The organism is Streptomyces sp. NPDC007896 (assembly GCF_042959425.1).
Classification (GTDB): domain Bacteria; phylum Actinomycetota; class Actinomycetes; order Streptomycetales; family Streptomycetaceae; genus Streptomyces.
On sequence record NZ_JBIBKX010000014.1, the window covers coordinates 56,175 to 171,517 of the forward strand.

General features: G+C 70.5%; 88 protein-coding genes, 7 pseudogenes and 1 riboswitch (1 of these 96 only partly in view). Of the genes and pseudogenes, 57 read left to right on the forward strand and 38 right to left on the reverse strand.

The features are described 5' to 3' along the window. Positions 1–496 precede the first annotated feature (496 nt). Together ACFZDJ_RS36910 and ACFZDJ_RS36915 are read right to left on the reverse strand one after the other, a co-directional pair. Positions 497–1,255, reverse strand: coding sequence for a DUF3472 domain-containing protein (locus ACFZDJ_RS36910; protein WP_391065526.1), 759 nt, complete (start codon positions 1,253–1,255; stop codon positions 497–499). Positions 1,256–1,518: 263 nt separating this feature from the next. Next, positions 1,519–2,844: a hypothetical protein gene (locus ACFZDJ_RS36915; RefSeq protein ID WP_391065529.1), complete on the reverse strand. Its 1,326-nt coding sequence runs from the start codon at positions 2,842–2,844 to the stop codon at positions 1,519–1,521. A 208-nt stretch (positions 2,845–3,052) separates the two neighbouring features. Between ACFZDJ_RS36915 and ACFZDJ_RS36920 the strand changes: the two genes are divergently transcribed. Both ACFZDJ_RS36920 and ACFZDJ_RS36925 read left to right on the forward strand, forming a co-directional pair. Then, entirely contained in the window at positions 3,053–4,033 is a 981-nt protein-coding gene (locus tag ACFZDJ_RS36920) for a HEAT repeat domain-containing protein (RefSeq protein WP_391065531.1), read from the forward strand. After that, on the forward strand, positions 3,952–5,184 hold the full coding sequence (locus ACFZDJ_RS36925; RefSeq protein WP_391065533.1) for a hypothetical protein: 1,233 nt from the start codon (positions 3,952–3,954) through the stop codon (positions 5,182–5,184). Before ACFZDJ_RS36920 ends, ACFZDJ_RS36925 begins: the two co-directional genes overlap by 82 nt. A gap of 29 nt (positions 5,185–5,213) precedes the next feature. Here the strand turns inward: ACFZDJ_RS36925 and ACFZDJ_RS36930 are convergent, their stop codons facing one another. The 3 genes from ACFZDJ_RS36930 to ACFZDJ_RS36940 form a co-directional block, all read right to left on the reverse strand. Further along, entirely contained in the window at positions 5,214–6,023 is an 810-nt protein-coding gene (locus ACFZDJ_RS36930; protein ID WP_391065536.1) for a methyltransferase domain-containing protein, read from the reverse strand. Positions 6,024–6,126: 103 nt separating this feature from the next. Continuing rightward, positions 6,127–6,984, reverse strand: a complete 858-nt coding sequence (locus tag ACFZDJ_RS36935; protein WP_390933921.1) for an SAM-dependent methyltransferase — start codon at positions 6,982–6,984, stop codon at positions 6,127–6,129. A 105-nt stretch (positions 6,985–7,089) separates the two neighbouring features. Further along, entirely contained in the window at positions 7,090–8,646 is a 1,557-nt protein-coding gene (locus ACFZDJ_RS36940; protein WP_391065539.1) for a hypothetical protein, read from the reverse strand. 176 nt (positions 8,647–8,822) lie between these two features. Between ACFZDJ_RS36940 and ACFZDJ_RS36945 the strand changes: the two genes are divergently transcribed. The 4 genes from ACFZDJ_RS36945 (at position 8,823) to ACFZDJ_RS36960 (ending at position 12,586) form a co-directional block, all read left to right on the forward strand. Next, entirely contained in the window at positions 8,823–9,290 is a 468-nt protein-coding gene (locus ACFZDJ_RS36945) for a MarR family winged helix-turn-helix transcriptional regulator (RefSeq protein WP_384908858.1), read from the forward strand. Continuing rightward, a complete protein-coding gene (locus ACFZDJ_RS36950; RefSeq protein WP_391065541.1) occupies positions 9,287–11,065 on the forward strand; it encodes an MFS transporter in 1,779 nt (592 codons plus the stop codon). Before ACFZDJ_RS36945 ends, ACFZDJ_RS36950 begins: the two co-directional genes overlap by 4 nt. A 334-nt stretch (positions 11,066–11,399) precedes the next feature. Continuing rightward, positions 11,400–11,585, forward strand: coding sequence for a hypothetical protein (locus ACFZDJ_RS36955; RefSeq protein ID WP_391065543.1), 186 nt, complete (start codon positions 11,400–11,402; stop codon positions 11,583–11,585). A 206-nt stretch (positions 11,586–11,791) separates the two neighbouring features. After that, positions 11,792–12,586, forward strand: coding sequence for a polysaccharide deacetylase family protein (locus ACFZDJ_RS36960; RefSeq protein WP_384908864.1), 795 nt, complete (start codon positions 11,792–11,794; stop codon positions 12,584–12,586). Between the two features lie 7 nt (positions 12,587–12,593). On the opposite strand, the gene ACFZDJ_RS36965 is transcribed toward ACFZDJ_RS36960, so the two are convergent. Next, positions 12,594–13,685, reverse strand: a complete 1,092-nt coding sequence (locus tag ACFZDJ_RS36965) for a substrate-binding domain-containing protein (RefSeq protein WP_391065547.1) — start codon at positions 13,683–13,685, stop codon at positions 12,594–12,596. After that, positions 13,682–16,216 carry a SpoIIE family protein phosphatase gene (locus ACFZDJ_RS36970; RefSeq protein ID WP_391065549.1) on the reverse strand — a complete coding sequence of 845 codons (2,535 nt, stop codon included), beginning with the start codon at positions 16,214–16,216 and terminating at the stop codon, positions 13,682–13,684. Before ACFZDJ_RS36970 ends, ACFZDJ_RS36965 begins: the two co-directional genes overlap by 4 nt. A 370-nt stretch (positions 16,217–16,586) precedes the next feature. Between ACFZDJ_RS36970 and ACFZDJ_RS36975 the strand changes: the two genes are divergently transcribed. From ACFZDJ_RS36975 to ACFZDJ_RS36990, 4 genes are all read left to right on the forward strand, one after another. After that, positions 16,587–17,675, forward strand: coding sequence for a substrate-binding domain-containing protein (locus ACFZDJ_RS36975; protein ID WP_390933911.1), 1,089 nt, complete (start codon positions 16,587–16,589; stop codon positions 17,673–17,675). A gap of 38 nt (positions 17,676–17,713) precedes the next feature. After that, positions 17,714–18,496, forward strand: coding sequence for an ATP-binding cassette domain-containing protein (locus ACFZDJ_RS36980; protein ID WP_390933910.1), 783 nt, complete (start codon positions 17,714–17,716; stop codon positions 18,494–18,496). A 5-nt stretch (positions 18,497–18,501) separates the two neighbouring features. Continuing rightward, on the forward strand, positions 18,502–19,785 hold the full coding sequence (locus ACFZDJ_RS36985) for a sugar ABC transporter permease (protein WP_391065552.1): 1,284 nt from the start codon (positions 18,502–18,504) through the stop codon (positions 19,783–19,785). A gap of 177 nt (positions 19,786–19,962) precedes the next feature. Then, positions 19,963–22,062, forward strand: a complete 2,100-nt coding sequence (locus ACFZDJ_RS36990; protein ID WP_391065976.1) for a DUF1996 domain-containing protein — start codon at positions 19,963–19,965, stop codon at positions 22,060–22,062. A 125-nt stretch (positions 22,063–22,187) separates the two neighbouring features. Here the strand turns inward: ACFZDJ_RS36990 and glpK are convergent, their stop codons facing one another. Beyond that, positions 22,188–23,702: a glycerol kinase GlpK gene (glpK, locus tag ACFZDJ_RS36995; protein ID WP_390933908.1), complete on the reverse strand. Its 1,515-nt coding sequence runs from the start codon at positions 23,700–23,702 to the stop codon at positions 22,188–22,190. Between the two features lie 39 nt (positions 23,703–23,741). After that, complete coding sequence (locus ACFZDJ_RS37000; protein ID WP_390933907.1) at positions 23,742–24,509, reverse strand: IclR family transcriptional regulator C-terminal domain-containing protein; 768 nt, start codon at positions 24,507–24,509, stop codon at positions 23,742–23,744. 198 nt (positions 24,510–24,707) lie between these two features. Here ACFZDJ_RS37000 and ACFZDJ_RS37005 point away from each other — a divergent pair, with 198 nt between their 5' ends. Beyond that, complete coding sequence (locus ACFZDJ_RS37005; RefSeq protein WP_168505067.1) at positions 24,708–25,133, forward strand: ATP-binding protein; 426 nt, start codon at positions 24,708–24,710, stop codon at positions 25,131–25,133. 64 nt (positions 25,134–25,197) lie between these two features. On the opposite strand, the gene sbnB is transcribed toward ACFZDJ_RS37005, so the two are convergent. The 4 genes and pseudogenes from sbnB to ACFZDJ_RS37025 all read right to left on the reverse strand — a co-directional run bounded on the left by sbnB (position 25,198) and on the right by ACFZDJ_RS37025 (position 32,499). Beyond that, positions 25,198–26,232, reverse strand: a complete 1,035-nt coding sequence (sbnB, locus tag ACFZDJ_RS37010; protein ID WP_391065555.1) for a 2,3-diaminopropionate biosynthesis protein SbnB — start codon at positions 26,230–26,232, stop codon at positions 25,198–25,200. 32 nt (positions 26,233–26,264) lie between these two features. Continuing rightward, positions 26,265–27,278, reverse strand: a complete 1,014-nt coding sequence (locus ACFZDJ_RS37015; RefSeq protein WP_391065557.1) for a TauD/TfdA family dioxygenase — start codon at positions 27,276–27,278, stop codon at positions 26,265–26,267. A gap of 58 nt (positions 27,279–27,336) precedes the next feature. Further along, positions 27,337–29,817: pseudogene (locus ACFZDJ_RS37020) on the reverse strand (amino acid adenylation domain-containing protein); the annotation flags it as partial. A 36-nt stretch (positions 29,818–29,853) separates the two neighbouring features. Continuing rightward, entirely contained in the window at positions 29,854–32,499 is a 2,646-nt protein-coding gene (locus ACFZDJ_RS37025; protein WP_391065560.1) for a Pls/PosA family non-ribosomal peptide synthetase, read from the reverse strand. A 464-nt stretch (positions 32,500–32,963) separates the two neighbouring features. Here ACFZDJ_RS37025 and sbnA point away from each other — a divergent pair, with 464 nt between their 5' ends. Continuing rightward, positions 32,964–33,950 (forward strand): 2,3-diaminopropionate biosynthesis protein SbnA, encoded by a 987-nt coding sequence (sbnA, locus tag ACFZDJ_RS37030; RefSeq protein ID WP_390933903.1) that lies wholly within the window; start codon positions 32,964–32,966, stop codon positions 33,948–33,950. 51 nt (positions 33,951–34,001) lie between these two features. On the opposite strand, the gene ACFZDJ_RS37035 is transcribed toward sbnA, so the two are convergent. Further along, positions 34,002–34,316 carry a helix-turn-helix transcriptional regulator gene (locus tag ACFZDJ_RS37035; RefSeq protein WP_075029483.1) on the reverse strand — a complete coding sequence of 105 codons (315 nt, stop codon included), beginning with the start codon at positions 34,314–34,316 and terminating at the stop codon, positions 34,002–34,004. A 120-nt stretch (positions 34,317–34,436) separates the two neighbouring features. Here ACFZDJ_RS37035 and ACFZDJ_RS37040 point away from each other — a divergent pair, with 120 nt between their 5' ends. The 3 genes from ACFZDJ_RS37040 to ACFZDJ_RS37050 all read left to right on the forward strand — a co-directional run bounded on the left by ACFZDJ_RS37040 (position 34,437) and on the right by ACFZDJ_RS37050 (position 36,637). After that, positions 34,437–34,856 (forward strand): arsenate reductase ArsC, encoded by a 420-nt coding sequence (locus ACFZDJ_RS37040; RefSeq protein ID WP_390933902.1) that lies wholly within the window; start codon positions 34,437–34,439, stop codon positions 34,854–34,856. A 201-nt stretch (positions 34,857–35,057) separates the two neighbouring features. Then, entirely contained in the window at positions 35,058–36,050 is a 993-nt protein-coding gene (locus ACFZDJ_RS37045) for a Ppx/GppA phosphatase family protein (RefSeq protein ID WP_391065562.1), read from the forward strand. After that, positions 36,047–36,637, forward strand: coding sequence for a histidine phosphatase family protein (locus tag ACFZDJ_RS37050; RefSeq protein WP_391065565.1), 591 nt, complete (start codon positions 36,047–36,049; stop codon positions 36,635–36,637). Before ACFZDJ_RS37045 ends, ACFZDJ_RS37050 begins: the two co-directional genes overlap by 4 nt. A gap of 136 nt (positions 36,638–36,773) precedes the next feature. Here ACFZDJ_RS37050 and ACFZDJ_RS37055 read toward each other — a convergent pair whose 3' ends face one another. After that, on the reverse strand, positions 36,774–37,355 hold the full coding sequence (locus ACFZDJ_RS37055) for an aldo/keto reductase (protein WP_391065568.1): 582 nt from the start codon (positions 37,353–37,355) through the stop codon (positions 36,774–36,776). Here ACFZDJ_RS37055 and ACFZDJ_RS37060 point away from each other — a divergent pair. Continuing rightward, a complete protein-coding gene (locus tag ACFZDJ_RS37060) occupies positions 37,330–37,596 on the forward strand; it encodes a hypothetical protein (RefSeq protein ID WP_391065571.1) in 267 nt (88 codons plus the stop codon). The two genes, ACFZDJ_RS37055 and ACFZDJ_RS37060, sit on opposite strands and share 26 nt — an antisense overlap. A 190-nt stretch (positions 37,597–37,786) precedes the next feature. Here the strand turns inward: ACFZDJ_RS37060 and ACFZDJ_RS37065 are convergent, their stop codons facing one another. Next, entirely contained in the window at positions 37,787–38,806 is a 1,020-nt protein-coding gene (locus tag ACFZDJ_RS37065; RefSeq protein WP_385386803.1) for a LacI family DNA-binding transcriptional regulator, read from the reverse strand. A gap of 252 nt (positions 38,807–39,058) precedes the next feature. Between ACFZDJ_RS37065 and ACFZDJ_RS37070 the strand changes: the two genes are divergently transcribed. The 7 genes and pseudogenes from ACFZDJ_RS37070 (at position 39,059) to ACFZDJ_RS37100 (ending at position 48,478) form a co-directional block, all read left to right on the forward strand. Next, on the forward strand, positions 39,059–41,080 hold the full coding sequence (locus ACFZDJ_RS37070) for a beta-L-arabinofuranosidase domain-containing protein (RefSeq protein ID WP_391065574.1): 2,022 nt from the start codon (positions 39,059–39,061) through the stop codon (positions 41,078–41,080). A 96-nt stretch (positions 41,081–41,176) separates the two neighbouring features. Next, a complete protein-coding gene (locus ACFZDJ_RS37075; protein ID WP_391065577.1) occupies positions 41,177–42,427 on the forward strand; it encodes an extracellular solute-binding protein in 1,251 nt (416 codons plus the stop codon). 83 nt (positions 42,428–42,510) lie between these two features. Continuing rightward, positions 42,511–43,488, forward strand: coding sequence for an ABC transporter permease subunit (locus ACFZDJ_RS37080; RefSeq protein WP_391065580.1), 978 nt, complete (start codon positions 42,511–42,513; stop codon positions 43,486–43,488). Positions 43,489–43,544: 56 nt separating this feature from the next. Further along, positions 43,545–44,306, forward strand: a complete 762-nt coding sequence (locus ACFZDJ_RS37085; RefSeq protein WP_391065979.1) for an ABC transporter permease subunit — start codon at positions 43,545–43,547, stop codon at positions 44,304–44,306. A 54-nt stretch (positions 44,307–44,360) separates the two neighbouring features. Beyond that, the gene (locus ACFZDJ_RS37090; protein WP_391065583.1) at positions 44,361–46,133 is read left to right on the forward strand and encodes an RICIN domain-containing protein; all 1,773 of its coding nucleotides are present in this window, start codon (positions 44,361–44,363) and stop codon (positions 46,131–46,133) included. Positions 46,134–46,222: 89 nt separating this feature from the next. Continuing rightward, positions 46,223–46,660 (forward strand): annotated as a pseudogene (locus tag ACFZDJ_RS37095) (MFS transporter); the annotation flags it as partial. A 789-nt stretch (positions 46,661–47,449) separates the two neighbouring features. Further along, entirely contained in the window at positions 47,450–48,478 is a 1,029-nt protein-coding gene (locus tag ACFZDJ_RS37100) for an acyltransferase family protein (protein ID WP_391065585.1), read from the forward strand. On the opposite strand, the gene ACFZDJ_RS37105 is transcribed toward ACFZDJ_RS37100, so the two are convergent. Beyond that, positions 48,479–49,654 carry a cytochrome P450 gene (locus ACFZDJ_RS37105; RefSeq protein ID WP_391065588.1) on the reverse strand — a complete coding sequence of 392 codons (1,176 nt, stop codon included), beginning with the start codon at positions 49,652–49,654 and terminating at the stop codon, positions 48,479–48,481. 79 nt (positions 49,655–49,733) lie between these two features. Next, a riboswitch (cobalamin riboswitch) is annotated at positions 49,734–49,917 on the forward strand. Between the two features lie 37 nt (positions 49,918–49,954). On the opposite strand from ACFZDJ_RS37105, the gene ACFZDJ_RS37110 reads away from it, so the two are divergent. From ACFZDJ_RS37110 to ACFZDJ_RS37145, 8 genes are all read left to right on the forward strand, one after another. After that, the gene (locus ACFZDJ_RS37110; protein ID WP_391065591.1) at positions 49,955–50,989 is read left to right on the forward strand and encodes an ABC transporter substrate-binding protein; all 1,035 of its coding nucleotides are present in this window, start codon (positions 49,955–49,957) and stop codon (positions 50,987–50,989) included. Between the two features lie 11 nt (positions 50,990–51,000). Next, complete coding sequence (locus ACFZDJ_RS37115) at positions 51,001–52,011, forward strand: iron chelate uptake ABC transporter family permease subunit (RefSeq protein WP_391065982.1); 1,011 nt, start codon at positions 51,001–51,003, stop codon at positions 52,009–52,011. After that, the gene (locus tag ACFZDJ_RS37120; protein WP_391065594.1) at positions 52,008–52,790 is read left to right on the forward strand and encodes an ATP-binding cassette domain-containing protein; all 783 of its coding nucleotides are present in this window, start codon (positions 52,008–52,010) and stop codon (positions 52,788–52,790) included. The genes ACFZDJ_RS37115 and ACFZDJ_RS37120 overlap by 4 nt, the downstream gene beginning before the upstream one ends. A 168-nt stretch (positions 52,791–52,958) precedes the next feature. Further along, positions 52,959–54,764: a methylmalonyl-CoA mutase family protein gene (locus ACFZDJ_RS37125; RefSeq protein ID WP_391065597.1), complete on the forward strand. Its 1,806-nt coding sequence runs from the start codon at positions 52,959–52,961 to the stop codon at positions 54,762–54,764. Positions 54,765–54,772: 8 nt separating this feature from the next. After that, a complete protein-coding gene (scpA, locus tag ACFZDJ_RS37130) occupies positions 54,773–56,947 on the forward strand; it encodes a methylmalonyl-CoA mutase (protein ID WP_391065985.1) in 2,175 nt (724 codons plus the stop codon). A gap of 5 nt (positions 56,948–56,952) precedes the next feature. Further along, a complete protein-coding gene (meaB, locus tag ACFZDJ_RS37135; protein WP_391065599.1) occupies positions 56,953–57,939 on the forward strand; it encodes a methylmalonyl Co-A mutase-associated GTPase MeaB in 987 nt (328 codons plus the stop codon). Positions 57,940–58,083: 144 nt separating this feature from the next. After that, positions 58,084–58,824 (forward strand): FAD binding domain-containing protein, encoded by a 741-nt coding sequence (locus ACFZDJ_RS37140; protein ID WP_391065602.1) that lies wholly within the window; start codon positions 58,084–58,086, stop codon positions 58,822–58,824. An 80-nt stretch (positions 58,825–58,904) separates the two neighbouring features. After that, positions 58,905–59,438 carry a GNAT family N-acetyltransferase gene (locus ACFZDJ_RS37145; RefSeq protein WP_384908920.1) on the forward strand — a complete coding sequence of 178 codons (534 nt, stop codon included), beginning with the start codon at positions 58,905–58,907 and terminating at the stop codon, positions 59,436–59,438. Positions 59,439–59,465: 27 nt separating this feature from the next. Here the strand turns inward: ACFZDJ_RS37145 and ACFZDJ_RS37150 are convergent, their stop codons facing one another. Next, positions 59,466–60,359 carry a DMT family transporter gene (locus tag ACFZDJ_RS37150; RefSeq protein WP_391065605.1) on the reverse strand — a complete coding sequence of 298 codons (894 nt, stop codon included), beginning with the start codon at positions 60,357–60,359 and terminating at the stop codon, positions 59,466–59,468. 320 nt (positions 60,360–60,679) lie between these two features. On the opposite strand from ACFZDJ_RS37150, the pseudogene ACFZDJ_RS37155 reads away from it, so the two are divergent. From ACFZDJ_RS37155 to ACFZDJ_RS37170, 4 genes and pseudogenes are all read left to right on the forward strand, one after another. Next, positions 60,680–61,534 (forward strand): annotated as a pseudogene (locus ACFZDJ_RS37155) (hypothetical protein); the annotation flags it as partial. Further along, positions 61,534–62,082: pseudogene (locus tag ACFZDJ_RS37160) on the forward strand (NAD-dependent epimerase/dehydratase family protein); the annotation flags it as partial. The pseudogenes ACFZDJ_RS37155 and ACFZDJ_RS37160, both read left to right, overlap by 1 nt. Further along, positions 62,079–62,737, forward strand: a pseudogene (locus ACFZDJ_RS37165) (spherulation-specific family 4 protein). The pseudogenes ACFZDJ_RS37160 and ACFZDJ_RS37165, both read left to right, overlap by 4 nt. Positions 62,738–62,835: 98 nt before the next feature. Beyond that, on the forward strand, positions 62,836–65,112 hold the full coding sequence (locus tag ACFZDJ_RS37170) for an FUSC family protein (RefSeq protein ID WP_391065608.1): 2,277 nt from the start codon (positions 62,836–62,838) through the stop codon (positions 65,110–65,112). Positions 65,113–65,173: 61 nt separating this feature from the next. Here ACFZDJ_RS37170 and ACFZDJ_RS37175 read toward each other — a convergent pair whose 3' ends face one another. The 3 genes from ACFZDJ_RS37175 to ACFZDJ_RS37185 all read right to left on the reverse strand — a co-directional run bounded on the left by ACFZDJ_RS37175 (position 65,174) and on the right by ACFZDJ_RS37185 (position 68,226). Then, positions 65,174–66,379, reverse strand: coding sequence for a cysteine desulfurase-like protein (locus tag ACFZDJ_RS37175; RefSeq protein WP_391065611.1), 1,206 nt, complete (start codon positions 66,377–66,379; stop codon positions 65,174–65,176). A 225-nt stretch (positions 66,380–66,604) separates the two neighbouring features. Beyond that, the gene (locus ACFZDJ_RS37180; protein ID WP_168487631.1) at positions 66,605–66,781 is read right to left on the reverse strand and encodes a hypothetical protein; all 177 of its coding nucleotides are present in this window, start codon (positions 66,779–66,781) and stop codon (positions 66,605–66,607) included. 482 nt (positions 66,782–67,263) lie between these two features. Then, the gene (locus ACFZDJ_RS37185; protein ID WP_391065613.1) at positions 67,264–68,226 is read right to left on the reverse strand and encodes an anti-sigma factor RsbA family regulatory protein; all 963 of its coding nucleotides are present in this window, start codon (positions 68,224–68,226) and stop codon (positions 67,264–67,266) included. Positions 68,227–68,443: 217 nt separating this feature from the next. On the opposite strand from ACFZDJ_RS37185, the gene ACFZDJ_RS37190 reads away from it, so the two are divergent. Continuing rightward, complete coding sequence (locus tag ACFZDJ_RS37190) at positions 68,444–69,325, forward strand: SigB/SigF/SigG family RNA polymerase sigma factor (protein WP_391065616.1); 882 nt, start codon at positions 68,444–68,446, stop codon at positions 69,323–69,325. Between the two features lie 78 nt (positions 69,326–69,403). Here ACFZDJ_RS37190 and fusA read toward each other — a convergent pair whose 3' ends face one another. Both fusA and ACFZDJ_RS37200 read right to left on the reverse strand, forming a co-directional pair. Next, the gene (fusA, locus tag ACFZDJ_RS37195; protein WP_391065619.1) at positions 69,404–71,518 is read right to left on the reverse strand and encodes an elongation factor G; all 2,115 of its coding nucleotides are present in this window, start codon (positions 71,516–71,518) and stop codon (positions 69,404–69,406) included. A 512-nt stretch (positions 71,519–72,030) separates the two neighbouring features. Beyond that, positions 72,031–72,765, reverse strand: coding sequence for an alpha/beta hydrolase (locus ACFZDJ_RS37200; protein ID WP_384908931.1), 735 nt, complete (start codon positions 72,763–72,765; stop codon positions 72,031–72,033). 264 nt (positions 72,766–73,029) lie between these two features. On the opposite strand from ACFZDJ_RS37200, the gene ACFZDJ_RS37205 reads away from it, so the two are divergent. After that, positions 73,030–73,476 carry a DUF6010 family protein gene (locus ACFZDJ_RS37205; RefSeq protein WP_390933879.1) on the forward strand — a complete coding sequence of 149 codons (447 nt, stop codon included), beginning with the start codon at positions 73,030–73,032 and terminating at the stop codon, positions 73,474–73,476. A 341-nt stretch (positions 73,477–73,817) separates the two neighbouring features. Here ACFZDJ_RS37205 and ACFZDJ_RS37210 read toward each other — a convergent pair whose 3' ends face one another. Further along, positions 73,818–74,165 carry a PRC-barrel domain containing protein gene (locus ACFZDJ_RS37210; protein ID WP_168505127.1) on the reverse strand — a complete coding sequence of 116 codons (348 nt, stop codon included), beginning with the start codon at positions 74,163–74,165 and terminating at the stop codon, positions 73,818–73,820. Positions 74,166–74,397: 232 nt separating this feature from the next. On the opposite strand from ACFZDJ_RS37210, the gene ACFZDJ_RS37215 reads away from it, so the two are divergent. Beyond that, on the forward strand, positions 74,398–75,504 hold the full coding sequence (locus ACFZDJ_RS37215; protein ID WP_390933877.1) for a SpoIIE family protein phosphatase: 1,107 nt from the start codon (positions 74,398–74,400) through the stop codon (positions 75,502–75,504). Between the two features lie 64 nt (positions 75,505–75,568). Here ACFZDJ_RS37215 and ACFZDJ_RS37220 read toward each other — a convergent pair whose 3' ends face one another. Further along, positions 75,569–77,839, reverse strand: coding sequence for a M4 family metallopeptidase (locus ACFZDJ_RS37220; protein WP_391065623.1), 2,271 nt, complete (start codon positions 77,837–77,839; stop codon positions 75,569–75,571). Between the two features lie 416 nt (positions 77,840–78,255). On the opposite strand from ACFZDJ_RS37220, the gene ACFZDJ_RS37225 reads away from it, so the two are divergent. Further along, positions 78,256–79,170: an endonuclease/exonuclease/phosphatase family protein gene (locus ACFZDJ_RS37225; protein ID WP_391065626.1), complete on the forward strand. Its 915-nt coding sequence runs from the start codon at positions 78,256–78,258 to the stop codon at positions 79,168–79,170. A 10-nt stretch (positions 79,171–79,180) separates the two neighbouring features. Here ACFZDJ_RS37225 and ACFZDJ_RS37230 read toward each other — a convergent pair whose 3' ends face one another. Further along, positions 79,181–82,069, reverse strand: a complete 2,889-nt coding sequence (locus ACFZDJ_RS37230) for an AAA family ATPase (RefSeq protein WP_390933874.1) — start codon at positions 82,067–82,069, stop codon at positions 79,181–79,183. Positions 82,070–82,285: 216 nt separating this feature from the next. Here ACFZDJ_RS37230 and ACFZDJ_RS37235 point away from each other — a divergent pair, with 216 nt between their 5' ends. Next, complete coding sequence (locus ACFZDJ_RS37235) at positions 82,286–82,972, forward strand: hypothetical protein (protein ID WP_390933873.1); 687 nt, start codon at positions 82,286–82,288, stop codon at positions 82,970–82,972. 82 nt (positions 82,973–83,054) lie between these two features. Here the strand turns inward: ACFZDJ_RS37235 and ACFZDJ_RS37240 are convergent, their stop codons facing one another. Both ACFZDJ_RS37240 and ACFZDJ_RS37245 read right to left on the reverse strand, forming a co-directional pair. Next, a complete protein-coding gene (locus ACFZDJ_RS37240; RefSeq protein ID WP_391065629.1) occupies positions 83,055–84,488 on the reverse strand; it encodes a cytochrome P450 in 1,434 nt (477 codons plus the stop codon). Between the two features lie 126 nt (positions 84,489–84,614). Continuing rightward, positions 84,615–85,895, reverse strand: coding sequence for an MFS transporter (locus tag ACFZDJ_RS37245; RefSeq protein ID WP_384908946.1), 1,281 nt, complete (start codon positions 85,893–85,895; stop codon positions 84,615–84,617). Between the two features lie 806 nt (positions 85,896–86,701). On the opposite strand from ACFZDJ_RS37245, the gene ACFZDJ_RS37250 reads away from it, so the two are divergent. Further along, positions 86,702–86,878, forward strand: coding sequence for a CsbD family protein (locus ACFZDJ_RS37250; protein WP_384908947.1), 177 nt, complete (start codon positions 86,702–86,704; stop codon positions 86,876–86,878). 343 nt (positions 86,879–87,221) lie between these two features. Next, positions 87,222–87,590: a low affinity iron permease family protein gene (locus tag ACFZDJ_RS37255; protein ID WP_168487666.1), complete on the forward strand. Its 369-nt coding sequence runs from the start codon at positions 87,222–87,224 to the stop codon at positions 87,588–87,590. A 28-nt stretch (positions 87,591–87,618) separates the two neighbouring features. Here the strand turns inward: ACFZDJ_RS37255 and ACFZDJ_RS37260 are convergent, their stop codons facing one another. The 3 genes and pseudogenes from ACFZDJ_RS37260 to ACFZDJ_RS37270 form a co-directional block, all read right to left on the reverse strand. Next, positions 87,619–88,053 (reverse strand): hypothetical protein, encoded by a 435-nt coding sequence (locus ACFZDJ_RS37260; protein ID WP_391065631.1) that lies wholly within the window; start codon positions 88,051–88,053, stop codon positions 87,619–87,621. Positions 88,054–88,200: 147 nt separating this feature from the next. Continuing rightward, positions 88,201–88,569, reverse strand: a pseudogene (locus ACFZDJ_RS37265) (LLM class flavin-dependent oxidoreductase); the annotation flags it as partial. A 426-nt stretch (positions 88,570–88,995) separates the two neighbouring features. Further along, a complete protein-coding gene (locus tag ACFZDJ_RS37270; RefSeq protein WP_391065634.1) occupies positions 88,996–89,922 on the reverse strand; it encodes a substrate-binding domain-containing protein in 927 nt (308 codons plus the stop codon). 276 nt (positions 89,923–90,198) lie between these two features. Here ACFZDJ_RS37270 and ACFZDJ_RS37275 point away from each other — a divergent pair, with 276 nt between their 5' ends. From ACFZDJ_RS37275 to ACFZDJ_RS37300, 6 genes and pseudogenes are all read left to right on the forward strand, one after another. Next, complete coding sequence (locus ACFZDJ_RS37275) at positions 90,199–91,533, forward strand: aminomethyl transferase family protein (protein ID WP_391065637.1); 1,335 nt, start codon at positions 90,199–90,201, stop codon at positions 91,531–91,533. 169 nt (positions 91,534–91,702) lie between these two features. After that, a pseudogene (locus tag ACFZDJ_RS37280) lies at positions 91,703–93,453 on the forward strand (NAD+ synthase). A gap of 128 nt (positions 93,454–93,581) precedes the next feature. Further along, positions 93,582–94,451 carry a methylenetetrahydrofolate reductase gene (locus tag ACFZDJ_RS37285; RefSeq protein WP_391065640.1) on the forward strand — a complete coding sequence of 290 codons (870 nt, stop codon included), beginning with the start codon at positions 93,582–93,584 and terminating at the stop codon, positions 94,449–94,451. Between the two features lies 1 nt (position 94,452). Further along, entirely contained in the window at positions 94,453–95,358 is a 906-nt protein-coding gene (purU, locus tag ACFZDJ_RS37290; protein WP_391065643.1) for a formyltetrahydrofolate deformylase, read from the forward strand. A 330-nt stretch (positions 95,359–95,688) separates the two neighbouring features. Next, positions 95,689–97,128, forward strand: coding sequence for an NADP-dependent phosphogluconate dehydrogenase (gndA, locus tag ACFZDJ_RS37295; protein WP_390933865.1), 1,440 nt, complete (start codon positions 95,689–95,691; stop codon positions 97,126–97,128). A 230-nt stretch (positions 97,129–97,358) separates the two neighbouring features. After that, entirely contained in the window at positions 97,359–98,330 is a 972-nt protein-coding gene (locus tag ACFZDJ_RS37300; RefSeq protein ID WP_391065646.1) for a helix-turn-helix domain-containing protein, read from the forward strand. 86 nt (positions 98,331–98,416) lie between these two features. Here the strand turns inward: ACFZDJ_RS37300 and ACFZDJ_RS37305 are convergent, their stop codons facing one another. The 4 genes from ACFZDJ_RS37305 to ACFZDJ_RS37320 all read right to left on the reverse strand — a co-directional run bounded on the left by ACFZDJ_RS37305 (position 98,417) and on the right by ACFZDJ_RS37320 (position 101,880). Beyond that, positions 98,417–99,460: an alcohol dehydrogenase catalytic domain-containing protein gene (locus tag ACFZDJ_RS37305; RefSeq protein WP_391065649.1), complete on the reverse strand. Its 1,044-nt coding sequence runs from the start codon at positions 99,458–99,460 to the stop codon at positions 98,417–98,419. Positions 99,461–100,001: 541 nt separating this feature from the next. Further along, positions 100,002–101,036 (reverse strand): zinc-binding dehydrogenase, encoded by a 1,035-nt coding sequence (locus ACFZDJ_RS37310; RefSeq protein WP_391065652.1) that lies wholly within the window; start codon positions 101,034–101,036, stop codon positions 100,002–100,004. Positions 101,037–101,263: 227 nt separating this feature from the next. Further along, complete coding sequence (locus tag ACFZDJ_RS37315) at positions 101,264–101,641, reverse strand: toxin Doc (protein ID WP_391065655.1); 378 nt, start codon at positions 101,639–101,641, stop codon at positions 101,264–101,266. Further along, complete coding sequence (locus ACFZDJ_RS37320; protein WP_067374823.1) at positions 101,641–101,880, reverse strand: hypothetical protein; 240 nt, start codon at positions 101,878–101,880, stop codon at positions 101,641–101,643. The genes ACFZDJ_RS37315 and ACFZDJ_RS37320 overlap by 1 nt, the downstream gene beginning before the upstream one ends. Before the next feature lie 109 nt (positions 101,881–101,989). Between ACFZDJ_RS37320 and ACFZDJ_RS37325 the strand changes: the two genes are divergently transcribed. Further along, positions 101,990–102,610, forward strand: coding sequence for an L-threonylcarbamoyladenylate synthase (locus ACFZDJ_RS37325; RefSeq protein ID WP_101406829.1), 621 nt, complete (start codon positions 101,990–101,992; stop codon positions 102,608–102,610). Between the two features lie 18 nt (positions 102,611–102,628). Here the strand turns inward: ACFZDJ_RS37325 and ACFZDJ_RS37330 are convergent, their stop codons facing one another. After that, positions 102,629–104,410 carry a helix-turn-helix domain-containing protein gene (locus ACFZDJ_RS37330; RefSeq protein WP_391065658.1) on the reverse strand — a complete coding sequence of 594 codons (1,782 nt, stop codon included), beginning with the start codon at positions 104,408–104,410 and terminating at the stop codon, positions 102,629–102,631. A 345-nt stretch (positions 104,411–104,755) separates the two neighbouring features. Between ACFZDJ_RS37330 and dnaK the strand changes: the two genes are divergently transcribed. The 6 genes from dnaK to trxA are packed head-to-tail and all read left to right on the forward strand — an operon-like array spanning position 104,756 to position 111,643. Further along, complete coding sequence (gene dnaK / locus ACFZDJ_RS37335) at positions 104,756–106,654, forward strand: molecular chaperone DnaK (protein WP_390933861.1); 1,899 nt, start codon at positions 104,756–104,758, stop codon at positions 106,652–106,654. A gap of 9 nt (positions 106,655–106,663) precedes the next feature. Next, a complete protein-coding gene (locus ACFZDJ_RS37340; RefSeq protein WP_391065661.1) occupies positions 106,664–107,182 on the forward strand; it encodes a nucleotide exchange factor GrpE in 519 nt (172 codons plus the stop codon). A gap of 6 nt (positions 107,183–107,188) precedes the next feature. Further along, positions 107,189–108,163, forward strand: a complete 975-nt coding sequence (locus ACFZDJ_RS37345) for a DnaJ C-terminal domain-containing protein (protein ID WP_391065664.1) — start codon at positions 107,189–107,191, stop codon at positions 108,161–108,163. After that, positions 108,160–108,555: a chaperone modulator CbpM gene (locus ACFZDJ_RS37350; protein WP_390933860.1), complete on the forward strand. Its 396-nt coding sequence runs from the start codon at positions 108,160–108,162 to the stop codon at positions 108,553–108,555. The genes ACFZDJ_RS37345 and ACFZDJ_RS37350 overlap by 4 nt, the downstream gene beginning before the upstream one ends. Next, entirely contained in the window at positions 108,546–111,188 is a 2,643-nt protein-coding gene (clpB, locus tag ACFZDJ_RS37355; protein WP_391065667.1) for an ATP-dependent chaperone ClpB, read from the forward strand. The genes ACFZDJ_RS37350 and clpB overlap by 10 nt, the downstream gene beginning before the upstream one ends. Then, the gene (gene trxA / locus ACFZDJ_RS37360) at positions 111,185–111,643 is read left to right on the forward strand and encodes a thioredoxin (protein ID WP_390933858.1); all 459 of its coding nucleotides are present in this window, start codon (positions 111,185–111,187) and stop codon (positions 111,641–111,643) included. Before clpB ends, trxA begins: the two co-directional genes overlap by 4 nt. Before the next feature lie 93 nt (positions 111,644–111,736). Here the strand turns inward: trxA and ACFZDJ_RS37365 are convergent, their stop codons facing one another. Then, positions 111,737–112,537 carry a metallophosphoesterase family protein gene (locus ACFZDJ_RS37365; protein WP_391065670.1) on the reverse strand — a complete coding sequence of 267 codons (801 nt, stop codon included), beginning with the start codon at positions 112,535–112,537 and terminating at the stop codon, positions 111,737–111,739. Positions 112,538–112,605: 68 nt separating this feature from the next. After that, positions 112,606–113,394 carry an IclR family transcriptional regulator C-terminal domain-containing protein gene (locus tag ACFZDJ_RS37370; protein WP_391065673.1) on the reverse strand — a complete coding sequence of 263 codons (789 nt, stop codon included), beginning with the start codon at positions 113,392–113,394 and terminating at the stop codon, positions 112,606–112,608. Between the two features lie 106 nt (positions 113,395–113,500). On the opposite strand from ACFZDJ_RS37370, the gene ACFZDJ_RS37375 reads away from it, so the two are divergent. Then, positions 113,501–114,460, forward strand: coding sequence for a 5-dehydro-4-deoxyglucarate dehydratase (locus ACFZDJ_RS37375; RefSeq protein ID WP_391065676.1), 960 nt, complete (start codon positions 113,501–113,503; stop codon positions 114,458–114,460). A gap of 164 nt (positions 114,461–114,624) precedes the next feature. Next, a protein-coding gene (locus ACFZDJ_RS37380; RefSeq protein WP_385385831.1) for a gluconate:H+ symporter crosses the window boundary here: on the forward strand, positions 114,625–115,343 show its 5' portion. 619 nt of this gene lie beyond the right edge of the window; 719 of the gene's 1,338 nt are visible here — the first part of the coding sequence; the start codon lies at positions 114,625–114,627; the stop codon falls past the right edge of the window.

Genomic DNA, 115,343 nt, shown 5'->3' on the forward strand with positions numbered 1-115,343 from the left:
TCACAGATCCTGGGGACCGCGATGAGGACGTCGAGGGCCCGGCACCAGCCCAGGGCACGATCGGGAGACAGCCCAGGAACCAGTACCGACAGCTCTTCGATCCTCCGCTCCAACTCCCGCCCGCTCGACTCCCTCCAACACCCGGTCCACCGTGTCGAGGTCGGGATCACCCCATGCGGGCCGTAGGTCGATCGCCACCATGCCCGCGTCGGGACCGGACAGCACATTGGCCGGATGAAGATCGCCATGCACAAGTCCTACGGGACCGCTGGACCGAGTTCCTGCGCCAACAGGGTCACAACCGACGGCGTCCCCGCCCAGACCCGCAGAGCTTCGGGCTCCTCGGTGGCGATCACGGGGTCCGGCGTGAGCTTCAGCCACACAGGGCTGCCGTCCTCGCGCCGCAGGCACCGGAAGACCCGCGATGTGCCTCCCCCACCCGAATAGGCTCCGGTCGGTCAGCGATGAGACTCAGGGGCGGCACCCGAGCGTGATGTCACCGTCCGCCGAGCGTCACCTTGGCGGCCTTCGTCCACCCCAGGTCGACCAACTGCACGTTGCCGCCCGTGCAACGGCCAAGGGTCGACCTTTCGTACGTGGAGCCGTATCGGTAGGTGCCGTTGCCCTGCGCGTTCGCCGCGGGCTGTGTGAAGTAGGCGACCGACCGGGGCACCTTGTCGCAGTGGACGGCAGTGCCGAAGTACTCGCTGAAGTTGGACGGGACGCCGAGCAGGGTCTGGTTGCGCGGCACCCGGAGACTTCCGATGGCGGTGCCGACGCCTGTCTTCATGTTCCGGATCCACGCGCCCCACCACTGCCCACCCGCGTCCGCGTTCAGGCGCCACACCCGGAGCCGGTAGTCGGTCTGCCGGTCGATGGCATAAGCGAGCCGGCAGCTGAGCCCCGTTCCCTCGCCGCCGAACGGCCCGCAGCTCCCCCTACTGGCGTTGGCGTTCCAGAGCGAGAAGATCGCCGTCTCACCGGTCGTGTGATTGAAGCGCGTCCCGTCGGTCTGCAGGCCCATGTACCCGCCGTTGCCCGGTGTGGCCGTGAAGTCCCACATCATGGCCCAGTACGAGTGGTTCGCCTTCTGTGTGATCTGCACCCGCTGGTCGATGTTCCAGAACCCCTTGGCGCCGTGGAAGTTCCATATCGCGTACTCGTTGGCGTCCTGGTGTTGCGCGGCCTGTGCCGGCGCCGTGCTCAGCATGAGCACCGCGCAGACGGCCGCGACGAATCCCAGAACCCCGCGCACCCGAGAGCGCCGACCCCGTGGGCGTGCCATTCTGTTGTTGATCGTCCCCACCCCCCTGTTCACGCCGACCGCCCCCGCGTCGACTGTCCGAACCCGGCGGTGGTCGTGCGCCACCACGCTAGGGGAACGGGCATAGAAGGCAAAAGGGGCGTGAGGGAAGTACTGGACCCCAGCCCAAGTGCTCCGTCACGCCCCCTGCACGATGTCCACGCGCCGCACCTGCGCGTACTCGTCCGCGTCCTTCCAGCGCGGTCACGTCGGGCCTACTGCTGGTAGGGAAGTTCTTCGCGTACGTTTCCGGAGTGGTCCCGGGCGACCAGGACGGCCGTGACGGGGCCGCGTTCCGGCAGGTCGGTGAGGTCGGGCCCGGCGATGAGGAACGTCCCTCCGGCGATTCGTGCCGCCAGGTCGGACATCCCGTCGCGGCGCAGGACGACCGAGGCGATGTGGGCGTCTTCCACCAGGCCCACAACGGCGATGGTGCCGCTGGCGCCGTCCGCGAAGTCGTAGTACATCCGGGTGGCCGCGATGTTCTTGCCGACCACGGCGAAGTCCCGAACCGGGCCCTGTTGAGGAGTGAAGTCGAACACGAACGGGTCCTCGGCACTCGCCCGGTCACCGGTGGTGTGCCAGACGAGCAGCTTGCCGTAGCGGCCGAGCCGGACTCGTTCGTGCGGTGTGAGATCGGCCTGAACACCAGGTCGCCACTGCTCCGGATCGACGATCGGAGGCGCGCCGGCCGCCGCGAGAACCGTGGCCAGATCCTCGGTGGCGAGCGCGGGGTCCTCGACGGCCGATGCGGGCCGGTCCACGACGGCGGACGCGCGCGCCGGCAGTGCCGCGACGGGCACCATCTCGCCCTTCGGGCTGCCGTCGGTCCGCAGAACGAGGCCGGTGGAGTCGACGAGGAACGCGTTGGGAGCCACGAACACACCGTCGGCGACCAGCGTCCATCCCAGCGGGCGCCGGTCCGCGGGCCGTTCCACGACCAGGCTGCCGACCTCGGGTGCGACGACCCCCGCGATGGTGCCGAACTCGGTGTGGAACGTCGCCGACGCTCCCTCGCCGGCCGACGCGCCGACGGCGGGCCGGGACAACGTGACCCGCTTCGGAGTGAGTTCCGCGAACACCACTCCGTCCGGCGAGCCGAATGCGATCACCCTGATGCCGTTGCGGCGCGCGGTGAGCAACGGCTGCCAGTCGGCCGGATCGGGATGCGCACGCGTCACTGCCGCGGCGCAACGGCGTACGTCCGCCGCGGAGGCCCACCCGGTTCGCAGACGGTAGAAGTCCTCCACCCTACGAGTGCCGGAGCGTGGTTGATCACCGGGCGCCCCGGGATGCGCGGCGAGGTGCTGCCGCAGCCGCGGCCAACTCGGGAATCCATGAAGACGGGCGATCACCAACTGAGCGGTGTCGAGGCCGAATTCGACCAGCGGATTCCGACTCTCAGGTGCGTGTCGCGCGACGAGCGCCAAGGCGGTGGGCTGCCGGGAGCGCACGGCCCGCTGCAAGTCCTTCGCCCGCTTCTTGAGCTGTTCCAGACTGGCGCGCTCGGGCAGGGGCACGGTCTGCGGTGTGGTCGGCACAGAGCCTCCTCCGGTGAACCGGTGGTCCGCCGAACCGGCCGAAGGGCGGTAGGCCATCATGACGCGCTCGCACAAGCCAGGTGGGCTCTGCCCTTCCCGCGGACCCGGAGGCGCCCCGCGCGCCTGTTCGACCACTCTACTGCGTCCCCTGCCCCGTCCGTCGCCGAAGCCGACCCCGAGGTCCAGCCGGGGTCGGTAGGGTGCGGGCGTGCGCGCGCCTGAAGAGCTGAACGAGGTGGAGTGGGCGGCCCTTGAGCACGCCTATGGGCCGGCCGGCGACGTTCCGGAGATGATCCGCGTCCTGTACGCGGAAGAGTCCCCGGAGACGGAGCGCGGCGAGAACGTCGGTGAGGAGCTGATCAACAACCTCAACCACCAGGGGTCGTTGTATCCGGCGACACTGGAAGCGGTGCCGTTCCTGGCCCATCTGGCACTGCACGTGGCCTGGCATCGAGAGGCGCTCCTGGAGGTGCTGACCGGGCTCGCCGAGCTCGACGCGTGGGGGGTGCCTGCCCCGGAGACCCTCGGTGGACGGGTGCGCGCGGCGGTCCTGGCCGAACTTCCGCTGCTGATGGGGTGTTTGACCGACCCCGATCCCCTTGTGCGGCAGGCCGCGATCCGGCTGGCGTGCGTCGGGGCACGTCCGGCCGACCCTGCCGTGGTCCGCACGCTCACGGACCTTTACGAGAGCGATCCGTCCGCCTCGACTCGGGCCGACGCCCTCACCGCCCTCGCCCTGCTCGATCCTGATCCAGCGACCGTGCGGGACCGTGAGGCCGCAGCAACGGGCGACCACGACCGGGAAGTCCGCCTGGCTGCCGCGCTGTCGGGCCTGGACCGGGCCGAACTCCCCTACCCCGGGGCCCTGGTGGCGGTCGTCGCGGCTGACGGCGCGGCTGTCCCGAGCTCACACCGTTTCGCCGCCCGCCCGCGGCCCTTCCCGTATCCCGGTGCGCCCCGCGACCGCGAGAACGAGCTCCTGACCGAGGACCCGGAGGGCGCGCTGAGCGTCGCGCGCGCATGGATCGCGGCCGGTGACCTCACGGCTGGGGCTCCCGCCTGGTCGGACAGGTCGATCAGCGGTGGCGGGACCGTGAGGCACAGTGCGTGGCCGCGCTGGCCGAGGCACTGCCCCTGCATCAGGACGGCGCGGAGCGCTCCTCGATCGTCCGCGCGATCGCAGGCCTGATGACCCGGGCCGGAGATCCCGGCAGCGACCTCCGCGACCTGCTGCTCGCTGAGGCCGCCGGTGACGAGCAGGAATACGCGGCCAGCTCCTCGTACGCTCCCGGCGTCGCCGGCCGCGAGTCGAGCCGCGGGAAGGGGCACGGGCTCCTGTGGGTCGATGTCGGAGTCGCGGACGACGACCGTGCCGATGTCCCGCACAGCACCGCTGCCACGGTCACCGACGGCCCGGAAATCGTCCGACCCCACTCCACGGGGCGGGAGCGGACGAAGCGGGCAGCCCAACGGGCCCTGGCCCGCGCCGAAGTGGTCGAGTGCGCGCGCCTGGCGCTGGCGGGCTGTGGCGACCTGCGGCTGCTCGAACAGCCTGGCAACCTCAGCGGACCGGTCCTCGCCACATACCTGACCCACCACCGTGACGAGGCCCTGCCCCGCCTGCACCCGGTGCTTCCCGAGCTGATCGCCCGCGGCAGTGCGGAGCTGCTCGACGCCCTCGGACCCGACCTGGCCGCCGCGCACCTCCCCCAGCTCAAGCAGGCCCTGCGCGAGCACCCCACCGTCGCGGCCGCCCGTCTGCTGGGGGAACTCGGCCCGTCCGGCACGGACGCCGAGACCGCCGACCTGCTGGCCACCGTGGACCCCACGGCGCGGCACGGCGTCCACGCGGAGGCCGCCGTTTCCAGGGCCCTGATCACCGGGGATGCCGAACCGGCCGTCGAGGCCCTGCGCGACCTGCTGCGCACGCAGTCCCCGCCCGGCATCCTCCCGGCCATCGGACGGCTCGGCCCGCTCGGTGCGCCACTCGCCCCGGAGGTCTCCGCGGTGCTGCACGACCCACGGGAATACGGCCGTTCGGGGGCCGCCGACGCCTACTGGCGCATCACCGGAAACCCGCGGCCCGTGCTCCCCCTCCTTCTCGCCTGGGCTGCGCCCACCGCCACTTACGCCTCGAACGACAGCGCCTGGTACGACCGCCGTGATGCCCTGCGCGTCCTTGCCGACATACGGACAGCCGGCGCCCTCACGACCACCCCTCCGAAGCTGCGGCCCCTGCTGGAGCTCTGCGCCACCTCCCCGCGTCGCGTCACTTGGAAGGACGACGACGAGCTGCGCCGTCTCGCCCGCACCCTCCTCGACGAGCCGATGCGATCCTGAAGCGACTCACCGACATCGCCCGTCGGCTTTCACGCCCGTGCCGGTTTGCGGGCCAGTTCGTAGGCGAAGCCGACTGTCTCGGTGAGGCGGTCGTCGGCCGTGTGGCTGCTGAGTTCGGCGGTGAGGTCGGCGTCGAAGGCGGCGGCGTGGTCCGCGAGCACCGGCGGCGGCAGGAACGATGTCGACCGGATGTGCCCGGCGAGTTCACGGATCGTCCAGTGGTGCTCGACCGAGAACTCGTGGCGTCCGGCGGGCTCGAACCCGGCACGGGACAACACGTCGTGGTCAGGGTCCCGCTGCCTCGGCTCGTCCCAGCCGGGCGGAACGCGTCCGGCCGCGCCGAGGGCGTTCCGCCATTTTCGCAGCACGTCGGCGAGCGCCCGCTGCCAGTCCTGGGAACCCGCCCAGGGGGAGGTCGACCAGCACAGCGCAAGACAGCCACCGGGCCTGAGCCAGGTGTGGGCGCGCCCGGCGGTCGGAGCGCGGCGGAGCCGGTGGAAGGCATTGCCGATGACGATCAACTCGAAGCTGTCCGGCCCGGCGGGCAGCTCCTCGGCGCCGACGGTGACCGTACGAATGTGGGCCGCGCCGACGGCGATCGCCTTGGCGCGGACCACTTCGGTCATGCCGGGTTCGGCGTCCACGCACCAGACGTCCGTGAACGAGTCGCGCAGCGGGAAGGCGAGTTGGCCGGTGCCGCATGCCAGGTCGAGCAGGCTCCCGCGCCCCGAGGGAGCTGTCCGGCGTAAGAGATCTGCGATCAACGCGTCGGGGTAGGGAAGCCGGAACCGGTCGTAGTATCCGGCCGTACCGCGGTACAGATCAGGTTCGAACCTCACCTCACCGTCCATGCGACCACCCTCGCACGGCGCGGCCCGCTACGGAGTGGGAAGCGGGCACGGCCCGGGTTTTCGGAACCGGTGGTGGCCCGGCCGCAGTGTGTCAGGTGGTGGCCACGAGGAGATCCTCTCCGCTCGACGGGCGAAGGCCGTCGGTCCGATCGGCGAAGTAGCGTTCGGCGAGGACGGTTCCCGACACGTGATCGACGTCCTTGAAGCCGGCGTCACGGGCCAGCGCCAGCATCTCCTGCGGGGCGTAGAAGCTGATGAACGGCGTTCCGGCCGCTTGCGCCTGCGGTTTGGTCGCCTCGAGTGCGGGGCGGTCGGCGTCATCGACGAGTTCGGCCGGCAGCATGAACGTCATGGCGAGCGTCGAGCCGGGGGCGAGACCGGCGAGCCGACGCAGGGTCGCCGCGGTGGCCTCTTTGGTGAGGTACATGGTGACGCCGGTGCAGGCGACGACCGTCGGCCGGCCGGGATCGAAGCCTGCGTCGGACAGCTGCTCCCACCAGTCCGCACCCGCCTCGAAGTCGACCGGCACCAGTCGCAGCCGGTCGGGGATCCCGTAGCCGAGTTCGATCAGGCGTCGGCGCTTCCAGGCCTGGGTGCCCGGCTGGTCGATCTCGAACACCCTCAGTCGGGCGGCGATCTCGGGCCTGCGCTGGGCGAAGGTGTCGAGTCCGGCGCCCAGCACGACGTACTGGGCGACGTCGTGGCCGACCTGCTCGGCCACCAGGTCCTCGATGAATCGGGCTCGGGCCACAATGGCCGCCCGGAACCCGCTGGTGCCCCGCGGGTCCATGTCCGGGCGGCGCTCCCATCCCTCATCAGGTGCCGCCAGTCGCAGTCCGATCTCGTCCTCGATCACGTGGGGCGGCGAGTCGACCCGCACGTGCATCGCCCGCCAGAGGGCGACGCGCACCGCGGTGCTGTCCGGCACCTCGCTCTGCTCGTCTGCCACGATGGCCCTCTCCTTGCGGTCGGTCTCTTGGTCAACGCCCCTTCAATGATCTAACGATCTAACGCCCCTTCAACGATCTGACATGACCATCGACACGCCGGGGCGTCAGTAGCCGAAGCTCGTCGTGTAGGCGCACTCGGTGTAGATGTAGCCGGACCTCAGCTTGGCCGTGTCCGAGGCCGGGGACTTCCCGGTTCCGCCCCGGGCCTTGTGCACGAAGTACGTGGTACCGGCGGGCAGTTGGATCGTCCGTTGCGGGTAGTTCTTCCCGCTGTCGTCGCACGGTGTGAAGCCCCGCACCAGTGTGCTGGCGAGGGAGTACGAAGTGCAGCTCCCGCAAGCCTTGAGGGGGAAGCTTCCCGTCACCGGCCCCGTGTACATCACGGTGATGTCGTCGGGGCTGTCGTTCTTGACGGTGACGGTGATACTGCCGCCGGATGCCGTCGTGGGCAGTCTCTTGCCCGCGGCGGGCACCGTCTGGGCGATTTCCGCCGCGATGGCGATCTTCTGGGCGCGGGCTCGGTTCGTGTGGTGCGGATTGTTCTTGACGAACTCGTTCATCGTGGTGACGGCCTCGTCGAAGCGCCCGTCCTTGTACTGGTCCACTCCGCAGGCGTACGTGCCCCAATCCGCGGTCTTGTCGGCCCGGTCGGCGTCCTTGCCGAGGTCCGCGGCCACGCCCGCCTCTTCTCCGGGCAGCGCGCGGACCTGGGTACCCAGGCTGTTGAGGTGCTGGACGGCCGTGCAGGGATCGCCGCCACCCACCTGTTTCACGGCCTTGTCGACCGCCGTTTTGACCGCCGGCTCCACCTTCGCGGCCGACGCGGACCGCGGGAACGTCGTCAGGAGATCGCTGAAGTGCGTGGTCCAGTCCGCCTCGCCACCGCTCAGCGACTGCGCCGCGCACTCGTAGAGCGAGGTCGCCAGCCGATCGTCGGGCCAGGTGGACAGTGCTCCGAGTTCCCGCTCGCCGATGGTCCTCGGTACGGTGCGCAGGTACTTCAAGGGCGCTATGGCGTCGCAGTAGTTCTTCTGGTCGTAGGGCGCGCCGACTGTGGCGTAGTACGTCTTGAGCCGGTCGGGGACCCGGGCGGCCGCGCGCGAGCCCGGATGGTCACTGCGCAGGCTCCGATAGACCGCCAGTGACCGGCGGTAGTCGGCCTCCGCCGTTGCGAACGACTGCTTACCGGCGGTCTGGACAAGCTTGTCCGCCCGCTCCAGCCGGTCCATGAGCATCGCCTCGGTGGCGTCGTCACGCGCGCCGTCGTACAGGGCGACGCCTCCGGTCGGCACGGCCAGGAGGGCGACCCCGAGCGCGATCGCGAGCCAGGAGCGCGGCGGCCACACCAGACGGGTCCGCAGACCCACGACCGCACCATGGACGGCCGCGAGACCGAGGAAGACCAGATAGGCGACGACGGCTCCGCCGGGGACGCCGTCCGGGTCCGCGGGGAGGGCCACCAGGAGCAGAATCGCGGTCGCGACCCAGCACAGCGCCATGAGTCCCCACCGGCGCACCAGCCCATAACCGAGGCCCAGTCCGCACAGGTTCAGCAGCGCGACCGCGGCCGCTCGCAGCCCGTCGGCCGGAGCGGGCGGCGGTGCGGTCGGCATCGGCGGTACGACGAATCCGGCGCGCGGGCCGTTGTTGTCCCAGGACATGACGGGCTCCCCCAGTCAATCACGCCCGAAGTTCTATGACTTGTCAGCGTACGTTCAATCGTTCGATCGCGACAGAGGGTGCGCCGCGGCAGCGCGGACGGGTGGGTGATCACCCGTCCGATCATTACTAACATTTGATTGATCAGCCCAGACTGATAAACCTACTGTTAGTACTTGTGAAGGCGGACATAGAAGCAGGCACCGATCACGCCCACGGCCCGGGCGACACCGTCCGGCTCGCCTCCGAGCTTCGCCTCGCCGTGGGCCGCATGACCCGGCGACTGCGCCAGGCCCACGCCGTGGGAGATGTGTCCCTCTCCGGCGTTTCGGTGCTCGCGCGGCTCGCCGCCGACGGCCCCAGCTCCCCGGGATCCCTCGCGGACCTGGAACGCGTACGGCCACAGGCGATGGCCAGCACACTCGCCGTACTCGAACAGCGCGGGCTCGTCGGTCGTGGCCCCGACGCGGCGGACGGGCGACGGATCATCGTGGCGATCACCGCGGAGGGACGGGCCATGCTGGCGGAGCGGCGCTCCGAGTCCGTACACCGGCTCTCGGCCGTCCTCGACGAGTTCACCCCGGAGGAGCGCGGGACACTCGCGTCGGCCCTGCCCCTCCTCGACCGACTGGCGGAACGGCTGTGACCGCGCGCACCTCGCGCTGGACGCGCCGGAAGGACATCCCCGCGGGCCCCGGGTACAAGTGGGTCGCCCTGTCCAACACCACGCTCGGTGTACTGATCGCCACGATGGACGCCTCCATCGTGATCATCTCGCTGCCCGCGATCTTCCGCGGGATCGGGCTCGACCCGCTCGCGCCCGGCAACATCGGCTATCTGCTCTGGATGATCCTGGGCTATCTGCTCGTGTCAGCCGTACTCGTCGTCGTCCTCGGCCGACTCGGCGACATGTACGGCCGGGTCAAGATCTACAACCTCGGTTTCCTCATCTTCGCCTGTGCCTCCGTCGCGCTGTCCCTCGACCCCTTCCGGGCCGGCGCCGGCGCGATGTGGCTGATCCTCTGGCGCATCGTTCAGGCCTTCGGCGGCTCCATGCTCACCGCCAACTCGGCCGCGATCCTCACCGACGCCTTCCCCACCCGGCAGCGCGGCATGGCTCTCGGCATCAACCAGATCACCGCGCTCGCCGGCCAGTTCCTCGGCCTCCTCGCCGGCGGCCTGCTCGCCGCCGTCGACTGGCGCGCGGTGTTCTGGGTGAGTGTGCCGATCAGCATCACCGGCACCATCTGGTCGTACCTGAGCCTGCGCGAGACCGCGGCGGGGCGCCCCGGCCGCATCGACTGGCTGGGCAACATCACCTTCGCCGCGGGCGCCGGAATCCTGCTGGCCGGCATCACCTACGGCATCCAGCCCTACGGCTCCCACGCCACCGGCTGGGGAAATCCGTGGGTGCTCAGCGGCCTGATCGGCGGCGTCGTCCTGCTGCTGCTCTTCTGCTACGTGGAGTCGCGCGTCGCCGACCCCATGTTCACCCTGGCCCTGTTCAGGATACGGGCGTTCGCGGCGGGCAACCTGGCGGCGCTGCTGACCGCGATCGCACGCGGCGGGCTGCAGTTCATGCTCATCATCTGGCTGCAGGGCATCTGGCTGCCCCTGCACGGCTACGCGTACGAGGACACCCCGTTGTGGGCAGGCATCTTCATGCTGCCGCTGACGCTCGGCTTCCTGATCGCTGGTCCCCTGTCGGGTTACCTGTCGGACCGGTTCGGCGCCCGCATGTTCTCGACGGCCGGCCTGGTCGTCGTCGCGGTTTCCTTCCTCGGGCTGCTCGCCCTGCCCATCGACTTCGACTACGGGCTCTTCGCGGCGCTGCTCCTGCTCAACGGGCTGGGCCAGGGCATGTTCTCCGCGCCGAACACGTCCTCGATCATGGGCAGCGTGCCGCCCGAGTACCGGGGCGTCGCCTCGGGCATGCGCTCCACGTTCCAGAACTCGGGCACCGCCCTGTCCATCGGTGTGTTCTTCTCCCTGATGGTCTCCGGACTGGCCTCATCCCTGCCCGCGGCGCTCAGCAGCGGACTCCAGGCGCACGGCGTACCGGCCGGCTCCGCCGAGCATGCCGCGTCGCTGCCCCCGGTGAGCACGTTGTTCGCCACGTTCCTCGGGAACAACCCCATCGAGCACCTGCTCGGAGCCGGCGGAACCCTCACCCACCTCACCGCGGCCCAACACGCCACCCTGACCGGTCACACCTTCTTCCCGCAACTGGTCTCCGGTCCGTTCCACCACGGCCTGGCCATCGTCTTCAGCGTCGCCGCGGGCATGGCGCTGGTGTCCGCCCTCGCCTCGGCCCTGCGCGGCGGGCCCCGTCCCGCTCAGGACAACCCCCCGCAGAGCCGACCGCCCGCTGCGGCCGGCCCGCCTCAGGCCGCACAGCGCCGGAACAACGCGCCCTCGTAGCGCTCTCAACCGTCGATCCCAACGCTGAGTTGGGAGCCCAGTTCCTCGAAACCCGGCACGGCGGCAACACGCCGGGAGGCGGCGGGCCGCTGCTCGACGCCCACCCCGAGCGGGCGGTGACCCAGAGCGAGGGCTTTCCCTCGACGATCCACCAGGACACGAAGTTCGTGAACGACCACACGTGGGCTGTGGGGAACTGGGTCTGGGCCGCCTGGAACTCTCTCGGAGTGTCCGGGATCGCCGAGCAAGTGGCCGTCTGGTGGGGCTGCTTCGACGAGCCGGCGTGCTGTACCTGGGACGTCGAGCCCGGGCGGCGCCGACTCCCGAGCGTGCCATGGCCACGTTCACCGTGCCGTACGCCCCCGGCGAGTTGACGGCGGTCGCCGGCCGCGACGGCGAGGAGATCGGCCGAACGGCGCTCCGCGTCACACTCACCGCGAGCGCGCCCGGAGTGCGACCGGCGGCACTCACGTGGGCGGTCGGCCGGCAGCGAGCCCTCTCGCACCGAGGTGAGCCGTAGCCCAGGCCGCATTGCGCAGGGGGCAGCTTCACCAACGCCGGGCTCACCGCCGCTCGTTCGGAGGACTTTCCCTGCGTGGTGTCGCCGCTCTGTCTCCAAATCCCCGCGAAATTGTCCGTGATCGGTAACGGACGCATCCCCCGGCGGCCCATCGCCGTCCTCACGGGTGCACGAGATCCACAAGGACGACGAGGAGTGGGGCGGACATGTCGCGGCATGGGGGACGGGGTTGGCACGGGCGGGTTCTCGCGGCGGCGGTCGGGGTGACGGCGGCGGCCGCCGCCACCTCGATGTGGACCGCGCAGGCCAACCCCGTCGAGGGGCAGCACACGCCCGCCGGCAGCTCGGCACACTCCGGCGCGTCGAACGCCGGGTCCAAGGCTCCCGGCGGGAAGCCGGTGTCGGTGGACATCGCCCATGCCTCGGACCGCGGGGCCCGCGGTGTCAACATCACCATCGACGACGGACCGGACCCCACGTGGACGCCGCAGGTCCTCCAGGTGCTGCGGGACAACGGCGTCAAGGCCACCTTCTGCATGGTGGGCACCCAGGCCCAGGCCCACCCGGACCTGGTCAAGGCGGTGGTGGCCGCCGGACACCGGCTGTGCGACCACACCGTCTCGCACGACACCACCATGGACACCAAGTCCCAGGCCTACCAGTCCCAGCAGATCCTGGACGCCGAACGCATGATCACCCAGGCCTCCGGAGGTGTCCGGCCGCAGTACTACCGCGCCCCGGGCGGCGCCTTCACCCCCTACAGCCGCCACCTCGCCGCCTCCCACGGCATGCGGCCCCTCGGCTGGAACGTCGACTCCAAGGACTTCGAACACCCCGGCACGGGTGCCATCGTCGCCACCGTCAAGAGCGAGATCTCCAACGGCCCGACCGTCCTCTTCCACGACGCCGGCGGGGACCGCTCCCAGACCGTGGCCGCCCTGCGCGAGGTCCTGCCCTGGCTGAAGCAGCAGGGCTACTCCTTCGGCTTTCCCGTGCGCTGAGCGCCCGTCATTCGTCCTGCAAGCGGATGAGTCCGGCCTTCTCGCAGGCGGGCCGGAGCTCGGTGGTGCAGATCTGGTCGACGCTGTATACGCCGTCCTTGAGAAGTGTCGGCTTGATCTTGTCCACCGTCACCGCCCTCGGAGTGAGCAGGACGGAGGGGATGTGCCTGGTGGTGGGGCTGTTGGTCGTCGTCGTGGCGATCTCGCGGAGGTCCTCTCCGCGTCCCAGGGCGACGGCCATGGCGACGGCCGCGTCGGCCTCCGCCTTGAAGGGCTTGTACACCGTCATGTACTGCTCGCCCCTGACGATGCGTTGCACGGCGTCGAGGTCGGCGTCCTGGCCGGTGACGGGAGGAAGCTCCCTGACGCGGCCGCTCTTGAGAGCGGAGATGACGCCTGCGGCTATGGCGTCGTTGGCCGCCAGGACACCGTCGATCCGGTCCGGGCCCAGGGCCGCCATCGCGGCGGACATGTTGGCGTGAGCGCTGTCCGTGCTCCAGCCCTGGGTGTCGTACGACCTGCCGATCTTCACCTTGCCGGAGACGACGGACAGTGCCCCGCCGCGGAACCACGCCGCGTTGGGGCTGGTCGGATCGCCGTTCATCATGACGACGTTTCCGCCGTTCGCCTTGTCGCCCATGGCCTTCAGGAGCGCCTCGCCCTGAAGCCTGCCGACCTGCGCGCCGTCGAAACTGACGTAGCCCGAGATCGGGCCGTCGGCGAGCCGGTCGTAGGCGACGACCGGGACACCCGCCTCGTGCGCTTCCTGGATCGAGGAGCGCAGTGCCCTGGTGTCGGTTGCGTCGAGGATCAGGACCCTGACCCCTTTGGTGATCATGGAGCTCATCTGTTGCCGCTGCCTCATCGCGTCGTTCTGGGCGTTGGCGTACTCCAAGGTGCAGTGGGGGCACAGTTGCTTGAGCCGCTTCTCGACCAGCGGTCTGTCGGACCGCTCCCAGCGGGGGACGGTCCGGCTCGGGAGCAGCAGGCCGACGGTGAAGCCGTCCTTGCCCGTCTCGTCTTCTTCGCAGGCGGCCAGGGACGTCGTCATGAATCCCGCGACGAGCGCCGCGACGACGTGCCATGTACGGGTCCTCATGGCAGGCCCCCTCGCTCCGTCCGGGGCCCTGAGTCCACGCGAGCCTGCTCGCTTCGCGGCACGACGAGCTCGCTCCACACCTGCTTGCCGCCCGCCACCGGCACGGAGCCGAAGGACTCCGACATCGCTTCGACGAGCAGCAGACCTCGGCCGCCGGTCGCGTCCCAGTCCACGATCACCGGCTTGGCGGGGGCACGCGGCGAGGTGTCGCTGACGCTGACCCGCACCCGGTCTCCGCGGAGCATCAGGTCGACGCGGACCGGGCCCTGAGTGTGCATGAGGCCGTTGGTGACCAGTTCCGACACGACCAGCAATGCCGCGTCGGTCACTTCTTCGACCTTCCACCGACGCAGCGCGCGTGCGGTGAAACGGCGTGCGTGCATGACGGCGTCGGGCAGCCGCCACACCGCCCAGCCGGCCCGTATCGGTCGAGTCTTCATGCCGTCGTAGCGCAGCAGCAACAGCGCCACGTCGTCCTCACGAGGGTCGAGTTCGCCGAGCAGTGCGTCGGCCATTTCCCCCGGATCCGCCGGATCCGCCGCGGCGAGCGCGGCGCGGGTCCGGTCCATACCCTCGTCCAGGGGCAGGTCGACGGCCTCGACCAGGCCGTCGGTGACCATGGCGATCACCGTGCCGGGGGCCAGCGCGCGGGTGGTCATGGGGAACTCCGCGTCCGCGAGGATGCCCAGCGGGAGTCCGCCCGCGACCTGTACCTCCTCGGTCCTGCCGTCGGGATGGCGCACCAGCGGTGCGAGGTGCCCGGCCCGTACGAACAGGGCGTTGCCCTCCTCCATGTCCAACTCGGCATAGCAGCAGGTGGCGAACAGATCGGTCTCCATACCGACGAGGAGCCGGTTGGCGTGCGAGACGACCACGTCGGGCGGATGGCCCTCCACGGCGTACGCCCTGATCGCGGTGCGCATCTGGCCCATGATCGTCGCGGCTCCGGCGCTGTGTCCCTGCACGTCGCCGATGACCAGCGCCACCCGGTCCTCGGAGAGGGCTATGACGTCGTACCAGTCACCGCCCACCTGCAACCCCCGTCTGGCGGGCAGATAGCGGGCGACGGCCGTCCCGCCGGGCAGCTCGGGCAGGCGCCGGGGCAGGAGACTGCGCTGCAGCATCGTCGCGAGCTCCTGTTCGGCGTCGTGTGCGCGCGCACGCTTGAGTGCCTGTCCCACCAGTGCCGCGGTGGCGGTCAGCAGGAACCGCTCCTCGGGGACGAACTCGTGCGGCTGGTCCCAGCCGACCAGGCACACGCCGGCGACCCAGCCCTTGGCGGGGAGCGGCAGGACGGCCAGACCTCCGGCGCCGATGCCCGCGAGTCCGGGTTCGAGAGCCGCGCCGGCGGACCACAGATCCATACGTCCGTCCCGCAGTGCCATCTGAAGGGTGGGCAGGGCGCTGACCGGTGCGTCGGGCCACTCCGAGCGCCACTCGGAACGCCACCACTGCGGCCAGGCGGCGGGCTCGGGGGGATCGAGCACGGTGACCGCGAGCCGGTCGTCCTGCAACTCGGCGAGTGCCACCCGGTCGGCGCCCAGCGGCTCACCCAGCGCGGTGACCACCACCCGGCTGACGTCACGAACCGTTACGGCATCGTCGAGTGCGGCATTCAACCACTGGATCCTGGACACGTCGTCGGCGCTCTGCCGCAGGACCGAGGTCGCCGTCACCACGCCCAGTACCTGCTCCGGCCGGTCGTCGAAGCCTGCCACCACCTGGCAGCTCAGGCTCAACCAGCGCATTTCACCGGTCGGACGGCGGACACGGAACTCCAGCTCCCGCCGACCCACCGTCTGGGAGTCGGGCTCCAGGACCGACATCAGCGCGTGCATGTCCTCCGGGAGGGCGTGCGCGAGGAGGGTGTCCGCCTTGCCGTCGAAGTCTTCGGGCGTGATGCCGGCCAGCTCGAGCATCGTCTCGTCCGCCTCGATCAGGCCGGTGTCCGGGGTGATGACGAAGGAGCCGACGCACAGACTCCGCAGGGCCGGACTCAGCAGCGGCGACGGAACGGGTCGGCCGGTTCCCGTCCGGAGCACGGCGACGACCGCGTCGGCGTACTGCTCCAGGAAGCGCCGTTGTTCGGCCTCGAAACCGTCCGTCGAAGCCCCCACGGCGACGAGGCAGCCCAGCCGCCCGCCCTTCGTCCCGAGGGGGAGCGCGGCGAGAGACACCTCCGGTCGCGGGGGCGTGGGCCCGCCCGTCGCGTAGGAGGCGAGTGCCGCGGGAGTCAGCCACAGTGGCCGGCCGGTGCGGAAGGCATGCGCCGCCGGTGAGTCACCGGACAGCGGCAAACGCTCCGGCAGCCCGTACTCGGAACGGGCGCGTCCGGCCGTTTCCACCAGCCGAAGCTCCTGTTTCCCGGCACCGGGCAGATAGACCGCTGTCAGCGCCACCCCCGCGAACGTCAGGGCCCGCTCGCTCGTGACCGCGGCCGGCACCGGAAGCGGTGAACCGGTGTCCGCGGCGTCGGCCTCGCATGCCCGTGGCTCCGAGACCCCGGCCCGGGCACGGCCGTCATGAGGCATGTCGGCGACCTACCTCCCGTCGATGCGCCAGGTGCCGAAGGATGGAAATCAGGCACCCGCACACCAGAATCGTATATGGGTATCAATAGGACATATCCATGCCGCAGCACACATCGCCGGCCGGAGTCGCTGCGTTCGCAGATCACCTCGGCCGGTGTCACACTTACGACGTGGTCGTCCTGCCACGGGGCGGGCCATGACGCTCCGCGACCACCTACCTGGTTCGACGGGATCGGCGCCGTCGGGCCGCGTCACACGAGGCCCGTACCACCCCGCCGTCCCGCGCAGGAGCCCTTGACGCCACCCCGCGCTGCCCGTGCGCCGTTCGGTGAGGAACAAGCGCGAGGTGAAGGACAGGGAGGTCCCCCGCATGAAGGCCTGCCTCCGGGGCGCGGCCGTCGTCATGACCGCGATCTCGACGGCCGTCGCTCTCACGGCCTGCGGGCACGACGCCGGGAACAGCTCCGGCGGTGGCAACGCCCTGACGATCGGTCTGCTGCTACCGGACGAGACCACGTCTCGTTGGGATACACAGGACACGCCACTGCTCGCGAAGAAGATCACGGAGCTGTGCCACGACTGCACGGTCGAGCACGCCAATGCCAAGGGCGATGTGGCCACCCAGCAGGAACAGCTGGACTCGATGATCACCAGGGGCGTCGATGCCATCGTGCTCGTGGCCGTCGACGCCAAATCGCTCGGCGTCGCGGTCAAGAAGGCCCATGCGGCAGGTATCCCGGTCATCGCCTACGACCGTCTCGCCGAGGGCCCGATCTCGGGTTATGTCTCCTTCGACGGCGAGGAGGTCGGCAGGCTCCAGGGCAGGGCACTGCTGAAGGCGATGGGCACCAAGGCGCGCACCGGCGCGATCGTCATGATGAACGGCGATCCCAGTGACCCCAACGCGGTGGCGTTCAAGAAGGGCGCGCTGTCCGTACTCAACGGGAAAGTGAAGATCGGCAAGGCGTACGACATCCTCCAGTGGAGGCCGGAGACCGCGAACCTCGACATGTCAGGCGCCATCTCCGCGCTCGGCGCCTCCACCATCCACGGGGTCTACGCCGCCAACGACAGCCTCGCCGCCGGCAGCATCTCCGCCCTCAAGGCGAACAAGGTCGCCCCGCTGCCTCCCGTCACCGGGCAGGACGCCGAACTGGGAGCCCTGCGGCGCATCGTCGGCGGCGATCAGTACATGACCGTCTACAAACCCTTCGGCCCCGAGGCCTCGGCCGCCGCCGCCATGGCCGTGTCCGCGGCCCGCCATAAGAGCCTCGACCGGGACGCCACGGGCAAGGTGAAGACCCGTGACGGGAGGACGGTTCCCGCCGTCATGCTCACCCCCGTGTCCGTGACCGCCGACAACATCAAGAACACCCTGGTGAAGGACGGCGTCTACACGATCCAGCAGATCTGCACCCCCCAACTCGCGGCCGCATGCGGCAAGGCGGGACTCACCTGACAGGCAGGTTCCGAGCAGGTCCGGGCCCCGGGAAGGAGATGGTCACCGTGCCCACTCCCCCCTTGCTGGCGCTGCGCGGCGTGTGCAAGCGCTACGGCGTCGTCGAGGTCCTCACGGACATCGAGCTGGAGATCTACGCAGGACAGGTCGTCGCTCTTCTGGGGGACAACGGGGCCGGCAAGTCCACCCTGGTCAATGTGATCTCCGGCGTCGCCCCCGCCGACAAGGGCACCATCGAGTGGGAAGGCCGGACGGTCCCCATCAAGCGCCCCCACGACGCCCGGGACCTCGGTATCGCCACCGTCTACCAGGACCTCGCGCTGTGCGGGAACCTCGATGTCGTCGGCAATCTCTTCCTCGGGCGCGAGATCCGCAGGTTCGGGTTCCTCGACGAGGTGGAGATGGAGCGCCGTACCAGGCACCTGCTGGAACGCCTGACCAAAGGTGTCCCCGATCTACGGGTCCCCACCGTCTCACTCTCCACTGGCCAGCGGCAGACGGTCGCCATCGCCCGCTCGCTCCTCGGCAACCCGCGGGTCCTCCTCCTGGACGAACCGACCGCCGCTCTGGGATTCGAGCAGACGCGCGAGGTCCTCGACCTCGTCGACCAGCTGCGCGACCGCGGCCTGGGAGTACTGCTCATCAGTCACAACATGGGCGACGTCAAAGCTCTCGCGGACCGGGCCGCCGTGCTGCGGCTCGGTCGCAACAACGGCTTCTTCGACGTGAACACCGCGTCTCAGGAACAGATCATCTCCTCCGTCACCGGCGCCACGGAGAACGTGCCCCACCGGATGGCCTCCCCCGAGTCGGGGTGGTGAAAGGGATGCGCAGGACGGAGGGCGACGCTCGAGCCGAACCCACCGCACCCGACGCCGAGGCCCCGGGGCCCCGCCGCGGGCAGGCCTACGTCCGTGCCGTCGCCCGTGTCGTCGATCGCTGGATCGTCGCCTCCCGGCGCAGGCTGAGCGCCGGCGAACTGGGCTCGCTGCCCGTCGTCCTCGTCCTCGCCACGGTCTGGATCACCTTCCAGTCCCTGAACCAGAGCTTCCTCTCGCCCCGGAACCTGTCCAATCTCAGCGTGGACATCGCGGGCACCGGTCTCATCGCGGTCGGCATCGTCTTCGTTCTGCTGATCGGTGAACTCGACCTGTCGGTCGGCTCGATCAGCGGTCTCGCCGCGGCCGTCTTCGCCGTTCTCAACGTGAACAACGGCGTGCCCGAGTGGCTTGCCGCCCTCATCGGTGTGCTCACGGGTACCGCGGCGGGAACCGTCCAGGGCTTCTCCTTCGCGAGAACCCGGGTGCCGGCGTTCGTCGTCACGCTCGCGGGGCTGCTCACCTGGAACGGCTTCATGCTGTACATCCTCGGGACCAGCGGCACCGTCAACCTCGACGAGAACGGGCTCGTCGCCAAGCTGACCAGCTACTACTTCACCGATGACGCCGCCGCCTACGGCCTGGCGGCGATCGCCGTGGCCATGGTCTTCCTCGTGTGCCACCAGGACAGGCGGCGCCGCAAGGCCGTCGGCATGCCCTACCGCTCGCTCCGGGGAATCGTGGCACGCACAGGAGTACTCGCGGTGATCGCGTTCACCGGCGCGTATCTGCTCAACCGTTTCCAGGGCCTGCCGCTCGCCCTCCTGATCTTCCTCGTCGTGGTGGCCGGCCTGGACATCGTGTTGCGCCGCACGCACTACGGACGGCAGATCTACGCACTCGGCGGCAGCATCGAGGCAGCCCGTCGCGCCAGCCTCAGCGTGACGCGGGTGCAGACCGCGGTGCTGGCGATCTCGGGCACCATGGCCGCGATCGGCGGTCTGTTCCTGGCCTCGCGCATCACCTCGGTGAGCCAGAGTTCCGGCTCGGGCGTCCTGCTGCTCAACGCCATCGCGGCAGCCGTCATCGGAGGCACCAGCCTGTTCGGAGGACGCGGCACGACCTGGTCGGCCGCGCTCGGCATGCTGATCATCCAGTCGATCGCCTCGGGCATGGCGCTCACGGACACCCCCGCCGCCGTCCAGTTCATCATCACGGGCGGGGTGCTCTTCGCCGCGGTGCTCATCGACTCGCTGTCGCGCCGCTCACAGAAGGCACACGGGCGGGCTTGACCGGTGTGACCTGGGATCGGCGTGGCAGGTTTGGCCGCGAGCTACGAGGCTGCTGTGAATTCGTGCGGCGTTTGAACGCTACCGGGCCCGCCTGCGTATGGGACGGGGGATTTCCATGCCTGGCCTGCCACGGGACGTAGGAGTACACACGTGAGACGCAACACGCGCAGACGCCCCATGGGGGCACAGCGTGCGACTTTTGCCGCAGCCGCACTGATATTGGGCGGAGGCGGGCTGGTAGCGGTCAATGTCTACGCTTCAGCGACCGAGAGCGGCTCTGGTGGTGCGCCCGGTCAGGCGAACCCGAGCAACCAGACCTGGTCGGGAGCCGCCACGATCGACTGTCCGGACGTGGGCAGCAAACTCGCCGAGGTGCCACAGCAGGCGAGGGCGGACGTCGACAAGGAACTCGCGCTCCTCGACCAGCAGATCTCCGAGGCGTACGCACGAATGACCTCGGAGCAGCAGGCCCAGGCGCAGGACGCGAACTTCGCCCAGAACGCGATCCTCGGTCCGCTGAAGGAGAAGCGGGGAGCGGTCATCGACCGCATCAAGACCGCCTTCAAGAACGCGGGCGCCGAAGCACCGAACTCGCTCGACGCTCTGGCCACCTGCACCGCGGTCCCCGCGGACCAGTCCCAGAACAACGCCGGTGGCCAGAACGGCAACGGTCAGCAGCAGAACGACAACGGCGGCCAGAACGGCGGGCAGCAGAACGGCGGCCAGCCGGGCGGTGGCGCGAGCACCGTCAGCGGTCCCGTCGCAGCGGACTTCGTGGACATCACGAAGGTCCAGCCGAACGTGCCGCAGAAGCCGGGCAGTGGCGGCAACGCCTCGACCGGTACGTTCACCAGCGCGTGCGGTGTGAACGCCAACAAGAAGTTCAACACCGACAACGTGATCGTCGCCCCCGGTGTCACCAACGGTGCCCACCACCTGCACGACTACGTCGGCAACCAGTCGAACGACGCGTTCGCCACGAACGACGATCTCGCCAAAGCCGCGACCACGTGTCAGAACCAGGGCGACAAGTCCACGTACTACTGGCCGGTGCTCCGAGTGCAGGACGGTACGCAGGAGTTCGACGCCGACAAGAACGGCGGCGGCCTGGAGGGCAACGTCGGAAAGGTCCTGCAGGCCAAGCAGGCGCAGATCGAGTTCATCGGCAACCCGCAGAGCAAGGTCGTCGAGATGCCGACGTTCCTGCGCATCATCACGGGCGACGCGAAGGCGTTCACCAACGGCCCCGCGAACGCCAACGCCCACTGGAGCTGCACCGGCTTCGAGGACAAGGTGCAGCTGACGGACAAGTACCCGATCTGTCCCCAGGGCAGCAGCGTGGTGCGGTCGTTCGCCTTCCAGAGCTGCTGGGACGGTCAGAACATCGACAGTGCCAACCACCGCACGCACGTCGCCTTCGCCGACGCCAACGGCAACTGCGCGGGCGGCTTCAAGGCGATCCCGCAGCTGACGATGCGCCTGGTCTACGACGTTCCGGCGCCGACCCTCGAGAACGGCCAGGTGAAGAACCCGTACGCCGTGGACGGGTTCCCGGAGCAGGTACACAAGGCGATCACCGACCACGACGACTTCATCAACGTCTTCGACGCATCCCTCATGCGGGAGATGGTGGACTGCATCAACGCCGGGCGACAGTGCGGCGACGGTGCCGGCGGCGGTGGCGGTGCTGGTGACGGCGGCGGTGCTGGAGGCGGCACCGGCGGCGGTGCCGGTACGGGTGAGCCGTCGCAGGGCGAGCCGTCACCGAGTCCTGACGCCTCGTCCGGCGGCAACGACGCGACGGCCTCCGCCACCCCCACGGATACGCAGACCGCGCAGCCCCCGGCCAACACGCCGGTCACCACCGAACCGACGCGCGGCGGCCAGACCACAGACACCGGCACCGGCACCGGCACCGGCACCGGCACCGGCCACACTGTCGTCGTGCCCAAGGCGGACACGTCACCCTCGGCCTCGGCGAGCGACACGGCCGCCGCGCCGCAGGACGGCGCGCACGAGCACCACGGCAGCGAAGCGACCCACCGCGCGCAGACGCCGGCCGCGGGCGCGGACGCCCCGTCCACGCAGGCGACAGCGCAGGACCCGTCGCAGGCAGGTTCACAGTCGCAGTCGCAGTCGCAGTCGCAGACCGAACCGCAGGCGGTCACCGGCGATCTGGCCGACACCGGCACGAACCTCTGGCCGGCCGCGGGCGGAGGGGTTCTCGTGATCGCGGGCCTGGTGCTCCTGCGCCGCATCCGGCGCAGCTCCGTGTAGCACCCCCGGGCCGCACACACCGCGCCGCCCGTACCCGCACGCCGCGGGTACGGGCGGCGCGGTGTCCGGCGTTCCCGGCCGCCCACTGACCGGCACTCCGGCTCACTGTCGACATCGCCCGGGAATCACCTGGACCTCGGCGGTTCGATCCACCCCAGCGACCGCTCGACCGCGCGCTGCCAGTCGCCGTATTCCAGGTCCCGCCGCTCGGGGTCCATGTCTGGCAGCCACTGGGCGGCCCGGTGCCAGTTACGGCGCAGCACCTCCAGGTCCGGCCAGTAGCCGGAGGCGAGCCCCGCGGCGTAGGCGGCGCCGAGGGAGACCGTCTCGGCGACCATGGGCCGCACCACGGGCACATCGAGCACATCGGCCACGAACTGCATGAGCAGGTTGTCCGCTGTCATGCCTCCGTCCACCTTGAGCTCCTTCAACGCGACCGAGAAGTCGGCGTTCATGGCGTCGACGACCTCGCGCGTCTGCCAGCCGGTGGCCTCCAGGACGGCTCGGGCCAGGTGTCCCTTGGTGATGTAGGAGGTGAGACCGACGATGACACCGCGTGCGTCGCTGCGCCAGTGGGGTGCGAAGAGACCCGAGAACGCGGGGACGATGTAGCAGCCGCCGTTGTCCTCGACCGTCCGCGCGAGTGTCTCGATCTCCGGCGCGCTGCTGATCAGTCCCAGACGGTCACGGAACCACTGGACCAGTGAGCCGGTGACGGCTATCGATCCTTCCAGGGCATAGGCCGGGGGCTGGTCCCCGATCTTGTAGGCGACGGTCGTGAGGAGTCCGTGCCGGGACCGCACGAGATCGGTGCCGGTGTTGAGCAGCAGAAAGCTGCCCGTTCCATACGTGCACTTCGCCTCACCCGGTGTGAAGCAGGTCTGGCCGAACAGGGCGGCCTGCTGATCACCGAGGGCTGCCGTGATGCGGACACCCGGGAGGACCGAGCGGGCGTCCCCGTAGCCCTCGGCCGAGGACCGGATCTCGGGCAGCATGGGGCGGGGCACCCCGAAGAACTCCAGAAGCTCCTCGTCCCAGGTGAGCGCCCGGATGTTCATCAGCATGGTGCGACTGGCGTTGGTGACGTCGGTGATGTGCAGGCCACCGTCCGCGCCCCCGGTGAGGTTCCAGATCAGCCAGCTCTCCATCGTGCCGAACAGCACCTCGCCGTCCCTGGCGCGCTGGTCCAGTCCGTTCACATGGTCGAACAGCCAGCGGATCCGCGGTGCCGAGAAGTAGGTCGAGGGGGGCAGACCGCAACGCTCGAGAAAAAATTCGTCCCCGGGCTGGTTTCTCAGGTCCTCGACGAGCGGTGCCGTACGCGTGTCCTGCCAGACGATCGCCCTGCCCAGCGGGGCACCCGTCCGCCGGTCCCACAGCACCGTCGTCTCGCGCTGATTGGCGATACCGATGGCAGCGATCTCTCCCGCACCGACACCGGCGTCGGAGAGCGCCTCGGGCATGATGCGTCGCAGATTGCGCCAGATCTCGACGGCGTCGTGCTCGACCCAGCCGGGCCTGGGGAAGTGCTGCTGATGCTCCCGCTGGACGACCGACACCAGCCGCCCGTGGTGGTCGAACAGAATGCATCGGGTGGAATTGGTGCCCTGATCGATGGACATCACATACCGTTCAACCATGATCGGGTCTGCCTTCCGATGTGTCGAGGAGGCGGGGTCTTACTGGCGTGCTGCTCCCAGATCTCTGGAGATCGCCCGTGCGGCCTCGCGGAGCAGGGTGATCAGGTTCGGCCGGGGACGGCTGTGGTTGTCGCAGATCCGCTCGACCGGGCCGGAAAGGCCGACGGCGCCCACGACGAGGCCGCCGTGCCCCCGGATCGGCGAGGCGATACCGGCTTCCCCCATGCTCATTTCCTGGATCTCCGCGGCCCAGCCGACTTCCCGGACCTCGGCGAGCGCCCGGGTGAGCTTCTCCGGTACGACCAGGGTGTGCCGGGTGTAGGCCTCCAGCCCGGCTTCCGAAGCCGACTCGAGGGTCGCGGTCCCGTACGCCAGCAGCACCTTGCCCAGCGAGGATGCGTGCAGAGGCAGCAGCGAACCCACGTCCAGGGTCTGGAGGGTGTCGTCCGGCCGGAACACGTGGTGGATCACGAGGACCTGGCCCTCGAAGGGGGTGCCCAGGCGGACCGCTTCCCCGCTACGGGCGGCCAGGGCATCGGCCCAGTTGATCGAGCGCGACCGCAGCTCATTGATGTCGAGGTAGCTGGTGCCGAGGTGCAGCAGCGCCGCACCGAGCTGGTACTTTCCGGTCGACGCGTCCTGCTCCACGAAATCCACGTGCTGGAGGGTGCGCAGAATGCCGTGCGCCGTGCCCTTCGCCAGCCCGAGCGAGGCCGCCACCTCGCCGAGCCCGAGTCGACGGGGCCCACCAGCGAGCAGACGCAAGATCGCCGCCGCCCGTTCGATCGACTGGACTGGGCCGGCCATGAGCCGAGCCTAGTACCGCCACGGAGGGTTCGCTTCACGTGCAGGCCGCCACCGGTTCACCACCGGGTGAAGGTGAGCGTTCGGTAATGGCGACCGCCGTTCATTGACCGGACTCACTTCGCTTCCTAACGTTCACAAAGGCCCGGCAAGGCGCGCTGAGGCTCGGCAACCCGCCGACAGCGCTCCGGAGGAGAAGACATGGCGGCACAGCTCAATACGATGCTTCGGGAGGCGGTCGAACACGTCGGTCCGCTGCCCCACGTCGCCGAGGTCGTCTCGGCCGCACGTCGGCGTGTGAAGGCAGTCCTCGCCGACTGGAACGTGTCCTGCGAGATCGCCGAGGACTGCCTCCTGGTGGTCTCGGAGCTGCTCACCAACGCGATCGTCCACGCCCTGCCCCCGGCGGAGCTGCGGCTGTCCTGGGTACGGGCCGAGGGGCTCAGCACTCTGCGCGTCGAAGTCACCGACGCGGGATCCGCGCTTCCAGCCGGACAGTCACCCCCGGGAATCGATCCGGACGAGCACGGCCGCGGCCAGGAGATCGTCCATGCGCTGGCGACTCGGCACGGCATACGTGTCCACTCCGGCGGGATCACCCGGTGGGCCGACCTGGTCTCAGCGTGAATACGTACATCTTGTTGACGAGAATGCATGTGTCACTCCATGTGAAATGACCTCCGCCGGCCGGTCAGCCGTGTCGGCGCAGGTCGCGGAAGAAGTCCTCGATGACGTGGAGCTGCCCGGAGCGGGCCGTCTCGTCGTAGACGAATTTGCCGACAGCGAGGTCGAGCACTCCGAGCCCGAAGGGTGAGAACACCAGGGGGCGGTCGGTGGGCGGTGTCACTCGGCCGGTCATGACGTCGGCGAGTGTTCCGTGCAGGAAGTCTCGGTTGCCGGTGAGCTGCTCGGCCAGATGCGGGGACGTGTCGGCCTTGAGGCAGTGATCGACGTCGTCGACGATGTTGGCCGAGGCGAGGATGATCTCGGGTGCGAGGTCACGCAGGGACACATGCAGGACCAGGGGGTTGTGCTCGAACCAGGCCGGGTCGCTGATGTGCGGCTCCCCCGCGATGGTGGCGAAGACGACGAGGTCGCTGGAGCGGATGAGTGCCTCGGCACTCTCGTGCACGATGACCTGTCCCGGGGTGCCGCTCCGTTGGACGTGGTCGCGGAAACCGGCGGCGCTGTCGCCGGACAGGTCGTGGATGCCGATCTCCTCGAAGGACCATCCCTGGGCGGTCAGGAAGGTGTGGATGTAGCGGGCGATCAGGCCCGTCCCGAAGAACCCGATGCGGGTGGGGCGCAGCCGGTTGCGGGTGAGGTGGTCAGCGGCCAGGGCCGCGGACGCGGCGGTTCTGGTGGCGCTGATGATGGAGCTTTCCAGGCAGGCGAAGGGGTAGCCCGTGTCGTGGTCGTTGAGGATCAGGACCGCGGAGGCCCTGGGGATGCCGGCCTGGACGTTGTCGGGAAAGCTGGAGATCCATTTGAGGCCGTCCACCCTTGCCGGTCCGCCGATCGAGGCGGGCAGCGCGATGATCCGGGCGGAGGGGCGGTCGGGGAAGCGCAGGAAGTAGGACGGGGGGTTGACCGACTCTCCGGCGGCGTGCAGGTGATAGGTGGCCTCGACGAGGTCCACGATCTGCTTCTCCCGGTCGTGAAGGGCGTCCTGGACCTGGGCGCCGGAGATCACTGCGAACGTCGGCACGAGGTGCGGCTGGGACATGACGGGCTCCATTGCGTGGGAACGGACAGTGGTCATACGTCACTCACCTCGCCGGTCGGCGGCCACGCGGCCCGGCGCAGCGGCTCGGCCATGGCGACGAGGACCTCTCGTGGTCCCTGGAAGGCCTCTCTGCCGTGCGCGGTGCGCACGTTGTCGACGAGCATGAGGTCGCCGGCCTGCCACGGCTCGTGGGCGGTGTGGGCGGTGTAGGTGTCGTTGAGAAGTCGGACGATGTCCGGGCCGATGGGGTCGCCGCCTCCGAAGCGGGTGTTGAACGGCAGCCCCTCGGCGCCGTGGACGTCGATGAGGTACTCGCGGATCTCGGGTTCGATCGTCCATTCGTTGAGAAAGGCAATCTGGTTGAACCAGCAACGTCGGCCGGTGACCGGGTGGGTCGTCACGGCGGGGCGGCGCTGTCGGGTACGCAGGCCCCCGTCGGGTTGCCAGGCGAATTCGATGGCGTTGGTACGGCAGTAGTCCTCCACGGCGGCCCGGTCGTCGGTGCCGAAGGCTTCGGTGTAGGGGGCGCCGATCTCGTCGTTGTAGGTGCGGGTGAGCAGCCAGCCCTCCTGTTCGAAGCGGCGCACCAGCTGGGTGGGCAGTGCGTCGAGGACGGTGGACGCGTCGGCGACGGCGGTGGCTCCGCCGGTGGCGGGTGCGGTCAGGCAGGCGAACAGCATGAGGCCGGGGGGCCGGAGGGTGTAGCTGAGTTCGTGGTGCATGCACATCGGCTGGTTCGGCGGCCATGCCGAGGAGGAGTACACGCCCGGTGTGTAGGTCCGGCGGGGGGCGAAGGCCTCCCTGTCGGTCATCAGGGCCGGAGCCAGGCCATGGAGGACGGCGCAGGCCTGGTCCGCGTCGCGCAGCCGCAGGCCGCGGACGAGGACCGCGCCGTGTTCGGTGGCGAGGGTGCGCAGTGCCTGCCGGTGTTCGGCGGCCCAGGCGGGGGCGTCGGCGGTGTCGGTGTCGGTGTCGACGTGCAGGATCGGGGGCTTGCCGGGGTGCAGGTCCACCTCGAGAAGGGACGACGGAGTCGCGTACGGCATGGTGCTGTTCCTTTCGATTCGATGTCGGTCAGGCGGTGGTCAGTGGTGCGGTCGCATGGCGTTGGGGTCCGTTGTCGACCAGAGCCGCGAGGTCGGTGAGGACCGGGTGCGCGGTGACGTCCTTGAGGGACACGGCGCGGTCCAGGGCGATGGCGAGCTTCACCGCCGAGAGGGAGGTGCCGCCGCGCTCGAAGAAGTGGTCGCGGCGTCCGATCCGGTCCTGCGGGACGCCGAGGACCTTCGCCCAGGCGGCCGCCAGGCGCTGCTCGGTCGGGGTGGCCGGCGGCTGGTGGTCGTCGGTGGTGGCGGGTTCTTCGGCGAGTGCCGCCAGTGCCTTCTTGTCGATCTTGCTGTTGGCGGTCAGCGGCAGGCTTTCGCGCCAGTGGAAGGCCGCGGGGACCATGTAGGCGGGCAGTGAGGCACCCAGCCGGTCGATGAGGGTCCCGGTGTCGAGGGGCTTCGGGCCGGAGTAGAAGGCGACCAGGTGCTTGCTCCGGTCGGCGCCTTCGACCGTCACCACCGCACCGTCGCGGACACCGGGGAGACGGAGCAGGGTGTTCTCGATCTCGCCGATCTCGATCCGGAACCCGCGGATCTTGACCTGGGCGTCGCGGCGGCCGAGGAACTCCAGCTTTCCCGAAGGGTGCCAGCGGCCGTGGTCGCCGCCGAGGTAGAGCCGTGTGCCTTCGCGGTGCGGATCGACGAGGTAGGCCGCCCGGGTGAGTTCGGGGTCGTTGATGTAGCCGCGGCCGACGCAGACCCCGGAGAACGCGATCACGCCCGGGGCGCCCAGGGGCACCGGGGTGAGGTGTTCGTCGACGACGTAGACGCGCACGTTGTTGACCGCGCGGCCGAGCAGGATGCGGTCCGGCGCCCGGTCCATGACCTCGTGGTTGGTGTCGTCCGAGGTCTCGGTGAGCCCGTAGGCGTTGACCAGCTTGATCCCGGGCTGGACGGCGAACCAGCGCTCCGTGAGCTCCTTCTTCAGCGCCTCGCCGGTGACCGACACGTACCGCAGGTCGGGCAGCGTACGGGGGCGCTGTTCGAGCTCCGTCAGGACGGCTTCGAGGTAGGAGGGCACGACCTGGAGAACGGTGACCTCGCCGTCGGTGAGGGTGTCGAGGAAGCGGGGTACGTCGAGGATGACGTCCTGTGCCACCAGGAGGGTCCGCCCGCCGACCAGCAGCGCGCAGACCAACTGCCACAGGGAGATGTCGAAGCACTGGGGCGCGGTCTGGGCGACCACCTGTCCCTCACCGACCTGGAGGTCGTCGATCTTGGCGTAGAGGTGGTTGAGCATGCCCGCGTGCTCGCACATCGCGCCCTTGGGCTCACCGGTGGAGCCGGAGGTGAAGTAGATGTAGGCGAGTTGGTCGGGCGTGACCGGGATGCCGAGATCACCTTCGGGGTGGTCTTCCGCGTAGGCCGTGTCGACGAGGAGCCTCTCGGTTCCGGGCAGGGAGTCGAGGGCCTGGTCGAGGGTGGTGGTGCTGCCGGGTTCGGTCAGCACCAGCGTGCATGCGGCGCGGGAGAGGGTGGCGGCGATGCGTTTGGCCGGGAAGTGCGGCTCGATGGGGAGATAGGCGCCTCCGGCCTTGAAGACCGCGATGACGGCGGCCAGCCAGTCCAGGTTGCGTTCGGTCACCACCGCGACGACGCCTTCGCGGCCGAGCCCACGGGCTACGAGGGCGCGGGCGAGCCGGTTGGCCCGGGCGTTGAGCTCCCCGTAGGTCCACTGCCGGTCGGCGTGCACCGCGGCGACGGCGTCCGGATGCTTCCGCACCCGGTCCTCGAACAGCTCATGCATCCGCGCGTCGGGCAATTCCCGTTCCGGGCCTGCCAGTTGGTCGAGCTGGAACCGCAACTCCTCGGCGGACAGCAGGCTCTGGCGTGTGTGCTCGGCATCGGGGTCGGCGGTGATCAGCGCGAGCGCGGTCAGGTGGTAGCCGGCGATACGGGCGGCGCTGTCGGCGTCGAGCGCGTCGGTGCGGTAGCGCAGCCGCAGTACGAGCCGCCCGTCGTGGTGACCGACGCCCACTCGCAGCGCGGTGTCCTCGGTGAGGTCTCCATCGATCGCGTCGGGGTCGAGGACGGTCTCGAACAACGGCCCGGTCAGGCCCAGTTCGCTCCGCAGAGCGTCGATGCCCTCGGCCGGGACGTCCTGGTGTGCCAGGAGTTCGGTGGCGGCCTGGTGGGTGTGGTGCGACAGCTCGCGCCAGGAGGCGGGTGCGGTGGTGAGCCGGCACGGGAGTGGGCTGCCGCCCGGGGTGACGTAGCCGGTGGTGATCTCCCGCTCTCCGGACAGTGCAGCGAGCACCTTGGCGTGCGCGGTCAGCAGGAGCGAAGGCAGTGGTACCGCCAGCTCCGTCGTCAGTCGGCGCAGCCCGGTCACGGTGTCGTCGGGGACCGGCGTCTGGTACTCCCCCACGCCGGGCACCGGCTGAAGGGTCCAGCGTGGGGCGGGGGTGAAGCCGCCGGCTGTCAGTACGCCGCGCCAGTACTCGCGGCCGGTCCGGGTGGGACTCACATGCGTTGCCATCGGGTCTTTCCTCTGCTTGTCGGCGGTGTCGCGGTGTCAGTGGCCGAGGGCCGGGGCTGCCTGCGTGGCGTGCTGTCCCTGACCGGCTTCGACCTGGGTTTTGTGGTCCGGCATTTCCCGGGCCGGGTTGCCTCCCCACTGGGCGTGCGAGGGGATTTCCTCGCCCTTCATGAGGAAGGAGTCGGGGGCCAGCGCGGCGCCGTCCGCGATCGTCACGCCGTAGTGCACGAAGGCGCCGACCCCGAGGGTGCAGCCGCTGCCGAGGACACTGCGGTCGGACTTGAAGGCGCCGTCCTCCTGCGAGTGGCACTGGACCACGGTCCCCGCGTTCAGCGTGCTGTCGTCGCCGACGGTGACGAGGGTGCGCTCCGGGAAGAAGCAGCCGTCGTCGAAGACCCGCTTGCCGATCCGGGCCCCCAGCAGCCGCCAGATCACGTTCTTGAACGGGGTGCCGTCGAAGGCCTGGATGTAGTGGACCGAGGCCATCTTCCAGAAGCGTTCGTGGCGCCAGAAGGGGGGTTCGTAGATCGAGCAGTACAGCGGCTTCTGGGCCTTGAATCCGGTGGAGGCCCGCTCGACGAGCGCGAAGTGCACGACGGTGTACGTGAGGGTGAGGACACTGGCCAGTGCGATCGCCAGGGCGCCGAACGAGGGGTAGAGGTCGACCGCGCCCATGGTGATGAGGGTGATCACGAAGAGGTGGATCAGCCGCGCGAGCAGGTACAGGCCGGCGGTCGCCGCATTGTGCTTGTTCTTGGCGGCCAGGCGGCGGCGCAGTTCGTCGCCGGTCTCGAGGTGGTTGAACCGGTTGTCGCGCATCACCGTGCGCGGGATCTCGAAGCTGGGTGAGCCCAGCAGGCCCACGCCTTCGCGTACGGGTCCGTCGATGGGGACCATGACCTTCGTCGCGAGCAGGCAGTTGTCTCCGGTCCTGCCCTGCGCGGGGTAGGCGATGCGGTTTCCGAGGAAGCTGTGCGGCCCGATCGACGTGCGGGACACGCAAAAGGACGTGCTGGAGAAGTCGGCGTTCATGATGGACAGTCCGTCGGCGATCATGGTGCCGGTGCCGACCGAGCTCAGGTACGGGTTCTCGTGCTGCACTTCGGTGCCGAAGTTCGAGCCGGTCTGCTCGACGCGGGACAGGTCGTATCCGAGGTAGCGCAGGTAGTGGACGATGCCGGAACTGTCGCCGAAGAGCGTGGTGAGGGACTTCCTGTTGGTCATCACCGCGATCGCCCGCTGGATGCCGTAGTGGAAGCCGTACAGCGGATAGACCTTGCCGGGTTCGATGGCCCGGCTCAGGAGACGCGGCACGGTACCCACGACGAGGAGGCCGGCGAGCAGGGATCCGAAGAGGACGATCCCGGAGGCGATCAGGGCGTCGACGTAGAACGCCGGGCTGGCCATCGGCTGCGGGTTCAGGAGCGTCTGAAGCTGCGGGAGACCGGTGAGCAGGGCACTGACGCCGCCCAGCGCCAGCGGCAGGTACACCGCCAGCAGGCTCAGCAGCTGCACAGCGCCGTACGCGGTCCTTTTGGTCGTCGGGCAGTCGGCGGGGCCGACCCTCCGGTAGTCCACCTCGGTCGGCTGCGCCGGAGAGCCGTGTCGGCGTTCGCCGGCGGGCACCACCTGGCCGGTGTGCAGGGAGGAGGAGTGGCCCAGCTGGGCGCCGTCGCCCATCGAGGTCTCGATGTCGAGGACCGTGTGCTCGCTGACGAGCACGTCGCTGCCGAGGGTGACCGGGCCGGTCTGGATCACGCCGGCGTGGGCGCGGTAGCAGGACAGCAACACGTCCTTACGGATGATCGTGCCGTCACCGACGGTGAGCAGGTCGGTGCAGACCGGGATCGTGTGGGAGAGGATCGTGACGCCCTTGCCGATCCGTGCGCCGAGCGCCCTGAGGTAGAGCACGTAGAGCGGTGAACCGGCGAACAGACGCACGGGGCTGGTGCGGATCAGCGTCTTGACGACCCAGAAGCGCAGATAGGCCATGCCCCACAGGGGAAACTCCCCGGACCGCCAGCGGCCGACGAGCGTCCACTTCGCCACGATCGGCAGGGCGCACAGGCCGAGGAAGCCCGCGCCGGCGAGCAGGACGGACCGCAGGTAGAGGTCGAGCAGGCCTGATCCCGCGGAGATCCACGCATGACCTTCCTCGACGGCCAGGGCGACAAGGCAGGAATAGCCCAGGAAGATCAGGAACTGCAGCACTCCACAGACGATGTAGCGCCGTGTACGAACCGCCGCCGGCGCCTCGGCCCGCGCCGTCCGCTCGGCCGATGCCCGTACGTCGGTCGGTGTCCGCGCCGGTGACGGCGCCTCCGCGGACGGGGACGGAACGGGGGCGGGCGCGGCCTCGACGAGCGCGGTGGCCAGGCTCCGGATGGTGGGGTGCCGATAGATGTCCTTCATCGACACCGCCGGCAGGTCCCCCCGCTTCCTGACCCGCGCGCAGAACTGGGCCATCACCAAGGAATCGGCACCCAGGTCGTTGAAGAAGTGGCTGTCGGCCGGCACCTGCTCGACGCGCACGACGCCGGCCAGCACGTCGGCGAGCAGCCTTTCGGTGTCGGTCGCCGAACCGGCGTCCCCGCCCGCATGGAGTGGCGGGATGTCAGCCGGTTCGGCCGTCAAGACCTCGACGGATTTCTCTAGCACGTGAGCTCCTCGATGACATTTCATTCAGCGTCGGTCGGTACGGACGGATTCGTGATGTCCGCGCCTCTCCAGTAGGCCCGGCCGGGGGCTTCGTGTCCTGCCCCTGCATTTCGGGGCTTGACGAAGCGCATCGGTCTTGATAGTCCGGCCATTTTGCCCGTCGCCGCCCCGTGATCCCTTGCTTTCCGTGCGCGTCGCGCAGGCTTACGACCACGTCTCACAGGCACCCGTTCGATCCGCGGGAAATCACCCGGGAATTGCGCTGAACGGCCCCGGCTCGCCCGGTCACGGGTGCTTTCACGCGAAGAGGGCGTGTGTCAAGTCCCGAATTTCGGTGGCATGACAGGGCTGCCCGGATTCGGGCGTACTGGAGGCGTTCCGGCGACTCGCAACTCACCGCTCCGAATTACTCTCCGGGCCGCACCCGGACGGATCAGCGGCAGGAAGACCGGAAGGCAATCCCCATCCCTGCAGTGAAGGAGACGACCATGCCCGTCATATCCGTCCCCCAGGACTTCAACGAGGACGATCTCTTCGTCGACGTTGAGGGAATCTTCGGGCGCCCGCTGTTCCTCAAGTGCGAGGGCTTCAATTTCGCCGGTTCGATCAAACTCAAGGCCGCCACCGAAATGGTCGAGGCCGCCGAACGCGACGGCCTGCTGACGGCGGGCTCGGTTCTGGTCGAGTCGTCCTCCGGCAACCTGGGCGTGGCCCTGAGCATGATCGCGGCCGCCAAGGGCTACCAGTTCCTGTGCGTGACCGACTCCCGCTGCAACCTGGCGACCCGGCTGATGATGGAGGCCCTGGGAGGCCAGGTCCACGTCATCACCGAACCCGACCCCGTCGGCGGCTTCCTCGGCGCGCGCATCGACCACGTCCGCGCGCTGTGCGCCTCCGACGACCGCTATGTGTGGCTCAACCAGTACACCAACCCCAATAACGGCATGGCCCACTACCGCAGGACCGCACCGGCCATCGCCCGGCAGTTCCCGGACCTGGACGTGCTGTTCGTCGGGGCCGGCACCACCGGGACACTGATGGGCTGCGCGCGCTACTTCCGCGAGTGGCACCGCCCGGTGCGCATCGTGGCCGTGGACAGCGTGGGTTCCGTGACGTTCGGGGGTGAGGCCGGCCGGCGGATGATTCCCGGCCTGGGCGCCAGCAGACGCCCGCCGATGCTGGACGAGTCCTATGTGGACGACGTGGTGCGCGTGGCGGAGACCGACACGATCGGGGCCTGCCACCGGCTGGCCGGCCGCGGGTTTCTGTTCGGAGGGTCCACCGGCACGGTGGTCAGCGGCGCGATGGACTGGCTGGCCCGGCACGAGGGGCGGGAGTTGACCGCGGTGGCCATCGCCCCGGATCTGGGTGAGCGGTATCTGGAGACCATCTACCAGACCAACTGGGTGCAGGACCTGTACGGCGAGGACGCCGTCGACTCCCAGGCGCTGACCAGCGCGTCCCAGGCGGCCTGACCCCGGGTCCGTTCAGCGCCCCGCATCCAGGGGAACAACACTGACGACGAGTCAGGGGCAGGACCGCTTGGTGTTGTTCTCGGCGGTGGTGCGCGCGGTTTCGGCGAAGTCGGCGAATCGACCGGCCAGGGCGGCGAGGGCCTCGGGCCTGAGCCGGTAGTAGACGAACCGGCCGCACGGCTCCGTCTCCACGATCCCGGACTCGCGCAGCACCTTCAGATGGTTGGAGAGATTGGTCTGCTTGGCGCCCGTCTCCTCGATCAGGTGCGTGGTGCAGAGCGTCTCCCGGGCCAGGAGGGTCACGATCCGGAGCCTGAGCGGGTCGGCCAGGACCCGCATCAGATCGGCATCGGCTGACGTTAGCATGGGCTGATACTGTCACATCACTCGAGGCTGATACGAGTTCCGGCCGGCGCCGACCAGCGTTCACGCCCTCCGGGTCCGCACTCACCCCCGTACGACCCGTTGACCGCGAAAGAAGTACCGATGTCTGCCACTCCGCTCGCCTCCGTGCTGTTCGTCTGTGTGCACAACGCCGGGCGTTCACAGATGGCAGCCGGCTTCCTTTCGCATCTCGCGGGCGATCGGATCGAGGTCCGCTCGGCCGGCTCGATCCCGGGCGAGCAGGTCAACCCGGCCGCGGTCGAGGCCATGCGGGAGGTCGGCGTCGACATCGCCGGCCGGCAGCCCAAGCTCCTCACCACCGAGGCCGTCCAGGCGTCCGATTACGTGATCACCATGGGCTGCGGCGACGCCTGCCCGGTCTTCCCCGGCAAGAAGTACCTCGACTGGGCCCTGGAGGACCCGGCAGGCAAGGGTGTGGAGTCCGTGCGCCCCGTCCGGGACGAGATCAAGGCCCGCGTCGAGAAGCTGATCAGCGAGATCGATGCCCAGCAGGAGACGTGAGGCCGTCGGTCCTCCCTCCAGGTTCGCGTCCACCGAGGCTCCGTCTCATTCGAGCGGGACGTAGGGTTCACGGTGGGTGAGGGAACGTGCACACAGTGGACCGGAAGTCCCGTCGCGTCGGGTGACGGGGCCGCCGGACGATGGGGAGACGCAGTCGATCCGTTCCGGCATGGAGGAAACGAGACCAGGGGAGGCGATGGAATGCGGCAGGCCGGTGTACTCGACGTCGGGTGCCACAGCGCTCTGCTCACGGTGGTGCGATCGCGGCCGGGCCATGTGATGGAGCCGGTGTTCTCCCACAAGGTGCGGCTGCGACTGCACGAGACGCTCGACCGCAAGGGGCGACTCGACGACGCCGGGGTGGAGAGCGTCGAGCGCGCCGTCGCCCAGGCGATCGCCTCCGACCCCCGACTGCGCGGCACTGACATGTTCGCGTTCGCCACCTCCGTCATCCGGGACGCACCCAACCGCGACGAGGTCATCAGGCGCGTGGCCCGCAGAACCGGCACCCAACTGAGCGTGCTGGACGGCGAAGAGGAAGCGCGGCTCGCCTACGTGGCCGCCCGCCAGTGGGTCGGCCCGGCGGCCGGCCGGCTGCTGGTCCTGGACGTCGGCGGCGGCACCGTGGAGATCGCCTCGGGTACCGGAGACCAGCCGCTCAGCGTCCACTCCCTGCCCCTGGGCGCCCGCAGAATCACCCGGGACTGGATGCCCGGCGGCATCGCCCCGTCCAAGCAGGGCCTCACCGAGATCCGTCGGTATCTGCGTCGAAAGCTGGAAGCCGTCCCCGACCTGCCGCGGGCGGAGCCGGGAACCCGCGTGCTGGCCTGCTCCAAGACCTTCGAGCAGCTCGCCCGGCTCGCCGCCGCCCGGGGCAAGGCACAACGCTCACAACGGAAGCTGGCCCTGCCCCAGTTGCGCGCCTCCGTCCCGGTGCTGGCCGCCGCGAATCCGGCGCGCCGCGCCAAGCTCCCGGGCATCTCCCGGCACCGCGCCGAGCAGTCCCTGGCCGGAGCCCTGGTCGCCGAGGCCCTCATGGAGGCCTGCGAGGCCAAGGCGGTCGAGATCTGCCCCTGGTCGACCCGCGAAGGCCTGCTGCTCGAGCACCTCGCCACCCTCCACGACACGCCCGGTGGCCCGGAGTCTCACCGGCCTGGACGGACAGGGAAGTCGGACATGGGAGTGGGCGAATGACGAGCCGAGTGACGCTGATCTCACCCGCGATCAGTGCGTCGCTGCGGGAGGCGCGCTTCGACGACGGATGCCCGCTCGACGCGACCGGCACCGCGCGTGCGCGTTCCGCCGCGGGCTCTCTCCCGGCAGCACAGCGGGTACTCGTCTCCCCCACTGCGCGATGCCGGGAGACCGCGTCGGCGTTGGGGTTCGACGGCGCTGTCGAGACCGCGCCGGCCCCGTTCGACGTGGGCGGTTGGCGGGGCCGTACGCTGGCCGACGTCAGCGCCGACGCCCCGGACGCCGTCGCTCTCTGGCTGGGGGACCCGACGGCCGCACCGCACGGGGGCGAGTCGGTGCACGAGTTGTGCGAGCGGGTCGCGGCCTGGCTGGACGAGACCGCGCGGTTCTCGGGCCGGACCGTCGCCGTGGTGGAGCCGGAAATCGTACGTGCCGCGGCCGTTCGGGCGCTCGGAGCACCGGATTCGGCGTTCTGGCGGATCGACGTACCGCCGCTGACCGCCACTGAGTTCAGCGGTCGCGCCGGACGCTGGAACGCGACGTTCGGGAGACCGCTCGGTCACGCCGAGGGCAGCACTACTCACTGAACGGGTGCAGGCCACCGACGCCTGCGCCCGGCAGCGGACCCCCCGGGCGGTCACCCGCGCGTCGATGACGACGTGGCGCGGCGAGACGGGCGTAGCGGCCCCGCGTGCCCGGCGATCGCCTCGCCGGGGCGTGAGATCAGATCACGGGGACAGGATGGCGGCGGACACGCGCGGTGTCGCCGCCGAGAGCGGCGGCAAGGCCGGCGGCGGCCGTCTCGTGCGGGGAGCCGGGGGCGACCCCGCCGGCCTGTTCCAGGCGGTCGTACTGCTCGTCGGTGAGGACGAGGTCCAGCGCGGCGAGGTACTCGCCCAGCTGCTCGGTGGTGCGCGGGCCGATGACAGGGATCAGAGCGGTCGACGCCCGGGCGGCGCGAGCCCGCAGCCACGCCACCGACACCTGGGCCGCGCTCGTCCCGGACTCCTCGGCGACGGCGAGGACGCCGTCGAGGAGGGCGGTCGTGTGTTCACTGTCCTCGACGTGCACACCGGCGCCCCACCTGCTGAGGCGGCCCTCCCGGCTGAGCCGGTACTCGCCGGTCAGCAGGCCGCCCGCCAGCGGCGCGCAGAGGGCGGCGCCGAGACCGAACGCCTCGGCCATCGGCAGCAGTTCGCGTTCGGCGGTGCGGTCGGCGAGGCAGGCACTCCGCGCGTTCCTCCAGCAGCTCGTCGACCACTCCGCGGCGAGCCGGAGCGTGGCCGTCGCCTTGAAGGCGGTCATGGACCTCGGTTCGCCGGTGTTCGCGCAGGCCCGCGCCTCCGTGATCGAGACGATCGGTCGGCTCATGACCGCCGCGGTCGCGACCGGCGCGATCCGCTCGGACGTCACCGCGGAAACCGTCTTCCGGGCCATGGGCGGCACCTGCGCCTCGCACGACCAGCCCGGCTGGGAGGCCGGCGCACAAGCCGTGGTGCGCCTCCTGTTCGACGGCCTCCGCCACACCGCCACCGCCCCGCTCTGAACCCTTACGACCACACCGGCCGCTCGTACGGGGTCTCCCGCTCGGTCACCCTCTGGGGGGCGACCCGAGCCCGGCGGGCCCCCGCCTGGACGACGTCCATCCTCCGGCCGCCGGTCCCGGTCAGTACAACGCTGAACTCCGGCTGCTCCACCGTTCCCCCCACCCCCAACCCACCGGAACTCGGATCGCTTCAGCTGGACTCGCGGACGATCAGTCGGCACGGAACGGTGTGCACCCCCGGTGCCGGGTCGGCGTCGATGGCTTCGAGGAGTCGTAGCGCGGCGATCCGGCCGATCTCGGTGAGGTCCATGTCGATCGTGGTGAGGGGCGGCCTGCTGGCCAGGGCCATGGTGTCCCAGTTGTCGTAGCCGACGACCGCGATGTCACCGGGCACGTTGACGCCTCGCTCGCGCAGCGCGTCCGCCACGCCCCGGGCGATCTGGTCGTTGCCGCAGAAGAAGGCGTCCGTGTCGGGTGCCGTGCGCAGGACCGCGTCGGCGGCGCGACGCCCCCACGCCTCGCTCCACTCCCCGTGGTGCACCCGTCCCGTCGCGAGTCCGAGGGAGGCCCGCTCCAGGTGCTCGATCGCGTGCCGGGCCCGGTCGCGGGCGGCCGCGTGGTGTTCCGGGCCGGTGATGTGAGCGATGCGCGTGCGGCCCGTGGCCAGCAGGTGCTCGACGGCCAGTACGGCCCCGCCCCGGTCGTCGGAGACCACCGAGGTGTCGGCCGGGCCGGTGGACGGCGAGAGCGCGTAGACGATGGGGACGGCCTCGATGCCGTCCAGGGGCGGACGGGGGTCCGTACGGCGCCCGGTGACGATGATGCCGTCCACCCGGCGGTCCATGAGGTTGCGCAAGTGATGCTGTTCCCGGATCGCGTCGCCGCGGGTGTCGCACAGCAGGACGGAGATCTTGCCGGCTCCGAGCGCGTCCTCGGCGCCGAGCAGTACGGGGGTGCTGAAGCGGCCGATGCCGTCGGTCGTCATCAGCCCGACCGTCCAGCTCCGCCCGGTGTGCAGGCTCTGCGCGTGCTGGTTGGGCCGGAACCCGAGTGCGTCGACGGCGTCAAGAACCCGCTGGCGGGTTTCGGGACGCATCCGCCCGCCGCCGTTCAGCGCCTTCGACGCCGTACCCACACTGACGCCCGCCAGGGCGGCGACGTCGGCGAGCTTCGCCGGGCCGGCGGAGCGGGAACCTGGAGCAACGGTCACGAGCAAACCTTTTCCTGGGCGGCAACGACCCGTCCATCGTCGCAGCCTCCCAGGGGTGAGTGCCAGCCACCGGGCAACAGAAAAATCTCTTGTCGTGACCCTTGACCCGACTACCCCGCTGCCCTCTACTTCTCGGCAGGAAAAACGGTTGCTCAAACGAGTTCCAAGGACCCCCCGCCTCTCGAGCACGGGGGCCGTCGCGCGCCCTGCCCGGCAGCCCGGTCCCCTTCCGCCACCAGCTCTCGGAGAACCATGCCGCGCACAGACTCCGCCCTGTCCTCCCCCACCGACGTCTCGGCTTCCACCGAACAGGGCGCCGCCCCCGTGGGCCCGGTCCGGCTCGGCCCGGACACCCCCGCCGCGCTGCGTCCCGCCGCCGCGGAGGTACGCACCGGCTTCTGGCACGCCCGCCGCGAGGTCAACGCGCGCACCTCGATCCCGCAGGGCCCCGCTCTGCTGGAGTCCGCGGGAAACCTGCACAACCTGCGCCTGGCGGCCGGCACGGCCCAGGGCGAGTTCCAGGGCGGCTACCCCTTCGTCGACACCGACGTCTACAAATGGCTGGAAGCCGCCTCCTGGCAGCTCGCCCAGAGCGGGCCGCCGGCCGACGGCGAAAAGAACAGCCCCGACCTGCGTGAGCTCGCCGCCGAAGTGGAGCGGATCATCGCCCTGGTCGCCGACGCCCAGCAGTCCGACGGCTACCTCAACACCTGGTTCCAGGTCCGCAAGAACGGCGAGCGCTACCAGGACCTGCGCTGGGGACACGAGCTGTACTGCGCGGGCCATCTGATCCAGGCGGCGGTGGCCCATCACCGTGCGACCGGTCGCGACGAACTCCTCGTCGTGGCACGACGGTTCGCCGACCACATCGACTCCGTCTTCGGCCTTCCCGGCAGCGGCAGGCCGATCGACGGCGTCGACGGCCACCCTGAGGTGGAGACCGCTCTGGTCGAGCTGTACCGGGAGACCGGCGAGCGGCGCTATCTGGATCTGGCCGGCTACTTCGTCGATCGTTACGGCCACGGCCTGCTCGGCGGCGAGGCGTACTGCCAGGACCGTGTGCCGTTGCGCGAGGCGGTCACCGTCGAGGGCCACGCCGTGCGGCAGTTGTATCTGCTGGCCGGTGCGACGGACCTGGCCACGGAGACGGGCGACGCCGAACTGCGCTCCGCCTCCGAGCGGTTGTGGCGGGCGATGACCACGACCAAGACCCATCTGACCGGTGGTCTCGGAGCGCACCACGACCAGGAGGACTTCGGCGACCCGTTCGAGCTGCCCAACGAGCGTGCCTACTGCGAGACCTGCGCCGCCATCGCCTCGGTCCAGTGGAGCTGGCGCATGGCCCTGCTCACCGGCGAGGCCCGCTACAGCGACTTGATCGAGCGCACTCTCTACAACGGGTTCCTCGCCGGTGTCTCGCTGGACGGCGAAAGCTGGCTGTACGTCAATCCGCTCCAGGTCCGCGACGGCCACACGGACCCCGGTGGCGACCAGTCGGCCCGCCGTACCCGCTGGTTCCGCTGCGCCTGTTGCCCTCCGAACGCGATGCGGCTGCTGGCCGGACTTGAGCACTACCTCTCCTCGACCGACGCCGAGGGGCAGGGCCTGCAGATCCACCAGTACGTCACCGGCCGCTACCGCGGTGACCTCGACGGCACGCCCGTCACCGTGGCCGCCGAGACCGACTACCCGTGGCACGGCGCGGTGTCCCTGACCGTCGAGGAGACCCCGCGGGAGCGGCCCTGGACGCTGTCCCTGCGCATCCCGCGGTGGTGCCACGACTACCGCGTGCGGTGCGGCGACCGGACGTACGACCAGGCCGACGCGCCCGTCACCGACGGCTGGCTGCGCCTGGAGCGCACCTGGGCGCCGGGCGACCGGGTCGTCGTCGAACTCGGCCTGGAGCCCCGCCTCACCGCGGCCGACCCCCGGGTGGACGCGGTCCGCGGCTGTGTGGCGATCGAGCGGGGCCCGCTCGTGTACTGCCTGGAGCAGGTGGACCACCCCGGGGGCGGTCTGGACGACGTCGTCATCGACACCGCGCGGCCGCTCGCCGTGAAGCAGCGGCCGGATCTGCTCGGCGGTGTCGCCACCGTCGTCGCAACGGGCCATCGCCGCTCGGTCCCGGACACCGACTGGTGGCCCTACCGGTCCGCCGACGCCGACCCCGCCGCCGCACCCTCGGGCGAGGCCGTCGAGCTCACCGCGATCCCCTACTACGCCTGGGCCAACCGGCAGGACGGCAGCATGCGCGTCTGGCTTCCCACCTTCTGACACGGCCGACCTCCACAGCCTCCTCCTCCCGGCACCGGCGCACACCCCATCACCCCGTCACCCCGCACGACCACTCATGACAACGAGGTCACCGCAATGCGAAACACCCGCAGAACTCTCCTCGCCGCCTGTGTCGCCGTCGGCACCCTCGCCTCCGTCACGGCCTGCGGGGGCGGCGGTTCGGGTTCCTCCGACTCCACCGGCAAGTCGGCGACGTACACCTTCTGGGACCCGTACCCGCAGTTCGACGCCTCCTCGGACTGGGGCAAGCGCATCGCCCAGTGCGGTACCTCGGCGGGCGTCAAGATCAAGCGCACCGGCTACGACACCACCGACCTGGGCAACAAGGCGCTGCTGGCCGCCCAGCAGGGCAACGCGCCCGATGTGATGCTCGTGGACAACCCGGTCGTCTCCACGCTGGTCGAGGCGGGGATCCTCAACAAGACGAGCGACCTCGGTCTGTACACGTCCGCGATCCAGAAGAACATCATCGGCGCGGGCACCATCGACGGCGCCTCCTACGGCGTACCGATCGGCGCCAACACGCTGGCCCTCTACTACAACAAGAAGGTCCTGACCGCCGCCCACGTCGACCCCGCTTCCATCAAGGACTGGGCTTCGCTGACGGCCGCCCTGAAGAAGGTCAAGTCGGCCGGGAAGAAGGGCATCACCTTCTCGGCGATCGGCACGGAGGAGGGCAGCTTCCAGTTCCTGCCGTGGTTCTGGGGCGCGGGCGGCGACCTCACCCACCTCGACTCGCCGAAGAGCGTGGCCGCGCTGTCGCTGTGGAAGCAGTGGGTCGACGAGGGGCTCGCGCCCAAGGACGTCCTGAACAACACCCAGACCACCAGCTGGCAGGAGTTCGCCACCGGCGACTACGCCTTCGGCGAGAACGGCACCTGGCAGCTCGCCAACGCGGAGAAGGCCGGATTCCCGTACGGGGTCGTCAGCATCCCCGGACAGCACGGCGGTTCGGCGCCGGTGCCGACCGGCGGCGAGTTCGTCACCGTGCCCGTGCAGCGGGACACCGCGCGCTACGACATCAGCAAGAAGATCGTCTCCTGTCTGACCAGCTCGGAGAGCCTGCTGGCCAGCGACACCGCCCTGACGTACGTCGCGCCCACCGCGGCGGTCCAGGCCCAGCAGGTCGAGGCGAACCCGAAGCTCAAGCCGTGGGTGGAGGCCGTGGCCGCCGCGCGTGGTCGTACCAGCGGCGGTCTGGGCACGAAGTACCCCACCATCTCGCAGCCGATGTGGACCGCCGTACAGGCGGCCCTGTCCGGTGGCAAGAGCCCCGAGACCGCTCTCGACGCCGCGCAGACGGCGGCCGGCAAGAGCAAGGGCTGACACGGCCGGCCGGCACGAGGGCTGACAGCGCGCGGCACCACAGGCCGCGCCCCGGACACCGCCACCCGCATCCAGGAGTTCGCATGACCATCGCCCGAGTCGACCGCCGTCCCCAGCGGTCCCCGGCCGCGCCGGGAGCGGCGGGCGGCGCCGACCGGCGTGACGTGCCGCCACGCCGTCGGCGCGGCAGGGACCGGCTGACCGCGCTGGGCTTTCTCGCCCCGCTCGTCGCCTACCTCGCCGCCTTCTATCTCTATCCGCTCTACCGCAACCTCGATCTGAGCCTGCGTGATTACACGGTCCGCTCGTTCGTGGCGGGCGACGCGCCGTTCTCGGGCTGGGACAACTTCTCCCAGGTGCTGAACGACCCGACCTTCGGGCCCGCGCTGCGCAACACGATGGTGTTCACCTTCGTGTCGATCGCGCTCCAGTACGCGGCCGGGCTGGCGCTCGCGGTCTTCTTCAACCGGCACTTCCGTCTCGCCACCACCCTGCGGGCGCTGTTCCTCATCCCGTGGCTGCTGCCGCTGATCGTGTCGGCGTCGACCTGGTCCTGGATGCTGAACAGCGAGTCGGGCGTGGTCAATTACGCCCTGCACCTCGTCGGCGTCCCGCCCGTCGACTGGCTGACCTCGCCGCACTGGGCGCTCGCCTCGGTCGTCATCGCCAACGTCTGGATCGGTATCCCGTTCAACCTCGTCATCCTCTACAGCGGTCTGCAGAACATCCCCGGGGAGCTGTACGAGGCCGCCTCGCTGGACGGGGCGAGCGGCCGGCAGCAGTTCTGGCGCATCACCTTCCCCCTGCTGCGGCCGGTCTCCGCGATCACGCTGCTGCTCGGACTGGTCTACACGCTCAAGGTGTTCGACCTGATCTGGATCATGACCAAGGGAGGTCCCGGCGACTCCTCGTCGACGCTGGCGACCTGGTCGTACCAGCTCGCGTTCGGCACCCTGCTCCCGCACTTCGGCCCCGGTGCCGCCGTCGGCAACATCCTCATCCTCATCGCCCTCGTCTTCGGCCTGCTGTACATCCGCGTCCAGAGGAGGCAGGAAGCGTGAAGTCCCGTGCGAGCTCCCGCCGTCACACCACCGTCGGACTCCTGCTGACCGGGATCATGCTGTTCCCGGTGTACTGGATGCTGAACGTGTCCCTCACCCCGCAGCAGGACATGCGCAAGTCCCCTCCCGACCTGCTTCCGCTGCACCCCACGTTCGAGGGCTACCGGGCCGTGCTGCACGACCAGATGCCCTACCTCGGCACCAGTCTGCTCATCGGCCTCGGCACGGTCGCCGCCACCCTCGTCCTCGCCGCACCGGCCGGCTACTCACTGGCGAAACTCCGCCCCCGCGGCGGCGGCATCATGGGCCTCGCCCTCCTCGTCGCCCAGATGATCCCCGGCATCGTCATGGCGATGGGGTTCTACGGGATCTTCCTCAACCTCGGCCTGCTGAACTCCTGGTGGGGCCTGATCATCGCGGACTCCACCATCGCCGTGCCCTTCGGCGTCATGATCTTCACGGCGTTCATGTCGGGCATCCCCGACGAGCTCACCGCCGCCGCCCGCATCGACGGCGCGGGTACCTGGCGAACCTTCTGGTCCGTCGTCCTGCCGGTGAGCCGCAACGCCGTGGTCACCGTCTCGCTGTTCAGCTTCCTGTGGGCCTGGTCCGACTTCGTCTTCGCCAACACCCTCGACGGCGGCGGCGATCTTCGCCCGATCACCCTCGGCATCTACCACTACATCGGCAACAACAACCAGGAATGGAACGCGATCATGGCCACCGCCGTCGTCGCGTCCGTACCCGCCGCCGTCCTGCTCGTCCTCGCGCAGCGGTACGTGGCCGCCGGGGTCACCGCGGGCGCGGTCAAGGACTGACCGGGACGTCAGCCCCCCCATCCACCTCCTCATCCGTCAGGAGAGCCGCCACCCATGCCTGTTCCGAGATCTCAGCCACGCACGCCCAGAAGGCCGTTCGACCGTACGGCCGCCGCCGTTGTGGCGACGGTCCTGGCCACCGCCGCGACCGCCCTCACGGGCACACCCGCCCAGGCGGCCCCCACTGCGTCCACGACCCTGGTCGTCAACGCCGCCCAGACCCTGCGGTCCGTCACCCATGTCGCCACGGGCAGCCTCTACGGCCTCGCCGACGCGAGCACCCCGGCCGACAGCCTCGTCCAGCCGCTGAAGCCGAACACCTTCGTCCAGATGGCACCCGGCGGCCACCAGTTGCCCAACGGTGAGCCAAGCCCCGCCGGCGACTCCCTGGTCGTCGCCCCCAAGGCCGCCAGGGCCGGCGCGAAGGTCGTCGTCCGGATGCCCGACTGGTACCCCGACTTCCCCTACAAGTGGGTGAGCTGGAGCGACTGGCTGTCCGCCGTCGACACCCAGGTCGCCTCGGTCAAGTCCGCCGGCGCCGGGAACATCAGCGCGTACGAGCTGTGGAACGAGCCGGACTGGACCTGGGACACCACCAACGCCGGTGCCTTCGACGCGGGTTGGGCACGCACGTACAAGGAGGTACGCGCCAAGGACGCCACCACTCCCCTCCAGGGTCCCAGCTACTCGGCGTGGAACCAGAGCTGGATGAGCCAGTTCCTCACCGACGCCAAGGCCAGTGGCACCGTCCCGGACGTCATCGCCTGGCACGAGCTCCAGGGCAGCAAGGACATCGCCGCGCACGTCTCCGCGTACCGCTCCCTGGAGAGCGGCCTCGGCATCAGCCCGCGGCCGATCTCCATCGAGGAGTACGCGACACCGAGCGAGATGGGGATACCCGGCGCCCTCGTCGGCTACGCCGCCAAGTTCGAGCGCGCGGGCGTCCACGACGCGGAACTCGCCTTCTGGAACCACTACGGAACCCTTGGCGACACCCTCACCGACACCGGCGGATCGCCCAACGGCTCCTACTGGCTCTACAAGTGGTACGGCGACATGTCCGGGAACATGCTCACCACCACTCCCCCGGCGCAGACCGGCATCGACGGCGCCGCCTCGCTCACCGGTGACGGGCGGCAGATCAGCGTGATCTTCGGCGGAGGCACCGGTTCGACGGCCGTCACGGTGAACGGACTGGGCTCCCTGTCCGGCTTCGGCGCCACGGTGCACGTCAAGCTGGAGTACACCCCGTCCAAGGGCCGCACCACGGCCGTCTCCGCCCCGTACACCATCTCCGAGAGCGACTATCCGGTCAGCAACGGCTCCCTCACCGTCCCCGTCGCGATGAACGCGTCCGACGGCTACCACCTGGTCGTCACGCCCAGCGGTACGTCCGCCTCGCTCGCCGGGCGCTATCAGATCACCAACAAGAACAGCGGGCTCGCGCTGGACACACAGAGCGCGGGCACCGCACAGGGCACCGCCGTCGTCCAGGCCACCTCGACCACCGGCACCGACCAGAACTGGACGCTGGTGTCGGCGGGTTCGGGCCTCTACAAGATCGTGAACCAGGCCAGTGGTCTGCTGCTCGGCGTCAACGGCATGAGCACCGCTGCCGGAGATACGGCCCTGATCTGGGGCGACAACGGCACCAGCGACCACCTCTGGCAGCTGATCCCGGCCGACAACGGCTACTACAAGATCGCCAACTACAACAGCGGCCTCCTGCTCGGCGTCACCAACATGAGCACCTCGTCCGGCGCCCAAGTCCTCCAGTGGGACGACAACGGCACCGCTGACCACCTGTGGAGACTCACCTCGCGCTGAGTGCCCGGCCGAACTCTCCCGCGCCTGTCGCCCACCGCAGGCCCGGGGGCGTTCGACGTCGGCTCGGCGTCGGCATCGGCGCACACCTGGACCAGACCGGTTACGGCCTCGGCAAGTCCATGATGACCGTCGGCCTGGTCCTCGCCCCGCAGGGTCTGGTGATGATGGCGATGGCGCCGCTGTCCGCCGCCATCACCAAGGCCAAGGGTCCCAAGGCCACGCTGATGCTCGGCGCCGTCATCGTCGCCGCGGGCTACAGCCTCGACACCCTGATGCGGTCCATCGGTACGTCCTTCGCCAGCGCCATCGCCGGTGTCGTCCTGGCGCAGATGACCGCCGATCTCGGCACCACCGCCCTGCCCTCGGAGAACGGCTTCATGGTGGTCATGGCCATCGGCGCCGGTGCCGCCCTCCTCGCTCTCGCGCTCGCCGCCTTCCTGCCCCGCCAGCGGGTGGCGCGCTCGGCGGCGCCGGTGGCCGGCGGGCCGGCCGAGCGGCCCGCGGAGGTCTCCGGGGCGAAGTCGTAAGGGTCACAGAGGGTCACAGACGCGGGGTACGGCCGACCGTACCCCGCCGGCATTGGGCCCAAGGCGGTCGTCGCCCCGCTCCCCGGGGGGGCGACCGCCTTGGCGCTTCGATCGACCCGGAACCCGGTGCACCCGCGTGGCGCGGATCGGCGTGCCGACCGGCACAGGCGTTCACCGGGTGTCCGACCGGGGCTGCCGACGTCGCCGGACCGGTCGCCTCCGCCGCGAGCCCGTAGTTCCTGGTGGCGCTGCTGAGCGCCGCCCCCCGGGCCGGCGCCCGTCCCGCTGCGGGACCACCCCGGAACGCGCCGTACCCGCGGCCCGCTCGGCCGCTCCTACGGACTGCGGGTGGCGTTGCGTGCGCGTGCGTGCGCCGCGGTGGCCGTCGTACCGCACCCCGTCCAGTGGCCCTGGTTCCCGGCGCTCCGAACGCGACGCGGGTCCCCGCGCGTGTCACAGTCCATCGGCCATCCCGTGGCCCGAAGGTGTCCCGTCCACCGTCAGATAGAGGGTGACCCAGCGTCCGACCAGGCGTTCACACCTTGACACGGCATTGCAGCGGCAGACACCCATCACCAGATCGAACGGTAATTCGACACGCATACTTACCGGCTCCTCGGGGAAGACGCGTCGACGACAACCACCCCAAACATGCCCAGTTCAACACTCCAGTCCCCCAGCGAGCACCTCTCCTTGACCAACACAGGCGGTCCCATCGTGAGCAAGTCTTCCTTCGCCGAGCCGGAGCAATCCGAATCGCCGGTCCGATCGAAGACTCACCGCCGCGAGGTGACCCATCCCGGTCCGCTGCCCTCCCTCACCGGTCTGCGCTGGGTGGCGGCCCTTCTCGTCTTCTGCCTGCACACCCGCAACCTGGGCTACTTCAACGGGCAGGCCCGTCACTTCGCCGACTGGGGCTTCGGGGCGGGCTCCACCGGGGTCTCCTTCTTCTTTCTGCTCTCTGGCTTCGTCCTCGCCTGGTCCGCCCGGTCCGACGACCGCCCCACGGCCTTCTGGCGCCGCCGCTTCGCCCGCCTCTACCCCGTCCACCTGGTCACGGCCTGTATCGCGGTGTTCGTCATGGGCATGGGCAAGCCGGCTGGCAGCGCGGCGAATCTGCTTCTCGTCCACTCCTGGTGGCACCCGTGGTGGCAGACACTCGACCCCGTCAGCTGGTCCCTCGCGTGCGAGGCGTTCTTCTACGCGACCTTCCCCGCGTTCGCCCTGTTGCTGCGGTACGCCGGGGCCCTCACCGCGACCGCGCTCGCCGGCGCGAGCGTCCTGACCGTGCTCATCCTGACCCGGGCGGACCTGCACCTGGGTGTCGGCCGCACCCTGTACTCCTTCCCCGCCGCCCGGCTGCCGGAGTTCGTCCTCGGAGTCGCCGTGGCCCGCCTCGTACTCCTCGGCCGCTGGCGCGGCCCCGGCCTGGAGGCGTCGGTGGCCCTGACGATCATCGGCTACTTCCTGGTCTCCCAGGTCGGCGGATCGTACGCCTGCGTCGCCTGCACCTTGGTCGGTTTCACCTGTCTGATCCCCGCGGCCGCCCTCGCCGACGTACGCGGCCTGCCCAGCTTGTGGCGACATCCGGCCCTCGTCCGACTGGGTGAACTCTCCTTCGCCTTCTACATGGTCCACCTGCTCGTGCTGCGCGCGGGGCAGCACCTGTTCAAGCCGTCGCCGATCGGTGCGCTCACCGCCTTCGCGGTGTCCCTGGCACTCGCCTGGCTCCTCCACGAGTACGTCGAGGTACCCGCCCGGCGATGGCTTCTGCGGCCCTTCATGAGATCCCTGCGACGCACCCTGGTGTCACGCTGATCAGGCGGGGCCGTCCCACAGGACATGCAGGGTGGACGGCTTACGGAAGACCAGCCCGTGCGGAGTGGTCGGGTGGGCCGGGTCGAGGCGCAGGGCGGGGAGGCGTTCGAGCAGGCGCTGAAGGGCGATACGGGTCTCCAGTCGGGCGAGGTGCGCGGCGAGGCAGTAGTGCGGGCCGTGTGCGAAGGCCAGCTGGAGACGCGCGTTCTCGCGGCGGACGTCGAACCGATCGGGATCGGGGAAGACGGCCGGGTCGCGGTTGGCGCCCGCCAGGGAGACGGTGACCAGTTCACCCCGGCGGATCGTTGCCTGGCCGAGGACGGTGTCACGGGTGGCGTACCGGTCCACGACCGCCGCTCCGGGTTCGAGGCGCAGCGATTCCTCGATCGCGCCGTCCAGCAGGTCGACGTCATCGCGGACAAGGGCGAGTTGGCCGGGGTGTCGCAGCAGGTGCAGCAGCGCGTTGGTGATCATCGCCTCGGTGGTCTCTATCCCTCCGAACATCAGCACCGCGGCGTTGGACGCCACTTCTGGCAGCGCCAGCCGCTCGGCGGCGGCGCCCAGGAGCGAAGTCGCGCCCCGGCCGGCGACGGTGGCTTCGACAGCGGCCCGTAGCCGCGCGTACGCCTCGGCGCCCGCGGGTGCCGCCTCGTGTCCGGCGGTGATGTCCGAGACCGACCGCACGATGGAGTCGTACCAGGAGAGCACCGTGTCCGCGGTGGTGCCGACCAGCCCGAGCGCCTCGGTCACGACGGCGACGGCGAGCGGGCCGGCGAAGGCACGTCGCAGTTCGACGGCGCCCGCCGGTTCCAGCGCGGTGATGAGCCGGTCGGTCTCCCGCTCGATGAACGAGGCGAAGCCGTCGCGTACTTCCCTGGGGCGGAAGGGAGCGGAGAAGGGCTCCCGGTGGCGGGCGTGCTCGTCTCCGTCCAGGGACAGCATGCTCGGGCCGACGACCTGCGCGGTGGAGAACCGGGGGTCGTCGACGGTGAAGGTCACGGGGTCCCGCATCACGTTCAGCGCGAGATCGCGACGGGTCACCAGCCAGCCGTCCAGCTCGGGCAGCCAGGAAACGGGCTCATGCGCACGGAGCCGGGCCAGTCGCGGATGCGGATCCGCGGCGAGTTCGGCGAGCGTGGTCGCGGCACCGAGCGGGAAGGAGCCGACGGCGCTCATCGCAAGCCCTGGCCGGGCACGGGGAATTGGATCACAGCCAAGGCTAACAATCGTGCTGAAGGCGAGGCCGATGGGGGCGTGATAATTTGCCGAGGCCAGTCAAGGGAATCCGGTGTGAATCCGGAGCTGACGCGCAGCGGTAAGGGTGACGGGCGGGGCAACACGAAGCCACTGGACGGCGGTCGTACGTGACCGGAGTCCGGGAAGGCGCCTCGTCCGGACGATCCCGAGTCCGAAGACCTGCTGGCGGACCGTACGAACGGGCCCCGCGACTGGGCCCTCGACGCCAGAGGATGTCACGTGCCCGTTGCGCGCCCAGCCCGCCGCTGTGCCCTGCTCCTGTCCGGAGCCCTGTTGCTGACCGCTTGTGGCGGCGGCTCGTCCGCCGACGGAAGCAAGTCGCCGAAATCCACCGGTGCGGTGTCGCTCGACAACTGCGGCCGGAAGGTGGCGATCGCCTCCGCGCCGAAGCGGGCCGTGTCCCTGAACCAGGGCACCACCGAGATCATGCTGTCCCTCGGCCTCGCCGACCGCATGGTGGGCACCGCCACCTGGACCGACCCGGTCATGAAGGGCTTGGCGAAGGCCAACGGGAAGGTGCCCCGACTCGCGGACGACGCCCCTTCCTTCGAGAAGGTCCTCGACGCCGAACCCGACTTCGTCGCCGCCTCCTTCGCCTCCACACTGGCCAAGGGCGGTGTGGCTCCGCGCGAGAAGTTCGAGGAACTGGGCGTGCCCACCTACCTGTCCCCCGCCGACTGCGAGGGCAAGGACAACAGCGGTGACGGCGACGGAGTGCGCACCGAGCCGCTGACCATGGATGCGGTCTACGGCGAAGTGGGCGACCTGGCCGAGGTCTTCGGCGTCGAGGAGCGCGGCGCCAAGCTCGTCGCGGACCTCAAGGCACGGGTGGCGAAGGCCACCGACGGGATCGACGCGTCCGACACCACGGTCCTCTACTGGTTCGCCAACCAGGAGGCCCCGTACATGGCGGGCTGCTGCGGTGCGCCCGGCATCATCACCAACGCCCTCGGCGCGAAGAACGTCTTCGCCGACACGAAGCAGGAATGGCCCCAGATCAACTGGGAGACCGTCGCCGACCGCGATCCCGACGTCCTGGTGATCGGTGACCTCACCCGCAGGTCGCAGACCGCCGAGACCGCCGCGAAGAAGATCGAGTTCCTGGAGACCAATCCGGCCACCAAGAACATGGACGCGGTGAAGAACAAACGGTACGTGCTGCTCAGCGGGCAGGCGATGAACCCGACCATCCGCACGGTCGAAGGTGTCGAGAAGGTGGCCGCGGCGCTGCGCGAGTACGGGCTCGCCGGGTGACCACCGCCGCCATGACCGCCGTGGTGCGTACGGCGGCCGGGCTCGCCGTGCTCGTCGCGTCCGTGGCGGTGGCCATCACCATCGGCCCCGCGGACATAGGCGTCGGGGAGGTCTGGTCCGCGGTGGCCTCCCACCTCGGGGGCAGAGCTCCGGAACTGACCCCGATCCGCGACGGCATCGTGTGGAACCTGCGGCTCCCGCGCACCCTGCTCGCCGCGGTCTGCGGCGCCGGGCTCGCGGTGTGCGGGGCGGTCATGCAGTCCCTGCTGCGCAACCCGCTCGCCGACCCCTTCGTCCTCGGCGTCTCCTCCGGGGCCTCGACCGGGGCCGTCGTGGTCGTGGTGCTGGGCGCCGACGGTGGAGTGCTGTCCGTCTCCGGGGGCGCCTTCGTGGGCGCGCTGTGCTCCTTCGCCCTGGTGCTGCTGCTCAGCCACACCGTCGGCGGCACGACCGATCGGGTGGTGCTCGCCGGGGTCGCCGCCATGCAGCTGTTCTCCGCACTCACCTCCCTCGTGGTGATGACGGCGGCCGACGCCGAGACCACCCGCGGTGTCCTGTTCTGGCTGCTGGGCTCACTCGGCGGAGCGGACTGGACCGACGTATGGCTGTGCGCGGCCGTCCTCGCGATCGTCCTGCTGGTCTGCCTCGGACACGCGCGCACACTCGACGCCTTCGCGTTCGGGCCGGAAGCCGCGGCCTCCCTCGGTGTCTCCGTGGCCCGTACCCGGCTGGTGCTCCTGTGCGTCACGGCGCTGCTGACCGCCGCACTCGTCAGCGTGGCCGGCGCGATCGGCTTCGTCGGCCTCGTCCTGCCGCACGCCGCACGCGCGCTCGGGGGCCCCGGACACGCCCGGCTGCTGCCGGTGACCGCGCTCGCCGGGGCGGTCTTCCTGGTCTGGGCCGACACCGTGACCCGTACCGCACTCGACCCGCAGGAGGTGCCGGTGGGTGTGGTCACCTCGCTGATCGGCGTGCCCGGCTTCGTGCTGATCCTGTACCGCACCCGAAGGGTGACCCGATGACGCTCGGTGCCGACCGTGTCTCCCGCACCGCCGCCGGGCGGCTGATCCTGGACGGCGTCGACCTGACGCCCCTTCCTGGATCCATCACGGGTCTGCTCGGCCCCAACGGCTCCGGCAAGTCCACCCTGCTGCGTCTGCTCGCCGGTGTCCTGACTCCCGCCTCCGGCGTCGTCACCCTCGACGGGCATCCGCTCGGCGACCTCGGCCGCCGGGCCGTCGCCCGGCGCGTCGCCGTCGTCGAACAGCAGGTCGACACCCAGGTCGACCTGACCGTGCTCGACGTCGTACGTCTTGGCCGCATCCCTCACCGGCGCGCCTGGTCGCCCTCGACTCCGGCCGACGAGAGGGCCGTTCGCACCGCGCTGGAGCGTACGGACCCGACCGACAAGGCCGACCGCTCCTGGCACACGCTCTCGGGCGGCGAACGCCAGCGCGTCCAGATCGCCCGCGCGCTCGCCCAGGAACCACGCGAACTCCTCCTCGACGAACCCACCAACCACCTCGACATCCAGCACCAGCTCGACCTGCTGGCCCTGATCGCGGAACTCCGCGTCACCAGCGTCGTCGCCCTGCACGACCTCAACCTCGCCGCCATGTACTGCGAGCGGATCGTCGTCCTCGGGCAGGGCCGGGTCGTCGCCTGCGGCACCCCGGCAAAGACGCTCACCGAGGCCCTGATCGCCGACGTCTACGGCGTACGAGCCATCGTCACCGTCACGAGCGAAGGCACTGTCGACCGCCCCCACATACGGTTTCTGGGAACACTCCCCGACCGCTGAGGCCATCAGGACAAGGTCGCCCTCCTCGCTCCACGGCACCGGCACTGTCCGCGATCCGTGTGATGCCGTAGTACGAACACGGCCTGTTGATCAAGACCACCCCTGGGAGGTCAAGGTCACAGCCGCGTCCTCTGCTGCTCACCTGCGGATCTGGCCTAACATCCGAGCATGACGGTCCTGCCTGACGACGGGCTCTCGCTGGCCGCCGAGTTCCCTGACGCGACCCATGAGCAGTGGCAACGCCTGGTTGAAGGCGTCCTGCGAAAGTCGGGCAAGGAAGTCTCGGGCGCAGCAGCGGAAGACGCCCTGTCCACCACGCTGGAGGACGGGCTTCGCGCCCGGCCCCTGTACACCGCGGACGACTCCGCGCCCGATCCCGGCCTGCCCGGTTTCGCTCCCTTCGTACGGGGCGGGCGCCCCGAGGGCAACACCCTCGGCGGCTGGGACGTACGCCAGCAGCACACGGCCGCCGACGGCGCGGCGGTCCTCGCGGACCTGGAGAACGGCGTCACCTCGCTCTGGCTGGTCGCCGGTGCGGGCGGCATCGCGGTGTCCTCGCTCGACCGCGTCCTCGACGGCGTCTATCTCGACCTGGCGCCCGTCGTCCTCGACGCGGGACGTGAAGTCGAGCCCGCCGCACGCGAGTTGCTACGGCTCTACCAGGAGCGCGGGGTCGCCAAGGAGGCGGCGCGCGGCAACCTGGGAGCCGACCCGCTGGGCCACGAGGCCCGTACGGGAGACGGCGGGTTCGACTTCGCGCCCGTCGCCGCTCTCGCGGGGCTGTGCGCCGAGGAGTACCCGGGGCTGCGGGCGCTGACCGTGGACGCGCTGCCGTACCACGAGGCCGGCGGCTCGGCCGCGCAGGAGCTGGGCGCCTCGCTGGCGACCGGTGTCGCCTATCTGCGGCAGTTGACCGAGGCCGGGCTGAGTGTCGAACAGGCCTGCGGGCAGCTGGAGTTCCGGTACGCGGCCACCGCCGACCAGTTCCTGACCATCGCCAAGTTGCGGGCGGCGCGCCGGCTCTGGGCGCGGGTGACCGAGGTCTGCGGGGCCCCGGCCGGGCAGGTGCAGCACGCGGTGACCTCGCCGGTGATGATGTCCCGCCGCGACCCTTGGGTGAACATGCTGCGCACGACGGTCGCCACGCTGGCCGCCGGGGTGGGCGGCGCCGACGCCGTCACCGTGCTGCCCTTCGACCACGCGCTCGGCCTGCCGGACGCGTTCGCCCGGCGGATCGCCCGCAACACCTCGACGATCCTGGTCGAGGAGTCACATCTGTCCCGGGTGATCGATCCGGCGGGCGGCTCCTGGTACGTGGAGCGGCTCACTGACGAACTCGCCCACGCGGGCTGGGAGTTCTTCCAGCGGATCGAGGGGGAGGGTGGCCAGGCGGCGGCCCTGCGCTCCGGCCGGCTCGGCCAGGACCTCGCCCACACCTGGCAGGCGCGCAGCGCGAAGCTCGCCAAGCGGCGCGAACCCGTCACCGGGGTCAGCGAGTTCCCGAACCTCGCCGAACGCCTCGTAGAACGCGCAGCCGCCCCCGTACCGCCGTCCGGCGGGCTGCCGCGGGTGCGGCGCGACGAGGCGTTCGAGGCGCTGCGGGCCCGCTCCGACGCCCACCTTGCGGCGACCGGTTCCCGGCCGCGGATCTTCCTGGCCGCCCTCGGCCCGGCCGCCGCGCACACCGCCCGCCTCACCTTCGCCTCGAACCTGTTCCAGGCGGGTGGCATCGAGCCCGTCACCGAGGGCGCCTTCGAGGACAGCGGTGCCACCGAGGTCTGTCTGTGCTCCAGCGACACGCTGTACGAGGAGCGGGCCGCGGAGGTCGCCGGGGCGCTGAAGGCGACGGGCGCCGGGCACGTGTCCCTCGCGGGCCGCCCCGGGCAGTACCCGGATGTCGATGCCTATGTCTTCGCGGGGTGCGACGCCGTCGCCGTGCTCTCCGCCACCCTCGACCGCATGGGAGTGTCCTGATGGCAGCGATGGGAATCCCCGACTTCTCCGGGATCGGGCTGGGGGTCCCGAAGGCCGACGGCGGGAGCGACGAGTGGCGCGACGCCGTCAAGAAGGCCACGGGCGGGGCCGATCTCCTGTGGGAGACCCCGGAGGGCATCGCGGTCGAGCCGCTGTACACCGGGCAGGACCTGGAGGGCCTGGACTTCCTCGGCACCTACCCGGGCATCGCCCCGTATCTGCGCGGCCCGTACCCGACGATGTACGTCAACCAGCCCTGGACGATCCGTCAGTACGCGGGCTTCTCCACGGCCGAGGAGTCCAACGCCTTCTACCGGCGGAATCTCGCGGCCGGCCAGAAGGGCCTGTCCGTCGCCTTCGACCTGCCCACGCACCGCGGCTACGACAGCGACCACCCGCGGGTGACCGGTGACGTCGGCATGGCGGGCGTGGCGATCGACTCGATCTACGACATGCGGCAGCTCTTCGACGGCATCCCGCTGGACAGGATGACCGTGTCGATGACGATGAACGGCGCCGTGCTGCCGGTGCTCGCGCTGTACATCGTGGCGGCGGAGGAACAGGGCGTACCGCCCGAGAAGTTGGCCGGGACCATCCAGAACGACATCCTCAAGGAGTTCATGGTCCGCAACACCTACATCTATCCGCCGAAGCCGTCGATGCGGATCATCTCCGACATCTTCGCCTTCACCTCGCAGCGGATGCCGCGCTACAACTCCATCTCCATCTCCGGCTACCACATCCAGGAGGCGGGTGCGACGGCCGACCTGGAGCTGGCGTACACGCTGGCCGACGGGGTGGAGTACATCCGGGCGGGGCGGGCGGCGGGGATGGACGTGGACGCGTTCGCGCCTCGGCTCTCCTTCTTCTGGGCCATCGGCATGAACTTCTTCATGGAGATCGCCAAGATGCGGGCCGCGCGGCTGCTGTGGGCGAAGCTGGTCAAACAGTTCGACCCGCAGAACGCCAAGTCCCTTTCCCTGCGCACCCATTCGCAGACCTCCGGCTGGTCACTGACCGCGCAGGACGTGTTCAACAACGTGACGCGTACGTGTGTGGAGGCGATGGCGGCGACGCAGGGGCACACCCAGTCGCTGCACACCAACGCGCTGGACGAGGCGCTCGCCCTGCCCACCGACTTCTCGGCGCGCATCGCCCGCAACACGCAGCTGCTGATCCAGCAGGAGTCGGGTACGACCCGGGCGATCGACCCGTGGGGCGGCAGCGCGTACGTCGAGAAGCTGACGTACGACCTCGCGCGCCGGGCCTGGCAGCACATCGAGGAGGTCGAGGCGGCGGGTGGCATGGCGCAGGCCATCGACGCCGGTATCCCGAAGCTGAGGGTGGAGGAGGCCGCGGCCCGCACCCAGGCCCGGATCGACTCCGGACGCCAGCCGGTCATCGGCGTGAACAAGTACCGGGTGGAGACCGACGAGCAGATCGACGTCCTCAAGGTCGACAACTCCTCCGTACGCACCCAGCAGATCGAGAAGCTGCGGCGGCTGCGCGCGGAGCGCGACGAACAGGTCTGCCAGGACGCGCTGCACGCCCTGACACGGGCCGCCGAAGGCACCGGCAATCTGCTGGAGCTGGCGGTGAACGCGGCCCGCGCGAAGGCCACCGTCGGTGAGATCTCCGACGCGCTGGAGAAGGTGTACGGGCGGCACGCGAGCCAGATCCGTACGATCTCGGGTGTGTACCGCACCGAAGCCGGCGAGTCGCCGTCCGTCGAACGCACCCGCACCCTGGTGTCCTCCTTCGAGGAGGCCGAGGGCCGTCGGCCCCGCATCCTGGTCGCCAAGATGGGCCAGGACGGGCACGACCGCGGCCAGAAGGTGATCGCCACCGCCTTCGCCGACCTCGGCTTCGACGTCGACGTCGGCCCGCTGTTCCAGACCCCGGGCGAGGTGGCGCGCCAGGCCGTCGAGGCGGACGTGCACATCGTCGGGGTGTCCTCGCTGGCCGCCGGACACCTCACCCTCGTACCGGCGTTGAAGGAGCAGCTCGCGGAGGAGGGCCGGGAGGACATCATGATCGTGGTCGGCGGGGTGATTCCGCCGCAGGACGTGCCCACGCTCCTGGAGATGGGCGCGGCGGCCGTCTTCCCGCCCGGGACGGTGATCCCGGACGCGGCGTACGACCTGGTGCAGCGGCTGTCCGCCGACCTCGGCCACGACCTCTGACCCCCATGGCGATCGACCTCGGCACCTATGTGAAGGGCGTACTCGACGGGAAGCGGGCGCTGGTGGCACGCGCCATCACGCTCGTGGAGTCGACGAAGCCCCAACACCGCGCTCTGGCACAGGAGTTGCTGACCGAGCTGCTGCCGCACAGCGGGAAGGCGCGGCGGATCGGGATCAGCGGCGTACCCGGTGTGGGCAAGTCGACGTTCATCGACGCGTTCGGCACCCTGCTCACCTCGCTCGGGTACCGGGTCGCGGTGCTCGCCGTCGACCCGTCCTCCAGCCGGACCGGTGGTTCGATCCTGGGCGACAAGACGCGCATGGAACGCCTGGCCGTCGACCCGGCGGCCTTCGTGCGCCCCTCCCCCACCGCGGGCACGCTCGGCGGGGTCGCCAAGGCGACCCGCGAGTCGATCGTGGTGATGGAGGCGGCCGGCTACGACGTGGTCCTGGTGGAGACGGTCGGCGTCGGCCAGTCCGAGACCGCCGTCGCGAACATGGTCGACTCCTTCCTGCTCCTGACTCTGGCCCGCACCGGCGACCAGTTGCAGGGCATCAAGAAGGGCGTCCTGGAACTGGCGGACGTCATCGCGGTCAACAAGGCGGACGGACCGCACGAGCGGGACGCCCGGGGCGCGGCACGGGAGCTGGCGGGCGCGCTGCGGCTGATGCATCCCGCCGACGCCGCCTGGACCCCGCCGGTACTGAGTTGCAGCGCCCGTGAGTCGACCGGCCTGGACACGGTCTGGGAGCGCCTCGAACAGCACCGCACGCTCCTCGCCTCCACCGGCCGTCTCGCCGCCAAGCGCCGCGACCAGCAGGTGGACTGGACGTGGACGATGGTCCGCGACGAACTCCTCGGCCGCCTGCACGCCGACACGGCCGTACGCGCCCTCGCCCCGGGCCTCGAACAGCAGGTCCGGGACGGGGGGTTGACGGCCACGCTGGCCGCCGAGCGCATCCTGGGGGTGTTCGGCGGCGAGCGCGGCTGAACCGTGGGCAAGAGGCGCATCGGGTGATGCCGTGAGCCCTGTACGCGCCCCTGCGTGCTGGGGGAAAATGCGCCATGTCGACGGTCATAGGGCTGAGGTAGTGCGTACTCGGCCGCCCATTCCCCCGAAAGCAGGTCGGCTGCCGTGCTCTTGCGTCTGCCCACGTCCGTTTCCGCAGCCCAGGAGTGCATGGCCGAGGGGGCGGTGCCCATAGGCGGCGCGACCCTGGTGTGGGCCACCTGGCAGCGGGACGGCTTCCCCGAGCAGGCGATGTCGCTGCGCGACCTGCCGGAGGCCAATGCGATCGGCCGCGAGACGCTGGGCGGGGCCGTGATACTGAACCGGATCGACGACCGCGTGCCCGAAGCCCTGCGCAGGGCGGCCGCCACCGTGGGGACCGGAGCCGTGCGCCGCACGGCCACCGTCGGCGGCAACATCGTCGGGAGCACCCTGCGCTGCCTGCTGCCCGCCGCACTCGTCCTGGAAGCCCGCGCGGTGGTCCTGGAACCGGACAGCGTCTACGAGACCGACCTGTCCGAGGTACTGGCCAAGGGCCACCTGCTGCTCGGCCTCCGCTGGCGCGATCCGATCACCAGCGCCTACCGCAAGCTGGCCGGCGAAGCGGGGGGTCCGCCGCCGCTGGTCGTCGCCGCCGCTCTGCACACCGCCGACACCGGAGGAACACGCCTGCGAGTCGCCGTCCGCGACGGGTACGACGTACTCACCGAGAGCATCGAGTACGACGCCGGTTCCGACTCCAACTCCCACGTCGAACAGGTCCTCGACGACCTGCGTCGCACGGCCGTCGGCGCGCTGCACGCCACCGCCCGGGACGCGGTCCGCGAACTGGTCACCGACCTCTTGTCCCGTCCCACCCGCCGTTGAGGGCCCTCCCGGACACCGACAGCACGGTCTTGGCGCTGCCGCCGTCGGCCCGGGGTCACCCGTCGGGCAGGATGGGCGCCATGACCGAGATCCACACGCCCCGCCTCCTCCTCCGCCGCTGGTCCGACGACGACCTCGTGCCGATGGCGGACATCAATGCCGACCCCCGCGTCATGCACTGGATCGACGACGGTTCCGTTCGCGACCTGGACCACACGGCAGAGGCCATCGAACAGTGGGAAGAGGAATGGGACGAGGAGGGATTCGGCCTCTTCGCCGTCGAACTGCTGGCCTCCGGCGAACTGGCCGGCTTCGTGGGCCTGTCCGTGCCCGAGTTCCTGCCGGAGGTACTGCCCGCCGTCGCCATCAGCTGGCGGCTCGGCTCACCGTTCTGGGGTCAGGGGTACGCCTCCGAAGCCGCCCATGCCACGTTGGAGTTCGCCCTCCAGGACCGTGGCCTCGACCGCGTCATCAGCATCACCCGACCGGGGGACGACGCGTCCGAGAACGTCATCCGCAAGCTCGGTATGACGCTGGAGCGCGAGACGACGCACCCGGTGTACGGCTATCCACTGTTCGTTCACGCCATCGATCTCACCGAGTACCAGGCCTGAACCCGCCGAGTCGTCGATTCCCGCGGTTCATGCCCTGGTACGGTCCGGCGCGGCCGGCGGTACGACGAGCACCTGGGTGAGCGGGATCCGGGCCAGCAGGATCGCTCCGTACAGGATCAGGGCGGCCCCGACGGCCTCGGGGATCAGCCACCAGCCGGTGCGTACCCGCTCCGCGTACAAGGTGACGCCCAGGACGAGGCTGACCAGGGCGTCACCGAGGGTGAGGGCGGGTTGGGAGGCGACGAGGGGGCCCGACTGGACGGCGTTCTGCAGGAGGAACAGCGCGCAGACGCCGGTGGCGGCGAAGGCGTAGGTCTGCCAGGCCAGGAAGAACCCGGTGGCACCGCCCGTCTCCCAGGCGTGCGTGGCGTCCTTGATCAGGGCCGCGGTGAGTGCGTAGCCGATGGCCGCCGAGGCGCCGAAACAGGCCGCGCGTGCGCGTCCGGCGGGGAGCCGCAGCGCGACACCGACGGCAGCCACGATGACGCCGACGCAGCACACGATGGCCAGGATCCACCCGCCCGTGGTGGGCCGGTCGGTCCCGACCGAGGGGGCGGCCGCGGCCAGCACAGTACCCAGCCCGACGGCGATGCACACCACGGCGATCCACCCGCGCCGGGTCACCCGCCGACGTAGCACCAGACCGCCGATGAGCAGCGCGAACGGTAGTTCCAGGACGAAGATCGGCTGTACGACGGACAGCGCGCCGTTGACCAGCGCCAGCGCCTGGAAGCATGCCGCCGCCATGACCGCGGCGATCCCGCCCAGCCACACCGGCCGGTGCAGCAGCTCGATGAGCAGCCTGGCGTGGAAGCCCTCGGACAACGGCACGTCCTGTGCCGCGCGGCGCTGGAGGACGGTGGCGGTCGCGTTGCTGACCGCGGCCAGCACCGCGAAGAGGACGGAGAACACCAACGCCACCGGCTCGCCCCTCCTCCTCTCCCGCTTTCTCCCACGGGCACCACCCCAGGCGCACGCGTCACTCCCATGCTCCCGCGGCTCCACGGAGTCCGCCCCTCGGCACACCGATGTACCGATGCCCGGACCACGGACAAGGCCATCGCCATCGCCGCCGGCGCCGGTGACCAGTCCGACCCGTGGGCGGGCGTCTCACTCACGCCGGCCGGCGACGCTCTGCCACGCCATGGCCGCCGTATGCTCGACGCGGTCGGCCACGCGGCCGGAAATCAAGGGTTGGCCAAGAGGGTCGCAGCCGCACGAACGGTCGTCACGGTTGCGCCCTCCTGCAGTCCGGAAGGTCCGTGATCGACGCCGGTTTCCTGGCGGACACGGTGGACGGTCGTCCGCGCGCCAGGTTCCAGGCCGTCGTCCTGCCCCACTACAACCCGTTCCCGGCGGGCTCCGCCGAGATGGCGGCACTGGCCGCGTACGAGCAGACGTACGCGATCCCACAGGTGGACGCGTACACCTACGCGCGTCCGGAGGCCGGGCTCAAGTACCCCGTCAGCGGCGGCTACTCCGGCAGCGTCGACGGTGTGCGGGCCCAGGTCACGGCGGCCGGCAAGGCCGGGCCTTTCGGATATCTGAACGGCATCGTGCCGTTCGAGGACAACTCCCCCACGATCGGCGAGAGTTACGCCTATCTGTCGACGCCCGTCGCCGGGGCCGACTTCACCCCGTACGTCGACGCGCCGATACCGGGGCAGTCGACGCGGGGTTCCCTGGTGGGCGAGTACCGGCACGACGGACGGCGCGAGCTCGTCGTCACGTTCGTCTACAACCAGTACCAGCAGCAGTTCCGGCTGCTGGCCCGCGGCATCGTGGAGTGGATGACCGGGGGCGTGCACCTCGGCGCCTCGCGCAACTACTTCGCCGTGCACGTCGACGACGTCTTCGCCGCCGACGACCGCTGGGACACCCAGCTCAACTGCACGCCCGGCGACATCAACTGCCCGCAGGGCGAGGGCGTGACCAACCCGATCCGCATGACCCCGGCGGACGTCGACCAAGCCGCCGCCTGGGAAAGCGGCCGGAACTTCACCCTCGACCTCGCCTTCAACGGCGCCGGCAGCGTGGACCAGCGTACGGACAACAACGGGGTCGACCTGCTGGCCGACAAACTGATCGCCGACCGTCGGCCACCCGTCCCGTCACCCCCTACGGCGCCACCAAACTCGCCGGGACGGTCACCGTGACCACCTCCGGACTCGACGCGGTGGTCCTGCGCGTGGGCAACCCGGTGGGGCCCGGCGCCCCGCCCACCGGGCTGCCCGGCCGGATCGCCGGGCTGCTGCGCGCGGCCGGCCCGGGCCCGGACGCGGTGATCCGACTGGGTGATCTGCCGGCGTACCGCGACTTCGTGGACGTACGAGATGTGGCGCGGGCGGCGGTGCTCGCGGCCACGTCACCCGGGCCCCTGCCGCAGGTCCTCACCATCGGGAGCGGACGTGCCGTCCCGGTGCGCGAGCTCATACGGACTCTGGCCCGCATCGCCGGGTTCCGGGGCCGGATAGAGGAGGACGGCGGCGGCTCGGCGCGCTCGGGGGCGGTGTCGTGGCAGTGCTCCGACATCGCCGCCGCCGACGACAGCCTGGACTGGCGGCCGTCGTACGCCCTGGAGGAGTCGCTGGCCGCGCTCTGGGCGGCGACGTCCGTCCGGCCGGATGACGGCCGGGCGCCGTGAGCCTGCTCATTCCGCTGTACGTCCACCCGGCCGAGGACCCGGGCGCCTGGCACCGGCTGATCACGTCCGCGTCCTGTACGTACGCGGTGGTGATCAATCCCGCGAACGGTCCGGGCCCGGGCCCGACCCGGCGTTCACCGCGGCGGCCGGAGCACTGCGGGCGGCCGGCGCCCGCCTGCTCGGCTATGTGGACACCGACTACGGTGCCCGTTCCACGGTCGAGGTCGCGCAGGACGTCGTACGGCACCGGGAGTGGTACGGGGCCGACGGCTGCTTCCTGGACCGGGTGACCTCGGACCCGGCCGAACTGCCCGCCTGCCGAAGGCTGGTACGGGCCGTACGCAGGCTGGGCACCTCGACCGTCGTGCTCAACCCCGGGGTGCATCCGGCGCCGGGGTACGCGCGCGTCGCCGACCTGACGGTGACCTTCGAGGGGCACTGGACGACCTATGTGTCGGCGTTCAGCAGACCCGCGTGGACCGCCCGGCACCCGCCCGAGCGGTTCTGCCATCTCGTCTACGGTGTGCCCGAGGCGCTCGTACCGCTCGCCGTGCGCACCGCGCGCGAACGCGGCGCGGCGGTCTGCGGTCCCGTGACGGGAGAACCTCCCAATCCCTGGGCGCAGTTGACGCCCGCGCTGAGCGAGGCCGACTGAGCCCGGGGTCGCCGCGGACGCCGGGAAGGACGCGCGGGCGTCGGCACGTGCCATGCTGGAACCGCTGATCATGGCGGAGAGCGAGGCAGAACAACAGCGTGAGGACAGCGACACGGCCGGGCCGGACGAGGATCTGGGACCGATTCGCGGCATCGGACCCCGGGCTGCTGCGGCTCATGGCCGGGCTGCGGACGGTGGGGGCCATCGCGCTCACGCTCGCCGTACTGGCACTGCTCGGGGCCGGTAAGACTCACTTGGTGGCCGGTTCCATCGCGGCCATGGCCGCGACCTTCGCCATCAAGGAGAAGCGGCGGCGCCAACAGGCGGTCACGCTCGCGCTCGGGCTGGTCGTGGCACTCGCCGCGATGTCGCTGGGGGCGCTGCTCAGCACCCACGTGGTCGCGGGTGACCTCTTCTTCCTGGCGCTGATCTTCGCCGCCGTCTACAGCCGCCGCTTCGGTGATCGTGGAACGGCGCTGGGCCTCATCGGTTTCCAGGTCTACTTCGTGTCGCTGTTCGTCAGGGCCGGCGTCCCCGGTCTGCCGGGGCTGTGCGGAACCCTGGTCGTCGCGTTCACGTGCAGCGCGCTGGTGCGTTTCGTCGTCGTTCCGGAGACGCCCGAGCGTGTGCTGCGTCGGTTGCGCGCGGCCTTCCGGGCCCGTCTGGCGCAACTGGTGTCCGCCCAGATCGAGTTGCTGGATGCCGGCCCGGACCGGGTGGAGAAGGCTCTGGAGGAGGTCAGGCGGCACACCGCCCGGCTCCACGAGAGCGCGATGATGATCCAGGGGCGACTGGAGGAGGGGACCAGCGACCGCGCCACCGCCGCGCTCGTGCAGCGGCGTATCGCCGACGCCGAGATCGCCGCCGAGCGGCTCGGGGTGCTCATCCTCACCGCCCGCAGCGCGGAACGCGCCGACACGCTCACCCTGCATCTGCCGAACGCGCCCGTGCCCGCGGCGAGCGACCGGCTCCGGGCGCAGGACGACACCACCGCCACCCTGCGCCGTGATCTCGAAGCGCTGCGCCTGCTCGTCCTGCGCCCGGTCGCCGAGGACCGCGGCACCGGGATGGCCCACGTGCGCAACCGGCTGCTCGGTTACCGCGACGAGGAGAACCTCCCGCGCGCCTCGGCGGCCGTCCAGGACGTCTTCCGCGGGATCGGGGAGACGGGGCGTTCCGTCCTGGGACTGCGACTCGCCCTCGACGGACCCCAGGACGAGTCCGACGACACACCGTCGACGACCCGTTCCCGTGAGGAGTTGGACGCGGAGGACGTCGCCATCGCCAGGGCCGAGGAGGACGAGGAGGACACGCACGACCGCACGGGGTGGAAACGTCCGACGACCCGTACCGCGGTCCAGGTGTCGGTGGGTTCGGCCCTGGCCATCGTCGGTGGGGAGTTCCTCTCCAGCCAGCGCTGGTACTGGGCCGTGCTGACCTGCTGGGTGGTCTTCCTGAACACGGCGTCCACCGGAGAGATCCTGGTCAAGGGGTACCGCCGGCTGCTCGGCACCGTCCTCGGCGTCGTCGCCGGTGCCCTGCTGGCGAGTCTGGTCGGCTCCCACACCTGGACCGCGTTCGCCCTGGTGCTGCTGTTCATCTTCGCGATGTTCTTCACCGCGCCGCTGTCGTACGCCCTGATGTCCTTCTTCGTCACGGCGATGCTGGGCCTGCTCTACACACTGCTCAACACCTACAGCACCGGGGTACTCGTCCTTCGTATCGAGGAAACGGCGCTCGGCGCCACCTGCGGTGTCATCGCGGCCGCCCTGGTGCTCCCGGTGAACACGGACCGCCGTACCGACGAGCTGCTGGCCACGGTCCTGAAGCGGCTCGGGGAGGTGACCGGTGCGGCGGTCGACCAGCTGAGCGGCGGCCCGGCGATCGAGTTGCTGGACAAGGCGCGGGATCTCGACACAGCCCTGGACGATCTGCGGTCCTCCACGCAGCCGTTGACCCATCCGATCACCCCGCTGCGGGCCCGCCGGCAGACCGCGCGCTATCTCGTGGCGCTCCTGGAGACGTGCGCGTACCACGCGCGTTCCCTGGCGGCGACGGCCGAGCTGCTGCCCTACAGCAAGACCGTCGCCGCCGATCCCCGGCTCAAGGGGGCCGGCGGACGCATCGCGCACAACATCGACGTCCTTGTCGCACGCGTCGAGGACGACGACACCGAAGGCGTGGCCGAGACCGGCCCCAGCCTCGCCTCCATGCTGGAGACGGACCGGCCGGGCCTCCCCCGCCACGACCGCGTGACCGACCGGGTCCTGCGGCATCTGCAGCGCCTGGACGAAGGCGTGATCGGCCTCGCCCGCCCCCTCGGGGTACCGGTCTCGACCCCCACGGACACGGCGTCCCGGGGACCCGCCGTCTAGCTGGTGCCGGTGGTCATGACGTCGGGAGCCTTGGCGGTCATGACGTCGGGAGCCCTGGCGGTCACGACTTCAGGAATGCCGCCAGGCCCTCGAGCATCCGTTCCACGTCGTCCTCGTCGTTGTACGGCGACAGTCCAAGACGCAGGCCTCCGGTGTCGCCCAGGCCGAGGTGGCGCGATGCCTCCAGCGCGTAGAAGGTTCCCGCGGGCGCGTGCACGCTCCGCGCCGCCAGGAAGCGGTAGGCGTCGTCCGTGTCGCGGTCGTCGAAGGTCAGGAGCAGGGTGGGGGTGCGGTCGGCCGCCCGGGAGCGGATCGTGACGCCCGCCAGTGCGGCCAGGCCGTTCTCCATCCGGTCCCGCAGCGCTCGCTCGTGCCGCTCGATCGACGCGAACGCGGACCGCAGCCGGGCGCGCCGGTCGTCCGCAGGACCGGTCCCGAGACCGGCGAGCAGGTCGACGGCGGCGCGAGTGCCGGCGAGGAGCTCATAGGGCAACGTCCCTAGCTCGAAACGCTCCGGGACCGCGTCGGTGGAGGGCAGCAGCTTGTCGGGACGCAGTGTCTCCAGCAGGGCCGGAGCGGCGGCGAGCACACCGTGGTGCGGGCCGAGGAACTTGTACGGCGAGCAGACGAAGAAGTCGGCGCCGAGCTGTGCGAGGTCCACGAACGCGTGTGCCGTGTAGTGCACGCCGTCGACGTAGAGCAGTGCGTCCGTGCGGTGGACCAGGCGGGCGATCTCCGGGACGTCGGGGAGCGTGCCGATCAGGTTGGAGGCGGCGGTGACGGCGACCAGCCGGGTGCGCTCGGTGAGCAGTTCGCCCACGGCCGCGGGCGGGAGTTCGCCGGTGACCGGATCGAAGTCGGCCCATCGCACCCGGACGCCGGTCCGCTCCGCGGCCTGGACCCAGGGGCGGATGTTGGCGTCGTGGTCGAGACGGCTCACCACGATCTCGTCGCCGGGGGCCCAGTCCCTCGCCAGCGTCCGGGAGAAGTCGTACGTGAGTTGGGTGGCGCTGCGGCCGAAGACCACTCCGGAGGGGTCCCCGCCCAACAGGTCGGCCATGGTCTGCCGGAACTCCGTGACGAGAGCCTCCGCGTTCACCTCTCCCACCGTGACGCTCCCCCGGTTCGACAGCGGGCGGGTGAGTGCGTCGGCGATCGCCGCGCCGACCGGCGCCGGCGTCTGTGTGCCGCCCGGACCGTCGAAGTACGCGATGCCGGTCCGCAGGGCGGGGATCTGGGCGCGCAACGCGCCGACGTCGTAGGTCACTCGGGCTCCTTGGGGTGCGATGTCGTCAGTTCGGGAACGACGACGTCAGGCGAGTTGTCCGGGCGGCAGGCCTCGGTAGTAGCTGCCGACCTGGGCCAGGTATACGGGGTGCTGTTCCTCCTGAATCCTGAACCGTCTGCGTCGGACTTCAGAACAGCAATTACCCCGCTCTCCGCGCCGCATTCGACGGACTGGCGCGGTGCGGCACGTTGCCCACCCCAGATGTCAGCGCCTACGGCTTCGGGTCGCCCAGCCGCCGCCGACACCGGAGACGTGCAGGGCTAGCAGGGCCAGCCCTATGAGCATGACGTTGGTCGAGGTGAAGACGTCGTTCGTCGAGAGGTCCGCGGCATTGATCAAGAACGCGATGAACAGCACGATCGCCGCAACGATTCCAAGCATGAGTTCTCCTCTTCCGAAGTGGTGGTGGAGCCCGAGTTCCCCCAGGAATCCTGTCGACACAACTTCGCCTATCGGTGCGACCGCCGAACGGGAGCCGCTCTCCGTGTAGCGCTCGCGCGGGGAGTCCCCGCCCAAGTCCAGACGCCCCGGCCGGGTGCGAACCGCGGGTCCCGCCGTCATCATGGAGCCCACCACCCGGGCCGCGAGTGCCGATCAGTCTGCTCCTGTCGCCGCACACGCCCCCACCGGCCCGCAGCTCATCGAAAGCAGACAGCAATGCCACAGACCCTGACCGCATCGGCCTGTTCCCCCGCCGGAGCCGCTTCGTGATCGCGGCCCGTGTCCCGGGCCTGATCCTGCCCCTGGTCTATCTCTGCGGGCTCGTCGCGGTCCTGCTCTGGTACTGGCGGCACCGCGGCGAGTAGAGCGAGTACCGCGAGCAGCGGGGGGCACGGCCGGCCCCCAGGGTCGAGCGACCGCGGTCATCTCCGGGCGAGGTAGCTGCGTACGGTCGTTCCGTTCTCGGCGGTGTGGACGCGTACGAGGTCGGACAGGAAGTGGACGAGGAGCAGCCCCCGGCCGCCGAGTTGGTCCGGGCGCACGGGGCGGCGGCCGGCCAGGGGGTCGGTCAGGTGTCCCTCGTCACGCACCTCGCAGACGATCTGCTCGCTCTCGGCCCAGATCCGCAGCGTCCCCGAACCGCCTCCGTGCACCACGCTGTTGGTCGTCAACTCCGCGACGACGAGGTTCAGATCCTGCAACCGGGACGGCGCCATCCCCCGCTCCCGTGCCTCGCGCAGCGCGAAGTCGCGTGCGGTGGGCAGCAGTCCGGCGGCGAAGCGGACCGTGGCCGCTCCCGGCGGGTACAGCAAGGTCTCGTTGTAGCGCGCGAGGACGCGTCCGGGATCGTAGGCGTGGCTGACGCCCGGCCGCCCGTCGCTGATCACCACGGGGTGCGTGGCGTGTGCGTCGGCGATCACGTCGTCGGAGAGGGTCCGGGCGTCGTACGGGCACAGGATGGTCGCGTCGCGTCCTTGGAACGCCGCGTTGATGAGGGCTTCGTGCTGGACGCAGGCCGGGTACTCGAGCGGTGTACGGCCGTACCAGATCGGCTCCCCGATGATGCGCACAGGGCGTCCGGGGTGGGTGTCGGCGAACGATCGCAGGACGGTGGGAATGATCCGGCCGGGGTTCCTGCCTGCCTGTGTCATGTCGATCCAGCGGACCTCGTCGGCGGCCGGTCCGAGTTCCGCCTTGAGCAGCGCCAGTCGAGACGGAGGTGCCGCCACCGCCACGGGCCGACCGGTGGCGAGGCCCTCGGACACGAACGGCAACGTCCCATCCGTGTACTCCTGGTCGGAGCGGTACAGGAGCGCGGGGTGCGCGAACGGCTCCGCCCGGTCTCGGACGAGGGGCGACCGCGCTCCGTTTTCTCCCTGCTCCATCCCCACTGGCTCACCTCGGATCCCACTTTAGGCGGCGGCGGTTCCCCTCGGTGTGCATCCGGCAGAGGGCTTCGGCGAGAAGTAGTCCTGGGCCCACGTCCGGCGGCCACGCAACAGACGCGTTCCGCAGGTTTCGGAAGTTGGATGGCATGACTGGCTTGAGACGGGGCAGACGGGCTCTGTCTTCAATTCCTTCGAGCGATTTGGGGTGGACCGCATGGCAGCCGTGACGGCAGCGAAGGCAACCAACACGGCACAGCAGGCAGGGACGGCACAGGAGGAGGCACTCCCCCTGATCGACGAGCCGCTGAAGATCAGCCCGAAGGACGCGCGCGAGCTGTCGCGTCAGTTCTTCGACCGGCTGGCCGTGCTGGAGGAAGGCACAGACGACTACCAGTACGCGCGCAACACGCTCATAGAGATGAACCTCTCCCTCGTGCGGTACGCGGCGGCTCGCTTCCGCAGCCGCAGCCAGGACGAGATGGAGGACATCGTCCAGGTCGGCACCATCGGGCTCATCAAGGCGATCGACCGCTTCGAGCTGACCCGCGAGGTCGAGTTCACGTCCTTCGCCGTTCCGTACATCGTCGGCGAGATCAAGCGCTTCTTCCGCGACACCAGCTGGGCCGTGCACGTACCCCGCCGTCTTCAGGAGGCGCGGATCGAGCTCGCCAAGGCGACGGACGAACTGCGCACCCGCCTCGGCCGCACCCCGACCACGCGTGAGCTGGCCGCGCTGATGTGTCTGTCCGAGGAGGAGGTCATCGAGGCGCGCAAGGCCTCCAACGGCTACAACTCCTCGTCCCTCGACGCCGCGCTCACGGCCGACGACGGCGCGGACGGGGACACCGTTCTCGCGGACTTCATCGGCGAGGACGATCCCTCGCTCGAACTCGTCGAGGACTTCCAGTCCCTGGCTCCGCTGATCGCCGAACTGGACGAACGTCAGCGCCGGATCATCCACATGCGTTTCGTCGAGGAGCGCACCCAGGCCCAGATCGGTGCGGAGCTCGGCATCTCGCAGATGCACGTCTCGCGTCTGATCACCCGCATCATCAGGCGTCTTCGCACCGGGCTGCTCGACCCCGCGGTCGCCTGACGCACCCGCCTTGGGTGGCGTTCGTCCGGGGCGCCGTGGGACGGTCCCGCCCGACTTCGGGCGGGACCGTCCTGTGCGTCACCGGGCCGGAGTCACGGTCGACGCCGTGCTCGGTGCGGGGGCGTACCCGGCGGGCCGGGCGGTGAAGACTCCCCGGCCCCGGGTCCGGCTGCGCAGCCGGGTCGCATAGCCGAACAGCTCGACCAGCGGCACGGTCGCGGTGATCACCACGGCGCCCGCCCGCGCGACGGAGCCCGAGACCTGCCCGCGTCGCGCCGCCAGGTCACCGAGGACCCCGCCCACGGCTTCGTCCGGCACGGTGACCGTGACGTCCGCCACCGGTTCCAGGAGAACCATCGCGCAGGCGCGCAGTGCCTCCCGCAGCGCGAACCGGCCGGCCGTCCGGAACGCCCGCTCCGAAGAGTCCTTCGGATGGGTCGCTCCGTCGGTGAGGACGACACGCAGCCCGGTGACCGGGTGCCCGCCGAGCGGCCCGTCGGCCAGCGCGTCACGGCACCCGGCCTCCAGTGCCCGGACGTACTCCTGCGGCACCCGTCCGCCGACGACGGTGGAGCGGAACTCGAAGCGCGTCGCGCCGTCGCCGTCGCCGTCGCCGTCGCCGTCGCCCGGAGCGTTCTCCAGCGGCTCCACGTCGAGCACGACATGGGCGAACTCACCGGCGCCGCCGTCCTGTTTGACGTGCCGGTGGACCAGCCCCGACACTCCCCGGGCGACCGTCTCCCGGTAGGCCACCCTCGGCCGGCCGACCCGGACGTCCAGCCCGTGGGCGAGCCGGATCTTCTCCACCGCCACCTCCAGATGCAGTTCACCCATGCCCGACAGGACCAGTTGGCCGGTCTCGGGGTCGGTGCGCACGACCAGCGAGGGATCCTCCTCGACCAGCCGGGTCAACGCGGACACCAACAGGTCCGCGTCAGCGCTGCCGACGGCCTCGACGGCCACCGACACGACCGGATCGGCGACGGTCGGCGGTTCGAGAACCAATGGAGCCCCGGGGGCGCACAGGGTCGACCCGGCGCGGGCCGACTTCAGCCCGACCACCGCGACGATGTCGCCCGCCACCGCCTGCTCCAGTGGGGCGTGGCGGTCGGCCTGGACCCGCAGGATCCGGCCGACGCGCTCGGTGCGTCCCGTGCCCGAGTCCCACACCGTCTCACCCTTCCCGATCGTTCCCGAATAGACACGCAGGTACGTCAGCCGCCCCGTGGCGGTCGCGTTCACCTTGAACACCAGTGCCGCGAACGGTGCCGCCGGGTCGGCGAGCCGCTCCTCTTCCGTGCCGTCCCGGGTGCCGCGTACCGCGGGCACGTCGCGCGGCGACGGCAGATAGGCCACCACTGCGTCGAGCAGTGGCTCGATCCCGCGATTGCGGTAGGCCGAGCCGCACAGCACCACCACGCCGTCGCCGGAACAGGTCAGATCGCGCAGCGCGGCGGTCAGGGTCCGCGCCGACAGCGTCCCTTCCGCGCAGAACTCCTCGAGCGCGCCGGGGTGGAGTTCCGCCACCGCTTCCTCCAGCTGTCGGCGGCGGCCTTCCGCGGCGTCCCTCAACGCCTCGGGCACCGGGCCTTCCTCGGCCGTGTCACGGCCTTCGGGCCAGACCAGTGACCGCATGCGCGGCAGATCCACCACACCGGTGAACCCGGCCTCCGACCCGATCGGCAACTGGACGACCAGCGGGGCCGGATGCAGCCGCTCCCTGATCGACTCGACCGCGGTGTCGAGGTCGGCACCGGCGCGGTCGAGCTTGTTGACGAAGGCGATCCTCGGCACGCCGTACCGGTCCGCCTGGCGCCACACCGCCTCGCTCTGCGGCTCGACCCCCGCGACGGCGTCGAAGACCGCTACGGCGCCGTCGAGCACCCGCAGGGAGCGCGCCACCTCGTCGGAGAAGTCGACGTGGCCCGGGGTGTCGATGAGGTTGATCCGGTGCCCGTCCCAGGCACAGCTCACGGCCGCGGCGAAGATGGTGATGCCACGATCGCGTTCCTGGGGGTCGAAGTCGGTGACGGTGGTGCCGTCATGGACCTCACCCCGCTTGTGGGTGGTGCCGGTGAGGTACAGAATCCGCTCGGTGAGGGTGGTCTTCCCGGCGTCGACGTGGGCGAGGATGCCCAGGTTGCGGACGGCGGCGAGCGGGGTGTCGAGGTGACGGTGCAGGTCGGTACGCACGGCCCATGGCCTTTCGGAATGATCCGGATGGGGCGGCGCGATTTCCCGGACGAAGCGGCCCGCGGTCGTGCCACGGGCCGTGCGGGGACCTCCGGCCGCGGCACATCCCCATCAGGGCGTACGGAGCCGATCTGCCCGGTGACGGGCGGAGCGAGGTCAGATGTTCGTCACGGACCACCGGTGTCGGCCGCGCAGCCGGCACCGGCGACCCGAAGACACGAGGATCACCTCGTACAACGACGGGGGAACGACGACAGCGGTGCGGTGACGCACGGCCCGGCTCCCCTCACTCGTCAGGACGCGCGCCGTGATGTTCCGCGGGTGCGGTGAGCGCGCGCTGTGGGGTGAGTGTAGGGAGCGCGAAGCGGTCGGCGCACGGGAATTACGCTCCTCGCGCCGCGCCCGGTCCCGGAGTTGAAGACGCAGACGGATCCCGGAGTTTCAGGTCCGGGCCGGTCCCGAGTCGCGGATGCCGGGCAGGTCCCGGAGTCGCAGGTTCGGAGAAGGCCCGGTCAGAGCAGGCCGGTGTCGGCCTCCGAAAGCGCCCGGGCGAGCAGTCCCTCGGGCGGCTCCGTGGACCTCAGCAGTTCGGCGACGGCCGCCCCCGTGGCGCCGTGCCAGGTTCCGTACCGTCGGAGCATGGCGTGGTCACCGCCCTTGACCAGCAGCACACCCGCGCGGGAGCCGACGGCCCTGGCCCGACGGACGAACGCGACCGAGTCCGACGGATCGGTGACGCGATCGCGGTCACCGTGGAGCGCGATCACCTTCTTGTCCTGGAGGTGGGCCACCGGTTCGCCCTGCGGACACCAGGGTGCCAGCGCCACCACTCCCCCGACCTGTGTCGCCGCCGCGACGCGCAGAGCTGCCCGACCGCCCATCGAATGACCCACGAGAACCACCGGCACCTCGCCGACGAGGCGGGCGAGCTCCGCGAGTGCCCGCAGGACGTCACCGACGGGGTCGGCCCGTGAACCGTTCCAGCCCTGGAGGCGGTAGCGCACCTGTCCGAGGAAGACCTTGTCGTCCGGCACGGCCGCGGCGACGGCCCGGACAACGGGCCTCATCCGCAGCGCCGCCACGTTCCAGGGCCGTGAGGGAGCCAGGCTGTCGGCCCGGCCCCCGTGCAGGACGAGCACGGCCGCACGCGCCGCATCCGCGTGCCGGACCGGCAGCAGGGCGGTGCCGGCCCCGACCGGTCCTCGCGTCGGTGTACCAGAGGTCGTTGTCCGCGTTCGGCCCCGCATCACAGCTCTTCCCGTGTCCCGACTCCGCCTGTGGGAGAAGTGTCCCATCGCCCAGTGGTCGTCCGTCACCGGGCGTCGTGTGGACGGGTCGCCACCGGCACCCGTCCGGGTCACGCCTCCAGAGCGGATTCCAGGTGCTCGGGGTTGTGCTCTCGCGACGAGGGAACGGTCCCCGGAGCCGGCGACACCGGCTGGCGAGAACCCGTCGCACTCTGGCATTCCGGCCTCTGCCGGGGCGGCGATCAGCCCCTTAGCGTCTGGCTCATGCTCTTCGCCGCACCCGTACTCATCGGTGTTCTCTACGCGTTCCTCATGTCCCTGCTCCGGGAGCCCGCGAGGCGGCGGTTCAACGCCATCATGGTCGCCGGGGCCGGAGCCGCCTATCTCAGCAGTGGCAGCTTCGGCGCCTGGGAGTTCGTCTTCACCGCCGCGGTCACCTACTGCGCCTACCGCGGCCTCGACTCGTACGTCTGGATCGGCATCGCCTGGCTGCTGCACACCGTCTGGGACGCCCTGCACTACCTGCGCGGAGCCCCGATCATCCCGTTCGCCACGCACTCGTCGCTCGGCTGCGCAATCTGCGACCCGGTGATCGCCCTCTGGTGCCTGCGCGGCGGCCCCTCGCTCCCCACCCTGATCGGCCCCTGGTTCTCCCGACGCGGTGGTCCCCGCACGCATAGCGCCGCGGGCCGACCCGGGCGCTACGGCTGAGCGGCTGCGGGGGCGGCACGGCCGGAGTTGCGTCGGGCACCGGACGAACGCTCAGCAGCTGCCATGGGCCGGTGTCGGTGCCGTACGCCTCGGCGAGTGCTGCGAGCGCCTCCCCCGCGCGTCCCCCGTGGTCCTGACCGAGTTGTGCGGCTGCCGGAGCGAGCATGTCGCGGGCCGAGAGGACACCCAGGGCGACCGGGTCCCGGCTGCCCGCGAGCCGTCCCGGACGCAGGCCGCCGAGCCGGCGGGAGCCCCGGGTCGGGTCACTGAGGCGGAGCGGGCCGTCGTCGGTGTGCACCCGGGTCAGGTCGCGGGCGCAGGCAAGTCCGGACGAGGCGGTGTCAGTGCCCGGCCCCGTAGTGTCCGCCGAGCTGATCGCGGTAATGCGGGTCGCCGAGGTGCTTCTCCTTGTCGAACTCCGGTGCCGACTTGATTTCATCCTTCGTCCGGGCGACGTGGACGGTCTTGTCCTCGTGGGTGATCGTGGTGATCGTCCCGGCGGGCAGCAGGACCTCCTTGCCGAAGATCCAGATGCCGGTGTCGACCACGATGTACTGGGAACCCACCTCGTCGGAGTGCTTGTCGACCTTCCCGATGTGTCCATCGGTCGCCTCCACCCGATACCCGGTGAGGTCCGCGTCGGGCGTGTGGCCGCTGGTCGGAGTGTAGGCCCACAGATTCTCGTACATGAAGAAATCCTCCAGCTATGTCGCGGTGCGCTTGAAAACACCGGGTGTCCGTTCAGCGCGCGCCGACACACTTTTTTCCGAAGAGAAATTCTCAGAGAATTGCGATTTTCAACCAACAGTGGGAATTCTCCGCGCGGAACAAGGAAATCCTCGGGGTCCGGCGGCCCGCCCGGCCCACCGTGATGCGCCCGACCGCCGGAAGGAGGAGCGTGGTGGGGTAGGGAGGAGTGCTATGGGCACGGCCTACCATCGGCGTCTGGGCCGGGAGAACCAAGGCTGGCTGCGCGGAGCGCCACCACCGCGCTGGGTGCGGGTGCTGCCGCCGGCCCTGCTGGTGACGGTCTGCGCCGCCGAACTCCTGAGTCGGTACCCCTTGGACATCGGCTTCCTGCTGGGCGCCATCCCGTCGCTGGCCGTGCTCTCCTACGGACCGGTGGCGACGGCCGTCTTCGGCGCCATCATCATCGTGTTCCTGTTCGTACCACCGCTCCAGCTCAACCATCCGGGCAACACCGACCTGCTGACCATCACGTTCGTCGCGATCCTGAGCGTCGTCATCTCCCTGGTGCGCAGTCGGCGCGACGCCCACCTGGTCACGGTGCGCACCGTCGCGGAGGCCGCCCAGCTCGCCGTACTGCCGCCGCTTCCCGAACGCGTCGGCCCGGTGCGCTGCACGGCGTTCTACCGGGCGGCACAGCGCGAGACACTGGTGGGCGGCGACTTCTTCGACGTGCGCGCCGGCCCGTACGGCGTGCGGGCGGTGCTGGGCGATGTGCAGGGGCACGGGCTGTCGGCCGTCTCGACCGTCGCCTCCCTCCTCGGGGCGTTCCGGGAGACCGTGCTCGACGAGAGTGACCTGAAGTCGGCCGCGGCCCGTCTCGATCGCCGGCTCGTCGTGGACTCGGCGCAGACCGCACACGCCGAACTGTTCGCGACCGCTCTGCTGCTGGAGTTCTCGGCCGACGCGGACGCGGTGCTCCTGACGTCCTGCGGACACCCGCATCCGTTTCTGCTGCGCGACGGCAAGGCCGTCGAGCTCGTTCTCGAACCAGGAGCCCCCCTCGGTCTCGGGTTCTTCGACATCTCTCCGCCGCAGATCTGCACCGTCCGGCTGGAGCGCGGCGACCGACTGTTCCTGGGCTCCGACGGAGTGAGCGAGAGCCGGGACGAGACGGGCGCCTTCTATCCCCTGGCCGAACGCCTGACGACGTTGGCCCAGGAGAGACCGGCCGACCTCACCGACCGCGTCTGGAAGGACCTCCTGCGGTTCGGCACCGCGGTGCGCGACGACGTCACGATGCTGGTCCTCACACCTGACCCCCAGGGCGAGCGGGGGTGAGGACGGTTCGCCCGTCCGGACCGCGCGAGGCGGGCCGGACGGGCGAGGTCGGCTGGCGGACAGGTCAGGGAGTGAGCTGCCACTGCTGGATGTAGCCGACGTCGATCGAGGCGGTGTCCTGGACCCTCAGTTTCCAGGTGCCGTTGACGGGTTGCGCGGAGGCGTCGACCGTGAAGGTCTGGTCGACGTTGTCGGCACTGCCGCCGCTGTGGTTCAGCAGCGAGTAGACGGTGCCGTCGGGGCCCACCAGGGAGACCGTCAGGTCACCGCGGTAGGTATGGATGATCTTGACGTAGACCTGGGTGGTGGCCGAGGCGTTGCCGGTCCGGCCGGTGACGGTGATGGGTGACTCGACCGCGGCTCCGGCGTCGGGGATGTCCACCCGCGTGCTGTTGGCGTAGATGTTCGCCACCCGCCAGGTGAAGCTCACCGAGACGGACGCTCCCGTGCTGTCGGTGACCGTGATAGCCACGGGGCTGGTCCCGGTGGTGGTGGGAACTCCCGAGATCAGGCCGGTGTCGCTAATCGTCAGGCCGTCCGGCAGGCCGGTGGCCGCATAGGTCAGGCCCGCGCCGGAGTTGGTGGTGTAGGCGCTGGTCTGGAGGGAGACCTGTTGGCCGACGCCACTGGTCTGGTCGTCGATCGGCGCCACGTTGACGCCCAGCGCGATCCGGTCGCCGACATGGATCCCGGCCCAGGCGGCGGCGACGGCGAGGTAGGTGTCGCTGTACGCGCCGAAGAGGTCGGCGGCGGCCTGGAGGGTCGCGGTGCGGGCTCCGGCGTAGTTGGTGCTGGAGGTCATGTAGGTGGTCAGGGCCCGGTACCAGATCCGCTGGGCGTTCTCGATGCCGATACCGGTCACGGGAACACCGTCGTAGGTCGGGCTGTCGTAGGAGACCCCGTTGACGGTCTTGGCTCCGCTGCCCTCGGAGAGCAGGTAGAAGAAGTGGTTGGCCGGTCCGGAGGAGTAGTGGACGTCGAGGCCGCCCAGCGAGGAGTCCCAGTTGTCGCGGGACGCGCCGTCCTTGGAGGGCTTGTCCATGTACCGCAGCGGGGTGCCGTTGCCGTTGATGTCGATCTTCTCGCCGACCAGGTAGTCGGGGACGTCGGCGGACAGGTTGGCGTGGAACTCCACGGCTGCGGCGAAGATGTCCGAGGTCGCCTCGTTGAGGCCACCGGACTCGCCCGAGTAGGTGAGGCCCGCGGTGGCGGCGGTCACGCCGTGGCTCATCTCGTGCGCGGCGACGTCCAGGGCGGTCAGCGGGTGCGCGTTGCTCGCGCCGTCCCCGTACGTCATGCAGAAGCAGCTGTCGGACCAGAAGGCGTTGACGTAGCTGTTGCCGTAGTGCGCCCGGCTGTAGGCAGCCACGCCGTCGTTGCGGATGCCGTTGCGGCCGAAGACGTCCTTGTAGTAGTCCCAGGTGGCCGCGGCACCGAAGGCGACGTCCACGCCGGCCGTCTGCCGGTTGCTCTGGGTACCGTCTCCCCAGACATCGTTGTCATCCGTGAAGAGGGTGCCGGTGCCGGAGGTGCCCTGGTTCAGGTCGTAGGTCCGGTGACCCGCGCGGTCGCCGTCCACCAGCTGGTACGTGGAGCCGGACGGCGTGGTGCTGAGCGGAACCGATCCGCTGTACTGGCCCGTGCCCGTGCCGGTGCGCACCGCCTGGAAGTGGAACAGGGCCTTGCCCGAGGTGGCGTCGGTGATGACATGGAGCTCGCTCGGCGTGCCGTCGTCCTGGGTGCCGCCGACCACCGACTCCCAGGCCAGCACCGGCTCGGCGCCGGCGGCCCAGACGACGAGCCGGGGAGCGCCGTCGACCGCGGGACGCGTGGCGTCGGCCTTCTTCGCGACCGCGAGTGCCTTGTGGGCGGCGGTGGCCGACGTGACGCGGGCGGTGGTGGTCGGCACCTTGAGGCCGGCCTTGCTCGCCTCGGACACGGTGGACAGACCGTTCTTGACGTGTACGACGAGGTCGCCGCCGAGGACCGGCAGACCGGCGTAGGTGCGCTCGTAGCGCGTGTGCGTGGTGCCGTCGGCGTCCTTCGCGACGTCCTTGACGATCAGCTTCTCCTTGGAGCCGAGGTCGAGGATCTTCGCGGTGTCGCCGACCGCGGCGGTCGCGCTCTTGAGCAGCGCGGCGTGCGCGGCGGGAGACAGCTTCGCCGGGGCCGCGCCGGCCCGGGGGGTGGCGACGATCTTCGCGTGGCCGCGGTCGCGGGGAGCGGCGGACGCGACGCCGGTGTGGAAACCGGCGGCGAGCAGCGTGCCGGCGGCGGTGAGCGCCAACGCCGCGGTGTATCTGCGTCGGTGCGAGGGGCGGTGGGGCGGGAGCAAGGGCTTCTCCTTCTGGCGACGATCGGCCCGTGGTCCAGGCCGAGAGAGCGGGCCGGCAGGGTGTGGCCGGCTGGCAACGCGCTGAGCAGGGAAGGGCGCTGCACGAGGTGACCCACGAGGGGTGTGTCGGAACTCGGCGGCGCGCGACAGGTGGGGGGTGTGAAGGAACGGTGAACGTTCAAGAGCAGACTGACATCGCATGCACAGTTTTGTCATGGAGATGACAAAGCAACGGCTGAAATTGGCTATTGCTTGCTGGATGTTCACCCCGGCTCAGGGCGCTTTTCGGCCGGTGCCGGACGGTCCGGGGGGCGTGGGTGGCATGGGGTGGCATGGGTGGCGTGGGTTCACGGGTACGGAAAGCTGCTCACGCCGGTCCCCGCGGACCGGACCGGGACGGGGACACTGGCCTGACGATGAATCAGCAAAATGAGCGGGACCAGGGCACGCGCCGTCGGCAGGTGCGGCTCGCGACGTTCAATGTGCTGCACGGCCGGCCGCTGCCGAACGGACGGCCCCTCTCCCCCGCCGCGAACCCGGCCGAAGGACCGCTCGTCCGAGCCGTCCTGTCCCTGGACGCCGATGTCCTTGCGTTGCAGGAACTGGACCGCCTCCAGGAGCGCTCGGGCGGGATCGACCAGGCGTCGGTCGCCGCCGACGCGGGGGGGCTGAAGCAGTGGCGCTACGCGAGCGCGTTCCACGCCCGTTCCACAGCGGACCGCGGCTGGGTCCTCGACCCGGTCGAGCCGGGGCTGCGGGTGTACGGCCCGCAGGACGCGGGCTCGGCCACGGATGTCCCCTCGCACGGGATCGCGTTGCTGTCCCGGTTTCCGGTACGGGAGTGGCGGGCCCGGCGGTTGGCCCCGGCGCCCCTCGGTATGCCCCTGCGGATGGCCGGGCGGCCCGGCCTCACCCTGGTCCGGGACCAGCCGCGCGCCGCGCTGGCCGCCGTGCTGGAGGGACCGGGCGGTCCGTTCACGGCGGTGGCGGTGCATCTGTCGTTCGTACCGGGCTGGAACGTCGGGCAGTTGCTCGCCGTCCGCGACTGGATCGCCGACCTGCCCTCACCTCATGTGCTGCTGGGCGACTTCAACCTGGCCGGCGCCGTGCCCAGGGCCGTGCTGAACGCGCCCGGGAAGACCCGCGTCCCACCGTCGCCCCGCAGCTGGTTCGATCTGGCCCGCGTCCCGACCTATCCCGCGCACCGCCCGGTGGTGCAGTTCGACCATGTGCTCGCGACCGGCGTCGGTGTGGCGGCGGCGAGCGGAGCGCGCACGCCCTCGACGGGGATCTCGGACCATCGCCCGCTCGTGCTGGAACTGACCCTGTGACCCCGCCCGTTCAGCCCGCCGTGCCGAGGGCGGCGCGCGTCATGAGGCTGGCCAGGGCCGAGCGGGACGGTATCGCGCTCTTGCGGTAGACGGCGGACAGATGCGTCTCGACCGTACGGCGGCTGAGGTGCAGCCGGGCCGCGATGGCCTGGTTGCTCAGTCCCTCCGCCACCAGCTCGGCGATCTCGAATTCACGGGTGGTCAGCTCGCCCAGCTCCGGGGGAATCACCGGGGTGTCCTCGACGACCTGCGGACGTATCAACTCGGCCAGATCCGTCAGCAGACGCGCGCCGCCGCCCGTGGCGATCCGGTGGGCCCGGTGCCACATCACGGCCGCGCGGGGGCCCTGTCCGGAGCGCTTCACCAAGGGAGCGGCGCGCAACAGGGAGTACGCCTCCCACAGGGTCTGTCCGCAACGGGCGTACTCCTGCGTGGCCGCGTCCAGGAGGCGGACGGCTTCTTCCGTGTCGCCACGGTGCTCGGCCAGCGCGGCCCGGGCGCGGAGTGCGGCCGCGCGCTGGCCGTCCAGGCCCAGTCGGTCCGCCTCACGTCCGGCCTGCGTGGCCCAGCGTCCGGCCTGGTCGAGGTCGCCGGCGGCCAGGGCCGCGTTGACGAGCGTGTCCAGTTGCCCCGGGCGGATGGACGGTTGGAGCAACGGCAGTTCACGGCCTCCGCCTGCCGTCGTGATGGCCTGCTCGGCGCGGTGCGGATCACCGCTGACGAACGCCGCGTGGCCGAGCATGCACCAGGCCAGGGCCGACCACCAGCCCTTGCTGCTGCCCGCGGCCGCCACGGCTTCCTCGCCGGCCTCGAGCGGGTCGCCGTCTCCCAACGGCCGTATCAGGAGCAGGATCAGCGTCTTGAAGGCGAGTGTGAACGCCAGGAGGTCACTGCTGCCGAGTGTGCGGGCGATCGCCTCCGCCTCTTCGGCCGACTCCAGCGCGGCCGGGAGCCGGCAGGTGTTGAGGTACACGAAGGCTCTGTTCGACAACAGGTGGGGCAGGACGTGGAGTTGACCGCCGCGGCGGGCGATCTCCAAGCCCCGGTCCATGTGCCGTTCCGCGTCGGCGTACCGCTCGATGAGGGTTTCCGCCCAGGCCAGCCAGACCAGTGCCTCGCTCAGATCCGTCAGGTCGGGGTCGGTCAGTGCGTCGGTGAGCCCGCGGGCGGCGTCGGCGAACCGTGCCGCCTCCTCGGTCTCCCCCTCGTAGGCCTCCCCCAGCGACGCCAGTGCCAGGGCCGCCGCCTCGCCCACGGGGTCGCCGTGGGAACGCGCGACGGCGAGAGCGCGTGCGACGTCGGCGCGCACCTCGGGGTAGGACGCGGTCAGCAGGGCGGTCATGCCCAGGGCCAGGCCCAGGGAGACCGCCTGGCCGGGTGGCGGGCCCGGACGGCGCGACAGCTCCCGGCGCAGCAGGGCGGTGGCCTCCGGTGAGTGCCCGAGGTGCCGTTCCATCACGGCGCACTGGGCGATGGCCTCCGCGCGCAGGTCGGGGTGGTTCTCCCCCGCCGTGGCGATGACGCAGTGCAGCAGGTCCCGGCTCTCCCGGAGGTTCCCGCCGACGCCGAGCGCCCGGGCGCGTGCCAGGACGAGTTCGCCGCGCCGCCGCGCGTGCTCGGGTGTGTCCGGCATGAGTCCGAGCACGACGTCCAGCAGATGGGCGGCCGTGGCCGGCGCGGTGGGCGCGAGGTGGGCGGCGGCTTCACTCAGTACGGCCGCCGCCTCCGGGTCCCAGCCGGTGAGCGACTTCTCGACGTGGTGCGCACGCTCGGCAGCCGAGGTCCCGCGCTGGGCCAGCTCGTGCGCGGCACGGCGGTGCACCTCCGCGCGTCGCGGCGCCGGGGTGTTCTCGTAGACCAGCGCCCGCATCAGGGGGTGGCGCAGCACCCACCGGCCGTCCGCGCCCAGGCGCAGCAGGTCGCGCCGGGCCAGGGCGCCGGTGTGGTCCTCGACGTCCTGCTCCGGCGTTTCGGTCGACACGGTCAGCATGGCCGAGGTGGCGTGGTCACCGAGCGCGGCGACCGCTTCGACGATGCGGCGCTGCGGCCCGGTCAGCGCGGTCAGTTCGTCCAGGAGCAGTGATGCCAGCCCGCTCGGCACCCCGAGCGGGTCGGTTGCGCGGGGGTGGTCGGTGACGCCGTGCAGCGGGCTTCCGCTGCGGTACGCCTGGAGGAGGGAGAGCAGATAGAGGGGGTTGCCCTCGCTGGCGGCGTACAGCTTCCTGGCCTGGTCCGTGGGGAGGTCGGGGGCGAGCGCCCGGATGGACTCCTGTTCGGGCAGCGGTTCCAACGGCACATGGAGCACGGCGTCGTTGTCCGCACCCCGGGTGAGGGCGGCGGTCAGCGGTGTCGGTGTCTGACGGCTCCGGCGTGCCACGACCAGGAGCACCCGGCCGCGCGGGGGGTGCCGGACGAGGTAGTCCACGAGTTCCCTGGACTCCGGGTCCGCCCAGTGCAGATCGTCGACGGCCAGCACCAGACCGCCCGCGCCGAGGCGCGTGAGCAGCGCGGCGATCGTCCGGTGCAGGCCGAAGCGGTTGCGGACGTTCTCGCCCGGCGCGCCGCCCGACGTACCGCCCCGTGCGTTCCACACGCCGTGCAGCACCGCGTCCGCCTCGGCCAGGACGGCATGGTCGGCCGGTGTACCGGGGGCGGCGTCGGCGAAGGCATCGGTGAACGCCTGGAACGGGATGTGCTGCTCGTACTCCGTGGCTCTGCCGCGCAGCACGGTGAACCCGGCCTGCCGCGCCCGGGCGCACACCTCCCCCAGCAACCGGCTCTTGCCGATGCCGGGTTCGCCGGCGATGTCGACGGCCGTCGGCGCCCCGGGCTGCCCGAGGCCGTTGATCACGGCGTCGAGACGGGCCAGTTCCGAGGTCCTGCCGACCAGTTGTGCCACGTTCGCATCCCCCCACGGCATTGCGTGCGCCCCGCGCGTCGATCTCTGTCTTCGGCCCAACCCTAAGGTGGGGCACTGACAACGCACGGGCGGGGACTACGTAGTTCCACCGATGTGAACGGCGTCGGCTTCTGCCACCATCGTCCTCCGCCGCTTTGCCGCTCCTCGCCTGTCCGCGCGGGAGTCCGCGGCACGGCGCAGAAGGAGGACAACCCCATGACGGTACGGCCACCGGGTCCGGGCGACGCCCCGCTCTCCGATCTGTCGGAGGACGACGAAACGGATCTCGCATGGGTCTCGGTCAGGCCCGACAACGGGACGATCAAGGGCCCGCTCCTCAAGGGTGCGCCCCTCATCCTCATCGGCGCCCTGCGCATGGGCCTGATGATGGCCAAGGGGCGCGGCACCTCGGCGGGATCGGGTGGGGCGGGTCTGGTGATCGGGGTGTTGGCGTTCGCCGTCCCGCTGCTGTGGATCGGCGCGCTGAGCGGCCTGCGCTGGGCGAACGCCGGCATCCGGCTGGAGGACGGCGTTCTGACGGTACGGAACCTGTGGAACCGTCGGGTCCTCGACGTACCGGTGTCCTCCCTCACGGGGCTGCACGCGGTGCGGCTGCCGCTGGACGGTGTGCACACCGGCCGGATCCTCATCACCTCGAAGACCGGCAAGCCCCTCGTGATCGACACCCGGCTGTGGGACCCGGAGGGGCTCAAGGAGCTGTGGCAGGAACTGGGGTTGGCCTTCCAGGACCACGGCCGTCTGGACTGGTCCCAGCTGTACCAGCGCTTCCCCGGGGTGCGCATGCCGTGGCGTCAGGTCCACTACGTGGTGTTCACGCTGCTCATCGTGATCGGAGCCATCGCGTACATCGCGCTGATCGTGAACCTGCCCTTCCTCCTGTGATCCGGCGGGCGTCCGACCGTCCGGGGCGGTGGGGACGGTGGACGGTGGGGACGGTGGGAGCGGTGGTGGGGGCGGCGGAGGCTCAACGGCCCGTCCGTATCAGGCCCGTCAGGTAGCGCCAGAGCGACGAGCGGCGCTGGACGGCCTGGTCCGCCGTCGCCGTCCCGGACAGTTCGGGCGTGTCGGGCCTGTCGGGGGTGCCGGATTCCCGGCCCACGGCCCGCTCCTGTCCTTCCGGCGCCAACGGGGCGACCGGCGAGGCGAGTTCGTACCGTACGGGCAGTGATCTCAGGCCGCGCATGAACGGGGAGGAACGCCAGGGCAGTTGGTCCACCGGGAGTGCGAGTTCCAGGTGGGAGAAGCGCTCGAACAAGCGGCTCACCCCCGCCGCCGCGACCGTCGACGCCAGCTCGCGTGCCGGGCACTGGCGCCGGCCCGCGCCCCACGCGAGGTGCGCCCGGGTGCTGATCGTCGTGTTGGCCACCACGTGGTCGGCGAAGACGGGATCGGCGTGCGCGGCGGCGGAGGACACCCAGACCGGATCGCCCTCGCGGATCGTGTAGTTGCCGAGGGGTGTGTCCTTGGCCGCGAACCTCGGTACGAAGTTCACCAGCGGCGGTTTGCGCATGACGACCCGGTTCATGGTCTCTCGGACCATCCCGGCGGACAGACTGGCCCGCGCGCCGCCCTCCCCCGCGATGACCTCGACCACGGTGTTGGAGATCAGGATGCCGACGTGGTCGGACGTCATGCCGAGCAGCATGAACAGCTCACGGGCGAGCGCGTCGAGGGAGAGGCCGGGGTGGGCGGCCAGCAGGTAGGAGGGGAAGTCGTCGCCCGGCCGCGTCCGCTTGGCCGCCGCCAGCTCCACCAGGGTCTCCAGCAGGCGTTCCAGGGCGGGTTCCGCGTCCGGCCCCGCGTCGAGCACCCGCCACATGTCCATCAGCGCGTCGTCGCCCTGTGAGCCGGGGAAGCCGAGCAGATGGCTTGCCACCATCAGCGGCAGCGGTCGCGCGAACTGCGCCGACAGGTCGGCCACGCCCGTGCCGCCGCCCTGTCCCAACAGGGTGATCAGCTCGTCGGCATGGGCGGTGACGGCCGTCTTCAGCCGCTTGGTCTGCGGATGGCGCGGATCCTGGAAGGGCTTGAGCGCCGCGTCCCACGCCGTCCGCAGCGGCTGGTAGCCGGGACCTCCCTGGATCAGCACGTGGTTCACCTCCAGGGAGGGTCCGAGCGGCCAGTCGGCGGGGACCCTGCCCTCCGACCGGGCCCGCCAGTTCTCCAGCCCCTTCGGCCACGCGTCGTCGTCCTGGAGGACTTGAAGCGACTCGCGGTACCCCAGCACCAACCACGCGGGTACGCCCAGCAGATCGACCGGCGCGACCGGGCCGTGCCGCTGCCTCAGCCGCTCGTAGACGAGCGCGGGGCGCGTCTCGTAGTCCCGGGTCAGCAGCGGCTGCGCGGCCATCGCCTCCAACCGCGTGTCGTCCACGTCCATGGATCCGCCGTCCCCCATGTGGGATTCCACCGTTCGCAGCCCTTCGACGCTCCCCGCCCCGGCTCGTAGCCTTCAGTGGCTACGAACCGGTGGCAGACCCTACCCCAGGCGGCGCGAACGGGCCGCCGCGGGGCGCCCCTTGGTTCAGGCCGTGACCTGCGCTGGTTTGCCCGGGGTGCGCAGGACCGGGTCGGTGCGCAACCGCAGGAAGGCGAGACCGAGGGCGACGGCTTGCAGCGCGGCGCACACCGCGATGACGTAGTCGAGGGCCCACGGCGAGGTGAGGGCGACCACGATGCCCGCGAGCGGGAAGGGCAGCAGCAGAAGCAGGATGGTCAGGGAGAGGGTGCTGCCGAAGACCGCGGCCGGGATGAGCAGGGAGCGCAAGGTGCGCAGGACGACGGTCAGGCCGCCGTCGCCCGCCATGAACAGCGCCATGAGGACGACGTACGCGGTGTACGTGGGCGCGTGGGCCAGGGCGAGACAGGCCGCGGACGCGACGGTGGAGCACACCACGCCGACTCCCCACAGGCCCAGCCGGTTGAGCGCGAAGCGGCAGACGGTGACCGTCAGGAGCGTGGAGGCCGCGGCTGCCGACCAGAGGGTGCCGACGGCCGCGGGGGACAGACCGAAGCGCTCGACGACGATGATCGGGCTGGCGGACTGGAGCAGCCCGAGGGCGAGGTTGGAGACGGTCAGGCCGCCCACCAGCCAGCCGAGCGCGGGCAGCGAACGCAGCGTCCGCCAGCCCGTCTTGAGGCCCGCTCCCCGCCGTGCGGTGCCGGGCTGGGAGCCGCGCAGGGGGGTCGGCGGGGTCTGCAGGGCGAGGGCCGCCGCCAGGCACGACAGCACGCTCAGAACGGCGAGCATCTGGGTCGGCCCCGCCAGCAGCAGAACGCCGCCGAGCGCGGGTCCGGTGAGCGTCGCCGTCTGGTCGATGCCGATCAGGACGGCCTGAACCTTGTGTGCCTGGGTGTCCGAACGGCGGCTCACGATCGCGCCCACGGCTTCGTTGGCGATGAAGCTGAACTGCGTCAGGGTGCCCGTCGCGGCGGCCAGCGCCATCACGACGAATGTCTGCGCCGTCCCCCGTTCCAGCATCGTCAGCGCGACACTCCCGCCGGCCACGAGGACCGCGCGCGCCGAGGAGGCGAGGAAGAACACGATGGCGGCTCCGCGCCGGTCGACCAGATCACCGGCGAGGCCGAAGGCCGCCACCCGCGGTATCCATTCCAGCGCGAAGGCCAGCCCGGTCAGCGAGGCGGATTCGGTCGTGGCCAGCACCAGGAGCGGCATGGCGTACGTCGACATGGAGAAGGCGAGTGCGTCGAAGGCCCGCGGTGCGTAGACCCGGCGGAGCAGGCTGCCAGGGGGTACGGCGGCATGCCGACCGGCCGGTCGGCCCTCGTACAGTTGAATGGTCACGGAGTATGGGGGGCTTTCACTCAGCTGTGATGGGGAACGCCCGGCGGGCTCGAAGGACCCTCAGGCGGGCAGGTGCACGACGATCATCGAGCCGGAGAGCCACCCGCCGTCCACGGCGTGACGCCCCGGCGGCGGTCCGCTCGACACCGGCGGTACTTATGGGGCGGTGCGGGCCGTCTCGCTACCAGAAGCGGTGGAGACCTCGCCACCAGGACTGGCGGAGAAAACGCCGCCGAGACCCGCAGAGAGAAGACTGCTCGTCCATGCCATGGCGCGATGTCGGGTCACACGAACTCCGCTCGGAACGAGGGCGAGTCGGGAAACGGGCATGCGGGATGAATCGGCACGACCGAGACCGGGGAAGGAGGCATCGACGCAGGCCTTGTTTAGGCATCAACATCTGTGCAGCCACAAGGTAGCCGAAACTTTCGGATCACCCGAAAGCGTAATCAGCCAAAGTCACGGACCTACGGCTGAATATGACATCAGCAACAGCGGGGCCGTGCAAGAGGAGCGCCGGATCGATCCCGCCAGGCCGACGTACGGGACGGTGCGCTCAACGGACGCGTCGGTGGGGGTCGGCCTCCGGCTTCCGACGTGTCAGCATGAGCCGGTGGCCGAGCCGTTGCCCTGGCCCTGTGGGGGCGTCACTCGGGGTGCCGACGGCAACATCGGCGCCCTCTTCCTCGCCCCTCCCCCGGTGAAATCGCGGATGCCGGTTTGCGGTGTCCACCTCCTGGCCACACGGTGAAGAAAGGCATGTCGCCGCACCCCACTCGCCGGCGGCCTCGAGGAAAGCGACTGTGATGATGAAGGGCAATGCCAGAACGAAGCAGCTCAGGGGCAAGATGAGGGAGACCCTCGGGAAAGCCCTGGGCGACAAGTCCATGCAGAGGACGGGCCGCGGCGAACAGCTGCGCGGAAAGGCCCAGGAGATGGCCGAGAAGGCCGCGGGCCAGATCCGCCATCGGACCAAGCACTGAGGACGACGGCCCGGGCGTCCCGGACACGGTCGTGGGCGCCGCGGGCAGGGTCTTCAGCACCCTGGGACACGGTCCTCATCGTGGTCCCGCCGACCGCCGTGGCGGTGCCGCTCGGGCCGCTCACGGTGACGAACCGTGTTCCCGCCTGCCGGCTCCATCGCGGTGGTCGGCGTCCTGCGAGGTCAGCGGACCGGAAATCGATGCCGGCGACGACCCTTTCATCTCGGTGGCGTGCGCGACCACGCCACCGAGGAGGGTCCGCGACGCGCCACGAGTTCCGCCCGGGTCGGGCCGGAACTCCGCGCCGGAGGGCGCGCAGGACCATGACTCTTCAGGCAGGACCATGACTCTTCAGCATCCCGCCGACCGCGGCGGTGCCGGACGCGGCAGGTTCGAACGATTCGCGGAGTCGGTGTCGACGTTGACCAGTTCACCGGCCTTCTTCGTCTTCTGTCTGGCGCTGGTTTCCTTCACTGTCGCCGTGCACATCGCCGGAATCGCGACGGAGTGGCTCCTTCTCGCCGGAGACTCCATGACGGCGGTGACGCTGCTGCTCCTCGCGCTGCTCAAGAATTCGGAACTCCGGGCCGAGCGAGCGATTCAGCGCAAGTTGGACGCCATCGCCGCCGCTCTGCTCGAAGCGCAGGAAGGTGAACCCGGAAAGGCGCACGAGAACCTCAGGAACGTGATCCGGATGGAGGACGAGATCTGAGGGGGCGAGACTCGCTCCCCGGGCGGGCCTACGCGTGCGTCAGCCGAAGCCGTAGATCGATCTCCTGGTCGCCGGAGGCGGACCCGGACACCTGGACGCCGAAGGCGGACGTGAGGGTCTGCCGCAGCCGGTCGACCGCCACGGGACCGCCTTGGAGCTCCACCGTGACGGAGCCGTTCAGGGAGAGGTCGGACGGAAGCGCGGTGTCGCGCGCGTCCCGCCCGACGAGGAAGGCTCCGGTCCAGGTGTCGGACCGTGCGGCGCTGTCGTGCCGTGGCATGTCCTCGCCGCTCTCCTCGGTGAAGCGTGCACCCAGGACGCGCAACACGGTGTCCGCGTCCTCGACCGAGCAGGCGTCCAGGACGACCTGCACCAGCTCCGGGGAAGAGGCCGGCCGATCGGTCGGGTCGGGGGATGCCGAAGTGCCGTGCGCCGTGTCGGTGTCGTGCGCCGTGCTGTTCATGGTGTCCTCTCACGTCTCCTGGTCGGGCCCGGCACCGGCGGAGCGGGGCCGAACCGCGTGCGGGTCGCGTTGTGGTCGGAGTTCGCGCAGGGCGGGCAGCAGCGTCTTCTCGGCCCAGGCGATGAACGGGAGTCGCTGATCGCCGCCCACGTGCGGGGATGGCCAACCACCGCCCACCACACGCTCGTTGAGGTTCTCGCCCGAGCTGAGCCCGAGCCGGAACCGGTCCTCCGGGAGCAGTTGCAGGGTCGCCGCCTTCCGCGCGACGAAGGCGGGGTGAGAGCGGGTCGTCGGGCAGCTCACGCACGTCATGAGCGGTATCCGCGCCGTCGCCTGCGCGGCGGCGCCGAGCACGCTCCACGCGTCGGGGGCGTTCACCTGCGACTCCAGCCAGGGGAAATAGTGGTCGGACGTGACGGAGAAGTCGAAACCGGCCCGCTCCGCCTCGACCACGTGTTCTACGAGGTCGCGGGGGCCGGCCTGCTCGGTCATCACCGTGTAACCGATTTCCACCATATCCTCCGCATTACCCGTAGCCATGATCCGAAACATCCGACCGCTGCCACAGGTGCCGTCGACCAGTGGCCGGACCTCTGTCAGCAGGTCGGCGTCGGCCACGGGTGACGGGGCCGGGGGCCGTGCCGTCGGCTGGTGCGCCGACGTCCGCGGCGCTCCGACAGGGCCGTCCGCGAGCGCGGGTTCCCCAGGCCGCGACTTCCTCGGTCGCGAGGCGCCGGCCGCGGACACCGCGCGTGGTGCCGCCCCGGCACGGAGGTCACGGTCCTCTGGGGGCAGGCCGGGAACGGCTCAGCGGGAGATCCGGGCGACCGTGGCCGCGCCGCCCCTCGAGCCGGACCACCGTCGGAGCGACGTCAGCAAGCTGCAAGGTCCAGGTCGTGAGGCCCCCGCCACCGCCCCGACGTGAGCAAGGACAGGGCCGGGTCAGGCCGAGTCGCGGACGAGCACCCGTCCCGGGGACCGGGTGATGCCGGCCGTGTCGAGGCCGAGGGCGGTGCGTGCGGCCTGTCGTCCGTGGGCTTCGGCGTCGATGTGGACGGTGGTGAGTGCGGGGGTGATCAGGGCGCCGTACTCGGTGTCGTCGAAGCCGATCACGGCGATGTCGTCGGGCACGGTGAGACCGAGGTCGTGCAGGGCGGTCAGGGTGCGAAGGGCGACGTCGTCGTCGAAGGCGGCGACGGCCGTCACCGACTCGTGCGCCACTCGGAACGCCTCAACAGCCTTGGTACCGGCCACTCTTGGCCTCGGCACCACAAAGGGAGCGATCGCCGGCAGTCCCAGCGCGTCCGCGGTCTCACGGACGAAGCGCATGCGCACCTCGGCCAGCGGCGAGTCGCTGTCCGGCAGCGCCATGGCGATGTCCGTGTGGCCGCGCTCGGCGAGGTAGCGGATCTGCAGGGCGGCATGCCCGGCGAAGCCGTTCTTCCAGTCCTCGGCGTCGGGCTCGTGGCCGCTCAGATAGGACTCGGCGAACCGCAGCACGGCGCGCGGGGTGATCGTGTCGAGGACCTGCTGCGTCGAGTGCGGCGCGGAGTGCCCGTGCCGGACGAGCAACACATGGTCGTGGGCGGCGAGTTCGTCGTCGAGGCCCCGGATGTAACTGCGCGAGTAGTTGCCTTCGAGACCCCAGTCGATGTCGAGGACGACGATCCGGGACGAGCCCTCGCGCAGCGCCCGCGCGATGCCGTGCGGCACATAGCCGAGTTCACGGGCGGCCTGCCGCACGCGCTCGCGGGTGGTCGGCGAGATCGTCTGGTTCGGGTCGTCGTTGAGCACGAAGCTCACGGTCGCCCGCGAGACTCCACTCGCCGCGGCGACGTCGTTCAACGTCACCCGCCCCGAACCAGCCATCACCGCACTCCCGGTCGTCGTACCGCGCCGCCATCGACGCCGGCGTCGACTCCTGCCCTGCAGCGCAGCCTAATCCAGCCGGGCCGAGTTCGTTCCGAAAGATCATTGCACGACCCTCGCCAACGCCGAATGCGCTCTGTTACGGTCCCGCTAGATCGATTTAGCAGACACGTCCGCCCGCGGAACTAGAACGATCTAGCGCTGAGCTGCGGCACGTGCGGCACGACCGGTTCGGCGGGGCGAGCCGCCCGGGCAGACGGCGATGAGAGGAGCCGTATGGCATCCCCCAGTCTTCAGGACGGCATCGACCGGGCCGGTTCGCCCGTCAAGCTGCTGTGGAAGCCGAACGCCGCGCCCTGGACCCCCGAGGTCGTCGAGCGCGAGTACACCGGCTGGCGCGAGGAACAGGCCGCGTGGCACGAGGGCGTCGCGCTTCTCAATCTCTCGCACCACATGTACGACATGTTCATCGAGGGGCCCGACGCCACCCGTCTGCTCACGGACCTGGGCGCGAACAACTTCGAGAACTTCGCCGTGGGTCAGGCCAAGCAGTACATACCCGTGACCCGGGACGGGAACATCGTCACGGACGGCATCCTGTCCCGCGACGCGGAGAACACGTACACGCTCAGCGGCATCCCCACCGCCCAGCACTGGGTCCAGTACCACGGGGAGCAGGGCGGCTACGACGTCACCTACGTCACCGACCCGTCGTCGGCGTTCCGCAAGAGCGGTGACCCAAAGCTGTTCCGCTACCAGATCCAGGGACCGCTGGCGAGCGAGCTCGTGGAGCGCGCGTTCGGCGGTCCGCTGCCGCCGACCAAGTTCTTCCACTCCTCCCCCTTGACCCTGGACGGTATGAACTTCCGCGCCCTGCGCCACGGCATGGCGGGGCAGGCCGGTTACGAGTTCATCGGCGCGTGGGAGCACGCCGGGGCGGTGAAGGAGGCGCTGCTGCGGGCGGGTGAGCCCTTCGGACTGGTCCAGGTGGGCGCGCTCGCGTACGCCACGCCCAGTGTGGAGAGCGGCTGGGTGCCGTCGCCCGTCCCCGGCGTCTACAGCGACCCGGAGCTGCTCGCCTACCGCAGGCACATCGCCCTGTACGGCATCGAGGGCCAACGGCCCCTGGGCGGCAGCTTCTTCTCGGAGAACATCGAGGACTACTACTGCTCCCCGTACGAACTCGGCTACGGCAAGATGATCTCGTTCAACCACGACTTCATCGGCCGTGACGCTCTGCGCAAGGCCAAGGACGAGGTCCTGCGCAAGAAGGTCACGCTGGTCTTCGACGCGGACGACGTGCGCGAGGTCCTCGGGGACGACCCCGGATTCGTGCTCAGCTACTCCCGGCACCGGGTCGAGTCGGGCTCCGGGCTCGTCGGCATCACCTTCCAGAGCGCGAGCATCGATCCGGTGGGCACCGTCCTGTCGCTGACCCTGATCGACCAGCGGTACGCCGAGCCGGGGACCGAGGTGTCGGTGGTGTGGGGCGAGCACCCCGGGCCGGGGACGGCCCCGGACGCGGAGCTCGGACTCCCCCGCATCCGGGCCACGGTCCAGCCCGCGCCCTTCAACCAGCACGCGCGCACGCTGTACCGGCGCAACGCCTGACCTCATCGGCATTGCCACCGGGCCGAGTTGTGGGACCGGGCGGTCCCGTCGGCGGTCACCTCCTTGTCGCCGCCGGGATGGCTCACACCGGGCCGAACTCCCTTGGCCGCGAGTTCCCTTGCTCCGGGCCGCACCCCCATCGCGTCGGTGTGACGATTACAGGGGGCGGATGCCTCAACTGCGTCTCGCCATGAACCAGATCGACTCGACCGTCGGTGACCTCTGCGGGAACGCCGAGTCGATCGTGCGCTGGACCCGGCACGCGGCTGAGCGGGGAGCGCATCTGGTGGCGTTCCCCGAGATGGCGCTGACCGGGTTTCCCCTCGAGGACCTCGCACTGCGGTCCTCCTTCGTGGAGGCCTCCCGCACCGCGCTGGACGCGCTCGCGGGGCGGCTGGCCGAGGAGGGGTTCGGCGAACTGCCGGTCGTCGTCGGCTACATCGACCGCGGCGAGGCCCGGCCACGCCTCGGGCAGCCCGCCGGCGCACCGCGGAACGCCGCCGCCGTGCTGCACGGGGGCGAGGTCGTGCTGCGGCTCGCGAAGCACCGCCTTCAGAACTACGGCGTCTTCGACGAGGTCCGGTACTTCGTGCCGGGCGACACGCTCCCCGTGGTGCGGGTGCGCGGCGTCGACGTCGCGCTCGCGATCTGCGAGGACCTGTGGCAGGACGGCGGCCGGGCCCCGGCCGCCCGGGCAGCCGGGGCGGGTCTGCTGCTCTCCATCAACGCCTCGCCGTACGAGTTCGACAAGCACGAGAACCGCCTGGACGTGGTCCGCAGGCGCGCCCAGGAGGCCGGTTGCACACTGGCCTACCTGACGATGACGGGCGGCCAGGACGAACTGGTCTTCGACGGCGACTCCATCGTGGTGTCGGCGCAGGGGGAAGTCATCGCCGGGCGCGGCAGTTCGAGGAGGTCTGCACGCTGGTGGACCTGGACCTCCCGGCCGCCGCCGAGGAGCCGCCGGCCGGTGTGCTCGACGGCGGGCTGGTGGTGGACCACCGTACCGTCTCGGCCGAGCCGCTGCCGCCGTACGAAATCCAGGCCCCCGGCGCGCAGATGGCGCGCCTCGGGGACGACGAGGAGTTGTACACGGCGCTGGTCGTGGGTCTGCGCGGGTATGTCGCCAAGAACGGCTTCCGCAGCGTGCTGATCGGGCTGTCCGGCGGTATCGACTCGGCCCTGGCCGCCGCCATCGCCTGCGACGCGGTGGGGGCGGCCGACGTGCACGGGGTGGCCATGCCGTCCGCGTACTCCTCGGAGCGCTCGGTCTCCGACGCGGCGGAACTGGCCAGGCGCACCGGACTGAACTTCCGGACCGTACCGATCGCGCCGATGTTCGACGCCTACATGGGGGCGCTCGGGCTGACCGGCCTCGCCGAGGAGAACCTGCAGTCACGGCTGCGCGGGACGGTGCTCATGGCGCTGTCCAACGACGAGGGGCACATCGTGCTCGCGCCCGGCAACAAGAGTGAGCTGGCGGTGGGTTACTCCACGCTGTACGGCGACTCGGTGGGCGCCTACGCGCCGATCAAGGACGTCTACAAGACGTCGGTCTTCGCCCTGGCCCGCTGGCGCAACCGGAGCGGCCTGGAGCGCGGCCACATCCCGCCTATCCCGGAGAACTCCCTCGGCAAGCCGCCCAGTGCCGAGCTGCGGCCGGGCCAGGTCGATACCGACTCGCTGCCCGACTACACCGTGCTGGACCGGCTCCTGTCGCTCTACGTCGACAACGACCAGGGGCGCGACGCGATCGTGGCGACGGGCCACGACGCGGAACTGGTCACGCGGGTGCTGCGGATGGTCGACGCGGCGGAGTACAAGCGGCGGCAGTACCCGCCGGGCACGAAGATCTCGCCCAAGGTCTTCGGCAAGGACCGCCGCCTGCCGATCACCAACCGCTGGCGCGAGTCCGCCTGACACCGCTCCCCCGTGGAAATGCTCCCACCTCGCGGCTAGAACGATTTAGTAGTCACCTGTTACGCTCCACCACTAGATCGATTTAGTTTACGTGATGGCGTGATCCACCGCCTGAAGCAAGGAGCACCATGGATTCCGTCTCCACGGCAGCGGCGTCGGCCGTGGCCCCTTTGCTGGATGACTTCTCCCTCGAGATGACGGGCAAGGACGTCCCGAAGCTCGAGGAGGCCCGCGGCACCATCCCTCAGGGCACGCGGATCAATGTGACCTTCCTCGGCAACGAGGACCTCGACATGCGGCTGTCCGCCGCGCGGGCGGTCAAGCGGCTCGGCTTCGTCCCCGTACCGCACATATCGGCCCGCCGGCTGCCCTCGCGGGCGGCGCTGGAGGAGTTCCTCGCCGCGCTGGAGGCGGACGGCCTCGCCGACAACGTCTTCGTCGTGGGCGGCGACCCCGCCGAGCCGCACGGCCCGTACGACGACGCGCTGGCCCTGATCCGGTCGGGACTGCTGCAGAAACACGGCGTGCGGCACGTCGGGGTGAGCGGCTACCCCGAGGGGCACCCCGCGATCGCCGATCCAGTGCTCTGGTCGGCGATGGAGCACAAGAGCGCCGCACTTGAGGAGCACGGGCTGCCCGGCGCCGTCATCACCCAGTTCGGTTTCGACGTCGACGCCGTCCTGTCCTGGGTCGAGGCGGTACGGGCCCGGGGCATCGACCTGCCCGTCCGGATCGGTGTGCCCGGGCCCGCCGGGATCAGACGGCTGATGACCTACGCGGCCCGCTTCGGCGTCGGCACCAGCACGTCCATCGCCAAGAAGTACGGCTTCTCGCTCACCAACCTCATGGGCACCGCCGGGCCCGACCGCTTCATCCGGGCCCTGGTCAAGGGCTACGACGCACGCCTGCACGGGGAACTCAAGCTGCACTTCTACACATTCGGCGGCCTGAAGACCACCTCCGAGTGGGTCGCCGACTTCCGCGACAAGGAGAACTGACGTGACGCTCACCCAGGACGCGCCCGCGCGCACCCCGGCGCGCAAGCCCGCCCCGCAGCACGCCTCGCTGATCGTCAAGGGCAAGGACCGCACCGGTATCGTCGCCGCGGTCGGCGCGGTGCTCAGCAGTCACGGCGCGAACATCGTCTCGCTCGACCAGTACTCCGACAATCCGCAGGACGGCGCGTTCTTCCAGCGGACGGTCTTCAGCCTGGACAACCTCAAGGCGGCGCTGCCCGCGATCGAAAACGAGCTGAAGGCGCGGCTCGCCGAGGAGTTCGAGCTTCGGTTCACGCTGCGGGACATGTCCGTGCCGAAGCGGGTCGCGATCTTCGCCTCGAAGTCGGACCACTGTCTGCTCGACCTGCTCCGGCGGCAACGGCAGGGCCAGCTCCCCACCAGGGTGTCCATGGTGATCTCCCATCACCCCGACACCGCCGGGGAGGTCCGCGGCTTCGGGATCCCCTTCTTCCACGTGCCGTCGACGGGTCCTGACAAGTCCGCCGCCGAGGCCGAACACCTGCGACCACTGCGGGGCAACGTCGACTTCATCGTCCTCGCCCGCTCCATGCAGATCCTATCGGGGGACTTCATCGCCCAGGTCGGCGTGCCGATCATCAACATCCACCACTCGTTCCTGCCCGCCTTCATCGGCGCCGGTCCCTACGCCAAGGCGAAGGAGCGGGGTGTGAAACTCGTCGGCGCGACCGCGCACTACGTGACCGAGGACCTGGACGAGGGCCCGATCATCGAGCAGGACGTCGTCCGGGTGACGCACGCCGAGAGCGCCGCCGACCTCCAGCGCCGCGGCGCGGACGTCGAACGAGCCGTCCTGTCCCGGGCGGTGGAGTGGCACAGCCAGGACCGCGTGATCCGCTACGACAACCACACGATCGTCTTCGCCTGACCGACGTGCCGGTACCCACCGGTTCCCACCCCAGAAGGAGGTCGTCTCCCGCGTCGCCGCCGGCGCCGGCGTCATCGACGAACTGGCCGCCCCGAGGTGTCGGGCATCCCGCCGCAACTGAGTCCTTCCTCGCCGCCATGCCCGGCACGGGCACAGACACGGCGGCGAGCGTGCCGCCGTCCGCGTGGACCGCGCCTCGACGACGGCCTCCGTGAACCTGATCAAGATTGGCCGCCGCGACATCGAGAAGACCGGGCCGTCGGCCCGTACCCATGGTCATGGGGTCGCCCCGCCCCTGACATGGCCGACATTCGAAGAACAGGCAGCCTCATGAACGCATCCGCTTCCATCGGCGTCACCGGCCTCGGAGTAATGGGCCGCAACCTGGCCCGTAACTTCGCCCGGAACGGTTACACCGTCGCCGTCCACAACCGCTCCGCCGGCCGCACCCGCGCGCTGGCGGAGGAGTTCGGCCACGAGGGCTCCTTCGTCCCGGCCGAGACGGCCGAGGAGTTCGTGGCCGCGCTCGCCCGCCCCCGCCGCCTCATGATCATGGTGCAGGCGGGCGCGGCCACCGACGCCGTCATCGACGAGTTCGCCCCGCTCCTGGAAAACGGCGACATGATCATCGACGGCGGCAACGCCCACTTCGCCGACACCCGCCGCCGCGAGGCCGCGCTGCGCGAACGCGGCCTGCACTTCGTCGGTGCCGGCATCTCCGGCGGCGAGGAGGGCGCCCTCAACGGGCCGAGCATCATGCCCGGCGGCTCGGCGGAGTCGTACGCCGTCCTCGGCCCGATGTTCGAGAGCATCAGCGCCAAGGTCGACGGCGAGCCCTGCGCCACCCACATCGGCACCGACGGCGCCGGACACTTCGTCAAGATGGTCCACAACGGCATCGAATACGCCGACATGCAGCTCATCGCCGAGGCCTACGACCTGCTGCGCCAGGTCGCCGGGTACAGCCCCGCCGAGATCGCCGATGTCTTCCGCACCTGGAACGAGGGCCGCCTCGGCTCCTATCTGGTGGAGATCACCGCCGAGGTCCTCGCCCACACCGACCCGCAGACCGGTGGCGCGTTCGTCGACATCGTCGACGACGCCGCCGGGCAGAAGGGCACCGGCCGCTGGACCGTGCAGACCGCCCTCGACCTGGCCTCCCCGGTCACCGCCATCGCCCAGGCCACCTTCGCCCGCGCCGCCTCCGGCCAGAGCGACCTGCGTGCCGCCTACCGAGGTCTGCCCGGCGGCACCACTCCCCCGCTCAGCCCCACCGAGGCCACACGCTTCACCGCCCAGGTCGAACACGCCCTGTACGCCTCGAAGGTCATCGCCTACGACCAGGGCTGGAAGATGATCCTGGACGCCGCCGCGGAGTACGGCTGGAAGATCGACCTCGGCTCGGTCGCCCGGATCTGGCGCGGCGGCTGCATCATCCGCGCCTCCTTCCTCGACCGTATCCGCGCCGCCTACGCCACCGACCCCGACCTCGTCAGCCTGCTCGCCGAGGACGGTTTCGCCCAGGAGATCAGCGACGCCCAGGTGCCCTGGCGGGAGATCGTCGCCTCCGCCGCCCGGCGTGGCATCCCCGTCCCCGCGTTCTCCGCCGCGCTCGCGCACTACGACACCCTGCGCGCCGACCGCCTGCCCGCCGCCCTCCTCCAGGGGCAGCGCGACTACTTCGGCGCCCACACCTATCGGCGCACCGACCGTGAGGGCTCCTTCCACACCCACTGGTCGCAGCCCGACCGCCCCGAAACCACCGCCTGACAGGGACTCGGGCCGCGCGGGTCACTTCCGTGGGGTGGGCGGCCCACCCCACGCCGTGGAAGCCGACGTTCACCGCGAAGCCGACCGCCACCGGGACACCCATGGTGCGGTTGCGCATCAGCTCCAACGGCACCATCGGGTCCCTGCCGCGCGCCAGGGTGTGTTCGGGGGTGTGGCAGGGCCCCTCACGCGGCTGTCACCCAGGTCACAGGGCTGCCACACTGGATCGCATGGCACGTGAGCAGCACAGGGGCAGCACAGGTGGCAACGGCGGTACGGGCCTGGGGCACTTCCTGCGCGCCCGCCGCGCCCGGGTGACACCCGCCGACGTGGGTCTCCCGAAGGGCCCCGGGCTGCGCCGCACGCCCGGACTGCGCCGCGAGGAGCTGGCCACGCTGGCCGGAGTCAGCATCGACTACTACACGCGCCTGGAGCGGGGCAAGGAGACCAATCCGAGCCCGTCCGTCGTCAACGCCCTCGGGGCCGCCCTCCGGCTGGACGGGACCGAGCTCGAGCATCTCCGGGACCTCGCGGCACGCGCCGCGCGCACCGTCCCGGAGCTGCCGACGGCGCCCGCCGGCTCGGTGGATCCCGGCGGTTCGGTGGACCCCGGCGTCGAGCTGCTGCTGGAGAGCATGCGGCCCAATCCCGCGCACGTGGTCAGCCGCACCATGGACGTGATCGCCACCAATCCGGCCGGCCTGCACCTGATGGCCGGGCTCGAGGACTGGCCCGAGAAGCAGCGCAACATCGTGCGCTACGTCTTCCTCCACCCCGCCGCCCGCGCGCTCTTCGACGACTGGGAGAACCAGATCCGCGGCTGCGTCGCCCGGCTGCGCACCCTCGCCGGCACCGACCCCGACGCCCCTGACCTCGCCGACCTCGTCGACGAACTCCTGTTCAAGAGCCCGGACTTCGCGCGCCTGTGGGAGGCGTACGACGTGAAGGGTCATTCCTCGGGTCGCAAGACCTTTCACCACCCCCGGGTCGGCGACGTCACCTTCGGCTACCAGTCCATGACGCTGGAGGGCACCGACGGCCACCGCCTGGTCGCGTACCACGCCCCGCCCGACACCCCGGAGTACGACGCGATGCTCCTGCTCGACGCGGCCGGGAAGGCCGGAGAGCGGTCCGCGCGCCGGGCGGGGGCCGGGCGGCCCGCGGCCGGCCAGCGGCCCTTTCCTCAGGTGCCCTTCGGGTGACCTCGGCACGTGCGGCAGCACCCCGTACGAGGGCTCGGGGGCGCGCCTCGTACGGGGTGGTCTCGGGCGGACGGTGCCGCGGTGGGTCAGGCCAGGGTCGCGGTGTCGATCACGAAGCGGTAGCGCACGTCCGAGGCCAGGACACGCTCGTACGCCTCGTTGATCTTCTCGGCGGGGATGATCTCGACCTCGGCGCCGATGCCGTGCTCGGCGCAGAAGTCGAGCATCTCCTGCGTCTCGCGGATGCCGCCGATCAGCGACCCCGCGTACACGCGGCCCTGCATGATCAGCGAGAACACGTTCAGCGACAGCGGCTCCGCGGGAGCGCCGACGTTGACCATCGTGCCGCCCACGGCGAGCAGGCCGAGGAAGGTGTCGAGGTCGAGCTTGGCGCTGACCGTGTTGAGGATGACGTCGAAGGTGCCGGCGAGCTGCTCGAAGGTGGTCGGGTCGCTGGTGGCGTAGTAGTGGTCGGCGCCCAGCCGCAGGCCGTCGTCCATCTTCTTCAGCGACTGCGACAGGACGGTGACTTCGGCGCCCATCGCGTGTGCGATCTTGACGGCCATGTGGCCGAGTCCGCCGAGGCCGATGACGGCGACCTTCTTGCCGGGGCCCGCGCCCCAGCGGCGCAGCGGGGAGTACGTGGTGATGCCCGCGCACAGCAGCGGGGCGGCCTCGTCGAGGCCGAGGCCCTCGGGGATGGTGACGACGAAGTCGTCGTCGACCACGACGTGGGTGGAGTAGCCGCCCTGGGTCAGGGTGCCGTCGGCGTCGATCGAGCCGTAGGTGAGTGTGTTGCCCTTGAGGCAGTACTGCTCCTCGCCCCTCAGGCAGGGCACGCACTCACGGCAGGAGTTGACCATGCAGCCGACGCCGACTCGGTCACCCACGGCGTGCCGGGTGACCCCGGAACCGACCTGGGTGACGATGCCGGCGATCTCGTGGCCGGGGACCAGGGGGTAGGTCGCCGGGCCCCACTCGCTGCGGACGTTGTGGATGTCGGAGTGGCAGATGCCGCAGTACTTGATGTCGATGAGGACGTCGTGCGGGCCGACGTCACGGCGCTCGACGGTGGTCGGCGCGAGCGGTTCGGTCGCCGAAGTGGCGGCGTATGCGGGGACGGTAAGCACCGGTTCTCCAGTGGGGGGTGAAGTTGATGGGGTGGTCGGCAGCCGAGTGACCGCCGAAGTCCGACCAGGCGTCCGCTCCGCCGCGTGGCACCAGTCGCATCGGATCGAGGGCCGGCGCGACGTTGACGACCAGCGCGTCGAGGGTGATCACGAAGAAGCCGAGGACGGCCGCCGCCGGCGCCGGCCCGGGACTTGAGAGGCCTTGCCCCGGAGGATCGCCGACAGGTCGCCGGACCGGAGTGACGGGGACGGGCATGGGATGCTCCCGGGAAGTGGGATCTTCAACGAGCATCCAGCCTGCTCGCCCGGCCCGCATCCCGGCAGACCGTGATGTTCAGGGGAGCGGTGTTCGGGGGAGCGGTGTTCAGGGGTGCCGCAGGGCCCCCACGGGGCTGACGCGCAGGTCACGGGGGCGCCAGAGCGGAGCGCACGACCAGTGAGCGGCACCGCGGGAGCGTCGGTGCGGGAGCATCGGTGCGGGGCCCGGCGCGTCCGGGAGGCCAGGGCCGCCTCGGACGGGCGGGGGCGGTCGACTCCGTGTTCAGGGCTGGACGAGTACCTTCAGTGCCTCCCGGTCGGCCATCGCGCGATAGCCGTCGGGTACCTCGTCGACGCTCACCGTGCGGTCGAAGACGCGCCCGGGTTCGATCTTCCCTTCGAGGATGTCGGGGAGGAGTTCCTCGATGTAGGCGCGGGCAGGAGCCACACCGCCGGTGAGGGTGATGTTGTTCATGAACTCCTGGAAGCCCAGCGGCACCTGGTCGTACTGCGGGGCGCCCACCCGGCTGATCGTGCCGCCCGCGCGCACCACGCCCAGCGACATCTCCAGCGCGGGCAGCGTGCCGACACACTCCAGCACCGTGTGCGTACCGTCGCCGCCGGTCAGCTCGCGCACGCGCTCGATGCCCTCCTCGCCGCGTTCGGCGACGATGTCGGTGGCACCGAAGTCGCGGCCGAGATCGGTGCGGGCCTTGTGCCGCCCCATCAGGATGATCCGCTCGGCGCCGAGCCGTTCTGCGGACAGTACCGCCGACAGGCCGACCGCTCCGTCACCGACCACGGTCACGGTCGTACGCGGGGTGACGCCCGCCGTCACCGCGCAGTGGTGGCCGGTGCAGAACACGTCCGACAGGGTCAGCAGCGACGGCAGCAGGGCGGAGTCCTCGCCGACGGGCAGCTTCACCAGCGTGCCCTGGGCCTGCGGTACCCGCACCGCCTCGCCCTGACCGCCGTCCACCCCGTCCGCGGCCCAGAAACCGCCGTGCCGGCACGAGGTGTGCAGGCCCTCACGGCAGAAGTCGCAGGTGTTGTCCGACCAGACGAAGGGGGCCACCACCAGGTCTCCGGTCTTCAGTCCGGACACCTCCGCACCGATATCCTCGACGACACCCAGGAACTCGTGGCCTATGCGGTCGCCGTGCTCGGTGGGCGGACGCGACCCGTACGGCCACAGGTCGCTGCCGCAGATGCACGCACGCAGCACGCGTACGACGGCGTCCGTGGGCTGCTGGATCCCCGGGTCCGGAACCTCCTCCACGCGCACGTCACCGGCACCGTAAATCAGAGTTGCTCGCATGAGTCTTTCCGATCGAGTCGTCCTGTACCTGCTCGCAGAGCGTCGAGAGCGGCGGCAGCGCCGCGTCCAGCTCGGAACAACCGGGAATTCAGGCGACTGTCCCCTTCGGTCCAAGGGACATTCCGGCCGTTCAAAAAGTATGGGTCCCGATATCGGGGCCCGCACTCTCACGCCTGCCTGCGATGACGACTCCGGGGCGCAGCGGTGGACCTGGTGGACAGGCGTCCTCAGACCTTCCAGGAGCGCAGCTGGTCGGCGACGGCGAGGACGCCGACGCGGGTGTCGCGGATCTTGCGGACGAGGTCGGACAGGGCTCCGTAGGGCGGGTCGATGCCCTCGCCCGACTGGTCCATGTACTGGGCGGCGACGAACGCGGCGAACAGGCTGTTGCGGTGCGGCAGCGGCTCCAGGCGCACGATGGTGTGCATCAGCGCGGCGGCGCGCCAGGCCGCGTCCGGGTCGGCGGCGGCGAGCGTAGGCAGCTTGGTCTTGTGGCGGGCGACGGCCGCGACGAGCGCGGAGTAGTCCGACACGGACATGTCCTCGCGGGCGAGGGCGGCCTCCTGGACGTCGAGCAGCCAGGCGACATCGATGGTCAGGTGCATCAGGCGGCCGCGGATCCGTCCCGGCGCTCGGCGGGCGGCACCTCGTCGGGGAACGCGTCGTCGAACTCGCCGCGCAGCCGGTCGGCCCAGGCGGTGGCGCCGGCGACGAACTGCCTGCGCTGCATCTCCCGGACACCGAGGTCGTGCAGATACTGCTTGAGGCTCTTGCCGTCGGCCGCGGCGGCCGCGCGCACTCCCTCGAGCTCCTCTTCCGTGAAGGTCACGTTCAGTGATGGCATACACGGATGGTACCTGGTCGGTACCAGGGGTGCGAGGTCTCAGGATCGACCGAACGAATGGCCATGGGGCTAGGACCTGTCCCCGACGCCGCCGATCTAAGCTCGGCGCATGGCCAAGTACTTCGACGTGCACCCCGAGAACCCCCAGCAGCGCACTCTCAGCCAGGTGGCGGAGATCATCCGCGGCGGAGGGCTCGTCGCCTATCCGACCGACTCCTGCTTCGCCCTCGGGGCTCAGTTGGGCAACCGGGACGGACTCGACCGGATCCGTTCGATCCGCCGGCTGGACGACCGGCACCACTTCACCCTGATGTGCCAGGACTTCGCGCAGCTGGCCCACTTCGTACGCCTGGACAACGCGGTGTTCCGTGCGATCAAGGCCTCGACTCCGGGTAGTTACACCTTCATCCTCCCGGCGACGAAGGAGGCACCGCGCAGGCTGCTGCACCCGAAGAAGAAGACGGTCGGCGTCCGGATTCCCGACCATGTCGTCGCCCGGGCGCTCCTCGCCGAGCTCGGCGAGCCCCTGCTGTCGAGCACCCTGCTCCTCCCCGATCAGGAGAAGCCGCTGACGCAGGGGTGGGAGATCAAGGAGGAGCTCGACCACGTGGTGGACGCGGTCCTCGACTCCGGCGACTGCGGCGTCGAGCCGACGACCGTCATCGACTTCTCGCAGGGCGAGCCCGAGATCGTACGACGAGGAGCGGGCGATCCCTCCCGGTTCGAGTGAGCGGGGCGAAGGGGCCGGTCAGAGCGCGGGGCCGCTGACTTTCCAGATCCGGGTGGCGACCTGGAGGTTGAAGCGGCTGTCCACCTCGTCGAGCCTGCGGCCGCTGACCTCCCTGATGCGCTGCAACCGATAGCGGAGCGTGCTGCGGTGCACGGCGAGGGCCCGCGCCGTCTCGTCGTAGTTGCCGCCGTGGTCGAAGTACCGGGTGAGGGTGTGCACCAGGTCGGTGCCATGGGCGTCGTCGTAGTCGAGGAGCGCGCCGAGCCATTCGCGGACGAAGTCGGTGACGTCTCCCGCGTCCTTGTCCCGGGCCAGGATGCGGTAGAGGCCGAGTTCCTCGCAGGTCGTGGTGCCGTCCGCGGGGTGGGACTGGCGGCGTACGGCGAGCGCGCGGACGGCCTGGTCGAAGGAGCGCGGGATGTCCGCCACCGCCTCGCACAGGCTGCCGATGCCCACCGCGCCGTGCGGAGAGCCCACTTCGTCGGCGAGGGCCTTGTACAGACCCGAGTCACGCGGCTCGCCCCGGACCACGAGCACCGCCATGTCCCCTCGCCGGGCCAGCAGCGACCGCAGGCGCAGTCCCTGCGCGGCACGTCCCACCGCCCCCAGGAAGCGGTCGTCGGCGGCCGTTCCACGCCACTGCGCGACCGTGACGTGGTGCGGTCCGTGCAGGTCGTGGCCGACGGCCTCGGCCCTGGCGTACGCGCCGCCGTCGTCGGCGCCGGTGAGCAGGTCGTCCACAAGTTCCCGGCGCAGCCGCAGTTCGGCCTCCGCCAGACTGCGGCGGTGGGCCAGTTCCAGGGACAGTGCCGTGCAGGCGTGTTCGAGGGCGAACATCTCGGCTCCGCCCGCCGTGCCGTCGGGGTCGATGAGCTCGATGCTGCCCAGGGGCTCCCCGTGGTGGCGGGCCAGTCCGATGAGGCGTCCCTCGTGGCGGATCGGACCGAGCTCGCGCATCGCGTCGTGCATGAGTTGCTCGCGCTGGAGCGGATCGGGCTTGGTGTCCGCCTCGGGCGGGACCGGCCCCGCCCGGGCGAGGAGGTTTCCGAAGCGGTCCTCGACACGGGTGGCGAGGCCGGTCAGCTCATACACGGCGGCGGCGATGCCGTGCTCCCCTTCGTCGGTGACGGAGGTCCGGGCGAGGACGTCGTGCACGGTGCGCTGCTCCTCCAGCTCCGCCACCAGCGCGGTGAGTCGTTCGTTGACCGCGTCCCGCTCCTCGATCGCCCGGAACAGCTGTCGGGCGTACTCGCGGTCGCGGCGGCGGGCTTCGGCGTTGTAGAGCGCGGCGCCGGTCGGCTGAGCGAGGGCGTAGACGAGGAAGCGGTCCTCGTCGGGAGGCGGTTTCCCGGCGCTGACCAGCAGGTAGCCGAGCAGTCCGCCGGAGCTGCGCAGGCCCACTGCCCAGCCCCAGCCGCCCTCCTGGAAGTGGACGGCGCCGTCCTCCCCTCCCAGTGCGGTCAGCTGTTCGACCGGGTCGGTCAGCTCGCGCGGTGCCCGGCCGCCGAGGGTCCGTGTGCTCGGCGTGGCCTCGAGCTCGAAGCGGCCGTCCCTGAGCATGTAGCAGCCCTCGGGCCGGCAGTCGAGGAGGAGTGGCACCTCGTCCATGGCCAACTGGAGGATCTCGTCCACCGGACGGCCGTCGAGCATGGTCACGGCCAGCACGAACACGTCGTACAGGCTCGCCGACTGCTTGCGTCCCCAGTCGGTCAGGGCGGTGGTGGGCGCCCGGCTGCCGAGGCCGCGTGGTGCGATGCTCCGGTGCGCCGCACTGGTCGCGTCGTCGGCCGTGCCAGACATGCCGCAATACTAGCTTTCGCCCCCTTTCGCCGCTTCTTGCACCGGTCACGCGTGGGGTCTCGCAGCCGCCACGCGTGGGGCGGAACAGCGCCCGGGAGGCGGGTCGGCTCCCTGACCGCCTGGCGCGGTGCCTCGCTGTCTCCTGCACTGCCAGGGGGAGAGAAGGGGCCGAATTTCGCCCCGTCGGGAGCAGGCGTCGTCCTTCGTCCCGTAACACCCTGGCAAGGACGGAACCCACGACCCGTGTCCGCCGGCTGACGCCCGCGGACACGCGACCTCACCTGAAGACAACCGCCGCCACCGGAGACGGGCGGACGCCGGGGGTGGCAGGCGAAGGAGTTCCTCATGGGCAAGGCAGTCGGAATCGACCTGGGCACCACCAACTCGGTGATCGCCGTTTGGGAGGGCGGTGAGGCGACCGTCATACCCAATGCCGAGGGCTCGCGCACCACGCCCTCCATCGTCGCCTTCACCGACAGCGGCGAACGGCTGGTGGGTCAGCTCGCCAGGCGGCAGGCGATCCTCAATCCCAAGGGCACCATCTACTCGGCCAAGCGGTTCATCGGCCGGCACTTCGACGAGATATCCGACGAGGCCAAGGCGGTGGCGTACGACGTCGTCGAGGGCGAGGGCGGAGTCGCGCGCTTCAAGGTGCGCGACAAGCTGTACGCGCCGGAGGAGATCAGCGCGCTGGTGCTGCGCAAGCTCGCCGACGACGCCGGCAAGCAGCTGGGCGAGAAGGTCACCGAGGCCGTCATCACCGTGCCCGCGTACTTCAACGACGCCCAGCGCCAGGCGACCAAGGACGCGGGTCGCATCGCGGGGCTCGAAGTACTGCGGATCATCAACGAGCCGACGGCGGCGGCGCTGGCGTACGGCATGGAGAAGAAGCAGCACGAGACGGTGCTCGTCTTCGACCTCGGTGGCGGCACCTTCGACGTGAGCATCCTTGACGTCGGTGACGGGGTCGTGGAAGTGCGCTCGACGGCGGGCGACAGCCACCTCGGCGGCGACGACTTCGACCGTCGCCTCGTCGACCTGCTCGCGGACGGCTTCCAGAAGGAGAACGGGATCGACCTGCGCAAGGACCCGCAGGCGCTGCAACGGCTGTTCGAAGCCGCGGAGAAGGCCAAGACGGAGCTGAGCTCGGTCACGCAGACGCAGGTCAGCCTGCCGTTCATCACCGCGGACGCCGCCGGCCCCAAGCACCTGACCGAGACGATCATGCGGTCCACGTTCGAGAAGATCACCGCCGACCTGGTCGAGCGGACCATGGAACCGGTCAAGCAGGCGATGGCCGACGCGAAGACCAGCGCGAACGACATCGACGAGGTCATCCTCGTGGGCGGCTCGACGCGCATCCCGGCCGTGCAGAGCCTGGTCCGCCGGCTCACCGGTGGCAAGGACCCGAACATGAGCGTCAACCCCGACGAGGTCGTGGCGCTGGGCGCCGCGATCCAGGCGGGCGTGCTCAAGGGCGAGGTCAAGGACGTCCTGCTGCTCGACGTGACCCCGCTGTCGCTGGGCGTGGAGACCCGCGGCGGTGTGATGACGAAGATCATCGACCGGAACACCACGATCCCGGTCCGCCGCTCGGAGACCTTCTCCACCGCGGAGGACAACCAGGAGGCCGTGGACGTCGTCGTGCTGCAGGGGGAGCGCGAGATGGCCGCCGACAACCGGGTCCTCGGCCGATTCCAGCTCAAGGACATCCGCCCGGCACCGCGCGGCGAGCCGCAGGTCGAGGTCGTCTTCGACATCGACGCCAACGGCATCCTGAACGTCACCGCACGGGACAAGGACACCGGCAAGGAACAGACCATCACCATCAGCGAGGGCTCCAACCTCGACAAGGGCGAGGTCGAGCGGATGGTCCAGGAGGCCGAGCAGCACCGCGGCGAGGACCAGGCGCTGCGCGACGCCGTGGACGCCCGCAACGAACTGGACGCCGTGGCCTACCAGGTGGAGCGCCGGCTGAACGAGCTGGGTGAAGCGGTGCCCTCGCACGAGCGGGCCCGGGCGGACATGCTCGTCGCCGATGCCCGTGAGGCGGTCCAGCAGGAGGCGTCCCCGGACAAGGCCAGGCCGCTGACCTCCGAGCTCCAGCAGGTGCTGGCGTCGCTCGCCCAGTACCAGACGGGCGCGGCCGCGCAGGCCCGGGCCGGAACCGGGACGGAGGACACCGCCGGCGCCACGGCAGCATCCGGCGACGACGTGATCGACGCGGAATTCGACAAGAGCTGAGGAGCCGTCATGGCCACCGAGCAGGAGCCGACGACGCCTTCGCAACAGCCGGGCGAGACCCCCTCGTCCTCGCACGTGCCGGAGGCGGACGAGCAGGCGGCCGCCCTCGACGAGATGCGTGACCGCTGGCGCCGCGCGCTCGCCGACCTGGACAACCTCCGTAAGCGTCACGCGAAGGAACTGGAACGTGTGCGGGCCGAGGAGCGCGCCCGCACCGCGGCGGCCTGGCTGCCCGTCCTCGACAACCTGGAACGGGCGCTGGCCCACTCCGACTCCGACCCCTCCGCCGTGCTGAAGGGCGTCGAAGCCGTACGCGACCAGGGGGTGGAGGTGCTGCGCGGTCTCGGGTATCCCCGCTACGAGGAGACCGGGGTGCCTTTCGACCCGACCCGGCACGAGGTCGTCGGAGTCGTCGACACCCCCGACGCCGAGCCGAACACCGTGGCCCAGGTGGTGAGCCCGGGCTACGGGGCGGACGCGAAGCAGTTGCGCCCCGCCTTCGTCGTGGTCAGCAAGCGGCAGGAGTGACGCCTCATGGCACGGGACTACTACGACGTGCTCGGGGTGACGCGCACCGCGAGCGCGGAGGAGATCCAGCAGGCCTTCCGCAAGCTGGCGCGCAAACACCACCCCGACATCAACAAGGACCCGGGAGCCGAGGAACGCTTCAAGGAGATCAACGACGCGTACAGCGTGCTGTCCGACCCGAAGACCAGGCAGCGCTACGACCGCTTCGGCGAGAACTTCCGGCAGATCCCGGAGGACTACGACGAGCGGGTGGCCGCGGGGGCGGGTGCCCGGGGCGGCTGGAGCGCGGGCGTCGGAGGGGCCAGAGGTGGAGGCGGCAGAAGCGGGGGGCGCTTCCGTACAGCGGACGGTGTCGACTTCGACGGCTCCGGCGTCGACTTCGAGGACCTGTTCGGCGGGATCTTCGGACGAGGCGGGGGCGCGGGCGGCGGCTGGGGTCCGGTGCCGGGCGCCGACCAGGAGGCCGAGATCCAGCTCGGCGTCGAGGAGGCGTACCGGGGCGGCAGGCGCGGCATCACCCTGGGCGGCCCCAGTGGGCAGCGCACCTACGACGTCAACATCCCGCGCGGGGTGGTGGACGGGCAGCGCATCCGGCTGGCCGGAGAAGGAGGCAGGGGCAGCCCCGACGCTCCGCCGGGCGACCTCTATCTGCGGGTGCGGATCAAGCCCGACGGACGGTTCCGGCTGGAGGGCCGCGACATCCACGTGGTCCTCCCGGTGACACCGTGGGAGGCGGCACTCGGCGCGACCGTGCCGGTGTCCACCCCCGGCGGCACGGCCAAGGTCACCGTCCCCCCGGGCTCCTCCAGCGGCCGCCGGCTGCGGCTGCGCGGCGAGGGCATGCCCAACCCGCGCGGCGAGGACGGCAACCTGTACGCGGAGGTCCGCATCATGGTGCCGCCGGAGGCGACCGCCCGTGAGCGTGAGCTCTTCGAGGAACTGGCCGCCGCGTCCGCCTTCGACCCGAGGAGGCCCCGATGACCACAGCCCCCCGTCCCGGCGGTGCGCACCGCCGTACCGCCACCCCGGTACCCCGGGCGACCTTGAACATCGTGGTCCGCGCCGGCCCGCTCGGACCGGCCCATCGGCTCGGTCTCGACGCCGTCGCCACCCGTTCCGGTCTCCATCCGGATCTCGTACGCCGGTTCGTCGCCCTCGGCCTCGTCGACGCCACCCGGGACGCCGCCGGGCGACTGTGGTTCGAGCCGTCCGCTCCCGCCACCCTCGCCCGCATCCAACGACTACGGGCCGCGCTCCCCCTCAACTACGCCTCCCTGGGTCTGGTGCTCGATCTGCTCGACCGGATCAGTGAGTTGGAGGACGCTCTGAGGCGCAGCAACGCCGGCTCCAGGAGTGATGAATCGTGGATATGAACCGGCTCACCCAAAAGTCCCAGGAGGCGCTCCAGGAAGCGCAGACCATCGCCGGCCGGCTGAACCAGACCGAGGTCGACGGCGAGCATCTGCTCCTCGCCCTGCTCGACCAGCCCGACGGCCTGATACCACGGCTGATCGACCAGTCGGGCGCCGACACCCGGGGCCTGCGCACCGCACTGAACGAGGAGTTGGCCCGCAGGCCGAAGGTGACGGGCCCCGGTGCCACGCCCGGGCAGGTGTACGTCACCCAACGGCTGGCGAAGGTACTGGACTTGGCCGAGCAGGAGGCCAAACGGCTCAAGGACGAGTACGTGTCCGTCGAGCACCTGGTGCTTGCCCTCGCCGACGAGGGGTCCCGCACGGCCTCCGGACGGCTGCTCAAGGAGTACGGCGTCACCAAGGACGGGTTCCTGTCCGCGCTCACCCGGATCCGCGGCAACCAGCGCGTCACCTCGGCGACGCCCGAAGCGGCGTACGAGGCACTGGAGAAGTACGGCCGCGATCTGGTCGCCGAGGCGCGCAGCGGCAGAATGGACCCGGTGATCGGCCGGGACGCGGAGATCCGCCGGGTCATCCAGATTCTGAGCCGCAAGACGAAGAACAACCCCGTCCTCATCGGTGACCCGGGTGTCGGCAAGACCGCCATCGTGGAGGGGCTCGCCCAGCGCATCGTGCGGGGCGACGTACCCGACGGGCTGCGCGACCGGACGATCTTCTCGCTCGACATGAGTTCGCTGGTGGCGGGAGCCAAGTACCGCGGCGAGTTCGAGGAACGGCTGCAGGCCGTACTGAGCGAGGTCAAGGCGGGCGAGGGGCGCATCCTGCTCTTCATCGACGAACTGCACACGGTCGTCGGCGCGGGTGGCGGTGCCGAGGGCGCGATGGACGCCGGGAACATGCTCAAGCCCATGCTCGCGCGAGGCGAGTTGCACATGATCGGCGCCACCACCCTCGACGAGTACCGCAAGTACGTCGAGTCCGACGCGGCCCTCGAACGCCGCTTCCAGCAGGTGCAGGTGGACGAGCCGAGCGTCGAGGACACCATCTCCATCCTGCGCGGACTGCGCGAGCGCCTGGAGGTCTTCCACGGTGTGAAGATCCAGGACACCGCGCTGGTCGCGGCGGCGACCCTCAGCCACCGCTACATCTCCGACCGGTTCCTGCCGGACAAGGCCATCGACCTGGTCGACGAGGCGTGCGCGCGACTGCGTACCGAGATCGACTCCATGCCCGCCGAACTGGACGAGATCACCCGCCGGGTGACCCGTCTGGAGATCGAGGACGCGGCGCTCGCCAAGGAGACCGACGCCGCCAGCCAGAAGCGACTCGACGAGCTGCGCCGCGAACTGGCCGACCTGCGCGCCGAGGCCGACGCCATGCACGCCCAGTGGGAGGCCGAACGCCAGGCCATCCGCCGGGTGCAGGAGCTGCGCCAGGAACTGGAACAGGTCCGGCAGGAGGCCGAGGAGGCCGAACGCAGCTACGACCTCAACCGGGCCGCCGAACTCCGCTACGGCAGGCTCACCGAACTCCAACGCCGCCTCGCGGCGGAGGAGGAGGCGCTGGCCACCAAGCAGGGCGAGAACCGGCTGCTGCGCGAGGTCGTCACCGAGGACGAGATCGCGGAGATCGTCGCCGCCTGGACCGGCATCCCCGTCACCCGTCTCCAGGAGGGCGAGCGCGAGAAGCTGCTGCGCCTGGACGAGATCCTCACCGAGCGGGTGATCGGCCAGGACGAGGCGGTCAAGCTGGTCACCGACGCGATCATCCGGGCCCGCTCCGGGATCCGGGATCCGCGCCGGCCGATCGGCTCGTTCATCTTCCTCGGCCCCACCGGTGTCGGGAAGACCGAGCTGGCCAAGGCGCTCGCCGCGGCGCTCTTCGACTCCGAGGAGAGCATCGTCCGCCTGGACATGAGCGAGTACCAGGAACGGCACACCGTCAGCAGGCTGGTGGGAGCGCCTCCCGGATACGTCGGCTATGAGGAGGGCGGCCAGCTCACCGAGGCGGTGCGCCGCAAGCCGTACTCCGTGGTCCTGTTCGACGAGATCGAGAAGGCCCACCCCGACGTCTTCAACATCCTGTTGCAGGTGCTCGACGACGGCCGCATCACCGACTCCCAGGGCCGCACCGTCGACTTCCGCAACACCGTGATCATCATGACCTCCAACATCGGCTCGGCCCACCTGCTGGACGGGGTGACCGCCGACGGCGAGATCAAGCCCGACGCACGGGCGCCGGTGATGAGCGATCTGCGGAGCCACTTCCGGCCCGAGTTCCTCAACCGCGTCGACGACATCGTGCTGTTCAAGCCGCTCGGCATGGCCCAGATCGAGCGGATCGTGGAGCTGCAGTTCGACGACCTGCGCCGACGGCTGGCCGAACGGCAGATCACCGTCGAGCTCACCGACGCAGCCCGCGAACTCATCGCCGAGCAGGGCTTCGACCCCGTGTACGGAGCCCGGCCGCTGCGCCGGTACATCTCGCACGAGGTCGAGACGATGGTCGGCCGGGCGCTGATCCGCGGTGACGTGCAGGACGGCGCGACGATCCGCGTCGACGCCCAGAACGGCGAACTCGTCGTCACCTATGGCGGACAGGCCGCACCGGACGTACGGAAAGCCGCGTGAGTGCGGTGACCACGAGTACGGGCACGACCAAGACGGTCGTCTGCGACCACTGCGGCCGCAAGAACCGGGTGCCGGCGGCGGCCCAGGGCACGCCGCGCTGCGGGAACTGCGCGTCCCCGCTCGCGTGGATCGCCGACGCCGGCGACGCGGACTTCGCGGAGGTCGCCGAACAGGCGAAGCCATACGTCGTCGTCGACCTGTGGGCCACCTGGTGCGGGCCCTGCCGGATGGTCAGCCCCGCGCTGGAGCAGGTCGCCCACGAACTCGCCGGGCGGGTCAAGTTGGTCAAGGTCGACATCGACCAGAATCCGCGGCTCGCCCACCGGTTCCAGGTGCAGGCCGTGCCGACGCTGCTGCTGCTCGACAAGGGAGTGGTGATCGCACGCAAGACGGGAGCGGCGCCCGCGCCGGCGCTGAAGCAGTGGGTGGAGGAGAGCCTGGCCGCCCGTCGTTGAACCCGGCCGCGCGAACGCGGGCACGGCCCCGGCAGGGTGCACCCCACACTCGTCGCCCGCTGTCCGGCGCCCCGTGGGCCGGGCGCCCCGCTACTAGTCGGAGAAGACCCGTGCCTCCGCGTCCGAGGTGATCTCGGCCGGCGGGGGCGGGGCGTTCAGCAGGGCGGTGATGCGTTCGGCGGCGGGGTCGCCCGTGCGGGGCCCGGCGGCACGGGCCGCGTCGACGTCGTACGAGGTCTGCCGCAGCTCGACGTCCGGGCCGAGCAGGGCCCAGAAGGCGGTGCCCGGCGGGCCCTCGTGGAAGGGGAGCCCGACGCTGCCCGGGTTGACGCTGCGCCGTCCGGCGACGGTGCGGTCGAACTGGAGGTGCGTGTGCCCGGTGACGATCACCGCCTCCTCGACGTCCGCGGCCAGTTCCGCGAAGCGCTCGGCAGGCGTGGCGGGTGTGACCAACTCCGTGTCGCCGCGCGGCGATCCGTGGCAGAACCGCACGGGTCCCAGCCCGACGACGTCCACGACGACGCTGAAGGGGATCTTGGCGACGAACGCGACGCTCGCGTCCGAGTGCTGCCGCGGCACCCACGCCTCACGTTCGGTGCTCGGCCGACGGACCCCGCGGTGAATGTCCACGACGGCGCGCTCCCCGTTGCCCCGGACGAACAGGGCCCGCGGCAGCCCGGCCATCAGCTCCACCGTACGGTCGGGTTCGGCACCCCAGGTCAGGTCTCCGCACGAGACCACCAGATCGACGCCGACCTCCTCGATCTCCGCCAGGACCGCGGTCAGCGCAGGCACGTTCGCGTGGACGTCGGAAACGACCGCGACCCGTCGTATCGGACCATAGCGGCGCGTCGGCCCCTCCCAGGCCTCGGGGCCGTACAACGTCGTGTCCATGATTGACGGTAACAACTGCGGCCGGTGCCCGACCGGCCGTTTCGCCGAAACCGTCGCCGCCGAACCGGTCAACGCCAGTCGGGAGCACCCGAGGCGGGCGACAGCAGGGACTCGATCTTCATCCGCATCTCCCGCATGACGGCGACGATACGGGCCTCGTGCTCCTCGGTGAGCCGGGCCACCGGAACCGAGCAGCTGATCGCGTCGACGGCCGGCGTGTCGTAGCGCAGGGCGAAGCCGAAGCCCGCGATGCCGGGCACCGTCTCCTCGCGGTCGATGGAGTAGCCGCGCTCCCGTACCTCCGCGAGGTCCGCGAGCAGGGTGGCCGACTCGGTGTGCGTGTTCTCCGTGAGAGCGGGCAACGGCTGTACCGGGAGTGACAGTTCGCTGTCCGGACGCTCGGCGAGCAGGGCCTTGCCGAGGGCGCCGGCGTGGGCCGGGACGCGGCGGCCGACCCGGCTGAGGGTGCGCGCGTACTCGTGGGACTCGCGGGTCGCGAGATAGACGACGTCGGCGCCGTCGAGGCGCGCCAGGTGAATGGTCTCCCCGAGCGCGTCCGAGGCTTCGTCGAGGTAGGGGCGGACCCCCCGTACGTGCCGGTCGCTGTCCAGATAGCTGGTGCCCGTGAGCAGGGCACGGATCCCGATGCCGTACAGCGAACCGGTGCTGTCGGTGCGCACCCAGCCGTGCTCGACGAGGGTCTGCAGCAACTGGTACATGCTGCTGCGCGGCACCCCCAGTTGCGCGGCGAGTTCGTCCAGCCGGGCCGGCCGGTCGCCCCGCCCGGCGAGCAGTTCCAGCAGCGCGACCGTGCGAGCCGCCGACTTCACTTCTCGGACACCACTGCTCTCCGGCATGGGGCCCATCGTAAATCCGCCCCGCCGCACCCATTGACCCCGCGCGTTCACGAACCTAGCCTCCATCTTCATACATAGACGCCATCTACATATGAGGACAGAGTTCATGACACGGTTCAGTGCGGCGGCCGAGGACGTGGCCAAGCGACTGCGGGACGGCATGGTGGGCGGGGTGCTGTCCTTCCCGCTCACGAGCTTCCGGGAGGACGGCGGTCTGGATGTGGCGGCGTACCGGGCCTATCTGACCGCCCAGTTGGCCGGCGCGCCGGGCGCGGTGTTCCCCGCCTGCGGTACCGGAGAGTTCTTCTCGCTGGACGAGGACGAGTACCGCGCGGTCGTCGGGGCCACGGTCGAGATCGCCGACGGACGGCTGCCGGTGGTCGCGGGCATCGGCTACGGCTGGGCGCAGGCCCTGCGTTTCGCCCGGATCGCGGAGGAGGCGGGGGCGGACGCCGCGCTGGTACTCCCCCACTACCTGGTCGCGGCCCCGCAGGACGGGCTGGTGGAACAACTGCGGCGGATCGCCTCCGGCACCTCTCTGCCGCTGATCGCCTACCAGCGCGGTCAGGTCGCCTTCACCGCCGACAGCCTGCGCCGGATCGCGGAGATCCCCACGGTCATCGGCGTCAAGGACGGACACAGCGACCTCGACCGCCTCCAGCGCCTCACGCTCGCGGCACCCGATGGCTTCCTCTTCTTCAACGGCGCCTCCACCGCCGAGATCCAGGCCCGCGCCTACGCCACCGTGGGCGTCCCCGCCTACTCCTCGGCGGTCCACGCCTTCGCGCCCGAGATCGCGAACGCCTTCTTCGCCGGCCTGCGGGACGGCGACGACGCGGGGGTGACCGAGCTCCTGCGCGACTTCTACGTCCCTCTCGTCGAGCTGCGCGACCGGGTCCCCGGCTATGCGGTGTCGCTGGTCAAGGCCGCCGCCCGGCTGCGCGGTCTGCCGGTCGGCCGGGTCCGGGCGCCGCTCACGGACCCGGGCCCGGACGACCTCGGCGCGCTGGCGAAGGTGCTCGACGACGGTCTGAAGGTGGTCGGGGCCGTACGGCGATCCGACTGACAGATGACGCCATCTGTCATCTGATATCCGTCACCTGTCATCTGTCACCTGTCATTCGCAATCCGTCATCGGACCTGTGCCCTGTGCCCTCTGCCATCCGTCACTCGTCATCCGTCACTCGTCACCCGTCACCCGGTCCAACCAGTTCAAAGGGGAACTGAGACGTGCCGCTCCTCGTAGTCGGGATCAGCGTGCTGGTCCTGCTGCTGCTCATGACCAAACTCAAACTGAACGGCTTCGCCGCCCTGCTGCTGGTAGCGGTCGGCGTCGGTCTGGTCCGTGGGATTCCGTTGGAGAAGATCCCGGACGTCCTCTCGGAAGGCATCGGCGGCCAGGTCGGCGACACGATGCTCACCATCGGGCTGGGCGCCATGGTCGGCCGTGTCATGGGGGATTCGGGCGCCGCCCAGCGCATCGCCGGCAAGCTCCTCGACGCCTTCGGCCCGCGCGGCGTCCAGGTCGCCATGGTGGTGACGTCGATGCTCATCGGCGTGACGATGTTCTACGAGGTCGCGTTCATCATCATCGTGCCCATCGCGTTCACCCTGGTAAGGGTGACCGGCGCGAAGCTGCTGTGGGTCGGGCTGCCGATGTCGATCGCCCTGTCGACCATGCACAGCTTCCTGCCGCCCCATCCCGGTCCCACCGCGGTGGCCGCGACCTTCCACGCGTCCGTCGGTCTGACGCTGTTCTACGGCCTGTTCATCGCCGTCCCGGTCGGCGCGCTCATCGCCCTGGTGTGGCCGCGGCTGCCGTTCATCAGGGCGATGAATCCCTCGATCCCCCAGGGCCTGGTCAGCGAGCGGGTCTTCGAGGACGAGGAGATGCCCGGGCTCGGCTGGTCCCTGGGCGTGGCCCTGTTCCCCGTGGTGCTGATCGCCGG

Bases quoted from the DNA above. Each gene is read 5' to 3' on its own strand.
- ACFZDJ_RS37350 (WP_390933860.1), top strand. From the start codon at position 108,160: ATGACCACAGCCCCCCGTCCCGGCGGTGCGCACCGCCGTACCGCCACC.
- ACFZDJ_RS37035 (WP_075029483.1), bottom strand. From the start codon at position 34,316: ATGCTAACGTCAGCCGATGCCGATCTGATGCGGGTCCTGGCCGACCCG.
- ACFZDJ_RS37250 (WP_384908947.1), top strand. From the start codon at position 86,702: ATGATGAAGGGCAATGCCAGAACGAAGCAGCTCAGGGGCAAGATGAGG.
- ACFZDJ_RS37070 (WP_391065574.1), top strand. From the start codon at position 39,059: ATGCCGCGCACAGACTCCGCCCTGTCCTCCCCCACCGACGTCTCGGCT.
- ACFZDJ_RS37080 (WP_391065580.1), top strand. From the start codon at position 42,511: ATGACCATCGCCCGAGTCGACCGCCGTCCCCAGCGGTCCCCGGCCGCG.
- ACFZDJ_RS37180 (WP_168487631.1), bottom strand. From the start codon at position 66,781: ATGCTTGGAATCGTTGCGGCGATCGTGCTGTTCATCGCGTTCTTGATC.
- ACFZDJ_RS37190 (WP_391065616.1), top strand. From the start codon at position 68,444: ATGGCAGCCGTGACGGCAGCGAAGGCAACCAACACGGCACAGCAGGCA.
- meaB (WP_391065599.1), top strand. From the start codon at position 56,953: ATGGCGATCGACCTCGGCACCTATGTGAAGGGCGTACTCGACGGGAAG.
- ACFZDJ_RS37260 (WP_391065631.1), bottom strand. From the start codon at position 88,053: ATGAACAGCACGGCGCACGACACCGACACGGCGCACGGCACTTCGGCA.
- ACFZDJ_RS37225 (WP_391065626.1), top strand. From the start codon at position 78,256: ATGAATCAGCAAAATGAGCGGGACCAGGGCACGCGCCGTCGGCAGGTG.
- ACFZDJ_RS37105 (WP_391065588.1), bottom strand. From the start codon at position 49,654: ATGAGCGCCGTCGGCTCCTTCCCGCTCGGTGCCGCGACCACGCTCGCC.
- ACFZDJ_RS37120 (WP_391065594.1), top strand. From the start codon at position 52,008: ATGACGCTCGGTGCCGACCGTGTCTCCCGCACCGCCGCCGGGCGGCTG.
- ACFZDJ_RS36985 (WP_391065552.1), top strand. From the start codon at position 18,502: ATGCGCAGGACGGAGGGCGACGCTCGAGCCGAACCCACCGCACCCGAC.
- ACFZDJ_RS36965 (WP_391065547.1), bottom strand. From the start codon at position 13,685: ATGAGGACCCGTACATGGCACGTCGTCGCGGCGCTCGTCGCGGGATTC.
- ACFZDJ_RS36975 (WP_390933911.1), top strand. From the start codon at position 16,587: ATGAAGGCCTGCCTCCGGGGCGCGGCCGTCGTCATGACCGCGATCTCG.
- ACFZDJ_RS37015 (WP_391065557.1), bottom strand. From the start codon at position 27,278: ATGCCGTACGCGACTCCGTCGTCCCTTCTCGAGGTGGACCTGCACCCC.
- ACFZDJ_RS37270 (WP_391065634.1), bottom strand. From the start codon at position 89,922: ATGGCTGGTTCGGGGCGGGTGACGTTGAACGACGTCGCCGCGGCGAGT.
- ACFZDJ_RS37005 (WP_168505067.1), top strand. From the start codon at position 24,708: ATGGCGGCACAGCTCAATACGATGCTTCGGGAGGCGGTCGAACACGTC.
- ACFZDJ_RS37375 (WP_391065676.1), top strand. From the start codon at position 113,501: ATGACACGGTTCAGTGCGGCGGCCGAGGACGTGGCCAAGCGACTGCGG.
- ACFZDJ_RS37315 (WP_391065655.1), bottom strand. From the start codon at position 101,641: ATGCACCTGACCATCGATGTCGCCTGGCTGCTCGACGTCCAGGAGGCC.
- ACFZDJ_RS37040 (WP_390933902.1), top strand. From the start codon at position 34,437: ATGTCTGCCACTCCGCTCGCCTCCGTGCTGTTCGTCTGTGTGCACAAC.
- ACFZDJ_RS37325 (WP_101406829.1), top strand. From the start codon at position 101,990: ATGGCCAAGTACTTCGACGTGCACCCCGAGAACCCCCAGCAGCGCACT.
- ACFZDJ_RS37370 (WP_391065673.1), bottom strand. From the start codon at position 113,394: ATGCCGGAGAGCAGTGGTGTCCGAGAAGTGAAGTCGGCGGCTCGCACG.
- ACFZDJ_RS37235 (WP_390933873.1), top strand. From the start codon at position 82,286: ATGACGGTACGGCCACCGGGTCCGGGCGACGCCCCGCTCTCCGATCTG.
- ACFZDJ_RS37145 (WP_384908920.1), top strand. From the start codon at position 58,905: ATGACCGAGATCCACACGCCCCGCCTCCTCCTCCGCCGCTGGTCCGAC.
- ACFZDJ_RS37090 (WP_391065583.1), top strand. From the start codon at position 44,361: ATGCCTGTTCCGAGATCTCAGCCACGCACGCCCAGAAGGCCGTTCGAC.
- ACFZDJ_RS37275 (WP_391065637.1), top strand. From the start codon at position 90,199: ATGGCATCCCCCAGTCTTCAGGACGGCATCGACCGGGCCGGTTCGCCC.
- ACFZDJ_RS36940 (WP_391065539.1), bottom strand. From the start codon at position 8,646: ATGTCCTGGGACAACAACGGCCCGCGCGCCGGATTCGTCGTACCGCCG.
- ACFZDJ_RS37185 (WP_391065613.1), bottom strand. From the start codon at position 68,226: ATGGAGCAGGGAGAAAACGGAGCGCGGTCGCCCCTCGTCCGAGACCGG.
- dnaK (WP_390933861.1), top strand. From the start codon at position 104,756: ATGGGCAAGGCAGTCGGAATCGACCTGGGCACCACCAACTCGGTGATC.
- ACFZDJ_RS37125 (WP_391065597.1), top strand. From the start codon at position 52,959: ATGACGGTCCTGCCTGACGACGGGCTCTCGCTGGCCGCCGAGTTCCCT.
- glpK (WP_390933908.1), bottom strand. From the start codon at position 23,702: ATGGTTGAACGGTATGTGATGTCCATCGATCAGGGCACCAATTCCACC.
- gndA (WP_390933865.1), top strand. From the start codon at position 95,689: ATGAACGCATCCGCTTCCATCGGCGTCACCGGCCTCGGAGTAATGGGC.
- ACFZDJ_RS37215 (WP_390933877.1), top strand. From the start codon at position 74,398: ATGGGCACGGCCTACCATCGGCGTCTGGGCCGGGAGAACCAAGGCTGG.
- ACFZDJ_RS37085 (WP_391065979.1), top strand. From the start codon at position 43,545: ATGCTGTTCCCGGTGTACTGGATGCTGAACGTGTCCCTCACCCCGCAG.
- ACFZDJ_RS37240 (WP_391065629.1), bottom strand. From the start codon at position 84,488: ATGGGGGACGGCGGATCCATGGACGTGGACGACACGCGGTTGGAGGCG.
- ACFZDJ_RS36960 (WP_384908864.1), top strand. From the start codon at position 11,792: ATGTCGCGGCATGGGGGACGGGGTTGGCACGGGCGGGTTCTCGCGGCG.
- ACFZDJ_RS37045 (WP_391065562.1), top strand. From the start codon at position 35,058: ATGCGGCAGGCCGGTGTACTCGACGTCGGGTGCCACAGCGCTCTGCTC.
- ACFZDJ_RS36970 (WP_391065549.1), bottom strand. From the start codon at position 16,216: ATGCCTCATGACGGCCGTGCCCGGGCCGGGGTCTCGGAGCCACGGGCA.
- ACFZDJ_RS36980 (WP_390933910.1), top strand. From the start codon at position 17,714: ATGGTCACCGTGCCCACTCCCCCCTTGCTGGCGCTGCGCGGCGTGTGC.
- ACFZDJ_RS37075 (WP_391065577.1), top strand. From the start codon at position 41,177: ATGCGAAACACCCGCAGAACTCTCCTCGCCGCCTGTGTCGCCGTCGGC.
- ACFZDJ_RS37025 (WP_391065560.1), bottom strand. From the start codon at position 32,499: ATGAAATGTCATCGAGGAGCTCACGTGCTAGAGAAATCCGTCGAGGTC.
- ACFZDJ_RS37320 (WP_067374823.1), bottom strand. From the start codon at position 101,880: ATGCCATCACTGAACGTGACCTTCACGGAAGAGGAGCTCGAGGGAGTG.
- ACFZDJ_RS37340 (WP_391065661.1), top strand. From the start codon at position 106,664: ATGGCCACCGAGCAGGAGCCGACGACGCCTTCGCAACAGCCGGGCGAG.
- ACFZDJ_RS36955 (WP_391065543.1), top strand. From the start codon at position 11,400: ATGGCCACGTTCACCGTGCCGTACGCCCCCGGCGAGTTGACGGCGGTC.
- ACFZDJ_RS37330 (WP_391065658.1), bottom strand. From the start codon at position 104,410: ATGTCTGGCACGGCCGACGACGCGACCAGTGCGGCGCACCGGAGCATC.
- ACFZDJ_RS37365 (WP_391065670.1), bottom strand. From the start codon at position 112,537: ATGGACACGACGTTGTACGGCCCCGAGGCCTGGGAGGGGCCGACGCGC.
- ACFZDJ_RS37300 (WP_391065646.1), top strand. From the start codon at position 97,359: ATGGCACGTGAGCAGCACAGGGGCAGCACAGGTGGCAACGGCGGTACG.
- ACFZDJ_RS36990 (WP_391065976.1), top strand. From the start codon at position 19,963: ATGGGGGCACAGCGTGCGACTTTTGCCGCAGCCGCACTGATATTGGGC.
- ACFZDJ_RS37345 (WP_391065664.1), top strand. From the start codon at position 107,189: ATGGCACGGGACTACTACGACGTGCTCGGGGTGACGCGCACCGCGAGC.
- ACFZDJ_RS37310 (WP_391065652.1), bottom strand. From the start codon at position 101,036: ATGCGAGCAACTCTGATTTACGGTGCCGGTGACGTGCGCGTGGAGGAG.
- ACFZDJ_RS37200 (WP_384908931.1), bottom strand. From the start codon at position 72,765: ATGCGGGGCCGAACGCGGACAACGACCTCTGGTACACCGACGCGAGGA.
- ACFZDJ_RS37205 (WP_390933879.1), top strand. From the start codon at position 73,030: ATGCTCTTCGCCGCACCCGTACTCATCGGTGTTCTCTACGCGTTCCTC.
- ACFZDJ_RS37055 (WP_391065568.1), bottom strand. From the start codon at position 37,355: ATGACCGCCTTCAAGGCGACGGCCACGCTCCGGCTCGCCGCGGAGTGG.
- ACFZDJ_RS37210 (WP_168505127.1), bottom strand. From the start codon at position 74,165: ATGTACGAGAATCTGTGGGCCTACACTCCGACCAGCGGCCACACGCCC.
- ACFZDJ_RS37115 (WP_391065982.1), top strand. From the start codon at position 51,001: ATGACCGCCGTGGTGCGTACGGCGGCCGGGCTCGCCGTGCTCGTCGCG.
- ACFZDJ_RS37050 (WP_391065565.1), top strand. From the start codon at position 36,047: ATGACGAGCCGAGTGACGCTGATCTCACCCGCGATCAGTGCGTCGCTG.
- ACFZDJ_RS37000 (WP_390933907.1), bottom strand. From the start codon at position 24,509: ATGGCCGGCCCAGTCCAGTCGATCGAACGGGCGGCGGCGATCTTGCGT.
- scpA (WP_391065985.1), top strand. From the start codon at position 54,773: ATGGGAATCCCCGACTTCTCCGGGATCGGGCTGGGGGTCCCGAAGGCC.
- sbnB (WP_391065555.1), bottom strand. From the start codon at position 26,232: ATGTCCCAGCCGCACCTCGTGCCGACGTTCGCAGTGATCTCCGGCGCC.
- ACFZDJ_RS37285 (WP_391065640.1), top strand. From the start codon at position 93,582: ATGGATTCCGTCTCCACGGCAGCGGCGTCGGCCGTGGCCCCTTTGCTG.
- sbnA (WP_390933903.1), top strand. From the start codon at position 32,964: ATGCCCGTCATATCCGTCCCCCAGGACTTCAACGAGGACGATCTCTTC.
- ACFZDJ_RS37255 (WP_168487666.1), top strand. From the start codon at position 87,222: ATGACTCTTCAGCATCCCGCCGACCGCGGCGGTGCCGGACGCGGCAGG.